This window comes from Sphingomonas zeae, assembly GCF_014197135.1.
GTDB lineage: Bacteria > Pseudomonadota > Alphaproteobacteria > Sphingomonadales > Sphingomonadaceae > Sphingomonas > Sphingomonas zeae.
This window is the reverse complement of sequence record NZ_JACIFA010000002.1, coordinates 277,971-392,436: the sequence shown is the minus strand read 5'-3', so window position 1 is coordinate 392,436 and position 114,466 is coordinate 277,971. Positions and strand designations below refer to the sequence as shown.

The following is a 114,466-nucleotide window of genomic DNA, read 5'->3' as shown; positions in this document are numbered from 1 at the left end:
CGAACTTGGTGATGTCGATATGCTCGACCACGCTGGAGAGCAGCTCGGCCTTACGGTTGTCGTTGATCGTGTCGGTCATGATGGTTCCATCATCATCGAGAAGCCGTCGTCGTTATTGGGGACGCGGTAACCCGGCTGGCCCGGTCCTGCGGCATGTGCGGAATCGGGTATGGGAGGGGGCCTTATCGCGGTCGGAACCGCAATGCCACCCCATTCCCCTCCCGCCGGAGCGGGAGGGTTATTCATGGTGCTAGTCAGGCTGGGTTACAGCTTGACGACGTTGGCGGGCAGAGCCTGCTCGGTTTCCTCGCGATAGACCGAGAACATCGGCTCATCATCGGTTACGACGAATTCGTGGCAGGTAAAGCCGTTGAACTGCGTCCGCATCGCCTGGCCATAGGCGCCCAGCATCCCGATCTCGAAATAATCGCCGGTGTTCGTGTCCGCGGGCAGCGGGAACGGACCCTGCATATAATCCAGATCGTCGCAGGTCGGACCCCAGAAGCTGAAGTCCATGTCGCGCGCGTCGGATGCCGGCTCGCGCAGCAGCTGGACCGGGTATTTCCACCGGATATGCGCCGCATCGAACAGCGCGCCGTAAGCGCCGTCGTTGAGGTACAGCTCATGCCCGCGACGACGCTCGACCCGCACCACAACGGATGAATATTCCGCACACAGCGCCCGGCCTGGCTCGGCCCAGAGTTCGGCCGAATAGGACACCGGCAGGCTCTCGAACGCGCGATGGATCGTCTCGAAGAAACGCTCCAGCGGCGGCGGGGTCATGCCCGGATAGGCCGAGGGGAAGCCGCCGCCGACATCGATCACGTCGACGGTCACGGCCGCCGCGACGATCGCCGCCCGCACCCGCTCCATCGCCGCCGAATAGGCGTCGGGGGTCATGGTCTGGCTGCCGACATGGAAGCAGATGCCCAGCGCATCGGCGACCTGGCGGGTCGCGATCAGCAGGTCCTTGGACTCTTCCAGGCTGACGCCGAACTTCGATCCCAGGCTGAGCTTGGCGTACTCCGACGACACGCGCATCCGGACGCACAGGGTCAGGTCGGTCGCGCCGCCCGTGGCACGCACGATCTTCTCCAGCTCTTCCAGGCAGTCGAGCGAATAGGTGCGAACGCCGTGGGTGAAATAGGCCTCGGCAATCGCCTCTTCCGACTTGACCGGATGCATGAAGCAGCAGACCGCCTCCGGGACGACCGACTTCACCAGGCGAACTTCCGCGATCGAGGCGGTGTCGAAATGGGTGATGCCATTGTCCCACAGGATCTGGATCAGATCTGCGGACGGATTCGCCTTCACCGCATACATCGGCCGGCCCGGAAACTTCTCGACGAAGAATCGGGCGGCGCGCGCAGCGGCGTGCGGGCGAAGCAGCGTGACCGGATCAGCCGGACGACGCTTGGCGATGTCGATGCCGCGCTCCAGGTTGGAGGGGACGGCGGTCGAACGGGCAGCTAGCCCCAGCGCGCGATGATTCTGGTGCAACTCAAGGGACCTCCAATTGCCTGACGGCATACGGTGACAAAAAGCTGCCTTGCGGTTGGAAGTCCCATGGGGCAGCGGAGGCGCGAAATAGGGTCCGCTTTTTCGATTGTAAAGCGGTAGAAGAGGCGTCGGAGATAAAAAGTGACAATCTTAAGACAGCCTACCAAAGCGGGGGTCCGCGACGCCGCCGAAAAGATCGCCCGGATCCTGCCGCCCTCACCGATATTCCCGTTGCAAATCAATGGGAAAACGGTGGCTTTGAAGGCCGAGTCCCTGCAGCCGATTGGCGCGTTCAAACTGCGCGGCGCGTGGCATCGGTTAACCGCTTTGGACGAGGTTTCACGGTCGCGCGGGGTCGTGGCCTTCTCGTCCGGCAATCATGCGCAGGGAATCGCCTGGGCGGCGCGGCGGCTGGGGATTGCGGCGACGATCGTGATGCCTGCCGATGCCCCGCCGTCCAAGCGCGAAGGCACCTTGGCGCTGGGCGCGGAGATCGTCGACTATGACCGCGCGACCGAGAGTCGCGAACTGATCGCCCGCCGCCTCGCCGAGGCGCGGGGCGCGACGCTGGTGCCCAGCTTTGACGATCCCTGGGTGATCGAAGGACAGGGCTCGGCGGGCATCGAGGCGGCCGCGCAGATGGCCGCGCTAGGGCTTTCTGCGCCGACTCATGTCGTGTCGCCATGCGGTGGTGGCGGGCTGGCCGCGGGGCTGACGCTGGCGCTGCCCGAGGCGAAGGTGACGGTGGTCGAGCCCGAGGGCTGGGACGATATGCGCCGCTCGCTGGAGGCGGGGTGGATCGAGCCGGTCGGGGACAATCCGCCCCCGACCGCCTGCGATTCGCTCCAGACGGTGCGCGTGTCGCCGCTGACCTTCGAGGTGCTGGCGCGGCGCGGGGCGGAAGGCGTCGCGGTCGGCGAAGCGGAAGTGGCGGCGGCGCAGCGCTTCGCGGCGGAGCGGCTGCGACTGGTGGTCGAGCCGGGCGGTGCGGTGGCGCTGGCGGCGCTGCTGGCGGGTAAGGTGACGGCGGCGGACGGGATGCTGGTCCTGCTGTCGGGCGGCAATGTCGACCGCGCGGCCTATGCGCGGGTGCTGGCGGGCTGATGGAGGGGATCGCGAACGCCGCGCCGGGTCTGGCGATGCTGGCGGCCTTTGCCTGCGTGGCAGGGGGTGTCGTCACGATCCGGCGCGGGGATCGACGGAAGGGCGCGTTGATGCTGGTGATGGCGGTGGTGCTGGTCGGCAATGTGCTGATCTGGACGCTGTAATGGGCGGCAGAGAATAAGCCCCTCCCCTTCAGGGGAGGGGTTGGGGTGGGGCCTCTCCACGAACCTGGCATTTGCGGCAGCGCCCCACCCCCTGCCCCTCCCCTGAAGGGGAGGGGTGAAACCTCTAAGCGAACAGCCGCCCCAGGCTGCGTTCGAGCATCAGCATCTGCCACAAGGTCCGGCCATGCTCGGCGCGGCCGGCGCGGTGGTCCGCCGCCAGCCGCCCCAGTTCGGTCAAGTCGAACCATCCGGTCTCGCGGAGCAGCCCCGATTTCTCCAGCCGCGCCGCCTCATCCGCCAGGGCACCCCGGAACCAGGCGCTGATCGGCGTCACGAACCCCATTTTGGGCCGGTAGAGGATGTCACGCGGCAGATAGGGTTCCAGCACCTTCTTCATCAGCCACTTGCCCTGCCCGCCCCGTAGCCGCATCGAAACGGGCAGCCGCGCGGCATATTCGACCAGCCGGTGGTCGAGCAGCGGTTCGCGCGCTTCCAACCCGACCGCCATCGACATGCGGTCGGTCTTGGTCAGGATATCGCCGGGCAGCCAGATCTTCATATCGGCATATTGGACCCGGTCCATCGCGTCGCGCGCAGGCGCATCGCGCATCGCGGCGACATAGCGATCCTCCGCTCGGTGGCCGCCCAGCGCCGCCTTGGCCTCGGCTGAGAATAACCGCGCGCGCGCCTCCGGGCTCGTCACGCCGACGGCCCGGGCATAGGCCTCCGCGCCATCCATCCCCAGCGCCTGGAGCGTCGTCTTGGCGCGCAACGAGCGCGGTGCCCAGTCGGCCTTGGGATAGAGGCGGCCCAGCGTCCCGAACACGCTGCGGCGGAACTCCGCAGGAAACAGGCCCCGCACCCGCTCCTCGCCCGCATGGAAGATGTGGCGGCGATAGCCCATCAGGATTTCGTCGGCACCATCGCCCGCCAATGCGACCGTGACATGCTCGCGCGTCATCTCGCACAGGCGATAGGTGGCGAGCGCCGACGCATCGGCAAAGGGCTCGTCGAACTGCGCGACCAGCGTGTCGATCAGCGCGAAGTCGTCCGGCTGGACAACCCGCTCGGCATGATCGGTGGCGAAGCGCTGCGCAATGGTGCGGGCATGGCTACGCTCGTCCAGGCCCGCCTCGTCGAAACCGATGGTGCAGGTGCGCACGGCGCGCGGCGACGCCTCCGCCATCAGCGCGACCACCGCCGAGCTGTCCACCCCGCCCGACAGGAACGCGCCTAGCGGTACGTCGGCGACCATGCGGCTGACCACGGCCTCACGCATCCGGGCGAGAAGCCCCTCGCCCAGCTGCGTGGCCGATCCGGTTTCGCGGTTGGAGAAGTCGACGTCCCACCATTGGCGTGGGGCGGGAGTGGCGCGGCCACGCTCGATCAGCAGGAAATGCCCGGCGGGCAGCTTGTGGACGCCTGCCACGATGCTGGCATCGTCGGGGACATAGCCAAAGGCCAGATAATCCTCGACCGCGCGGATATCGGGGCGGCGGCGGAACAGCGGATGCGCCAGCACCCCCTTCATCTCCGAGGCAAAGGCGACCGCACCATCGGGCAATTCGGCCCAGTGAAGCGGCTTCACCCCCAGCCGGTCGCGGGCGAGGAACAGCGTCCCCGCCTTCGCATCATGCACGGCAAAGGCGAACATGCCGACCAGCCGGTGAAGCATCGCCGGACCCCAAAGCCGCCAGCCATGGACCAGCACCTCGGTATCGCCATCGGTGTGAAACACCGCGCCCTTGGCCCGCAACTCCTCGCGCAGTTCGCGATAGTTATAGATTTCGCCGTTGAAGCAGACCGCGACCTCGCCATCGACCATCGGCTGGGGCGAGCCCGCCACATCGATGATCGACAGCCGGGCATGGGCGAAGCCGACGCCGGGTGCGGTCCATATCCCCTGCCCGTCCGGTCCGCGGTGCGCCTGCGCGCCGATCATCGCGCGTAAGCGGGCGGGGTCGACCGGCTTGGGTGTGGCGGGATGGAATAGACCGGCGATGCCGCACATGAGGGGTCAGCGCTGCCCCGTCAGACGATCGGCGAACGCGTCGACCGGCCCGAGCGCGCGGACGAACGCCGCGATCGCGCGCGGGTCGTCGCCCTCGCTCGACACATGTACCGCCACCGCCGTCTGGCGCTGCCCCAGTAGCCGGGCCTTCATCGTTTCGAGTTTCACGCGCCGCATATCCGGGGTCAGCGTATCGCCGATCCGGTACCATGTCGCAACATCGCGCTCGACCGGCTGGCCGGTCGGCCCGGTCGTGGTCAGTCGCATGGCGTCGCCGCCCGCGATCCGGCCCAGATCGGCGACACGAATCCAGCGGTCATCCTCGTGCAGCACGCCCGTCCCGAACGCGCCCAGCTTGCCGCCTTCCCGCTGACGCGCGAAGACGCCGACCGCCAGATCGACCTGATGCCCCTCGCCGTCGCGGTAGCTGCGCAACAGCACGGCATCGGCACCCGGATAGTTGGGGCTCCACGCCGTCCTTTGCTGCACCGGGGTCCAGCCCGTTATGTCGGGCAGCGCCATTTGGGCGGGCAGGACCGCCGCACGCGATCCGGCAAAACCGCTCCAGCTGGGGAAGATGGCGGCGATCGCCACCGCCAGCGTGGCGGCAAGCAGCGGATCGATGCGGCGGCGCGGTGCCCCCGACAGCCGCGCCGGGTCGAAGGCAGGATCATCGGGCGAACGGTCGAAGAATTGCCATCCGATCGCCAGCACCGCCGCCATGACGATCGCGAAGAACACCCAGCCGAAGATGATATGGTCGACCCCGCCCGCCACCTCGATCGAAGTCTTGTCGGCCGCGAAGATCGTCCCCCAGGCGCGCACGCCATTGGCGAGGACCGGCACGATCAAGGACATGATCACGAAGATCGTCCGTCGCCAGGGCGAGCGGAAACAGAGATGGGCGACCAGAGCGGAGAAGGCGACCATGGCCAGCACGAATTTCGACCCCGAACAGGCCTCTGCCACCTCGAACCAATAGCGGCCCGCATGGATCAGCACCCCGTCGGCCGAGGCGGGGATGCCGCTCCAGTCGAGCAGCGGCATGACGATCGACACGGTAATCTGCTGGAGCGGCCTTTCCAGTTCGGCCCCGAACGGCACCAGGAACCAGGCATAGGCGAGCGGAAACAGCATTCCCCGCGCGACCATCGGTCCCAGCAGCGTGATGACGGCCCCCTCCAGCATGCCCACCAGCCCTAGCTGGCGAACCAATGCGACGGTGGCGGACTCGCCGAGCAGCCAGAGAAGCCCTCCGCCCGTCACGACGAACAGCCCTGGCCACCAGGCGGCCGGGGTCAGTTGCGACAATTCGCTGCGCCGCTGCCAGATCAGCCAACCGACGACCGGCCCGATGAACAGGCAATGCCCATAGGTGGTGCTGGTCCACCAGATATCGACCAGATGAGCAACGTCGGCCCGGAACAGCAGCAGGACGAACAGCGCCGCCCCCGCCAGCAACGCGAGGTGGTAGGTCCAGCGCCCCCATTCCCGACGCTGCCCCGGCCTCACCTGTTCGTCCAGGCTTGCCATATCCCCCGCGCTCACGATGCGATGTCCCCCAGCAAGCAATCGAGCGGCGCCAGCCGCGCCGCCCAGTCATAGCGCGCCAGCACCCGCGCACGCGCCGCAGGATTGTCGGCCGGGCCGTTCAGCGCGGCGATGACCTGCCGGGCAAAGTCGCGATCGTCGCCCGCCACCGCGATCGTGCCGCCATGGTCAATCCCTTCTGCGGCGGGGACCGAGGCGACGACAGGCCGCGCCATGGCCATCGCCTCCAGCAGCTTGTTCTGGATGCCCCGTGCCAGATCGAGCGGAGCCACGCAGACGGCCGCCCGCGCCAGCCAGAGGCGAGTGTCCGGGACTTCGCCGGTGACGATAACCGCGTCGCTGGCCAGCCGCCGCACCGCGGGAGTCGGCGCGCGGCCGACGATCGCGAAGCGGACCGTCGGACAGGCTTTGCGAACCAATGGCAGGATATGCTCGACAAAGCGCGTTACGGCATCGATATTGGGGCGGTAATCCATCTGCCCCGTAAAGACGATCAGCGGACCGTCATCCGTGCCCGGATCGACGGTGGCGGCGTCGTAGCGGGTGGCGTCGATGCCATTCTCGACCGCCAGGATATTCCCTTTTCCGCCGCCCGAGCGGAACAGCGCCGCCTCCGCCTCGCTGACGAACAGGGTCGCGGCGACGGACCGGGAAACCTGCCGTTCATAGCGGCCGAGCAGCCGGGCTTCGCGCTTGAGGATGGCCCGCATTCCCGGCCGGGTCGTCTCGGCAAGGCTCGCGAACTTGGCGGAATCGACATCGACCATGTCCATGATCGTCGGCTCGCCCCCCCGATACTGGGCCATCTGACCGGAGAAGATATAGGTCGCGGCAATCGGGTGGCGCGCCCGCACATCCGCCACGGCGCGCGCCATGCCGGGATGGGCAAAGGCGGCCAGCGAAATCGGCTTGCCGGTAACCAGCGCCTGCATCGCCGCAACCGCCATCGGCTTGGTCCGGCGCAGGATGGAATGGCTGGCGAGTTCGGCCTGGAGCTCGGGGGGCAAGTGTTGCTCCGCCGCCTGCTCGGCAAAAGTGCAGAGATGGACGCGCCAGTTGCGCGCCAGATGGCGCAGCACATGATAGCTGCGGATCTTGTCGCCACGATCGGGCGGAAAGGGCGCGCGGTGCGCGAGGAACAGAAGGTCCTTCAACCTAAACCCCGCGCGATCGGCGGCCCGACGATCTGCGCGACGCGGACGGGCAGCCGCTTCCATAGCGCGATCATCAGCGCATATTTGGGATTGAGCGGATTGAGCGCGCGCGGGCCGTGGACGCTGCGGCTGGCATAGACCAGCGGCCGCCCTTCGAACCCCCAATTCTTCTTGAACGCGGCCGCCCCGGTTCCGACCTTCGACCGGCCGAAATCGAAGCTGTCGCAACCGCGCTGCCGGGCGTGACGCATCAGCGCGAAATACATCAGGTCATTGGCGCGCAGGCCCCGTGCGGCATGGGTGCCGCCACCCCAATAGGGATAGACCGTGCCGCCATGATAGAGGTTGAGCACGCTCGCCACCGCCCGTCCGTCATGCCGCACGGTGAGGACATCGGCGTCGAGGCGGGCGACCACCTCGCGGAACAGCTTGGCGGGGAAGACCGGCGTGCCGAGGTTGCGAACGGACTCGGCATAGACCCGGTAGTGCTCGGCAAGCATCTGGGGCTCGCGGCCCGTGACGACCTCCAGATCCTGCGCGAGCGCCTTGCGAAGTTCGGCGCGCTGCTTGCGGGGAATGGCCTTCATCTCGGCCTCGTCGTCGCCTGCGATGGGGCGGACGAAGCCCAGATAACTGTCCGCGTCCGCCGTCCAGCCATCAGGTACCGGGCCACCGCGCAGTTCGACCGACTCGATCCCCTTCTCGCCCGCCAGGCCCCAGGCGGCCTCGGCCAGCGCGTCGACACCTTCGCCCAGCACGCCGCCATCAACGCCGAAGCCGGTCGACACCATCGCCGCACCGAACAGCGGCGAACGGATTTCACTGAGCGGCAACGCACCGATGATCGCACCGTCCTGCCCTTCGGCGAGCAGATAATGCGCTGTCTGGCCACAGCCTTTCGCGCCAGCCTTCAACCAGCCGGTCAGATGGAAGGGGGTGCCATCCGCCTGCGCAGTGACGAAGGCGTCGATCCGCGCGCATTCGGACTCGCTCGCCAGATCGGCGACGCGGATCGTCGACGCACGCGCGGTCATGCCAGCCGCGCCGCTTCCTCGGCCGCGACCTGATCGACCCGACCCCAGGGGTGGCGGCCGAGCAGCCCGCGCAGCTTGCCCGCCATGGCGCTCAACCGGCTGTAATGGCGGATGCGCGAGCGGAGCGGCGCGTTGGCGACGCGCGGCTGATCGGGATCGACCTCCCAGGGGTGGAAATAGAAGATCGCGCCATGCGCGTCGCGATTGACCTGCCCGACCGCGATGTCGGTCAGTCTGGCGGGCAGCATCCGAAAGAAGCCGCCGCCGGTCGCCAGCCGCCTGCTGCCCCACTGCGCCACCGTGACCGGCAGTTCGATCAGCGCCGAGTCCGCCAGCGGCCGCCAGGCATAGCGCGGCGACCCGGCCCAGCCATAATGGTCGTGGCGCAGCGGCGCGACGCTGGAGGAATAATGATAGCCCGCCTCGGCCAGTACGGGGTGCGCCCAGGGGGTGCGGGTATCAATCGAGAAGCTGGGTGCGCGGTATCCTGTCACCGTCTGCCCGCTGGCATCCTCGATCGCCGCCTGGGCGCGGGCCAGATCGGCGCGGAACTGGTCGGCGGTCATGGTGAAGACACGCTGATGGTCCCAGCCATGGCTCGCCATCTCATGCCCCGCATCGACGATGCGGCGGATCAGTCCGGGATGGCGATGCGCCACCCAGCCCAGCGTGAAGAAGGTCGCGCGCGTACCTGTCTCGGCGAACAGCGACAGGACGGCATCGGTATTGGCCTCGACCCGACTGTCCAGCCGGTCCCAGTCGCGCTTGTCGATCGTCCGCTCGAACGCGCCGACCTGAAACCATTCCTCGACATCGACCGACATGCCGTTGAGCGGCAACGCCTTTGCCTTATCGCCCGCCAGGCATTCGGGTGCCAGAGCCTCAGGCGGCATGGCCCCAGGCCCCCGGTCGGATCGTGGGACCGGCCTCGCGATGGATTTCGGCGCGGTTGTCGATTTCGGACCAGTCGACCAGCAGGGTCAGGACACGACGCAATGCCGCTTCCTGCTGCTCCAGCCGCGCTTCGAGTTGCGCGACGCGGTTCTCCAGCGCGGCGACCGGCGACGGCTCGGCCGGTCGTTCGGGAGCGACGGGTGCTCCCTCGGCGACGGGCGGCAGGGGCGCGACGGGCTCGGGGATCGGACGCAGCGACACCGGCTCGGGCGCGGGCGGCGGAGCGACGACGCGGTGGGCGCTGCGCGAAACCGCCTCGCTTTCTGGCATGACGCGGGTGATCGGATCGGGCTGCGCCGCGGCCACGGTCGCATGACCGTTCAGGCCCAGCCCGGTGCGAAGCGTCCCCGCCGAAAATAGCGGATCACCCAGCCGAGCCGAGGTGTTGAAGATGGGTGCGACAGGCTCGGGCTCCGGTGCGATGGGCATCGGCGCCTCGCGACCACCATCCATGGCCACGCCCATATCGGCGGCCATGTCGGCGGCCACGCTTTCGACCGTCTGGCGGCCGATCAGTTCGACACCTTCGATCGCGGCTTGCAGGAGGACACGGCCCGCAAGCACGTTCAACCGGCGCGGCACGCCGCCCGATGCGTCATACAGCGCATCAAAGGCATCGGCGGCGAAGTCGGGACGGCCCGTCCAGCCCGCGACCGCCAGGCGGTGCGCGATGTAATCGGGTACTTCCTCGGGCTCCATCGGGTCGAGATGATGGATGGCGATAACCCGCTGGCGCAGCTGCTCGATGGCGGCCGAACCGAGCAGGCGTTCGCGGAATTCGGGCTGCCCGACCAGCAGGATCTGGAGCAGCGCGTGACCGCCGACCTGGAAGTTGGACAACATACGCAATTCTTCGAGCGAGGCGAGCGGCAGAGCCTGCGCCTCGTCGACGATCAGCAGGATGCGGCGTCCCTCGCGCGCGACGCCGTTCAGCGCCCGCTCGATCGCAGCCAGCAGCGCCGCCTTGCTCAAACCCTGGGCATCGACGTCCAGTTGCCCCGCAAGGACGTGCAGCAGATCCTGCGGCTCGACGGCGGTCGACACGATATGCAGGACGCGCAGGCGCTTGGTATCCAGCGTCTCGACCAGATGGCCGACCAGCGTCGTCTTGCCCGCACCGACATCGCCGGTGATGACGATGAAGCCCTCCCCCTGTGCCAGCCCATAGCCCAGATAGGCCATCGCCTTGCCATGAGTCGCGGTCTGGAACCAGAAACGCGGGTCCGGCGTCAGTTGGAACGGGCGTTCGCCCAGACCGAAATGGGTCTCGTACATTATCGTGCCTTTCGGCCGGTCAGAATTGATACCGTGCGGCGACCAGAGCTTGCGCGGACAGCGCATTGGTCAGGTCCCCGACCGAGAAATGGTACAATCCAACCGACGCGGTTGTTCCGAGCCGACCGAAGTTGCGGTAATAACTGGCGGTCGTTCCCAGCGATACCACGTCCTCGGCCCCCGCCAACCTAGAGACGTAATAGTTAACGAAGCCATTAACGTTAAGCCCCGAATTGGGACCAAAGGCATGGCCCAGGAAAATCTGGCCGTAATAGCTGTCGTCCTGTGCGCCGGAGACGATGAGGCCCGGCACGTCGTCCGGCGCGAAGAGGCGGCGGCTGGTATAGCCCAGCCCCACGCCCAGGGTGGAACGCCCCCGCTGGTATGACAGAGCCATGTCCAGCCCGCGGGCGCGATAGACGGCGGTCTGCACCGATTGCAATGCGTCGTTCAGGCATCCGCCCGGCGACGTTCCGCCCGCCGAAAAGACACAGCCATTGAACTGCTGCGCAAAGGCATCGCGCGTTTCGACGAAATTGGTGGGCAGGTTCGACAGCCCGTTGCGAAGCTGACGGCCGAACGTCTGGATCCCGTCATAGATCGCCGCCTGGAAGACGAGGTCGCGGGACGCCTGATAGCGCGCCAGCCCGGTGACGCTGAGCGAGCCATAGCGCTCGCCCACATGCCCTTCGACGGAGGTCCGGCGGTCGGGCCGCCAGATGACGCCTGCATCATAATAGACGCCGTCGGTGCGATAGGCGATCCGGCGCGGACCTTGCGGATTGGTGATGAACCGGCCCCGGCTGTCGACCAAGGGTCGGCCGGCGGCGTCGACTTCCGGATCGCGCTGGCTCGCCTCGATCCGCTCGTAACCGACCCCGGCGGTCAGCGCGACATAGGGCGAAACAGGCTTCAGCACGTCACCGCGCACGAACCAGCCCTCATAACGCTGCGAGAGTTGCCCCGCATCGTCGCGCTCATAGGCGGCATTGGCCGACAGGCCGACCGGCGCGATCGCCCCAGGCCGCGCGGTGGCGCTGACGGTCGCCATATGGTTCCAGCTGTCGCTGAAATAGTCGAGTTGGGGTTGGCCCGGCGCCAGGCCGCCCAGCCCCGGCGTCTCCGCGCGGGTATAGCCCAGCCGGTAATTCGCGCCGATCTGCACCGGCCCCGCCCGCGTGGCCAGCGAGGGGCCGGCATAGGCCGAATAGATTTGCGAGATATTGGCGACATCGCCGACCAGCACGCCGGGCGCGGCACCCCGGATATCCGCGCGCGTCCGCGTCGCCAGCGCGCCGCCCTCCAGATGCAGTTCCGGCGTGAGGGCATAGGAGATGCGAGCCAGCCCGCTATGGATATCGCCGTCCCCGGCCCGGTCGCTCCAGCCGATGCGACGCTCATAGCGATAGCTGACCTGTCCCTGCGCCCGAGCGGTCTGAACCTGCGCGTTCACGCCTGCCGCCAGGGTCGTATAGGTGACCGCGTCGCCACCGGTCAGATCGGCGACAAGAACCTGCCCCACCTCGACATAGGGGGTCAGCCGCGCGCGAAGCCGCGGCGGCGTGGCAGCGCGCGATCCGTCCCCCGTCTCGGCCCGATCCGTCGACCTTGTCTCTTGCGCAGCGGCCGCTACGCCACCGGCGCTCGGCGCGCCCTGCGTCTGCGCGGCGAGCGTGGTCGGCCAGGCGACCAGCATCCATGCAAGCCTCGCAAGGACGGGCCGCACCGCCGTCACGGCGCGCCGTCCTTGCCATATTTGCCATAATAGCCGAACCGGCGGCTGCCCGGCACGAACGCGACGCTGTTCAGCACCAGCTGGATATGGTCGCACCCATCGAGCAGTGCGATCGCTCCGCTCACCTCGCTCTCGGGGGTGCGATCGGCGCGGACCACCATCATCACCTGCCCCGCCAGCATCGCCAACACCGAGGCGGGCGATGCGGCCAGTGCCGGCGGCGAGTCGAAGATCACCAACCGGCGCGGATTGGCCGACAACAGCCGCTGCACCACCGCGCGCGTTCGCGCGGAGGCAAGCAACTCGGTATCGTTCGCCGTCCGGGTGCCGCAGGGCAGCACCGCCAGATGCGGCACATCGGTGCGCATCACCAGCGACTCGACATCGATGCTGCCGTCGACCAGCGCATCGAGCAGCCCTGGCCCCTCAGCCAGACCCAGCCGCCCCATCACATCGGGCTTGGCGACATCGGCGTCGACCAGCAGCACTTCGATATCGCGCTCCGCCGCCAGCGACAGAGCGAGGTTGACCGAGCAGAAGGTCTTTCCGTCCTGCGGTCGTGCCGAACAGACCAGGACGACGCGTGCCTTGTCCTCGTCGCCGCCCTCGACTAGCCGCTGGCTGGTGATGATGAGCTGGCGCTTGACCAGCCGGAACTCTTCGGCCAGCGGCCCGATCGGCGCACCGGGCACGATCATCCCGTTTTCGGCCAGCATCGCGCGGTCGACCATCGCGACGTCGGACAAGCCGGGGCTATATTCGCTGGCCAGAAACTCCTCATCGCCCGGCTGCGCCAGGAATTCGGCCGGAATGGCGCTGAGCGAGGGATCGGAGAATGGGGCATCGTGGTCGGGCAGGGAAACCGGCAGAGCGGCTTCGATCGCTCCCGCAGGTGGCGTCCATTCGGGTTCCCGGTCCACCGGCTCGGGCGTCGGCGCCTCGGGGACGCGCATATAGGACTGAAAATCATAGACGTTCGCGGCGCGTTCGAGCAGCGACGGTTCCCGGCGGGGTCTGGGGGGTTTCACGTTTTCGTTCACGCGGCCATTCCCCGTTGTAATAGCTCCATTATCAGGACCAGCCCATAGGCCGCGCCCAGCGCCGCCGTCCCGCCGAGGAACAGTTTCGTCCGTTGCGCCCGCGCCGCCGCCTGGCCGCGCGTGACGACTTCGCCGATCGCGCCGATCACCGGCATTCCCATCGTCCGTTGAAGCGATTGCGGCGTGGTGAAGGTCTGGCGCAGCTTGGACAAAGCAAAGGCCGATCCGACGCCCAGCCCCAGCCCGGCGACGAACACCACGCTGAGCAGAAGGATGCGATTGGGCGCGGTCGGCGCGCGCGGATAGGTCGCCGGGTCGATGACGCTGAAGCGCATCGAGTCGGTCTGGTTCTGCGCCTGACCGCGCAACGCCACCTGCTCGCGCTGGCGCAGCAACTGGTCATAGCTGTCCTTCAGCACCTGATAATCGCGATCGATCGCGCCCTGTTCGGCGGCGGCCTCCGGATCGGTGGTCAGGCTGGCGTTCAGCCGGTCGAGGTCGTTCTGCAACTGGCTCTTGCGGATTTTCAGGCTGGCGAGCTGCGACTGTTTTTCCGCCGCCATCGACTGGAGCGACATGTAGAGGGGATTGGGCTGCCCCGCCGCCCCGCCACCGGCAGGCTCGGCCTTCACGGCGGCCTGCGCGGCGGAAAGCTGGTTCTTCAGCGCGATCACGTCGGGATGATTTTCCGTATAGCCGCGCGCGCGGGCATCGGCGAGCTGGCCCTGGATCGTCGCCAGTCGTGCCCGCGCCGGGCTGACGGCGACGCCGCCGCCTTCGCTCACCGTGCGCGGAGTGCCCGCCAGTTGGCCTTGCACCGCCGCGAAGCTGGATTGCGCCGCCGCCAGGTCGCTGTCCACCTGCGCCATCTGCGAGCGGGCCAGCCCAATCCGGTCCGCGACAGATCCGCTGCCCGGCAGGCCACCCATGAACTGGTTCTGGTACTGGGCGCGCTTGGCCTCGGCGGTCTGGAGTTGTTTCTGTCGCTCGCTCAATTGCTTGTCGAGAAAGGCCAGGCTCTGGGCGGTGTTGTTGCGATCGCCGAGCAGATTGGATTCTACAAAGATGTCGATCAGCTTTTGCGCCACCTGCTGCGCCAGCTTGGGGCTGGCCTGGGTCACGGTCAACTGGAAGATCGTGTCCTGCTGATTCTCGATCTTGATCGCCTGCGCCAGCTGCGCGACCCGCGCCGCGACATCGGCGTCGCTCGACACCGTGCTGGCCAGATCGGTGCCGCGCACCACCTTTTGCAGGTTGATCGCCGAGATCAGCGTCTGGCGGACCTGATCGACCGAGTCCATCTGGCTGTTCGGCCCGGTGCTCATGCCGTCGGGCAACAACTGCGAGTTCTGAACCGCGATGCGTGCGCGGGATTCATATTTGCTGGGAATCTGGGCGACAAACAGCCACCCGATCACGCACACGGTCCACGCCACCGCCAACGCCAGCCAGCGGCGTATCCATATCGCATGGACCGCGATCCGGATCTCGTCCTGAATACTCGACACCCGGCCGCCTCAGAACATCGATTCGGGGATGATGATGACGTCGCCTGGCTCCAGCCGGACATTGGCGCTCGAATCCCCCTTCCGGAGGAGGTCGTTGATCTGGAGCGCATATTCGCGCTGCTTGCCGGTATCCCGATCGGTGCGCACCAGCTTGGCCTTGTTGCCGGCCGCGAACTGGTTGAGCCCGCCCACCGCGATCATCGCGTCGAGCAGCGTCATGTTCGCGCGGTAGGGGATGGAGGCGGGCCGCTCGGTCGCGCCGACGATGCGGACCTGCTGGCTATAGGTGCCGGAAAAATTCTCGACGATCACCGACACGATCGGGTTGGAGACATATTCCGACAGCGCCTTCTTCATGTCGTCAGCCAGCATCGCGGGCGTCTTGCCCACCGCGGGCATGTCGTTGACCAGCGGCGTGGTGATGCGGCCATCGGGGCGCACCTGGACTTTGGTCGACAGGTCGGGATTGCGCCAGACGAAGATGTTGAGCGTGTCGAGCGGGCCGATGACATATTCCTCGCCCGGCTGTTCCTTGCGCGCGACATAACCGGCCGAGGGCAGCTCGGTCTTGGTCCCCGCCGTCGAACAGGCGGTCAGCGTCGAGGCGCAAAGGCCTGCGAGCAAGAGGGGGCGGGCGAACGATGCCATGCGAACGTTACTCCTGAACCCCTCGTCTCCAAGCGTGTGGAGACGAAGGGCAAATTGCGCAATCCCACGATACCACCCAAGAGGTGAACAGAGCGTTAGACCGCGCCGCCCAGAATCTCGGCGGCGGGGGGATGGCCCAGAAACGCCGCTGGGCTTGCGGTCGCTCCATAGGCTCCGGCAAGAAATACCGCGACGATATCGCCGACCCGCGCGGGGGGAAGCGCGACCCGGTCGCCCAGCCGGTCGAGCGGGGTGCACAAGGGTCCGACCACCGACACCGTCTCCTCCGCCGTAGCGCCCATCGCACGCGCAATGGCCAGCGGATAGTTGCGCCGCACGACGGTGCCGAAATTGCCGCTGGCCGCCAGTTGGTGATGCAGTCCGCCGTCAAGGATCAGGAAGGTCTCGCCGCCGCTCTCCTTGCGATCGATCACCCGCGCCAGATAGACCCCGGCCTCGGCGACCAGCCACCGGCCAAGCTCGATCGCGAAGCGGCTTTGCGACAGGATCGCGGATCGCGCGGCCAGCGCCTGCTCCAACGCCTCGCCCACCCTCTCCACCGGCAGCGTATTGTCCCCGGCGAAATAGGGGACGCCGAACCCGCCGCCCAGATTGACCAGCGGCGGTGTCACCCCGGCCTTCTCCGCCAGCCGGGCCGCAAGCGCGATGGTCGCCGCCTGCGTGTCGATGATCGCCTGCGGATCGAGCGCCTGGCTGCCCGCATAGATATGAAAGCCGCGCCAATCGGCCCCCACTTGGCAAAGATGGCGGATCAGCGCGGGCACCCGCTCGGCATCGATACCGAAGGGCGAGGGTCGGCCGCCCATCTTCATGCCCGACCCGCGCAGCTCGACATCCGGATTGACCCGCACCGCCAGGCGCGGCGTCACGCCCAGCCGATCGGCAAGCCCCAGCGCTCGCATCGCCTCTCCCTCGGACTCGAGGTTGATCGTCACGCCCGCCTGGATGGCGGCGGTCAGCTCGGAATCGCGCTTGCCGGGGCCTGCGAAGCTGACCGGCTTTCCCAGCGGCGCGACCTTCGCCAGCTCGCCCGCCGAGGCGACATCGAAGCCGTCGACCATCGCCGCCATCGCCTTCAGGAGCGGCGGATGGGGATTGGCCTTGATCGCATAATGAAGGTCGATCGAGGGAAAGGCCTCGCGGAACCGCGCGACACGCGTGGCGACGATGGCCGGGTCATAGACGAAGACCGGCCCGTCATGGCCCGCCATCCAATCCTCGGCGCTTCGCCCGGCAATGGTCAGCGCGCCCGTCTGTGCGGCAAATTCGGGGGGGATCGGCCCCATCGGCTTCATGACATTGTGTCCTTGTCGGTCCAGGCGCGGCGCAGCGCCGCGCGGTCCAGCTTGCCATTGGCGTTGCGGGGTAGCGCATCGGCCCAGGCGATGTGGGACGGCTGCATGAAATTGGGAAGGTCGCGCTTCAACCGGCTGCGGAGTGCGCCCTCCTGCGCCGGATCGCCGCCCAGTATCAGGACGATCGCCTGCCCCTGCGCCTGGTCGGCAATGCCGAAGGCCACCGCCTCGCGCGCTTCGCCGCCGGCCATTGCGGCCTCCTCAATCTCCTGGGGGCTGATCCGGTTGCCCGCGACCTTGATCATCTCGTCATCGCGCCCGACGAAGCGGAGCAGGCCGTCCGCCCCCTCGACCACCGTGTCGCCCGACCACACCGCACGGTCATGGTCCGGCGTCGGGCGGAAACGCTGCGCCGTCCGCTCGGCATCGCGCCAATAGCCCTGCGCGACCAGCGGCCCGGCATGGACCAGCTCGCCCGGCTCGCCCGGCAAGGCGCGGGTGCCGTCGGGGCGCAGCACCATCACCTCGGCAAAGGGAATGGCGCGACCGATCGAATCGGGGTGCGCGTCGATCAGCGCGGGGTCCAGATAGGTCGAGCGGAACGCCTCAGTGAGGCCATACATCGCATAGAGGTCCGCCGCCGGGAATAACGCCCGCAGCCCCTTCACCAGGCGCGGCGTCAACGCGCCGCCCGAATTGGTCAGCCGCCGGAGCGATGCGACCGCCTCCTCCGGCCAGTCGATACCGATCAACTGCGTCCAGAGCGGCGGCACCCCCGCCAGCGTCGTCGCGCCGTGGCGGGCGACCGCTTTTACCACATCGCGCGGGGTCAGATAGTCGAGCGGTGCGACCGCACTCCCCGCGACCCAGGTCGAGAAGAGCTGGTTCTGCCCATAGTCGAAGCTGTACGGCAGGACGCCCAGCACCCGGTCCTCGGGCGTCAGCTTCAGGTAATGGGCGACCGATACCGCGCCGTACCAGAGGTTTGCGTGGCTCAGCATCACCCCCTTGGGCCGCCCCGTCGAGCCGGAGGTATAGAGGATCGCCGCCAGCGCATCCGTATCCGCGGTCGAACGGGACAGCGCATCGCCCTGCCCCGCCTCGGTCGCAACCACCACGCCCGGGGGGACATCGCTCTCCTCCAGCGTCGCAGCACGCGGCGCGTGGGTCAGCAGCATCGCCGCGCCGCTATCGGCCAGGATATGCGCGACCTGCGCGCGCTTGAGCAGCGGGTTGATCGGCACATGCACCAGCCCTGCACGCGGCGCGGCGAGCGGCATCAACGCGGCATCGCGCGTCTTGGGCAACCAGGTCGCCACCCGCGCGCCGGGCGCAAAGCCCTGCCCCGCCAGCCATCCCGCCAGCCGCGCGACCGCCTCCTCGGCCTCGGCAAAGCTTAGTCCGCCGTCGCGGTCGAGCAACGCAGGCGCATCGCCTGCCCCGCGCAAGGCATGGTCGATCGGATAGGCGGTCGGATCGAGGATCATCGCGCCATCTACTAGAGGGGATGCCGCAAAGTCGAGCACGCGCGCCAACCTGACTTCCCCCCCGCAAGTGGGAAGGATTGGGGGACGGCCTGGGTCTCCTGCGCTTTCTGAAAGCCGAACACTTTCACCACCCGGAGAAACAACAGGCGTCACGACGGAGACACTCGGCGTGTCCCCTCCCCCAACCCCCTCCCGCCTGCGGGAGGGGGCTATTTTTCCGCAGGCGACAAGAGCTTTGCTGCCCCCATCTGTGAGCTTCACTCCCCTCCCGCAGGCGGGAGGGGCCGGGGGAGGGCATGGGTCTCCCGCGCTTTCCGAAAGCCGAACACTTTCACCACCCGGAGAAACAACAGGCGTCACGACGGAGAAACCCGGCGTGTCCCCTCCCCCAACCCCCTCCCGCCTGCGGGAGGGGGTTATTTTTCCGCAGGCGAAAAGAGCTTTGCTGCCCCCCTTTGTGAGCTTCACTCCCCTCCCGCAGGCGGGAGGGGCTGGGGGAGGGCATGGGTCTCCCGCGCTTTCCGAAAGCCGAACACTTTCACCACCCGGAGAAACAACCGGCGTCACGACGGAGGCACCCGGCATGCCCCCCCCCCGACCCCCTTCCGCCGGCGGGAGGGGCAAAGCGCCCAACACCCGTTGCCCAACGCCCGCCGCCGCACTAACGCTGTCGTCACAACAAAACAGCAGGGCGACAGGGTTTGGAACTCCAGACAAACGGGCAAGTGGAAGCAGCGGTGCGCGGCGTGCTGGCCGATGTGCTGGGCCTGTCGACCGAGCGCGTGGAGAATTTCGACGCCGATACGCCGCTGTTCGGCGCGTTGCCCGAGCTGGATTCGATGGCGGTCGCGGGCGTGCTGACCGAGTTGGAGGATCGCCTCGGCATTCTGATCGAGGATGACGAGGTCGATGGCGAGATGCTGGAGACGTTCGGTCAGCTCGTCGCCTTTGCCCATGCCAAGGCGGGCGCTTGATCGACTATTATGACTGGCCCGGCGGGCGCGAGGCGATGTTGCGCTTCGGCCCCGCGCAGGGGCCGGTCGTGCTGGTCGCGCTTCCCTTCTGGGAGGAGGCGAACCGGATACGTGGCCTGGCGGTGGCGGTGCTGCGGCGGCTGGCCGATCACGGCATCGGCGGCGCGCTGCCCGACTGGCCAGGCACGGGCGAGAGCCTCATCGAGACCGAGCAGGCCACCATCATCCAGTGGCGCAACGCGCATGAAGCGGCGGCGGCGACGCTGAGCGACCGGCCCTGCTACGGCGTATCGATCCGGGGCGGAACGCTGATTGACGGTTTCGCCATGCTGTCGGGGCGCTGGCATCTGGCGCCGATGACGGGCGAGGCGGTGCTGCGCGACGTCATCCGCCTGCGTGCGGCGGCGGGATTGCGCGGCGACCGTTACGGCCTGTTCGGCGCGGAGTCCCCCGTTCGGATCGCCGGCAACCGGGTTTCGCCGCATTTTCTCGCCGGGCTTGCGGGGGCCGAGCCCTATGACCAGCCCGGCGTGCCGCGCCGCGTCGTACGCCTGGGCCATGACCGCGCGCCCGCCGACCGCACCATCGACGCCGTGCCCCCCTGGCGCCGCGCCGAGCCGCAGGAAGACCCGGAACTCGCCGCCATTCTGGCCGAGGACATCGCGCAGTGGATCGCGTCATGCGAAGGCTGATCTCCTTCCCATGCGAGGGCGCGACGCTGGTCGGAACGCTGGACGAAGGCTCGAGCGGGACGGGTCTGGTGATCGTCTCCGGCGGCAACGAGCCGCGCATGGGCGCGCATCGCGGACAGGCGATGCTCGCGGCCCGGATCGCGGCGCGGGGCTATCCGGTGTTCCGGTTCGACCGGCGCGGGGTCGGCGATAGCGAAGGGGCGAATGGCGGCTGGCAGTCGAGCGGCCCCGATATCGCCGCCGCCGTGGATGCCTTTGCCGAGGCGGCGAAGCTGACGCAGGTGATCGGCTTCGGCAATTGCGACGCCGCCGCCGCGCTGGCGATGTTCGGGACCGAGGCGGGGTTTGCCCGTATTCTGCTGTCCAATCCCTGGCTGTCGGATGAGCCCGACGCCCTGCCCCCGGTCGCCGCGATCCGCCGCCATTATATGCGAAAGCTGGTCAATCCGGCCGAATGGCTGCGACTGGCGCGCGGCGCAGTCGACATGGGCAAACTGCGCCAGGGCCTGACCAAGATCGCCGCCCCCCCCTCGCCGCTCGACGCGACCGCGGCACCGCTGATCCACGCGATCCATGGCTGGGGCGAGGATGTGGCGATCATCGTGGCGCAGGGGGACGCGACCGGCGTCGCCTTCCGCGCCGCTGCACGCGGGTGCGGCTTTGCGATCGAAACGCTGGCAACGGACTCGCACAGCTATGCCGATGCGATGAAGGCGCTGGAACAGGTCATCGTCGCGCATCTGATAAAGACCGGATCGGACGGGATGAGGGCTGCGAGCGACGGACGCACGGAACCATAAAATAGCGATTAACGCGCTTTAAGATACGGATTTTTTCCGGAACGGCTCTCCGCCCCGCCCATTGGACCGGGCAAGGAGAGACGGTCCATGAACGAACGCCCCACCCCACCACAGCCCGAACAGCAGCAGGACATGCCCGGCCAGACCGAGGCGATGGATCCGCGCCCCGATCATGGCGAACACAGCTATGTCGGCCATGGCAAGCTGACCGATAAGAAAGCGATCATCACCGGCGCCGACAGCGGCATTGGCCGCGCCGTCGCCATCGCCTTTGCCCGCGAGGGCGCGGATGTGGTCATTTCCTATCTGTCCGAGGATCAGGACGCCGCCGAGACGCAGCGACTGGTCGAGCAGGCGGGCCGCAAGGCGCTGCTGATCCCCGGCGATGTCAGCGATCCGGCGCATTGCCGCACCATTGTTGAGCGGGCGGTCCAGACCTTCGGTCGGGTCGACATATTGGTCAACAACGCCGCGCATCAGGCGAGCTTTCAGGCCATCGAGGACATTAGCGACGAGGAGTGGGAGGTCACCTTCGCGACCAACATCCATGCCATGTTCTATCTGGTGAAGGCCGCGCTGCCGCACATGGGCGAAGGCGCATCGATCATCAACACGACATCGATCAACGCCGACAAGCCCAACCAGCAGTTGCTCGCCTATGCGACCACCAAGGGCGCGATCCACAACTTTACCGCCGGGCTGGCGCAGATGCTTGCCGAGCGGAAGATCCGCGTCAATGCGGTGGCGCCGGGGCCGGTCTGGACCCCGCTGATCCCCTCCACCATGCCACCGGAGGCGGTGAAGAGCTTTGGTGAGCAGACGCCGATGGGCCGCGCTGCGCAGCCCGCCGAACTGGCGCCCCCTTACGTCCTGCTGGCGAGCGGCGAGGCCAGCTACATCAGCGGCGCGACCATCCCCGTCACTGGCGGCACGCCCTTCCTCTGATTTCCACGCAAGGAGCTATCATCCATGGCGACCCTACCCAATGACGTCGTGACGGCGGTCTTCGTGACCGGGCTGAAGAATGCCCATGCCGTCGAGCATCAGGCGCTGGCGCTGATCGACCGGCAGCTCGATCACCTGTCCAATTACCCGGACGTAGCCGACCATCTGCGGATGCACCGCGGCGAAACCGAGCAGCAGATCGTCCGGCTGGAGGATATTCTCGACAGCTTCAACGAAAGCCGTTCGATGCTGAAGGACGCGGCGCTCAGCTTTTCCGGCAACATGGCGGCGCTGGGGCATATCTTCGCCCCCGACGAAATCCTGAAGAACAGCTTCGCCAACTTCGCTTTCGAGAATTTCGAGGCGGCCAGCTACAAATCACTCATCACCATCGCCGATGTCGGCGGCTTCGGCAGCGCGACGCCGCTGCTGACCCAGTCGCTGAATGAAGAGCTGTCGATGGCGGCCTGGGTCGATGAGAACAATGCTGCGCTGACCCGCCGCTATCTCGAACGCCGCGCGGCGGGCGAAACCGCCAGCCACTAATCCCCACCACCGCCCCCCCAATCCAGCGAGGCCGATCATGTATTATCACGACAAACGCCTGCAATATCCCGTCCGGTGCGAGAGCCCCGACCCCTTGTTCGCACGCATGTTGCAACAGGCGATCGGCGGCGTGGAGGGCGAGATTCGCGTCTGCATGCAGTATTTCTTCCAGGCCTGGGGCAATCGTGCCCCGACGCCGAAGTACCGCGACATGCTGCTCCACACCGCGACCGAGGAAATCGGGCATATCGAGATGCTGGCAACCGCCGTCGCGCTCAATCTCGACAAGGCGCCCGCCTCGCTTCAGGAAGAGGGCGCGGCCGACGGCATCGTCGGTGCGGTGATGGGCGGCGGCAGTGCGCGCCATGCGATCGAGGGAACGCTGCACAAGCATATCCTGTCGACCGGCCTGGCCGCACAGCCGGTGGATTCGGACGGCGTGCCGTTCAACATGAGCCATATCTATGCCAGCGGCAATGTCGCCGCCGACATGTATTGCAACGTCGCCGCCGAGAGCACGGGGCGCGTGCTGGCCACCCGCCTCTACAACGCCGCGCATGATCAGGGCATGAAGGACATGCTGCACTTCATGATCGCGCGCGACACCATGCATCAGGAGCAATGGCTGGCCGTGATCGAGGAACTAGGCGCCGAAGCCGCACTGCCCATCCCCAATTCCTTCCCGCAAGCGAAGGAAAGCCAGGATCACAATTACGACTTCTTCGTCACCTCGGTCGACGGCACCTATCCCGAAGGTCGCTGGACCCGGGGGCCGAGCGTCGACGGCAAGGGCGAGTTCACCGTGTTCCGCAACGAGCCGATGGGCGAGGAACCCGTGCTCGGTCCGGCGCGCCCCGACAGCAGCGCCCAGGCCGAACAGATCGGCGAGAAGCCCGCTGTGTAAGCCAGGCAATTCCTCCTCTTGCTGGGGCGGTGGCAGGGCAAAGCCCTGACGGGGGGTGTCCCGCTCTCGATAGAGCGACACCCCTCCACCATGCCCCGCATGGTCCCCCCCTCTCCTTACAGGACAGGATAGAACCGCCCCGGGTCGCATGGCCCGGGGCGGTTTCACGTCAGGCGCCGACCGGCACCGTCTTTCCCGTGCTCCGGTCGAGCGCCCGGGCGGTCAGCACATCGAGCGCGGTGGTAACAGCCACGAACCCGATTGCCCCCCACACCGCCCGCTTCCTCGGCGAACGACGCACGGACATCGCCAGGGTCCCCAGGTCGAGCAAATCGCCCATCACGCGGTTCCACACACGCGCCGAATGGGCTGGCGCTTGTACCAGCCCGACCCCGGCGACGACTTCGCGGACCCCATAAGCTCTGACGGTCCCGGACCCGCCCGGCACCGAAAGACGCTCGGCGATGCGTCGGGAGGCCAGCAGCTCAACGGCCCCCAAAGCCAGGGAGAACAGACCGAGGCCCAGGCTGACGGATTTGGCGTTCATGATGATTCCTTTGTCGCTGTCATGGCTAGAGAGGCAACGTGAAGACATGAGCGACGGTCCATAATTCCATCTATGTCAGTCACTTGACCACGATGGGATGGGTTAGGAGACGAAATAGGGCACTTGCCTCGCATTCCCGGCTCGGCCAGTCTGATGCGATGATCCTGCCGCTTCTTCTCGCCGCCGCCGCGACGCCCGCTACCGCCACCTCTCCTGCCCGGCTAAAGGCCGATGTCGAAGCGCTGGTCCGCTTCGGCACCCGCCATACGGCCTCCGTCACGAACGATCCCAAGCGCGGCATCGGTGCCGCGCGCGACTGGGCGGCCAAACAGTTCGAGGTGATCGGGCAAGGTTGTAACGGCTGCATCGCGGTCGAGCGGATCAACCGACGCTTCACCGGTCCGCGCGCACCGAACGGGGTGATGGTCGAGGATGTGCTGGGCATCCAGCGGGGGCGCGACCCCAACCGCGTCGTCATCATCGGCGCGCATATCGACAGTCGCGTGACCGACGTGATGGACGCGACGTCCGATGCGCCGGGCGCCAATGACGACGCCTCGGGGGTGGCGTTGGTACTGGAGGCCGCGCGCCATCTATCGAAACAGCAGTTCGATGCGACCATCGTCTATGCCGTTTTTTCCGGCGAGGAACAGGGCCTGTGGGGTGCAACCCTGCTCGCCGACACCGCCAAGGCGCGCAATTGGCGAGTCTCGGCGATGCTCAATAACGATATCGTCGGCAACACCGTCGGCCAAGGCGGGGTGCGCGAGGCACGCTGGGTCCGCGTCTTTTCCGAGGGCATTCGCACTTCGGAAGACCTGCCCCAGCAGATGCAGCGGCGCGGGAATGGCGGCGAGGATGACGGCCCCAGCCGCGCATTGGCCAAGGCGATCCATGGCGTCGCCTCCAAGCTTGGCGGGCTGGACGTCTTTGTCGACCGGCGGCCCGACCGTTTCGGGCGCGGCGGCGATCATGAGCCGTTCCTCAAGCTCGGCTATCCCGCGGTTCGCTTCTCCGTCGCAAACGAGGATTGGGACGCGCAGCATCAGGATCTGCGCAAAGAAGGGACCGTCGCGTATGGCGACACCGTCGACAAGATGGACTTTCCCTATCTGGCGAAGGTGACGGCGATCAACATCGCGACGCTGGCCCGCCTCGCCGCCGCGCCGGCTGCACCCGACAAGGTGACGATCAGCGGGGCGCTGTCCCGTGACACCCAGGTCGAGTGGGCGGCGGTGCCGGGCGCGGTCCGTTACCGGGTCCATTGGCGGCGGAACGACGGCGCCGACTGGACACAGTCGCGCGACGTGACCGAGACGAAGACGATTCTCCCCCAGGTTCCGGTCGATGACCATTTCGTCGGCGTCTCAGCCATCGCGGCGGACGGCGCCGAGAGCATCATCACCTTTGGCGGGCGCTGACCGAAAATCGATTGCAAATTCAAAGGGATGCCACCCCGCGGGAGAGTCGGGGCGGCATCCCGGTTTCCAGCCCGGCGTCTCTCGGGCTGAAACTCCCCCCTGGGGGAAGGCTTTAGCGACGAACCAGCTTGCTGCGGACCCGCATGCGTCGCGGGCCAGAATGCACGACTTCAGTCGTGGTGGTCGTCGTCGTGGTAATGACCGGAGCACCCTGTACCACAACCGTTGTGACAGTGGGAGCCGGATAATAATATCCATCGGCGTAATAGCTTGCACGCTGCGAGTCCAGCGTGCTTGGCGTGCCCACGGTGGTCGTTGTGGTGATGGTCGTCCTATCCCGGGTCACCACGCGCCGTCCCATGGCAGGCGGCGGCGGCGGCGCGTAATCGTCTCGATAGCTGTAATCATCATAGCCCGGCGTCATGCGCCGTCCGCGATCCTCGGCGCGGTCGATCGCATAGCCCGCAGCCGCGCCGACGCCTGCGCCGAGCAGCGTCCCACCAAGCCGATTGCCTCGCCCGGCAATGAGGTTCCCCGCCACGCCGCCCGCGACCGCACCGATCGCGGCCCCGCCCAGCCCGTTGTCGCGCGGGGGCGCATAAGGCGTTCCCGCATAGTCGGGTGTACCATCCCAGTTGACGCCGTACACGCTGTCATAGACCGACCCACGCTCGTCGAGCAGCACCGCATCATCGTAATAGCGCGACCAACGATAGCCGACGGGCGGCTGCGGCAGGGTATAGACCGCCCAGTCGTCCACGCCGAAACGCCGATCGGCCCAATAGGACGGAACCACCATGCCGCGCACCGGACGGCGATAGGCGCGCCAACCGCCGGGCGCATTCGCGCCACCCCACCAACGCCCGCCGACCCGGCTGCCCCAACGGTTCGCCCGCGCAGGCGGCACGCCTACCAAGGTCGTGCGGACGACTGGCCCTTGCCCCCGTACCGGGACGGAGGACGGCTGGGAATCGACTGGAGGACGCGGGTAGCTGGCCCCGGCCTGCGCCATGACAGGCGTGCTGGCGACCAAGCCAAGGGTCAGGACGATCAAGCGCGACGAGCTTTGCATGGCGGATGGATTCCCCTGTATCAATGCAGCGACGCCCCCCTCAACGCCGAAACCGAAACAAGGTTTGATATCAGCGCCCTGCCTATATCGATAGCGGCGCAGCCCGTCCCGAAACGGGTCAGTCCGCCATCGCGGCCACACGCGGCGCGAGCAGCGCCATCAGCGCCTCGCAGCCTGCCTGATCCTCTTCGTCGAACCAGCCCGGCTCGGGGCTGTCCAGATCGAGCACGCCGATCACCGTGCCGTCCAGCAGCAAGGGTACGACCAGTTCCGACCGGCTGGCGGCGTCACAGGCGATATGGCCGGGGAAGGCATGGACATCGGCCACACGCTGCGTCCGCGCCTCGGCGACGGCAGTGCCGCACACGCCCTTGCCGACGGGAATGCGGATGCACGCCGCCTTGCCCTGGAACGGCCCCAGGACCAGCTCGCCGCCGACCATGCGGTAGAAGCCGGCCCAGTTGAGATCGGGCAGATACTGCCAGATCAGCGAGGCGGCGTTGGCCATGTTGGCGACCGCATCCCCCTCTCCGGCGGTCAGCGCGTCGAGCGCAGCGTGGAGATCGCGGTAAAGCTCCGCCTTCGATCCGGCGGCTATGTCGAACTGGTACATGTCACGCGATGTAGGCCGATAGGAGCCGCGCGTCATCCCCGCCGCATCACTTTCGGACAGCGCGGCACGGCCGTGCCGCTTGCACGCATGATTTTATTGTCCTACAAATCCTCCCAGAAAATAAGCTGGAGAGGGCGTACCCGCCGTGCCATCAGACGTGACGCCCGCCTATATCGCGATCGATTGGGGTACCACCAACCGGCGATGCTATGTGATCGCGGGCGATGGCACGATGCTCGATACGGTGCGCGACGATCGCGGCGTACTGGCGATGCGGGTGGAGGATTATCCCTCGGAAATCTCTGCGATCCGGGCACGCTTCGGTGCGCTGCCGGTGATCGCGGCGGGCATGGTCGGCTCGACCCGCGGATGGCGAGAGGCCGCCTATGTCCCCGCCCCCGCCGATCTCGCCAGCCTGGCGCAGGCCGCGACCCGGGTCGTGGAGGAGCACGTGACCATCGTCCCGGGCGTCTCGTTGCTGACCGACACGCGCGCCGATGTGATGCGCGGCGAGGAGGTGCAGGTGCTGGGCGCGGTTGCTGCGGGGCTCGCACCGGCCGATGCGCTGTTCGCCCAGCCGGGCACCCATAACAAATGGGTCCATGTCGAGGACGGCCGGATCACCGATTTCGCCACCACCATGACCGGCGAGTTGTTCGCGCTGGTCAAGGGGCACGGCATCCTTGCCGGGATGCTCGACGGTCCGGTGGCGGACGGGCCAGCCTTTCGCGACGGCCTTTCACGCGGCAGCGGTGCGTGCGACCTGACGGCGGCCCTGTTCGGGGTCCGCGCCTCGGTTCTGCTCGGCCGGATCGCGCCCGATGATGCGGCGGCCTATGCCAGCGGGCTGCTGATCGGCAGCGACATCGGCGCTGTCCCGCATATGGAGGGCAGCACCGTCCATCTGTTGTCGAGCGGGCTGCTTGCCGACCTCTACACCATCGGGATCGAGGCGCGCGGGGGCCGCGTCGTCGCGCTCGACAGCCATGCCGGTTTTCTTGCCGGTCTCCATGCCATCCGGGAGCATTTGTCATGACCGACCCCGCCCAGAACTTCGCCAGGGCCTTTGCCGCCTGTCCGCTGGTCGCCATCCTCCGCGGCCTGACGCCTGCCGAGGCCATCCCCGTCGCCGATGCGCTGGTTGGGGCGGGCTTCACCCTGATCGAGGTGCCGCTCAACTCGCCCGATCCCTATGACAGCATCGCGGCGATCGCGGCGCATGTCGGGGACAAGGCGATCGTGGGTGCGGGCACGGTCCTGAGTACCGAACAGGTCGACCGGGTCAAGGCGGCGGGCGGCACCCTGATCGTTTCGCCCAACACCGACACGGACGTGATCGCGCACAGCGTCGCGCAGGGGCTAATCTCGCTGCCCGGCTATTTCACCCCGTCCGAAGCCTTCGCCGCGTTGAAGGCGGGCGCGCATGGCCTGAAGCTGTTCCCGGCCGAGGGCGCCTCGCCCACCTTCCTCAAGGCGCAGCGCGCCGTCCTGCCGCGCGACGTCGCGGTGCTGGCGGTCGGCGGCATCACCCCCGACAACATGGCCGAATGGCGCGCGCACGGCGCGGACGGGTTCGGCCTGGGCTCCAATCTTTATCGCGCGGGCAAGCCGGCGGCGGATGTCGCCGTGTCGGCGCGCGCTTATGTCGAAAAGGCACGCTGATACCGATGACCGACACGATCCGTCTCGCGCTGGTCGGCATGGGCAAGATCGCCCATGACCAGCATGTCCCCGCCATTGCGGGGAACCCGGCCTTCGAGCTGGTCGCGACCGTCAGCCGCTCGCCCGGCGGGGTCGAAGGCGTGCCGCATTTCCACGATATCAACGAACTGGCCAAGAGCGATGTGACGGTCGATGCGGTGGCGCTGTGCACCCCGCCGCAGGTCCGCCACGCCATCGCCGCCGCCGCGCTGGCGAACAACTGGCACGTCTTCCTCGAAAAGCCGCCGGGTGCGACGCTGGCCGAAGTGGCGGTGCTGGAGGATCTTGCGGCCAAGGCGGGCGTCACCCTCTTTGCCAGCTGGCACTCGCGTTACGCGCTGGGCGTCGAGCCCGCACGCCAATGGCTGTCGAGCCGCAAGGTTACGTCCGCCGCGATCACCTGGCGCGAGGATGTGCGCCAATGGCATCCGGGCCAGGCCTGGATCTGGGAAGCGGGCGGCTTCGGCGTGTTCGATCCGGGCATCAACGCGCTGTCGATCGCGACTCACATCATGCCGCAGCCCTTCTTCATCGAGCGCGCGACGCTGGACTTCCCCGCCAATCGCGACGCGCCGATCGCCGCCGATGTCGCGTTCCGCACGACCGACGGTACGCCCGTCACGCTCGACCTCGACTGGCGGCAGGAAGGCCATCAAAGCTGGGACATCGTCGTCGAGACGACCGACGGCACGCTGAAGCTGGCCGAGGGCGGCGCGGTGCTGACCCTGCCCGACGGCTCCACACCGCATCTTGAGGAAGGGCTGCACGGCGAATATCCCGGCCTGTACGCACGCTTCGCCGAACTGGTGCAGGGCGGGCGTTCGGACGTAGACATCGCCCCGCTCCGCCACGTCGCCGACGCCTTCATGCGCGGCAAGCGGCGTCAGGTGGAAGACTTCGTGGAGTAATCTCCTTCCCGACACTCCGTTCAGCCTGAGCGAAGTCGAAGGCCAAGGGATGCGTCTCGACTTCGCTCGACGCGAACGGGTCGGGAGTGCGACCAAAAAGAAGCCCGGTTGTCCTGATGGACAACCGGGCTTTTCAGTTCGGGGATTGGCGGAGTGCCGAGGCACCCCGCCGGGGGTAAGGATCAGAAGTTGATCGTGGTCCCGATCGCGATGTTGCGACCCAGCGAGTCGTAACGCTGCGGGATAGTGTTCGTGCGTGCCAGGCTGATATTGTAGGAATCCGGCACGATCGGCGCGGCGCGGTCGAGCAGGTTGTTCGCGATCAGGCGCAGCGAGAACTGCTTGGCGATCGCGAAATTGAACGCCAGGTCGAAATAGTTCTGCGGCGCGACACGGTAATAGTCGGTCAACGCCCGTTCCGGGGTGCCGCCGATCGCCGGATCGCCCGAATTGTTGGCGTTGGTCAGTGCACCGACGTAACGCCAGTTGAACGACGCGCTGAACTTCTTGTCTTCGGTGGTATAGGTCGTGCGCAGGCCATGGCTCCACTTCGGGATCAGCTGGCCGCAGCCATTGCCGTAATAGCCCGCGCAGTTGCGGTTCGGCTGGAGCGGCGAGTCCTGCCCACCGGCGTTGGTGGTCAGCGAGCCGTTGAAGCCGAAGTCCAGGCGACCGATCGATTCCAGGTTCAGCGCATATTGCGCCTGGAAGTCCCAGCCTTGCGCGACCGAGGTGTAATAGTTGGTCGTGCCCTGACGGATATAGCCGCCATTGAACAGCGTGCCGGTCGACGCGTTGCGGACGATGCCCTGGCAGAAGAACTGGTCGCCGCCCGAACGCAGACAGCCATCGGTGTAATAGCTGTAGTCGTTATAGCCGAGCGAGTTGTCGATCTTGATCCGGTAACGATCGACCGAGAAGACCAGCCCGCGCACGAAACGCGGCTTCAGGACCAGGCCATAGGTCTGGGTATAGGCGGTTTCGGGATCGGCGGTGAAGCCGCCCGAACGCACCGCGCAAGCGGCGCTGCCATTGGGCGCGGTGCCGTTGCTGCACAACAGGCTCTGGCTGCCATACAGCGCGTCCGACAGGCCGGTCGCGCGACACACCTCACGCGAGGCGATCGGCGCGCCATAGGTGACGCCGTTCGGGCCGGGGATCGGCGTGGGGGCGCAGAAGTCGGTAAAGGTGCCCGAACCGCCATTCGCGAACGCGATGTTGGTGGCCTGGCGGATCTCGACCACGGTCGGCGCGCGCTGCGCCTTGTTGAACGAAGCGCGGAAGGTGATGTCGCTCACCGGAGCGTAAACGCCCTCGATCTTCCAGGTGTTGAACGACTTCGGATTGCTGCTGTACTTCGACACGCGATAGCCGCCATTGACCTGCACCAGCTCGGCGAACGGCTTATGCTGGATCAGCGGGGCCTGGACCTCGATATTGGCTTCGATCACGTCCTGGCTGAGATCGGTGTCGCTCCCGCCAACCGCGCTCAGATAGGCGGCGTCGGCGCGCGACTTCAGCGTATCCTTGCGATATTCGGTGCCCAGCGCGATCGCCAGCCCCTGCTCAGCGAAGGGCGAGGTGATGCCATAGCTGGTCAGGTCGCCCGTGACGTTCGCCTGCACGTCGTACAGCGTGCCGATCGTCTGGTTGGTGCCGGTGCCGAACAAATAGTTGATCAGGGCGGGGTTGGTATTGCCCGCGCTGAAGATGTCGAAGGGCACACAACCGGCCGCCCCGTTGGCGCAGGTCGGGTTGGCCTGCGTACCGCCGACATTGACCGCATTCTGCAGGTTGCCGGGGATGCGGATGCTGGGGATATAGTCCTGATGGTTGCGGGCATAAACGCCGCCGACATCATAGGTCCACGCATCGCCCACCTTGCCGCGAACGCCGCCGGTCAGGCGCAGGCCAGTGTTGATAAAAGTGTCGGGGCGATCGTTGTTCTCGCCCAGGCGATAGGCGAGCGTGACGGGCACGCTGCCGACGCCAGCGGCACAGCCGATCGTGGTCGCCTGCGAGCCCGACAGATAGGGATTGTTGCAGTTGACGTTGACGGTGCCGCTCGCGATCGTCGGATAATCGGTGTACGACTTGTCGCGGAACCAGATGCCCGAGGCATAGAGCTCGGCTTCGGGCGCGAGGTCGAGCGTGACGAAGCCGCCCGCATTCACCCGCTCCGACGGCCGCTGATAGGCATAGCCGCTGAAATAGTTGGACGCGTTGCCGGGGCCTGCGGCGAACGGCACGAAGGTGCGCGAGCCGTTGGGATTGTTGACCAGCTGCGCGCCCTGGTTCGGACCCGTGCCGGGCGTGATCAGGCCACTGGTCGAGCTGCTGGGGGTCAGACCGCACGACAGCGGGCCGTTGAGCTGCAACTGGGTCAGGTAGCAGCCCGAGTTCGACCGCGCGGTGATCGGTACCTCGTCGGTGTGGCGATAATTGACGAAGCCGCTGACGTGCAGCTTGTCGTCGAACAGCTTGGTCCCCGCCGTCAGGGTCAGGTCGGCACGGCCGCCGTCGTTGGTCAGGCCACGCGGGCTGCTGAAGCCCGCCGCGCGCGCCAGCGGCGAGACGATCGTGTCCTTGTTGTTGTGGTTGTAGAAATTATAGTTGGTGTCGATCTGGACGCCTTCGAAATCCTTGCGCAGGACGAAGTTGACGACGCCCGCGACCGCGTCCGAGCCGTAAACCGACGAGGCGCCGCCGGTCAGCACATCGACGCGCTGGAGCAGCGAGGTCGGGATGATGCCGACGTCCTGGCCGTTCTGGGTGCCCAGGCGCTTGCCGTCGATCAGGACCAGCGTCCGCTCGAAGCCCAGGCTGCGCAGCTTGATCCGCTGGCGACCGTCGGAGTCGTTATAGGTCTGCTGGCTGTCCGGCGCGACCTGCGGCAGGCGGTTCAGCACGTCCTCGACATTGACCGCGGCCTGCGCCTGGATGTCCTGGCGCGTGACCGAGGTGATCGGCGCGGCGGAGGCGAGGTTGGGACGGGAAATGCGGGTGCCGGTGACGACCACGTCGCCGCTGCTGGCGGCCTGCGGCGTGCCGGAGATCGCGGCGGAACGGGTCGCAGCCGCATCGGCGCTGAGCGTTCCCGGATTCTGGTTGGAAGCCTGATCGGCGTCGCCCTGCGGCGCGGTCGCCTGGGCGCCCGTGGCGCCGGCCTGCTGCGCGATGGCGGGCGCGGCGAACAGCATCGATGCGGCGGATAGCGCCAGCCACGATGCGGAATGCTGGATCTTCATACGTCTCCCCTGGGCCCAAGGCTGAGTCTGGTTGTCGGGCGCCGGGGAGAAAACAGATTTTTTGGGGCATCCGGTCAATACCTAAACCATACCTATCGAGCCCTAAAGCAACCTTTACTCCAAGCATGTAACCGAAAAGACACAATTAGAAACGATTTCAATATCCTGAATTACATGCCATTTTGCCGAAGCCAACGCCATTCTCCGGTCCAGAAGCTGTCCTTCCTTCCCGCCTGCTAACTTGCGTGGTGAAATTGGTGTCATATAGGTTCGTCAATCGGCCTTGCCGCGGGTCGCCGGTGAACGCACAATCAGGCATGAGCATTGATAGCGAAGCGGAGCGGGCATGATCGAAGGTCGACGGAGTTTTCTGGGCGGAGTCACCTCGCTTGCAGGCATTGGGGCGGGATTGGCCATGCCGGTGCGAGCCCTGGCCAACGCGGCGGCCGCACCAGGGGCCATAATCGTGTCGACCTGGGACTTCGGCGCCCCCGCCAACGACGCCGCTTTCGCCAAGGGGCGTAGCGGCGGCTCGCTGATCGATATGGTCGAAGCGGGGGTGATGGTGCCGGAGGCGGATCCGAACAATCATTCGGTCGGCTATAGCGGCTATCCCGATCGCGACGGGCATGTCACGCTGGACGCGGTCATCATGGATGACGCGGGCGGGGTCGGCGCAGTCGCCGCGCTGGAGGATACGGTCCACGCCATCTCGGTTGCTCGCGCGGTGATGGAGCATACGCCGCACACCTTCCTGGTGGGCGAAGGGGCCACCCGCTTCGCCCGGGACCGGGGTTTCCCGCGCGTCAACCTGCTGACCCCGGAAGCGGAAAAGGCGTGGCGCGACTGGCTTAAGACGCAAAACTACAAGCCCGTCGCCAATAGTGAGACCGGCACCTATGGCGCGGGCCGCCCCGGCACGCCGGGCGGCGCGCTGGATCACGATACGATCGGGATGCTCGCCCGCGACGCAAGCGGGCGGATGGCGGGTGCCTGCACCACCTCTGGCATGGCGTTCAAGATGCGTGGGCGTGTCGGGGACTCGCCGCAGGTCGGTTCGGGCCTCTATGTCGAGCGCGGCGTGGGCGGCGCGACCTCGACGGGTCTGGGCGAGGAGGTGACGCGGACCTGCGGCACCGCGCGCGTCGTCGCCTCGATGCGCCATGGCATGAGCCCGCAGGCAGCCTGCGAGGAAGCCGCCAAGCACATCGCATCCCTGCGCGGCGATGCGATCAAGGGCGTGCAGGTCGGCTTCCTGGCGATGGATACGCGCGGGCGGATCGGGGCGTTCTGCCTGTTGCCGGGTTTCACCTATGCGGTGACGGATGCGGCCGGACGAACGCGGGTGGAAAAGGCGCCGTCGCTGTTCAAGGCGTGAACCATCCTCCCCGGCACGGGGAGGTGGCAGGCCAAAGGCCTGACGGAGGGAGGCTTCCACAAGGTACGTACGGTGTGGCGAGCCCCCTCCACCACCGCTTCGCGGCGGTCCCCCTCCCCGCGAGCGGGGAGGATCAGTTGGCCTCACCCCCCTCGGCGATCAGCGCATTCAGATCGCGCAGTGCCTTGACCAGCCCCAGTCCCCGCGGCCCCGCGATATAGCGTGGTGCCCATTCCGGCTGGAACTTCTCCTTATACGCCCGCAGCCCCCGAAAGCCGTAAAATCGCTCGCCATGCCGGAAAACCAGCGCCGCGACTTTGGCCCAGGTCGGCGCCATCCGCCGCCCGCCGACGCCCGATAGCGGTGCCAGGCCGAGCGCGAACCGGCCATAGCCCTCTGCCTGCCCCCACAGCATCAGCTCGACGAACAGATAGTCCATCACCCCGCCGGGTGCGTGCTCGACATGGCGCATCAGGTCGACCGACAGCTCGCGACGATCGCCCGCTTTCCACAGATTGGCGAAGGCGACGATCCGCCCCTCGACCCGCACCACCGCGCAATCGGTCAGTACCAGATAGGCCGGGTCGAACCGCCCGAGGCTGAACCCCTTTTCGCCATGCCCCTTTTCCAGCAGCCAGTCGTCCGACACAGCCTTCAGCTCTGGCAGGATCGCGGGCACCTCGACGGCAGGCAGGATGGCGAAGGTCGCATTCTCGCGGGTGCGGAATCGGTTGAGCGTCTGGCGAAGTCCGCGCATCCGCCCGCCCTCCAGCGCGAAGGTCGAAAGGTCGATCAGCGCCTCTTCGCCATATTTGATGATCTGGAGCCCCATCTCGATCGCGATTTCGAGGCAATCGGGCGTGATCTGATACAGCATCAGGCGGCCTTGCGCGGCATCCGCCATGGTCCGAAGCTGCCATAACAGATCGGCCCAGGCGGCGCGCGGGCCGACAGGATCGCCCATTGCGATCCAACTGGTGCCGCGTACCTGATACATGACGAAGGCGTCGCCCTCGGGCGAAAACAGGAAGCGCTTGTCGCCGAGCAGCGCGAGCGCGGCGTCGGTCCGCTCGGCCTGTTCGACGACGGCCAGAACCTGCTCCATCGCCGGATGGTCCGCTTCACCCGGCGGGGCCGCGAGGAACAGTCGCCACAGCCCCGCCCCCGCCAGCATTACCGCGACGCCCAGCCCCGCGCGCAGAAAGCGCGAGGCATCGTCGGACAGCGCGAACCGCCACCAGAGCGATTCCTGGTAATCGACGTGCTTGTACGCGAAAAAGCCGATCCACCCGGTCCCGACGATCACCACGGCGACGCTGAACAGCCAGGCGGGCGACAGCGGCCGCGCGACCAATGAGGTGCGCCGATAAAAGGCCCGGCGGCTCATCTGGAGGAGCAGCGCGATGCTCAGGCAGACCGCCGCTTCCTCATAATCGATGCCCTTGGCCAGCGAGAAGATCGCACCCGCCACCAACAGCGCGCGCGCGGCCAGGCTCGCCCCATCGAGCCGCCGGTAAAGCCCCGGCGCCAGCAACAACAGGCCAGTGCCGACCAGGCTGGCAGCGAAGTGCGATGCCTCGATAAAGGGCAGCGGCACGATATGGACCAGATGGTGCACGCGCTGCGGAATGGCGGGCAGCGACCCCGACAGCAGCAGGATCGCCCCGCCCCCGAAACAGGCAGCGCTCAGCAGGGTCGGCGCGATGCCGAGCAGCACCCGGCGCAGGTCGCGCAGCGCCCGGACCGGCCGCCGCCGCACCTCGTCCCAGGCAAGCAGCGCAATGCCCAGCGCCAACGGGGCAAGATAATAAAGCACGCGGTACGCGATCAGCGCGGCGAACAACGCGGTACGGTCGACCGGCACCGTCGCCAGCACCACCGCCTCGAACACGCCGATGCCACCGGGCACATGGCTGACCAATGCGACGATGATCGCCAGTGCATAGGCGAGCAGGAAGGCGGGCAGCAGGTCGATCGACGCACCGGGCAGCAGCACGAACAGCGCCGCACTGGCACAGGCGAGGTCGAGCGAGGCGATGCCGACCTGCGCCAGCGCCTGGGCGGGCGTGGGCAGCGGCACGCTCCAGGCGCGCCAGCCCACCCTTTGCCCCGGCCGCAGCGCGCAGAGCAGGATCAGCCCCAGCGCCCCCGCCACCACCGCGCCGCCGATCCAGCGGACGATGCCTTGGCCCAACACCAGCGTCTCGACGGTGACCGGCCCCTCATGGAACAGCAGCCCCAGCCCGGTGACGGTGAACACCCCGAACCAGAAGGTCGCGCTCGCAATGGCGATGACCCGCGCAATGTCGGGTCCATCCAGCCCGGCGGCGGCATAGACTCGGTAGCGGGCCGACCCGCCGGTCAATAGCGCCAGCCCCAGATTGTGGCTGAGCGTATAGCTGGTGAACGACGCCACCGCCGCCGTCCGCCAGCGCAAGGGCCGCCCGATGACGCGCAGCGCGATCACGTCGTAAAAGGTCAGCGCGACATAGCTGGCGATGGTGAAACCGACCGAGAAGATGATCTGGCGCGGGTCGATCGCATAAAAGGCCGCGCGGACGTCGCTCAGCCGCACCGAGCGGGTCAGGTGGTGCAGCGCGGACAGTCCCAACGCGACGAGCAGCACGACCGCACCCACCGCCAGATAGCCACGCCGCGGCTTGGCATAGGCGACCATCCGGTCCACCATCGACGACAGGTTTGAATGAGCCGTCACCGAACCGCCATTTTCGCGATCGCCCTGATCCGATCGCCCGTCATATCCGCCCCCACGCGCCCCCATCTCACTTATATTGCGATCCCCTAACAGGGCACGCCGGCAAGCCATAGGATTGTCGCCGCCGACGATGCCTTACGGGCACATGACAAGTTGGTCATCCGCTCATCCCCGCCTTCATGACAGAAGCGTCATGCGTCGCCCACGCTTCCCTCAGGTCTCGCGCGTTATGTCGGTCGGGTGAAAGGATCGCCCATCCCCGCTCCGCGTACCGGCCTGGCCGCAACCGTGTCCGGATGGCGCGTGCGCGATCGGTGGCCACGATGAAGGGCTTGCGGATCGTGGGTTGGGGCGCAGGCGTGGCGGCGCTGGTCGGTGGAGCGGCGTTCGCGCTGCTCGTCGGTCATATGCCACTTCACGCCGGGCCGCATCGGCCCTCGACGCTATATGGCGCGACCTTCGCGCCGGTGGCCGAGGGCCGTCCCGGTCTGGTCGTCACCAGCCTGCGCAGCGATGTTGACGACGATGCCGTCACGCCGGTCAAGCCGCCGCTGCATGTCGGCGATACGGTCCTGTCGGTCGATGGCCGCCCAGCCACGTCCTTTGCGCTGCTGCGCGACGAAGCCGCGCTGCCCAGCGACACGCCGCTGCGTCTTCAGGTTGCGCGCGACCATGGCCTCCTCACCATCACGCTGCTAAGGAGCGGCTCGGGAGGACAGCGTGGCCAACAGGATTTTGCTGATCGAAGATGACCGCTCGACGGCGGATTACATCGCCAACGGCTTGCGGGAAGAAGGTTTTTTGATCGACCACGCGGCCAATGGCCGGGATGGCCTGTTTCATGCCACCGACGGCACCTATGACTGCATCATTCTCGATCGGATGCTGCCCGGCATGGATGGCATGTCGGTGCTGGCCGCGATCCGCGCGGCGGCGATCGAATCGCCGGTTCTGATCCTGTCGGCCTTGTCCTCGCCGGAGGATCGCGTCGCCGGGCTGACCTCCGGCTCCGATGATTATCTGACCAAGCCCTTCGTCTTCGCCGAGTTGCTGGCGCGTGTCCGCCTGCTGATCCGGCGCGGCGGGACCACTGGCAACGCGCCGCCGACCAAGCTCGTCTGCGACGACCTGGAAATGGACTTGCTAGCCCACCGCGTCCGGCGCGCGGGCAAGCCGATCGATCTGCAACCGCGCGAGTACCGGCTTCTCGAATATCTGCTCCAGCATGTCGACCAGGTCGTGACCCGCACCATGCTGCTGGAGGGCGTGTGGGATTTCCATTTCGATCCCAATACCAATGTGACCGACGTGCATATCAGCCGGTTGCGCAAGAAGATCGACGAGGGTTTTGCCCGGCCCCTACTCCATACGGTGCGCGGCTCGGGCTATAAGCTCGGGGTCGAGAGATAGCACCGGCCGTCCTCCGTTCGACCACGCTGCGCTTTGCGCTGCTGGTCTTTGCGCTGCAACTGATCGGCGCGGGTGCGATGGTGGCCACGGTCCGCCACCTGACCCGCGGCGAGATCGCCGCCCGGGCGGAGGATGCCGCCAGCGATCTGCGCGACGAGCTGGCGGGCATGTGGCTGTCGGGTGGCCAGGCGGCGGTCCGCGCGGCGGTCGACCGGCGGCTGACTACCGACAGGCTGCCGCTGTCGGTCATCCTGCTCACCGACGCCCATGGGCGTTTCGTGGCGGGTAACATCGCCGAATGGCCGCCCAACGTCCCTGCCCCGGGTGCCGCGACGATCGAGATTTTCCGGATCGGCCATTCGCAACCCGAACGAATGCGGGTGATGGCCACCCGGCTGCCTGACGGGTCGCGGATGCTGGCGGGGCATGTCGTCGAAAGCGAACTCCGCGTCGCGCTGGCCATGGAAGAGGCGATGGCGGTCGGCATGGCCGCGGCGATCGTGCTCGCCGCGCTCGCCGCCTGGATCGCCGCACGGATGATCGAGCGGCGGCTCGAGGATACGGTCTCCACCGCCCATGCCGTCGCCGCCGGAGACCTGTCGCGCCGCGTCGCGCCCAAGGGCGGCGACGATGCCTTCGAAGCGCTGGCGCAGGCGGTCAATGCGATGCTCGACCGTATCGCGCTGCTGATGACCGAGCTCAAGGTCGCGACCGATGGGCTGGCGCATGACCTGCGCTCGCCGCTGACCCGGTTGCGCTCGACGCTGGACCGGGCACTGACGGTGAGCCACGACGAGAATGCGCGGGTCGCGGTCGGCCGTGCGCTGGAGGAAAGCGACCGGCTGCTCGCCATGCTCGACACCGCGCTGCGGATCAGCCGGGCAGAAGCGGGGCTGGGCCGCGATGCCTTTGTCGAGGCCGACCTGGCCGCGATGGTGCGCGACGTGGCGGACATGTTCGAGCCGCTGGCCGAGGATCGCGGCATGACGATCCGTGCCGAAGCACCCGAGACATTGCTGGCCTGCGTCCACCGCGAATTGCTGGGCCAGGCGATCGCCAACCTGATCGACAATGCCCTGAAATATGGCGCGGGCGAAATCGTCGTCCGGGTCGAACCGGGTCCGGTGCTGCTGGTCACCGATGACGGCCCCGGCATCGCGGCCGAACGTCGCGAGGAGGCGTTGAAGCGCTTCGGCCGCTTGGACGCGGCGCGGACCGAAAGCGGAGCCGGCCTGGGCCTGTCGCTGGCCAGTGCGGTGGCGCATCTCCATGGCGGCACGGTGTCGCTGGAGGATAATGCGCCGGGTTTGCGGGTCCGCCTCACGCTGGGCTGATCCATCCTCCCCATCGATAGATGGGGAGGATGGATTGTCCCTACGCCCCCACGTTACCCGTGCGCTCCAGCTTGCCCCAGCCGACGATCCACCCGCCGATCGCCGAGGCGATGGCACGGATCACGACCCAGTACATGATCTGGCGATAGACCAGCCGCTGCGCGACCAACAGATGCGCGGGGTAACGGACGCGATTGCCGTCCAGGCGATAGGCGAGCCAGCCGCACAATATGTCGACCGATGTGAAGACCGTCCAATAGGCTGCCATCTGAAACACATCGGTATGGGTCTGCGCCCACCCATGCTGGCCGACACGCACCGCCGTCCCGATGATCGACAGGATCAGCGCCAAGTCGATCAGCGGCGAGATGGCGGCAAACAGGATCTGGAACAGCCAGGCCTGCGGCAGGCCGATCCGCGCCAGCCCCGCGGGCTTGCCCGTGCGCAGCACGCCGCGATGTTTCCACAGGCATTGCAGCGTCCCGAACGCCCAGCGATACCGCTGCTTGGCGAGCGCGCGGAAGCTTTCGGGCGCCTCGGTCCAGGCGACCGCGCGCGGATCATAGGTCACGCGCCACCCGGCCCGCTGGATCGCGATGGTCAGGTCCTGATCCTCGGCCAGCGTATCCTCCGGATAGCCGCCCACCGAATCGAGCGCAGCGCGCCGCCACGCGCCGACCGCGCCCGGCACCACCGTCATCGCATCGAATCCGGCGAGCGCCCGGCGCTCCAGATTCTGCGCGGTGATATACTCGACCGCCTGCCAGCGGGTGACGAGATTGACCCGGTTGCCCACCCGCGCGTCGCCCGCGACCGCGCCCAGCTTGGGATCGGCGAACCAGCGCGCGAGCTTGGCGATCGTCTCCGGCTCGAACTGGGTATCGGCATCGAGCGCGATCACCACCTCGCCGGTCGCGTCCTGGAGCGCGCGGTTCAGCGCCGCCGCCTTACCGCCATTGACCAGCGTCAGCAGGCGGACACGCGGCTCGTTCGCGAACGCCTCGCGGACCACCGCGCTGGTGCCGTCCTTCGACCCGTCATCGGCGACGATGATCTGAAGCCCCGGATAATCGCTGGCGAGCACGCGGCTCACCGACTGGACGATCACCCGCTCCTCGTTGAAGGCCGGGATGATGACCGAGACGCTGGGAGTGAAGGCGGGTGGCACCGGCTTGGACTTGCGGCCCTGGAACCAGGCGAGCCCGGCCATCACCACCGCCCGCGCGATGCCGAGCGCGATGGCAAGATAGAAGAGCCAGGCCAGCCCCGCCGACAGCAAGGCCAGCACGACAAAAATGGCCACGTCGGTCCGGACCGCCAGCAGGTCATGCCCCTCGATCAGCGGCATCGCCTGATCCCGGCTGACGCCCACCAGTTGCGAGGCGGGGACGAAGCGATAACCCTCGGCGCGCAGCGTATCGATGATACGCGGCAGTGCCTCGACCGTCTGTTCGCGGTCGCCGCCGCCGTCATGCAGCAGGACGACATTGGCCGAATTATCAGGCGTCGCGCCGTGCACCTGGTCGATCGTCTGCCGGACGATCTCGTCGGTGCCGGGGCGCTGCCAATCGTTGGGATCGACGTGAAGACCGACGACCGTATAGCCCAGATTCTGGGCAACCAGCGCCGGGTCGATCTCGTCCGCAGTGGTCGGTTCGGCGTCACCGAAATAGGGCGCGCGAAACAGCGTCGTCGATCGGCCGGTATAGGCCTGGATCAGTCGCTTGGTCGCGTTCAGCTCCAGCTTGATCGTCCGCTCGCCGGTCGTCGCCATGTTGGGGTGGGTATAGCTGTGATTGCCCAACTCGCTGCCGCCCGCGACGATCCGGCGGAGCAGCTGCGGATGTTGCAGCGCATTCTCGCCGATCACGAAGAAGGTGGCGGGCACATGCTCGCGCTCCAGCACGTCCAGGATCTTGGGCGTCCATTCGGCATCGGGACCATCATCGAAGGTCAGCGCGATCGTCTTCGGCAATGCGCCCGCCCGCTGCACGACATAGGGCGTCGGATAGGTGCGATAGACCTCGTTCCGGATCACGCCGTCCTTGTCATATTGCAGCCCGCGTTCCCCCTGGGTCGGCTGGGCCGTAATGCGAAGGATCTCGCCGGTTCCTTCGACATCGACGTTCAGCGGCGAGACGATGGTGCCCAGCCGGGGGATCACCCCGCGGGCGGCGCTGCGGAATGCGGCGAAGTCCGCCCACAGCCCCGGGTCCTCGCTGCCCAATTGCCAAAAGGCGACATCGTCGATGCCCAGCCGCTTGAGCGCCTCGAGTTGGTTCCAGCTGGTCGCGGCGTCGAGCATCCAGACGGTGTGATGCTCGCCATTTTCATCATAGGCGAAGCCGGCATTGCCGCTCGCCTGGTCGAACGTCACCTTTGCCTGGCTGTCATGCGCGATCAGCCAAGCCTCTTCGATCGACTTGGACTCGGCCGGCCCCTTGGCAGGCCAGTCATAGCCATAGCTGCCCAGCGCCACGATCAACTTGTCGCGACCCACCTCGCGCAGCGCCTTTTCCGACGCTTGCAGGAACCAGGGCTGCGCCGCGATCGGGCCGGGCGTGCCGGTCTGCCAATGCTGGTCATAGGCCATCAGGATGATGCGATCGGCGACCTTGGCCAGCCGGGTCAGCTCCCACGCCTCATCCTCGGCGGGAACGGTGACGGCCAGGACGGTGCCCTTGGGCAGATGCGCCTTGATCCGCTGGAGCAATCGGGGATAGCCCAGCATCGCGCTGGCGGGCAGATTCTCGAAGTCGATGACCAGGCCGGACTGGCGATTGACCGTGACGGACTGCCCCAGCTGGGTCGCCAGCTTTTCGGACGCGGCGGGGCTGGCGATGATCCGCGCGATGGTCTGGCCATCCCACTCGTCGTCGGACAGGTTCTGCACCATCGGCAACAGGCGCGGCGGCTTGGCGGCGCGGGACAGCAGGGTGGCGAGCTTGGGATCGTTGCTGATCGTCAGCTGGCCCTTGGGGCCTGCCACGTTCATCAGCCCGGGCACCAGCCAGTCGATCTGGCCCATATGCGCGTGGAGCGAAGCCAGCGCGGAGTCATTGCCCGGCGTGTAGAAGGCGATGGTCAGCGGCGTATGATCCTGCGCCACCGCCTTGCGCGGCAGCCACGCGCCGCGACGCCCCTTCAGCTGTGCCGTCGGCTCGAGCGTCATCGCCTGCCGCCGCGCGAAGGGCAAGGGCAGCACGCCCGAATTGGGCACCGCGACCAGCGTCGTGGCAAAGGCGATCGCAGCGACCACCACCGCCAGGATCGTCACCGCGACGGCACGCCGCGCCCAGGCGCCCCGACGGCCTGTCGGGTCAAAGAAGATCGGGTTGGTCAACGGTGTCGATCCTTGGCGTTATACGTGATCGGAAGGGCGGCCCTGTTTACCGCCGACCACTTAATCCCACGTTTCCATCACGCCGCCGATGACAGATCATGGGCATAGAGCGCGTGATCGCGACATTACCGATTTTTCATGATGCCCCCGCCTCCCCTTCATCCGGAGCATGACAATGGTAGGCCATCCGCAATAGGACATGCCATGATCGCCCCTCTCGCCCGCCTGCGTTCCCGATGGCGCCCAATCCTCTGCGCAGTCCTGATGCTGCTGGTCGGCGGCGCTGCTATCCTTCTCTATTCGGGAAGTTATTTCGACGAGGATCCGTTCACCCGCTTTCCCGCCAAAGGCGCGGCCCAGCCGATCCTGGTCCTGTCGCTGTCGGGCGACATGGGCCTTCGCTATGGCATGGGCGGGGTAATCGCGCGGGCGCTGAGTGCGGATGGGATCGAGGTGATGGGGGTCAACTCGCCCGTGCTGTTCCGCAAACGGCGCACCGCAGCGCAGGTGGACGCGGTCATCGCCGACCTCGTCCGCCGCGCCGAGGCGGAGATGGGCAACCGAAAGCTGGTGCTGCTCGGCCAGTCCTACGGCGCCGACATGCTTCAGACCGGGCTCGCGCATCTGCCCGTTCAACTGCGCGCGCCTATTGCGGCGATCGTGCTGGTGGTGCCCGGCGAGGCGGCCTTTTTCCGGTCCGACCCGTCGGGCCTCGCCTATATGGGGCGGCCCGACAGCGTGGGGATCACCACCGCGCGGCGGATCGACTGGGTTCCGATCACCTGCATTTACGGCGTGCGTGAGCCCGACAGCCTGTGTCCGCTGCTCAAACGGCCCAACGTGCGCGTCGTCGCCCTGCCCGGCGGCCATTATCTGCACCATGACGACGCCGCGCTGGTCGCGCATGTCGAAGCGGCCCTGCACGACGGCCCCTCCCGCGTCCCATGGCGGAAGGGGCCGTTGACGGTCAGGCGGTGATCGCCTCGATCGGTGCCTCGGCGCCCTTGCGCGTCCGCCATATGGCGGCACAGCCCAGCGCATAGGGCTTGGCCAACACGGTCGACACCGTCATGTATCGGGCGGTCGCGGTGTCGCGGGTCAGCGTCAGGTGCAGATAGCCCTTGGCATCCTGATCGCAGAAGCGGACGACCTTGGGATTGGCCGCGGCGATCTCGCGACCAATGCCGGGCATCAGGTCGCCCCAGGACGGACTGGTGATCGAGGTCCCCGCGAACTCCGCCGCGACCAGCCTGCCGTTCGCGTCATACAGGTCGTTGGCCCAGGCGGCATGACTGTCACCCGAGACGACGACCGGGCGAGCCCCCGCGCGCTGGAACGCCGCATAGAGCCGTTCGCGTGCCGCCGGATAACCGTCCCAGCTATCGAAATTGAGCGGCAGCCCGGCGCGATACGACGCCTGCGCCTCGTCCAGCTGCCGGTGCTCGGCTTCGGACAGCCGTTCGGTCAGCTTCGCATAGCCCTGCGGTCCCATCTGCTTTTCCAGATCGGGGCCGTCGATCCGCGCCATCACCACCTGATTGCCGATCACCTGCCACGGCGTCCCGGCCTTGACCGAGGCGGCCAGCGTCCGTTCGATCCAGCCGAGCTGCCCGGTGCCCAGCAACTCGCGGTCCGGCCGCGCCCGCTCGGCCATCATCGCCGCATATTCGTCAGGCTCGGGCGCCTCGCCCTTGGCCGTCACCTGTTTCGATCGGGCGAGCAGCCGCGTCTCCAGCATGACCAGCGTTGCCAGATCACCGAAATCGAAGCTGCGGTTGATCGCTTCCCAAGGCTGGCGGGGCTTGGGATCGCGGATCGGCATCCATTCGAAATAGGCCTGCATGGCCGCCGCCTTGCGCTTGCCCCAATCGCCCTCGGTTGCGGGCTGGTGGTTCTCTGCCCCGCCGATCCAGTCATCATTGGCGACTTCGTGATCGTCCCACACGCAGATGAAGGCGGCACGGGCATGAGCGGCCTGCATGTCCGGATCGCGCTTTACCTGGGCATGACGCTGGCGATAATCCGCCAGCGTCACGATCTCATGCGCAGGCTCGGGCAGGCGGTTGAGCTTCTGCCCGATCGCCGCGCCATAGCCGTCCGCGCCATATTCGTAGATATAGTCGCCCAGATGAACCACGGCGTCGAGCCGATCGGTCTTCGCGATCGCGTCATAGGCGTTGAAAAGGCCGCCCGGGTAAAGCTGGCACGACACGATCGCCAGAGCGAGTTCATCGACCCGCCCACGCGGCAGCGTGCGGAACCGCCCCTCGGGCGAGCGCTGCCCGGCCGCCGTCTCGAACCAGTAGCGATAGTCGCGCCCCGGTTGCAGCCCCGCCACCTCGACCTTGGCGGTAAAGTCGCGCGCCGCGCGCGCCGCCACGCGGCCGGTGTGAAGGCCGACCGCGTCACCCCCGCCGATCGGCGCGACATGCCAGGTCAGCGCGATATCGCCTGCCAGCCCCTCGGCCCCCTGCTCCCCAACCGGCGTCGCGCGGGTCCACAGGATCGCGCCGACCGGCGACGGATCGCCGCTGGCCACGCCATGATCGAAGCGAACCGCCGGGGCCGCCGCCTCGGCCAGGGTCATCGGCAACGCCAGGCTCGCCCCGCTTCCCATCAGCGCGATCGCGCGGCGTCGGTTCATCATCGTCATCGTGTCGGTCCTTTCGGGCCGAACGGCTAGGCCCCGCACGCGACAGCGCGATGGCGGACCTGTGACGGTTTGGCGACAAGCGGCCGTGTCATCCAACTGCAACATCGCAGACACCAGCCAGTAATCCCTGTTCCTTAAGTGACCCGCCAAACAGGGTAATTCCGGGGGACAATATGAATTCGACGATCGGCCGCACGACGCTGGCCATCTTGCTGGCTGGCCTGTCGCAGGCTGCGCTCACTCAGGCGGCTGCGGCGCAGGCGATGATCCAGCCACAAGAGGATCCGCGCGACGCGAATGACAATCCCGAAGTAATCGTCACCGCCCAGAAGCGCGAGCAGCGGATCGCCGACGTGCCCGTCACCGTCACCGCCGTCACGGGCGCGCGCATGGCCGATCTGGGCACCAATTCGCTGTCCGAAGTCGCGCAATATATTCCCGGCCTGCAAATTCAGGAGCAGAGCGCGAACAATCCGGGCTTCGTGATCCGGGGCATCACCTCCGACTCCGGCTCGGCGCAGCAGGGCGCACGCGTCACGCTCTATTATAACGGCGTGGACATCAGCCGGACGCGGGGCGCCTATCAGGACCTGTACGATATCGAGCGGATCGAGGTGGTGAAAGGCCCGCAGGCGACGCTGTTCGGCACCGCCGCCGCGGTGGGCGCGATCAGCATCATCTCGGCGCGCCCCCATGCCGGGACCGAGGCGGGAGTCCTGGCGTCCTATGGCAATTTCGACCGGACCCAGGTGTCGGGCTATCTCAACGCGGGCAACGACACGCTCGCGGGCCGGATCGCCTTCGCCTACAAATATCGCGACGGCTATGTCCGCAATATCGCGGGCGATCCCAACGTCGCGAACCAGAATCGGGGGCGGGTCGATCAAGACGATCTGAATGGACAGGATCAGCGCGGGGTTCGCGGCTCGCTGCGCTGGACGCCGAATTCCTCGGTCACCGCCAACCTGGTCCTGACCTATGACGGCCAACGCAACCCCGGAACCGCATTCAAGAGCCGCGTCTTCGCCCCCACCGGCGGCCAGACCGGTGATTATGGCTATGCCGAACTGTCGGGATCGCCCTTTTCCGCCGAGGTATTGGGCAAGCGCAAGCTCGGCCTGACCCGCAACGTCTATGACGCGAACCTGACGGTCGCGGTCGATGTCGCGCCGGGCATCACCTTCACCACGGTCAACGGCTATCGCCGGTTCGACGCTCTGGAAATCTTCGACGCGGACGGCGGTCCCGCCTGGTATCTGGAGTTCGGCGAGGATGCCAAGGGTGACCAGTGGAGCCATGAGGGCCGTTTCGCCTTCGACGGGGCGCATTATCGCGCCTCGTTCGGCTGGAATGCCTTTTTCGAAAACGGGCAGCAGCGGGTGCCCTTCTCGACCGAGGAAGGCACCTATCTGGCCTGTTCGGTGGCACGCGATTTCGCCCCGGTCCGCCAGATGCTGAATGCGGCCGGCGTGCCGACCGGCACCAACTGTGTCGCCCCCAATGGCACCGTGCCGGGCGCCCGCGCGACCGCGATCCTGTCGCGAGGTGCGGCAACCGTGCTGCCCTACAGCGCCAGCTTCGCCAATTACGGCAATACCGACACCTATTCGGTCTTCGCCGACGCCACCTGGATCCCGACGACCGCCCTGGAGCTGACCGCAGGCGCGCGGGTGCTGATCGAGGATCGCCAGTCCGGCTATAGCTCGGTCATGCCGGACAGCCGGTTGCTGGCGGGCGCGGGCCTGTTCACCAGCCTGCTGGGCGGCGCCAACACGAAGGGGCAGAAATACACCGCCGAGCGCAGCTATGCCGCGATCCTGCCGCGCTTCAACGCGCTCTATCGCCTGAACGACGATGTGAATGTCTATGCGACGGTCAGCAAGGGCCGCCGCTCACCGGTCGTCCAGCTCGACGCGCAGCGCGTCGTGCCGCTGACCGTGCCCAATTCGGGCGCCATCCCCCGGCTGCAGATCGTGCCCGAGGAAAGCGTCTGGAATTACGAAGGCGGCATCAAGGGTCGGGTCGGTCCGTTCACCGGCGCCGCCTCGGTCTTCTATCAGCGGTACAAGGGCTTTCAGGTCTCGGTGTTCGAGAACGGCCTGACCGTGACGCGCAGCGCAGGCTCGGCGGACAATATCGGCGTCGAGCTGGAGGGCAATCTGGCGGTCCATCGCTGGCTGAGCCTGTTCGGCACCTTCGCCTATATCGATGGCGGCATCGGCAACGATCCATCGAACGGCGTGTTCGCGGGCAACCGTTTCCGGCTGCAACCCGACACCACCGCGTCGGGTGGCGCGACCCTGCGCGTGCCGGTGGGATCGTCGGCGGTCTTGTATGCGACGCCCAGCGCCACCTATCGCTCGAAAGTGTATTTCGAGCTGCCCAATAGCGAGGCCATCTCTCAGGGCGGCTATACGCTCGTCAATCTGCGTGCGGGGCTGGAGTTCGGCGAGCAGGGTCGCTTCCATATCGGCGGCTTCGCGCGCAACCTGACGAACAAGCGCTATCTGATCGACGCGGGCAATACCGGCGGCACATTCAGCACCCCGACCTATATCGCGGGCGAACCCCGCTTCTACGGCGTGGAGCTGGGCGCGCGTTTCTAAGGAGACGCTTGAGCCTCCCCCCCGTCAGGGGAGGGGCTATCCGGGTCGAACGTCATTCCACCAAAATACGAGGTTATCGGCACTTAACCGCTTCCTAACCCCGCCCCGCTAGAGGCGGTCCATCAGGCCATGGGTTGGGAAGCGGATATCGTGCTGCGCTGGTTGATGTTGGTGGCGAGCCTGGCGATCGCCACCTCGTGCACCCCCGCCCATCATGCCCCCGCGCATCTGACGCTGGACGTACCGCCGCCGACCGCGCGGACGCTGCTGCGCCAGCTCGCGCTCGATGTGCCCGACGCAGACCTGCCGGATACGATCAGCGGCAATACCCCGATCGAGATGGCCGCCGCCCCCGCTTTCACCGGCATCGCGCGCACCGCAACGGACGCGGCGCGCGCGGCCGAATGCCTGACCGCGGCCATCTATTACGAGGCTCGCTCCGAACCGATCGACGGCCAGCGCGCAGTGGCACAGGTCGTGCTCAACCGCGTCCGCGACCGAGCATTCCCCAAGAGCATCTGCGGCGTCGTCTATCAGGGATCGGAGCGGTCGACCGGCTGCCAGTTCAGCTTCACCTGTGACGGATCGATGCTGCAACCGCGCGATCCCGCCGCCTGGGGGCGAGCGGCCGCCGTCGCGCAGGCCGCGCTGGCGGGCCTGGTCTATGCGCCGGTCGGGGCGGCGACCTTCTATCACGCCAATTACGTGCTGCCCTGGTGGGCCTCCAGCCTCAGCCGGATCGGTGCGATCGGATCGCACATCTTCTATCGCTGGCGCGGGGCACTGGAGCGAGACCTGTCCTTCCGGCAGCATTATGCGGGGGTCGAACCGAACATCCCCGTGCCCGCCGCCGTGCTGAACCCAGCCACCGCACCGGTGGTCGAGGCGATGTACGGCGTCACCATCCATCGCGGCGAACAGAGGGCGGAAGCGATGGGCACGGCTCCCGATACGAAGCCCATGCCGGTTTCGACGGCCGGCGTGCGTATCCACCGCAACGGCTTTGCCCATGGCGGCGGCGAAGCCCCGTCCGGTGTGATCGTCGGCGAGGAAAGCGATCCAGGCTGATCGGGCCAATCCATTCCTCCCCTCTGTCAGGCCTTCGCCTGCCACCTCCCCTTACAGGGAGGAAAGATCACCCGATTGCGTCGATCCATGCGGGCAGGTCGCGCAGCCGCTCCAACTGGCGGAAGCGGGGATGGTCGACCGGCGTTTCGCCCGCCTCATGGCTCCATGCCAGCGGTTGCGGGATATAGGCGGCCCAAGCGCCTGCCTTCAGCGCGGGCAGCACGTCCGAGCGCATCGAATCCCCCGCCATCACTGCCGCCTCGGGGGCGACGCCGTGGCGCTCGAAGATGCGGGCGAAGGTATCGGGTGTCTTGTCGCTGACGATCGCGACGTCGTCGAAATGCGAACCCAGGCCCGACGCGGCCAGCTTCGCCTCCTGGTGCAGCAGGTCGCCCTTGGTCACCAGCACCAGCCTGCCCTGCTCGCGCAAAGCCTCGATCGTCTCGGCGATGCCGTCGAGCAGTTCGACCGGATGCGCCAGCAACTGCCGCCCCGCCTCCAGCACGCGTGCGATCAGGTCGGTGGGCAGGGTCGGCCCGGCCAGTTCCACCGCCGTCTCGATCATCGACAGGGTGAAGCCCTTGGCGCCGTAACCGTACAGCCGCAGGTTGCGCGCCTCGCATGCCTCCAGCGTCGCCCTTGCCACCCGCGCCTCGGCAAAGGGGGCGAGCAGGCCGACCAGGGCTTCCTCGGTCGCTGCGAAATGGCGCATATTGTGCCAGAGCGTATCATCCGCATCGAGGCAGATCAGCGCGATGGTCATGCAATGTCTCCCATTTGGCGGCGCGTTCCATCACAGCTCGCGGATGAGGCGCAAGCCCAAACGCGGCCGGAACCGCTCGGCCCGCGCCTTTTCCGCGCCGATGCCGCCCTGCACCCCAAGTTTGCCGAACGCGCGATGGACCTGCGGCATCAACAGCCAATAGGCGCCCCGGCCATTCTGGCGGTTCACCTCCAGGCCCAGCACTGTGTCGGAGTTCACGTCGTAAAAGGTCGAGTGGTTGATGATCGCCCCAGTCTCGTTCCCCTCACGCAAGGTGACGTCGCCGACGCCCAGCATCGTCATCGTGCTCCACCGCTCGCCGAAGCGATTGCCGAGCAGCCACAACAGGGTCGAGGTCCAGCCACCCTCCTCGCGGTCGTGCAGCCCGAGATACTGGACGCCGTGGACGCTCCGGCCGTCCCGAAACGTGCCCAGCCGCTTCTGAAGCCCCATTTTGTACTGGACCACGCGGGCATTGACGAGCGGCAGTTCCAGCTCGACCGCAAGGCCGTCCGCCACCGCGATCTCGATCTCGGGCGCCCATTCCAGCTCGCCGCGCGGGCCGGTCAGGTCGCGCTGCGCCAGCGTGTTGACCTCGATCTCGCCCGCCTTGGCGGTCAGCGGGCGGATCATGTCGAACACCATCGGCTCGGGGATGTCGGGGCCGGTCTGGGCGGCGGCCGACGCGCTGAAGAGCAGCAGGGCCACGGTGGGAAAGGTCAGGCGGCGGGTCAAGAACATCGTGAAACTCCCGGGCGTTACGCAGTACCGCGATGCCGGGGGCACCATCACCGCCGACGGATCAGGGGGCATGGGGTTCGTACCGCCTAGCGCCCGCGCCCATCGCCGCCTGGACTCCCATGACCAGCGCATCCACCGTGAAGGGCTTGGTCAGCAACTGCATACCCGGCGACAGATGCCCGCTGTTCAGCACTGCATTCTCCGCATAGCCCGTGACGAACATGACATTCAATTCATGTCGCAATTCCCGTGCCGCATCGGCCAGTTGCCGACCGTTCATGCCGCCGGGCAGACCGACATCGGTGACGAGCAGGTCGATCCGCTCGTCCGATCGCAGCACGGCCAGCCCCTCCACGCTGTCCGCCGCCTCGATCACCCGGTATCCCATGTCGCGCAGGACGTCGGTGATCATCATGCGTACGGTCGCCTCGTCGTCGACGACCAACACCGTCTCCCCGGCGCCCGACGTGCTGGCGGTCACGCCGGTCGCATCTTTGCCCTCGCTTTCGGCGGGGCCGTCATGGCGCGGCAGATAGAGGAACACCGTCGTTCCCTCGCCGGGTGCCGAACGGATGCGCACCTGCCCGCCCGATTGCTGGGCGAAGCCATAGATCATGCTCAGCCCCAGCCCGGTCCCCTGCCCCAGCGGCTTGGTGGTGAAAAAGGGGTCGAACGCCTTTTCCATCACGTCCGGGGTCATGCCGGTACCGGTATCGGTAACGCACAGCGCCAGATATTCGCCGTCCGGTATATCGGCAAAGCGGGCATTGCCCTTGTCGAGGTGGCGATTGACCATCTCGATCGTGATCCGCCCGCCGTCCGGCATCGCGTCGCGCGCGTTGATGCACAGGTTCAAAAGTGCATTCTCCAGTTGCGGCGCATCGACCAGCACGGTCCACAGATCGTCCGCCCCCTGCGTCTCCAGCGCGATGCCCGGCCCGACGGTGCGGCGGATCAGGTCGCTCATCCCGGCGACGAGCGCACCGATATCGGTCGGCCGGGGCGCCAGCGTCTGCCGTCTGGAAAAGGCGAGCAGCCGGTGGGTCAGCGCCGCCGCGCGCCGCGTCGCGCCCTGTGCTGCGTCCATATAGCGGTCGAGATCGTTCACCCGCCCCTGGGCCAGCCGCAGCGCCATCAGTTCCAGCGAACCCGATATCCCGGCGAGCAGGTTGTTGAAGTCATGCGCCAATCCGCCGGTCAACTGGCCCACCGCCTCCATCTTCTGGCTTTGGCGCAGCGCCTCCTCGGCGCGCATCAGCTCGGCGGTGCGATCGGCGACGCGCTGTTCCAGCTGGTCGGTCAGCGCGCGCAGTTCGGCGATGGCGGTGTCGCGCTCGGCCTCCAGCGCACGGCGGACGCCGACATCGATCAGCACGCCGGGAAAGTGGAGCGGTGTGCCGTCCGGGGCATGATCGACCCGGCCATTGGCCTCCAGCCAGTGATAGCGTCCGTCATGGCGTTTGACCCGATATTGATGGGCATAGGCGCCGCCGCGCGCGATCGCCTCGTCAATCGCCTCGGCCAGTCCAGCCCGGTCGTCCGGGTGCACCGTCTCGACCACCTGCGCCAGGCTCAGGCCCTCATGGCCAAGCGCCGGGTCCAGCCCGAAGTTGCGCGCGAACGGCTCATCGACGGTGAACCGGTCGGACGGCAGGTCCCAGAACCAGGTGCCGATGATCGCTCCCGCCTCGAGCGCCAGCTGCACCCGCTCGGCGTTCAGTCGCGCCCTTGCCTCGGTCGCCCGCAATTTCTGCTCGATGCAGACGCGATCGGTGATGTCGAAGCTGACGCCCGGAAAGCGCACGCAACGCCCGCTTTCGTCGGTGATGCAACGGCCCCGCGCCGATACCCAATGGATCGCACCATCGGACTGGACCAGCCGATATTCGGAGACGAAGCGTCCCACCGCATCGCCTTCCCCGGCCCCGGCCCCGGCCATCGCCTCGGCAACCTCGCGCTCCACCCGTTCGCGGTCCTCGGGATGGATGCCCTGAAAGAATTGCGCGATCGGCATCCCCGTCTCGGCCGCGACCGGATCGACCCCGTACATGGCGGCGAAGCGTCGGTCCGAGCGGACCGAATCGTTCACCACGTCCCAGTCCCACATGCCGACATGGGCGCCCGAATTCAGTGCCAGGTTCAGCCGCTCGTCCGCCTCGCGCTGCCGCCGTTCGGCCAGGACGCGCGCCGTCGTCTCACCCGTGACGCAGACCATGCCGGCGATCGCGCCGCGATCGTCGAAGACCGGCGAATAGGAAAAGGTCCAGAAACTCTCCTCCGGCCGCCCCTCGCGCGCCAGATCGAGCCGCATGTCGGTCATCTGTGCGACCTTGCCCGACAGCGCCTTGTCGACCAGCGGTGCGATATCATCCCAGATGCTGCTCCACAGGATGGGGAACGGCATGCCCATCGCGGTGGCGGCGCGATAGCCCAGGATCGGGCGATATGCGTCATTGTAGAAGGAGATGAGGTCCGGCCCCCAGACCAGATACATGGGCACCGGGCAGGCGATCATGGTGGCCAACTGGCACCGCAGCGCGGTCGGCCATGTCTCGGGGCCGCCCAGACTGGTCTGGGTCCAGTCGAACGCGACGATCTCGTCGACGACCTGGCCCGTGACGCCGTTCAGAAATGCAAATGCGGAGGAATGGACCATCGGCCAACCCTGCAATAGTGCGCGAACAAACGCCAGACCGCCGGCATCCGACTGTATTAAAAGCACAAACAGGGATTGATGATGCCGATCCGAGATGATGGGGCTTTTTTGTCGAAACTGATCTGCCTGGGTGACAGGGCCGATCCGCTCGATTACGCCTCGCCTCATGCTGGCGATCCGCAGCCTGTTCGCGCAACGCCATCTGGCCGTGCTGCTCTGCACAGCGGCGTTGCTGCTCAAGCTGCTGATACCTGCGGGTTATATGATCGGCCAAGTCGACGGGCGCGCGGCGATCATCCTGTGCCCCGGCAGCGCGCCCATGCCGGACATGACCCCCATGGTCCATGACGGCGCCATGGCGATGGACCATGCGACCATCGTCCATGACCGAAGCGGGCACGCCCCCCGCCATTCCGACAAGGATCATGGCCGCGACATGCCCTGCGCCTTTGCTGGACTGAGCACGCCCGGTCTGACAGCGACCGACCCGATCCAACTTGCCCTGCTCATCGCGTTCGTCATGGCGATGGGGCTGGCCATGCCGGTCCTGCCCCGCGCCGTGGCGGCACCCTATCTACGGCCACCCTTGCGGGGTCCGCCCGCGCTTTCCTGACCCGTTTCATCCGGTATCGCCGCCAGGGGGTGGCGACGCCTTCATGATGCTCACCCCCGCCATGGCGGGGGTCGGTCGAAAGCACCCTTCATGGTTCCAATCCTTGCGATGCCGGACATGGTCGTGTCCGGCCAGGCGGCGCCGCCGCCTTCTTCTCCCACGGTCGTGGTCACGGCCAAGCGGCTCGGCGATACGCTTGACGAAAAGTCCGCGGCGGCCAGCCGCCTGCCTTTGTCGGTTCGCGAAACCCCCGCCAGCATCGAGATACTGACCCAAGACGAATTGCAGAGGCGCGGCATCCGCACCGCGCGCGAGGCGTTCGATCAGGTGGTCGGGGCGATCTCCGGCAATGTCCCGGGCAATCCGGCGGTGGTCACGATGCGCGGCTTTGCCGGCAACACCGTCTCGATCCTTCAGGATGGCGTGCGCGTTGCAGCATCCACCGTGGCCCAGCGCGACACCAACATCTGGCATTACGAGCGGATCGAGGTGCTGAAAGGCCCCGCCTCCGTCCTGTATGGCGAAGGCGCGCTGGCGGGCGTCATCAACAAGGTGACGCGCAAGCCCGTGCTCGGCGAGCGTATGCTCGACCTGATGCTGTCGGGGGGCAGCTTCGACACGATATTCACAGGCGCCGGAGTCAATCTGCCCGTCTCGTCCACCATCGCGGTGCGCGCCGACGCCAGCTATCAGCGCTCCGACAGCCTGTACGATGTCGACCATAATGCCAGCGTCTCGACCGGGCTGACCACCAGCGCGCTGTTCCGACCCAGCGATCGCCTGTCGCTGCTGGTCGCGGTCGATCATTTCGAGGATCGTTACGACGCGACCTATCAGGGCCTGCCGCTGATCCCCGCCCGCTACGCCCTCGATCCCAGCGATGCGGTGCGCAGCAGCGCCGGGCTGGTCGCCGATCAGAGCCTGAGGCGGCGCAACTATAATCCGGAAGGCGCATGGTCCGGCGCGAACGAGACGACAGTCCGATCACGGCTCGACTGGACGATGGGCGACGGCTGGACCGCCGCGCTTGACCTGACCGGCTATACCGCCGACCGCGCCTTTCTGCTCGCCGATACGCAGAGCTTCGTCGGGCCAAGCGCCGCCTTCCCCGATGGCGGCATCCGGCAGAGCTATCAGGATTTCCGCCACGATCATCATTTCTGGAATGCGCGTGGGGTCATAGGGCGTGACGGGCGGATCGCCGGTTTCCGGCACCGTTTCAGCCTGGGCGCGGAGTACAACGCCACCGACTTTACCAGCCTTCGCCAGCAGGCGCCACTCGGCACCCTGCCCGACGTCGATCTGCGCCAGCCCGCGCTGATCGTTGCGCCGAGCTCTCCGGCCGTTTTCACCAGCGGCAATGTGACCTTCCGCTCGCGGCTAAAACAGGCTTCGGTCTTTGCCGAGGATGCAGTCAACCTGACCGCGCGCTGGCTGGTCGTCGGCGGAGTCCGCTGGGACCATATCGCGCTCGACCGGACGACGATCCAGAATGTCGGGGGCGCGGCCGACCGTAACGCGCCGCGTTTCGATCCGGTGTCCTGGCGCGCGGGCACGACCTGGGAAGCCGTGCCGGGGCTGACCCTGTACGCGCAATACACCACCGCCGTTTCGCCCGTGTCGACGATCCTGCTCGCCTCGATCGCCAATAGCCGCTTCCGCCTGACTCATGGCCGCGCGGTCGAGGCGGGGTTCAAGGCGAGCGGCTGGGGCAACCGCGCGACGCTGACCGGCGCGGTCTATCGCATCGCCCAGTCGGACATCCTGACCCGCGACCCGACCAACCCCGCCTTGAGCGTGCAGGGCGGGCGGCAATCCTCACGCGGGATCGAGCTGACCGGCGAGCTTCGCCCTGTCCCGCCACTGCGGCTCACGGCGGGCGCATCCTATGTCGATGCGCGCTATGACCAGTTGTCGGAGCTGGTCGGCGGCGTGCGGATCGATCGCAGCGGCAACCAGCCGATCAACGTGCCCGACACAACGTTGTTCGCCGCCGCCTTCTACACCCTGCCACACGAGGTCACGCTGGGCGGCATCCTGCGCCAAGCGGGCGGCTTCTATACCGACACCGCGAACAGCATCTACGTCGCGGGTCACGCGCTGCTCGATGCCAGCCTGTCGCTCCCCGTCGGCCAGCACACCACCCTGACCTTTCGCGGACGCAATCTGACCAATCGCTTCTACGGCGAATATTCGGGTTACCCGACCACCAACATCTATATCGGCGCGCCGCGATCCTTCGACATCGCGCTGACGGCCCGGTTGTGAGGAGCACATCCATGACATCCGCCTCCCGCCATGCCGCCTTCCACCGGACCATCTGGCGCTGGCATTTCTGGGCCGGACTGCTCGTCGCGCCAATCCTGCTGATGCTGAGCCTGACCGGCGCCATCTATCTGTTCAACGACGAGTTGAACGATGCAATCTACCCGGAGCAGCGATTCGTCGCACCGCGCCACAGCGATGTACCGATGTCGCGCATGATCGAGGCGGCACTCGCCGCTTATCCGGGCAGCGCCTCGCGGGTCGATATGCCCCAAGCCACCAATCGATCGGCGGTGGTCTTCGTTCAGCCGACCCAGGGACCGCCCCGCCGCGTCGCGGTCGATCCGGGCACGGGTAAAGTGCTGGGCAGCGTCGTCTATGACCGCACGTTGGTCGGCTGGGCCGACGCCATGCACCGTTCGATGCTGATGGGCATGTTCGGCGAGCGGCTGGTCGAGCTGGCCGTCAGCTGGGCGCTGGTGCTGCTCGTCACCGGCGTCATCCTGTGGTGGCCGCGCGGGCGGTTCACGGCGGCGGGGACGCTCTGGCCGCGACTGCGGGGGCAAGGACGCCGGTTCTGGCGCGACCTGCATGGGCCGGTCGGCGTGTGGACCGTGGCGCTGATCGGCTTCCTGATCGTCACCGGCCTGCCCTGGGCCGGGGTCAGCGGGCCGCTGATCCACCGGGCCGGAGCAGCCTTGGGCGTCGGCTATCCGCCGTCCTTCCGCCAGTACAACATACCCCATAGCGTGCCGATGAAGGCCGCCTTGGGGGATGCGCCGTGGACGTTGGAGGATGCGCCGATGCCCCATTCGGCCATGCCCGCCATGGGCGGCGAACATGCCGATCATGGTCCGGAAATGCCCGGTGCCACCCATGACCCCGCGGTCATTCGTGGCACCGACCGGGTCACCGCAATTCTCAGCGCGCATGGCTGGTCGGGCAGCTATCGCCTGTTCCTGCCCAAGGAAGCGGACGGGGTCTATACCGTCTTCACCTATCCCGACCGGCCGGTGGGGCAAAAGACGCTCTATATCGACCGCTATAGCTTCAGGTCGATCGGGCCGGAGGTGCGCTATGCCGATTACGGCATCGTCGGCCGCGCGGTGGAGTCGGGGGTGCAGCTTCACATGGGCAATTATTTCGGCCGCGCCAACCAGTTGCTGATGCTGATCCCCTGCATCGCCATCTGGGTCCTGACGATCAGCGGCGTCGCCATGTGGTGGAAGCGTCGCCCCAGCGGGCGGCTCGGCGCGCCGCCAAAACTTTCAGGTGCGCGGGTCGGCGGACTGCTCGCTTCGCTGGTCGTGGCGGGCATCGCCCTGCCGCTGTTCGGCCTGTCGCTGATCGTCATCGGCCTGCTCGACCGGATCGTCTTGTGGAGCCGCCGCCGGATGGCGATTGAACGGGGTTGAGCCAAGGCCGTTATCCCTCCGACATTCGGAAGGGATGAAGGCCATGAAGAAGCAGGGATTCTCGCCGCTGGTGGCGGGCGGCATCGCAGGCGGCGTGCTGGGGCTGAGCGCGCTGATCGGGCGGCGCAACGCCCCCGATCCGTCACACCCGCGCATTCGCCGCTGGTATGCGCGGCTCGACAAGCCCGGCTTCACCCCGCCCGACAAGGTGTTCGGCGCGGTATGGCCGGTGCTGGAGACGCTGGCGGCGGTCGGCGGCTATCGCCTGCTGCGCCAACCCACCTCGCCCGCCCGCAATGCCTCGGTTGCGCTGTGGCTGGGCAACAGCGCGATGATCGGCGGCTGGACCGAGCTGTTCTTCCGCGAACGCCGCACCGGGGCCAGCACCGCCGCTGCCGGAGCAATGGCGCTCGGCACCACGGCGCTCGTCGCCACCGCCTGGAAGGTCGATCGCCCCGCTTCGGCCAGCGTCATGCCGCTGGCGGCATGGCTGGGCTTTGCCACCCTTCTCGCCGGGGAGGTTTGGCGCCGCAACGTCGAGGAAGACCGCCGCCAAACATGAAGTTTGGATGACATTAACATGAACCAATCCACCATCGAAACGTTCGGGGGCGATGCGGGGGAAAAGCAGCGCCACTCTGATCGTGACGGCCAATGTGCTGGCGGGATGCAACACGCATCAGTCCACGCTGGCGCCGTTCGGGGTCGATGCAGCCGATATTCGGCATCTTTTCATCATCATGCTGGTCGGCGCGGTGGTGATCGCGGGCGGCGTCGCGCTGCTGATGCGCCATGCCGTCCGTGCGCCCGAAGGATCGATCGACCATCGCAAGGGGATGCGGATCGTTCTGTGGCTGGGCGGGATCATCCCGACCATCGTGCTGCTGGCGCTGCTCGCCTATTCGCTGCCTTATATGAAGCCGCGTCCGGCTTCGCCCGCCGACCTGACCATCGCGGTCGACGGCGAGCAATTCTGGTGGCGCGTCGCCTATGCGCCGCCGGGCCGCGCGCCCATTCTCAGCGCCAATGAGATCCGCATTCCCACCGGCCGCACCGTCGCCTTTCGCCTGAGCGGCGGCGATGTCGTGCACAGCTTCTGGATACCGGGGCTGGCGGGCAAGATGGACATGATCCCCGGCCGCATCAACAGCCTGGTCGTCCGCGCCGAAAAGCCCGGTCGCTATCGCGGGCAATGCGCCGAATTTTGCGGGCTGTCCCATGCGCTGATGGCGTTCGACGTGATCGCCATGCCGCCCGCCGCCTTCGACGCCTGGCTCGCCGAGCAGGCCCGCCCCGCCCGACCGAGCGACGATCCGGGCGCGCGTCTGTTCGCTGCCAATGGCTGTAGCGGCTGCCACGGCATCGCGGGCGTCACCGCGCCCAGCCGCATCGGCCCAGACCTCACCCATTTCGGATCGCGGCGGACGCTGGCGGCGGGCATCCTGCCGATGACCACGGCGAACGTCGCCAAGTTCATCCGCCATCCCGAAAAGACCAAGCCCGGCGTGCGGATGCCGTCCTTCCCCCAATTGTCGGATGACGAGGGCGTGGCCCTCGCCCGCTATCTTCAGGGCCTGAAATGAGCCTCCACGCGCAGGACGATCCCCAGCTTCGCGCCGCCCAGGAGGAACGGCTGCGCGCGGTGTGGAAACCACCCAGCGGCCTGTTCCTGCGCTGGACCGATACCAACAACAATCGGGTCGGCGTCTGGTACACGCTGACCGCGTTCGGCTTCATGCTGTTCGCCGGCGTGCTGGCGCTCATCATGCGGACCCAGCTGGCGGTGCCGGACAACGACCTCGTCTCGGCGAACACCTTCAACCAGCTGTTCACGCTGCACGGCTCGATGATGATGTTCCTGTTCGCCGTGCCGATGTTCGAGGCGGTGTCGATCATCCTGCTGCCCCAGCTGCTGGGCGCGCGCGACCTGCCCTTCCCGCGCCTGTCGGCCTTTGGCTATTGGAGCTTTCTGCTCGGCGGCGTGTTCGTCGGCGGGTCGATCTTCTTCAACGCTGCGCCCGATGGCGGCTGGTTCATGTACCCGCCGCTGACCACCCGCACCGACCTGAGCGGCTTGGGCGCGGACATCTGGATGCTGGGCCTGTCCTTCATTGAAGTGTCGTCGGTGGCGGCGGCGGTCGAGCTGATCGTCGGCGTGCTGAAATGCCGCCCGCCGGGGATGCGGCTGAACCTGATGCCGCTCTATGCCTGGTATATCCTGGTCGTGGCCGTGATGATCCTGTTCGCCTTCCCGCCGCTGATCGCGGGCGACCTGCTGTTCGAGATGGAGCGGCTGCTCAACTGGCCCTTCTTCGACGCCGCGCGCGGGGGCGATCCGCTGCTATGGCAGCACCTGTTCTGGATCTTCGGCCACCCGGAGGTCTATATCGTCTTCCTGCCCTCCATCGCCTTGTTCGCGATGATGATCCCGACCTTCGCGCAGCGGCATCTGCTCGGCTACCCGTGGATCGTGCTGGCCGCCGTCGGCACCGCCTTCCTGTCGTTCGGGCTGTGGGTGCACCATATGTTCGCGACCGGCCTGCCCAAGATCAGCCTGGCCTTCTTCTCCGCCGCCTCCGAGGCCGTCGCCATCCCGACCGGCGTGCAGATCTTCGCCTTCATCGCCACGCTCTGGGCGGGCAAGGTGAAGTGGTCGACGCCGTTGCTCTACGCGAGCGGAAGCCTGGCGGTGTTCGTGATCGGCGGGCTGACCGGTGTGATGGTCGCGGTCGCACCGTTCGACTGGCAGGCGCACGACACCTATTTCGTCGTCGCGCATCTCCACTATGTGCTGATAGGCGGCACGCTGCTGCCGCTATTCGGTGGGCTCTATTATTATTGGCCGCTGATTACCGGCAAGAAGCTGTCCGACCGGCTGGGGCGGATCGCCTTCTGGATCATGTTCGTCGGCATCAACCTGACCTTCTTCCCGATGCATCTGTCGGGGCTGGAGGGAATGCCGCGCCGGGTCTTCACCTACCCCGAAGAACTGGGCATCGGCTGGCTGAACCTCGCCTCCACCGCCGGGTCGTATATGTTCGCGACCGGTGTCGCGGTGCTGGTCGTCGACCTGATGCTGTCGCCGACGCGGACCAAATCGCCGCGCAACCCGTGGAATGCCGGGACGCTCGAATGGCTGGCGCACCCGGATGACGAGGATTGGGGCATCCGATCGGTGCCGCTGGTCGAGAGCCGCTATCCGATCTGGGACCAGAAGAATTTCGTCGCCAAAGTCGATGAAGGCCGCTTCTTCCTGCCCGACGCCGAGGAAGGCCGCCGCGAGACGATCATCACCTCGGTCCTCGATGCCAAGCCCGTATCTGTGATCCGGCTGGGTACGCCCAGCGTCAAGCCGATGCTGACCGCCGTCGCGCTGGGCAGCGTGTTCATCCTGACCACCTATCACCTCTATCTGATCGCGGCTTTGGGCGGCGTGGTGACGCTGGGCTGCATCTTGTGGTGGCTGTGGGATACCGCCGAAATCCCCGAAAAGCCTGAAAAGCCGATCGGGCACGGGATGCGCCTGTCGCTCTATATCTCCGGCCCGGCCGCGCCCGGCTGGTGGGCGATGTTCATCACCATGATGGCGGATGCGACCGCCTTTTCGGGCCTCGTCTTCGGCTATTATTTCTACTGGACGATCCATCTCGATTTCGGTGCAGGCTTTGACGAACCGGGTAGCGGCGGGCCGCTGATGGCGCTGGCCCTGTCGCTCGCCAGCTGGGCGGCGACGCTGAGCGCGCGCGAGGTTCATGGCTGGGGCTCGGTGACCGCAGCACGGGGACTGCTGATCGCCGGCGCGGTCACCGCTGTTGGCAGCTTGTTCGCCGGGCTCGCCTGCCTCGACGGGCTGGACCCGGAGGCCAATGTCTATCCGGCTATCGTCTGGGTGCTGGTCGTCTGGACCGTCGTCCATGCCGCCGTCGCCGCGATCATGCAGCTCTACACGCTCGCCCGCAGCATCGCGGGGCGGATGACGCCGACCCATGACGCGGACATCCGCAACATCACCGTATATATGCATTTCTTCGCACTGACCGCGATCGTCACCTATCTGACCATCGGCCTGTTCCCGGAGACGGGGCTATGAAGCGCTGGCTCAAGCGCGCGCACCGCCTGCGCGTCACCCTCTGGACGCTGATCGTGCCGCCGACCACCTGGGCGGTGCATTTCCTCTTCTCCTATCTGTGGGTTGCGATCTCGTGCGAGCGGATCGGCCAATGGGCGTTGTTCCCCACCGCCTTTGCGATCGGCACGGTCGTCGCGCTGATCGTCATCCTCGCGTCCGGCGTCATCGCATGGCAGCAATCGCGCACGCCGGGCGATCCGCCGCCGCATAATGAGGGCACCGACATCGATCGCCTGCGCTTCCTGGCCTATTCCACCATGCTGCTCGCGGGATTGAGCTTCGTCGCGGTCATCTTCACCGCCATGCCGGTCCTTATGCTGGGCGATTGCCGGTGAAGCGCGGCTGGTTGATGCTGGGACTGGCGCTGTTGTCGCTCGGTTGGGCGTTCAGCACATGGGGCATGACTGGCCATATGGTCGCGCACATGATCGCGGTGGCGGTTGCCGCGCCGCCGATCGCGCTGGGGCTGCAGGGTACGCAGGTAGATCCGGTGATGCGTCTGCCCCGGCTGGCCACGCCGCTGACCGCCGCGCTGATCGAGGCGGTGGTCGTCTGGGGCTGGCATGTGCCCGCGCTTCGGCGGTTGGCGGACCACACCACCGCCTGGCTGATCGTCGAGCAGGCGAGTTTCCTGGCGGTCGGCCTGTTGCTCTGGGCCGCCGTGCTCGCGCCGCGCCACCGTGCCGCAGGCGTCGCCGCTTTGCTCGTCACCTCGATGCACATGACCCTGCTGGGCGCGCTGATCGGCCTCGCCCCGCGTCCGCTCTATAGCCATCACGACATGGGCGCGCTGGCGGATCAGCAGATGGCGGGCGTCGTCATGCTGCTGGTCGGCGGCGTCGCCTATCTGTGCGGCGGACTGACGATGCTGGCGCGGCTGCTCCAGGCCAAAGAGGAGGCGCACGCATGACGATCCGCATCACCTGGAAGCGGGCGCTGGCGACCGTGCTCGGCCTGGCGCTGCTCGGCATGGGCGTGGCCTGGTCGGGGGTCATCAACCTCGCGGCCTCCAGCGGGCATTGGGCGATCACCGACTGGTTCCTGCACTGGACGATGCGCAACTCGGTGCGCACCCATGCCGCCTTCACCGCGCCCAAGGACCCTGCCGATGCGACCGGGCTGGTCAGCGCGGCGGGGCATTTCGCCAACAGTTGCGCGATCTGTCACGGCGCCCCGGGACAGAAACCCGCCCCCGTGATGCAGGCCGCCACCCCGCCCGCGCCTGACCTGTCGGTGAACGCGCGTGAATGGACCGACAAGCAGCTGTTCTGGATCCTCCAGCACGGCGTCAAATATACCGGGATGCCCGCCTGGGCCGTGCAGGACCGCCCCGACGAGGTGCGGCGCATGGTCGCCTTTGTCCGCCGCCTGCCCGGCATGAGCGCCGCCCAGTATCGCGCGCTGGTCGCCGAAGCCTCGCCCGCGATCGATCCCGACAATTGCACCGGATGCCATGGCAAGGACGGCCGGGGTCGCGGTGCGCCCGACATTCCGATCCTGGGCGGCCAGAGCCCCGAATATCTGCTCGCCGCGTTGAAGGGCTATGCCAATGGCACCCGGTCGAGCGCGGTCATGCAGCAGGTTGCGATGCGGATGGACCCTGTCCAGATGGAAGCCGCCGCGCGCCGCTTCGCCGCTATGCCGGGACTAGGCGCGAAGCCCGCAGGCGATCCGGCGGCGGCGCAGATCGTCGAGCGCGGGCTGCCCGACAAGCAGCTTCCCGCCTGTGTCAGCTGCCACACGCCTGGCAAGCCCTACCCCGTCCTCGCCGGACAGCGGGCCAGCTACATCGCCGCGCGCCTGCGCCATTGGCAGGGTGACAAGAATATCGTCGATGCGCGCAAGAGCCACGCGACCATGCCGGTCATCGCGCGGCGTATTCCGAAGGATATGATCGACCCCATCGCCCGCTATCTGGCGGGAGATACGGGTGCGCGCCGTTGACGCCGGATGCTTTTGAACACGGGATAAAAACGCATTCCTCCCCTTGCAGGGGAGGAATTGAATGAAAGCCGATCTGCCCCTGCCCCTCAGGCGCTCACCGCCCGGGCTGGTTCCTCGGGCAGTTGCCCCGGCGGCAGACAGCGGAAGCCCGGCCGTGCGATCAGATAGCCCTGCATGTACCGCACGCCCAAGGCCCGAAGCGCGTCATATTCGCCGATCGTCTCCACGCCCTCGGCGATGACCGCCATACCCATCTTTTCGGCGATCCGCATCACGCCCTCGACGATCATGCGCCGGGGCATGGCTTGATCGATCCCCCGGATCAGCGCCATATCGAGTTTGATATAGTCGGTCCTGACCTGCCCCAGCAGGGTCAGCCCCGCATGGCCTGCGCCGAAATCGTCGATCGCGGTCCCGAACCCCATGCAATGATAGGCTTCAAGGATGGTCTTCAGATGTTCGCCATCCCCGATATTGGCCTGTTCGGAAAATTCGAAGATCAGCCGGTCATAAGGCAGGCTCAGCCGCCGTGCGGCGTCCAGCGTCGGCTCCAGGCATGCGAGCGGCGAGTAGACCGTATCGGGAAAGAAATTGATCGACAGCCGCGCACCCGACTCCCGCAGTCCCGCCGCCACCGCGCCCTCGATCGCGGCAACGCGGCATTGCTGGTCGAAGTCGTAGCGATCCTCGGGCCGGATCCGCGCCAAGATATCGGTCGCGCATTCGCCCTTGCTGCCCCGGACCAGGGCTTCATAGGCGATGGGCCGTCTTGCTTCGACATCCATGATCGGCTGGAACGCCATCGCGATGGCGAACGCCGGATGATCGGGACAAAAGCTGCGATACCCAGGCTGCATGAAACTCTCCTTTGCCGTTCAGCATAGGGAGAGGCCGCTAAGGGCACGTTAATTGCCGACCATCCGGCAAAAAATTGCCAGAACTCGCCGGATCAGCGGCCAGGAACAGAGAAGATTTGCCGATCAGGCTGTTCCACCATTCTTTCCAGGCCCTCTGAGCCATCGAAAAAATGGTGGGCGCGACAGGGATTGAACCTGTGACCCCACCCGTGTGAAGGGTGTGCTCTACCGCTGAGCTACGCGCCCGTAACCGGGAGACGGGCCTTTAGGCGGCGATCCGCCGCCTGTCCAGCCCCAAAAAAAGGAATTAGTTGACCGAGTCCTTCAGGAGCTTGCCTGGCTTGAACTTGGGCTGCGACGATGCCTTGATCGTCATCGGCTCGCCAGTGCGCGGGTTGCGGCCGGTCGACGCCTTGCGCTTGGAAACCGAGAAGGTGCCGAAGCCGACCAGGCGAACTTCATCGCCCTTTTTCAATGCGGTGGTAATCGATTCAAACACGGCATCGACCGCCTTGACCGCATCGCCGCGCGCCAGGCCTGAGGAGTCGGCGACGGTGGCGATCAGCTCCTGCTTGTTCATTCCATAACCCCCTATGATCTCGACACACACGACACAGGACTCGGTGCCGCCAAAATATTAAAGCAACGATAATGACGCGGCAGGCGATGCTGTCAAACCCCCGTCGTTATGCAAAGCGAACGATGACGCAAACAGAGCCCTGTGTCATCCTCATGACATCGTTTGAAAAAGGCCGCCGATCGTTCGACCGGCGGCCCCCTTTCGTGCGATGATCAGTGGTGGCGTTCGCCCCCCACCGCCGGGATCGGCGCTGGCGGCAAGGCGGCGAGCTCGTCCGCGTCGGTCCAGTCGATCGCCTCCAACGGCCCGACCAGTGCCAGGCGAAGCACTTCGTCGACATGCGCGACCGGTACGATTTTCAGGCCGTTCAGGATGTTGGCGGGGATATCCGCCAGATCCTTCTCATTCTCGTGCGGGATGAGGACGGTGGTGATCCCGCCCCGCAACGCCGCGAGCAGCTTTTCCTTCAGCCCGCCGATCGGCAGCACGCGGCCACGCAGCGTCACCTCGCCGGTCATCGCGACATCCTTGCGCACCGCGATTCCCGTCAGCGTCGAGACGATCGAGGTGACGAGGCCGATACCCGCCGACGGCCCGTCCTTGGGCACCGCCCCCTCGGGCAGATGGATATGGATGTCCTTGCGGTGGAACAGCGACGGCTTGATCCCGAAGCTGGGGCTGCGCGCCTGAACGAAGCTGAAGGCGGCCTGGACCGATTCCTTCATCACGTCACCCAGCTTGCCGGTGGTCTTCACCTGGCCCTTGCCCGGCACCGTCACCGACTCGATGGTCAGCAACTCGCCGCCCACCTCGGTCCAGGCGAGGCCCGTGACCGCACCGATCTGATCTTCCTGCTCGGAAAGACCGTGACGGAATTTCTGCACGCCCGCGAATTCGTGCAGGTTTTCCGGCGTGATCGTCACCGACGTCGCCTTGCCCTCCAGGATCTGACGCAGCGCCTTGCGCGCCAGACGCGCGATCTCGCGCTCCAGCGTGCGCACGCCCGCCTCGCGGGTGTAACGCTGGATCAGCGCACGCAGGCCCTCCTGGGTCAGCGTGAACTCGCCGTCCTTCAGACCATGCGTCTCGACCTGCTTGGCGATCAGGTGACGCTCGGCGATCTCGACCTTCTCGTCCTCGGTATAACCCTCCAGACGGATGATCTCCATGCGGTCGAGCAGCGGCTGCGGCAGGTTCAGCGTGTTCGCGGTGCACACGAACATCACGTCCGACAGATCGATGTCGATCTCCAGATAGTGATCGTTGAACTTGGCATTCTGCTCGGGATCGAGCACCTCGAGCAGCGCCGAGGCGGGGTCGCCGCGGAAATCCTGGCCCAGCTTGTCGATCTCGTCGAGCAGGAACAGCGGGTTGGACGTGCCGGCCTTTTTCAGGTTGGTCACGATCTTGCCCGGCAGCGAACCGATATAGGTGCGGCGGTGGCCGCGAATCTCGGCTTCGTCGCGCACGCCGCCCAGGCTCTGGCGGATGAACTCGCGCCCGCACGCCTTGGCGATCGACTGGCCCAGCGAGGTCTTGCCGACGCCCGGCGGGCCGACGAGGCACAGGATCGGCCCCTTCAGCTTGTTGGTGCGCGCCTGGACGCCCAGATATTCGACGATCCGGTCCTTGACCTTTTCCAGCGCATAATGATCCTGGTCGAGGATCGCCTGCGCCGCCGCTATGTCCTTCTTGACCTTGGACTTCTTGCCCCAGGGCAGGCCCAGCAGCACGTCCAGGTAATTGCGCACGACCGTCGCCTCGGCGCTCATCGGCGCCATGGTCTTCAGCTTCTTCAGCTCGGCGGTCGCCTTGGTCCGCGCTTCCTTCGACAGCTTCAGCGTCGCGATCTTCTGGGTCAGCTCGGCGATTTCGTCGCCGTCGCCGTCCTCGCCCTCATTGCCCAGCTCGCGCTGGATCGCCTTGAGCTGTTCGTTGAGATAATATTCGCGCTGCGTCTTCTCCATCTGGCGCTTGACGCGGCTCTTGATCTTCTTCTCGACCTGCAGGACGCCCAGTTCGCCCTCCATCAGGGCGTACGCCATCTCCAGCCGCTTGGCCGGATCGGTCTCGACCAGCAGCGCCTGCTTGTCGGCAACCTTGACCGAGATGTTCGCCGCGACCGCGTCGGCGAGTTGCGCGGCATCCTCGATCTCGGCGAGCTGCACCGCGGTCTCGGCCGGCAGTTTGCGGTTGAGCTTGGCGTAATTCTCGAACTGGTCGACCACCGAGCGCATCAGCGCGGCGATCTGCGCCTTGACGTCATGGTCCTGCTCTTCGAGCGCGGCTTCTTCCGCCTCGTCCCGCGTGACATCGATGGTCGCGGTCAGATGGGTGCCCGACTCGTCCAGCTCAACCAGGCGGCCGCGCGTCTTGCCCTCGACCAGCACGCGGACCGTGCCGTCGGGGAGCTTGAGCAGCTGCAGGACGCTGGCGGTAACGCCGATCTCGTACAGATCCTCACGCGCGGGATCGTCCTCGGCGGGGTCGAGCTGAGCGACCAGGAAAATTTCCTTGTCCGCCGCCATCGCTGCTTCCAGCGCCGCGACCGATTTGTCGCGGCCGACGAACAGGGGCACGATCATGTGCGGGAAGACGACGATGTCACGCAGCGGGAGGACGGGATAGGTCTGGGTCATGCAAACTCCGGTCGGCCCCGATCAGGGCCTCTTCGCATCTATATATGGGGAGGGTTGCCGATCCATCAATTCCCGCTGCGACGAGCCGCAACCAGACGGCTTGCCAAGTCGGGCCCGCTGCGCAACACCATGCAGCATGGATCGTATACGGAATGTCGCTGTCGCGCTGCTCGCCTCCTCGTTTCTCTGCGCCGCTCCAGTCGGTGCTCAAACGCCCAAGGCGCTTCCAGGCAAGGGTGAGCCGCCATTGACGGCGCAGACCATGATCTCGGGCGGGGTCCGTCCACCCGAACAGCTCGCCGTCCGCTTCGACCGCGCCGACCTGTCGTTCGAGGTGCTGCCCGATACACAGGAGTTGAACGGCATCGCGGTGCTGGACTTTACCGCAAAGTCGCCGCTGGCGCGGCTGGTGGTCGATCTGGACAAGAATCTTCCGGTCAAGGCGATCGCGATCGACGGCAAGCTGCTCAAGCCCGGTGCCTGGTCCAACCCGGAAGGCCAGCTGGTCATCACCCTGCCCCGCCCGCTCAAGGCCGGGCAGAAGGTCAGCGCTAAGATCACCTATGGCGGCACGCCGCATGTCGCGGTGCGCGCGCCCTGGGACACCGGCGTCGTCTGGGCGAAGACGCCCGATGGACGGCCCTGGTTCGCCACGACCGATCAGGGCTATGGCTGCGACCTGCTCTGGCCGTGCCTAGACTATCCGATGGGCGAGCCGGGCCTCGTCACGTTGCACATCACCGTGCCCAAGGGACTCAAGGCGCCGTCCAACGGCGTGCTGCTGGGCGTCGACACGCTGCCCGACGGCCGAACCCGCTGGAACTGGCGGGCCAAGCATCCTAATACCTATGCCATCGCGCTGAACGTCGGCCCTTATGAGGTGGTCGAGGGGAAATATAAGAGCCGCTTCGGCAACACGATCCCGATGTTCTACTGGTATCTGCCGGGCGAGAAGGCGAAGGCCGAAGGCCTGTTCGCCGAGTTCGCGCCGACGCTGGACTTCTTTGAATCGACCGTCGGCCCCTTCCCCTTCGGCGACGAAAAGCTGGGCGTGGTCGAAACCCCGCACAAGGGCATGGAGCATCAGACGATCAACGCGTACGGCAACGAATATGCCAAGGCGCCCGAAGGCTTCGACTGGCTGTTCCAGCATGAGTTCAGCCATGAATGGTTCGGCAACCAGCTGACCAATGTCGACTGGGACGATTTCTGGCTGCACGAAGGTTACGGCAGCTATATGCAGCCCTCGTACGGCCGCTGGCGCGAGGGCGAGGCGCGCTATGCGGTGATGATGGACGCGCAACGGGGGCAGATCGCCAACCAGTCCCCCATCGTCCATGACCGCAGCATGACCGAGCAGGACGTCTATGAGGAGGCCAAGGGCGGCCCGGGCCTGGACATCTATATGAAGGGATCGTGGATGCTCCACACCCTGCGCAACCTGATCGGCGACAAGGCATTCTGGGACGTGACCCGGCTGGCGGTTTATGGCCGCACCGATCCCAAACCGGGTAATTTCACACCTCGCTATGGCTCGACCAAGGAATATGAGGGCTTTGTCCGACAGGTGACGGGCAAGGACTATGGCTGGTTCTTCAACGTCTATCTCCGCCAGGCGGCATTGCCCGAGATCGTCGAAACGCGGAGTGGGGACAAGCTGACGCTGACTTGGAAGGTACCGGGCGGCGGCCCCTTTCCCCTGCCGGTCGAGGTGCAGGTGGGTGATAAGGTCCAGACGCTGCCGATGACGGACGGGAGCGGCACGCTAACCGTCCCGACCGACGCGCATGTGGTGGTCGATCCTTGGGCCAAGATCCTGAAACGCTCGGTGGCGATCGAGCAGTTCCGCGCGTGGAAGGCAGAGCAGGCGGCGAAGAAGAAGCCGAACTGAGGCAAGATCATCCCGCGCTTCGACTTCGGTCAGCGCGAACGGAATGAGCGATTTACGGCACCACCGTCACGAACAGATAGGCCGCGAAGATCACCAGATGCACTGCGCCGCCCAACACGGTGGTCCGGCCGTTGCCCAGCGTCAGCGTGATGGTGAATAGCGACAGGACCAGCAGGATCATCTGCTTGGCCCCGATCCCCAGCGCCAGCGGCAGGCCGAGCATCAGCGACACGATCGCCACCGCCGGAATGGTCAGCCCGATCGTCGCCAGCGCCGAGCCGAGCGCGAGGTTCAGGCTGGTCTGGAGCCGGTTGCGCTTGGCCGCCCGGTACGCAGCCAGGCTCTCCGGCGCAAGGACCAGCGCCGCGATCACCACGCCGACGATCGCGAGCGGCAGGCCCGCGCCCAGGATCGCTGCCTCGACGATCCCCGACAGCCCCTTGGCCAGCAGCACCACGCCGACCAGCGCGACCAGCAGCATCCCCAAAGCGGCCCAGGCCGCCGCATTGGTCGGCGGCTCGGCATGGGCGTCGCCGGGCATGTCCTCATCCGCGGGCAGGAAATAGTCGCGGTGGCGCACCGTCTGCACCATGACGAAGGTGCCATAGAGGATGACGCTGACGATCGCGACGAAGATCAGCTGCGATGTCGCATAGGTCGGCCCCGGTGCGGACGAGACATAATTGGGCAGGACCAGCGACAGCACGACCATCGCAGTCAGCACATTGAGCGACGAACTCGCGCCGCGTAGCGAAAAGCGCTGTTCGCCATGCTGGAATCCCCCGGCCAGCAGGCAGAGGCCGACAATGCCGTTCAGGATGATCATGATGGCCGCGAAGACCGTATCGCGCGCCAGGCTGGAGGCGTCGCCCGCATCGGATAACATCAGGCTGACGATCAGCGACACCTCGATCACCGTCACCGCGACCGCCAGGACTAGCGTGCCGAAGGGCTCGCCGACGCGGTGGGCGACGACTTCCGCCTGATGGACGGCCGACAGCACGCATCCGAACAGGATGAAAGCAGCGACGACCACCCCGATCGTCCCCATCTTGTAGAGCGATACCGCGATGGCGAGCAGGCCCAGCAGCGGGAACACCAAGGTCCACCAAGGCATCAGCAGGCGCTGGAGCAGCGCGCGCTTCTGTCCGGCGGTGACGATGGCGTCGGGTTCGCTCATAATGGGTCGGACCTCCTTCTCGGCATGGCATGGAATGATGACATCCCTGTCATGCCAATGCGCCAACCGCCCTGTTGGCTCCCGACCGAGACCGAAATCGTTGCGATAGGGCAATAACTGCCCTCGCCGTTCACGCTTCCGATGGGAGAGGGAGGAAGGTACGGAGCGCCGGAAGGGCGAGGGTCGTCAGGCGAGCGCCGGATTCTCCACCTTGTACCGCAACCAGACCTCTCCGCCCGGCAGCACCTCATGATGGGTCAGCGTCAACCCGGTCAGCGGGGCTCGCATGTCCGCATCCTGCTCGCCCGAATGAAACAGGCTCGGCGCCCCCACTGCGCCGTCGATCGCGGGGCAAAGCGCCATGCTGATTTCATCGATCAACCCGGCACGCAGGAATTCGCCATTGGCGGTACCACCGCCCTCGACCAGCAGCGTCTCGACGCCCAGTTCCCGGTTCAGGATTTCGGGAACGGCACGCAGGTCGATCATGTCCGCACCGGCAAAGATATAGGAAACCCCGTCGCTGCGCAGTCCGGCGAGATGCGCGTCGGACACCGCCTCGGTCAGGACGACGACGATCGGATCGCCGCCAATGTCACCCCGCCCCCAGACGATCTTACCCCGTCCGTCCAGCACGACGCCGAACGCGTCCGCTTCGCGTCGAGCGAACCAATGTTCGCGCGGGAAACTCTCGTCGGTGTCGGGATAGCGATCGCCCTTGGCGAATTCCTGACCCGTCACGCGCCCGACGATCCAGGCATCGCCGCCGATCCGGTCATGCAGATCCTCGAACAGATCGCCAGGCTTGTAGCTATCGGGGCGCCAGCGACTTTGCAGGATGCGTCCGTCCAGGCTGCAAATCATGTGACAGATCATATGGGGCTTCATCGCGGCGTCTCCTGTTCGGAGCGGCAACGCTTAGGATGAAGCCAATATCCTCCCCGCCACGGGGAGGTGGCAGCGCGTCAGCGCTGACGGAGGGGGCCTGCCTCATCGTAAGTCCTTGGCGACACGCCCCCTCCACCATCGCTGCGCGATGGTCCCCCTCCCCGTTCCGGGGAGGATCAGGCACCGACCGGTCGCATCATCGACCAGAAACGCGGACCACCTTTCGGCACCGACCATTCTCCGGTCAGCTCAAACCCCAGCCGCGCGTAAAGCCCGACATTGCTCTCGGTCGCCGTTTCCAGATAGGCGGGCACGCCGTCCGCGTCACACCGCGCCAGCCCCGCCCGGATCGACGCGCCACCCAGCCCGCGTCCCTGTCGCGCAGGATCAACGCCCGCGATATGCAGATACCAGAATGGCTCGCTCGGGAAATGCGCCTCGACCGCATCGCCCAGCCGCATCGCACGGGGCAGAGACGCCCCCAGCGCATGCAGCACCGGGATCAGCCGCCGGGCAAAGGCCATGGTCGGAACATGCGCCTGCCCCGGCGGACGCCAGAACGTTCCGGCGTCCGCGTCCTGGCTGACCAGCCGCATTCCCACCCCATCGCTGTCGAACAGCAGCCCGAACAGGCGCTGCAGGCGCTTGGCCCGGTCGGCGGCATCGGGGAAGATGTAGGACATTGCCGGATCATCGGCAAAGGCGCGTCCCAGCATCGTCGCCACCGCTGCCCGGTCTCGGGCTCCGGCTTCTCGGATATTTACCATCGCATCATCACACGAAAACGGGCGCCTCCCCGGGGAAGCGCCCGCCATCCATTCCAAGACGTCACGCCGCCGATCAGGCCGCTGCGTCGTCCTTTTTCTTGGCCTTCTCCGCATAGACGCGGATCGGCTCCTTGCGGCCCTCGACCACGTCCTTGTCGACCATCACCTCGTCGACGCCGTCCATGCCGGGCAGGTCGAACATGGTGTCGAGCAAGATGCCCTCCAGGATCGAACGAAGCCCGCGAGCGCCGGTCTTGCGTTCGATCGCCTTCTTGGCAACCGTGGTCAGCGCGTCGTCGGTGAAGTCGAGCTCGACGCTCTCCATCTCGAACAGCTTCTGATACTGCTTCACCAGCGCGTTCTTCGGCTCGGACAGGATCTTGACCAGTGCCGAGATGTCGAGGTCTTCCAGCGTCGCGATCACCGGCAGACGGCCGACGAATTCGGGGATCAGGCCGAACTTCAGCAGATCCTCCGGCTCGGTCTGGCGCAGATATTCGCCGGTCCGCTTTTCTTCCGGTGCCGCGACATAGGCGCCGAAGCCGATCGACTTGCCCTGCAGGCGGTCGCCGATGATCTTCTCGAGCCCCGCGAACGCGCCGCCGCAGATGAACAGGATGTTCGTCGTGTCGACCTGCAGGAATTCCTGCTGCGGATGCTTGCGGCCACCCTGCGGCGGAACGCTGGCGGTCGTGCCTTCCATCAGCTTCAGCAGCGCCTGCTGAACGCCCTCGCCCGACACGTCGCGGGTGATCGAGGGATTCTCGGCCTTGCGGCTGATCTTGTCGATCTCGTCGATATACACGATGCCGCGCTGCGCCCGCTCGACATTGTAATCCGACGCCTGGAGCAGCTTGAGGATGATGTTCTCGACATCCTCGCCGACATAGCCCGCTTCGGTCAGCGTCGTCGCGTCCGCCATGGTGAAGGGCACGTCAAGGATGCGCGCCAGCGTCTGCGCCAGCAGCGTCTTGCCGCAGCCGGTCGGGCCGACGAGTAGGATATTCGATTTGGCGAGCTCGACATCGGCGCCCTTCGCACCGTGGTTCAAGCGCTTATAGTGGTTGTGCACGGCGACCGACAGGACACGTTTGGCCTGCTTCTGCCCGATGACATAGTCGTCGAGCACGTTGCAGATTTCCTGCGGCGTCGGCACGCCACCATCCTTCTTGGACACCAAAGCGGACTTGGTCTCCTCACGGATGATGTCGTTGCACAGCTCCACGCACTCGTCGCAAATGAAGACGGTCGGCCCCGCGATCAGCTTGCGCACCTCGTGCTGCGACTTGCCGCAGAACGAGCAATAGAGGGTGCTTTTCGAGTTGCCACCGCTCACCTTGTCCATCAATCACCTCTCGCACCTATGAGGCGGTGCGCTACCGTTGCCGGGGTGCGCATCGTACCGCACCCCGATAAAGTCACAATCGAAATAAACCGTTCACGCTGAACGACCCGTCTTATGCCGCGGTCGATGCGTCGTCGGCCGGGGTGGGACGCTTGTCGAACACCTGGTCGATCAGGCCGAACTCCTTGGCTTCCTCGGAGCTCATGAACTTGTCACGGTCCATCGCGCGTTCGATCTCCTCGAGCGGCTTGCCGGTGTACTTGGCGTACAGCGTGTTCAGGAAGTGCCGCATCCGCAGGATTTCGCGCGCCTGGATTTCGATGTCCGCGGCCATGCCTTGCGCTCCGCCCGAAGGCTGGTGGATCATGATGCGGCTGTTCGTGGTCGCGACACGCATCCCCGGTTCACCGGCGGCAAGCAGGAAGCTGCCCATCGAGGCGGCCTGGCCGATGCACAGCGTGCCGACGCGCGGACGGATATACTGCATCGTGTCATGGATCGCCATGCCCGCCGTGACGACACCGCCCGGCGAGTTGATGTACATGTAGATGTCCTTCTTCGGATTTTCCGACTCAAGGAACAGCAGCTGCGCGCAGATCAGCGAGGCCATGCCGTCCTCGACACCGCCGGTGACGAAGATGATGCGCTCGCGCAGCAGACGGCTGAAGATATCGAACGACCGTTCGCCGCGGTTCGACTGTTCGATGACGATCGGAACCAGCCCGGCCTGCGTCTGCCGGAGCCCGACGCCAGCCTGCGCCAGCGGGCTCGCGAAATCGCCGGTCTCGAACGGATTGTGCATGGAATTCTCTCTTATGCCCAGAAGAGCCCCTATGTCGCGTGATGACCGCGCATATTCAAGCCCCGGCGGCGCACCGACGCGCCGCCTGGGTCGTTTATCGCGTTCAGGGATGAAAATCCGATTAGCGGGGGTTCCCGGGCGCGGGCAGCGCCAGATAGGCGAGCCGCCGCACCTCTTGCCGTCCGCGTACCACGGTATCGAGGATCAGCCCGGTGAATATGTTCAGCGCGGCGAGCAGCATCAGTCCGGTCGACAGGATCGCGGTCGGGAAACGGGGCACCTGATGCGTATCCAGATAGGTCAGGATGATCGGCACGGCGAGCAATATGGCGAGCGCGGCGAACAGGGCCGCCACCGCGCCGAAAAACCACATGGGCCGCTCGATCCGGTACAGCTTCATGATGGTGCGCAGGATGCGCCAGCCGTCCGAATAGGTGGACAGTTTGGACGCCGACCCCTCCGGCCGCGCATAATAGGGCGTGGTGATCTCGGCGCAGGGCATTTTGAGCTCAAGCGCATGGACGCTGATCTCGGTTTCGATCTCGAAGCCGACCGAAAGAACCGGGAAGCTCTTGACGAAGCGGCGCGAGAAGACGCGGTAGCCCGATAGAATGTCGGTGAAGCTGCGCCCGAACAGCTTGGCGAGCATCCCCGTCAGTATGGCGTTGCCGAAGCGATGCCCGCGGCGATAGGCGAGTTCGGCCTCGCTCACCCGCTGGCCGACCACCATGTCGAGCTGTTCCTCGACCATGCGGGCGACAAGGGCCGGTGCCGAGGCCGCGTCGTAGGTCGCATCGCCATCCGCCATGACATAGATGTCGGCGTCGATGTCGGCAAACATCCGCCGCACCACCGCGCCCTTGCCCTGAATACGCTCCGACCGGACGACCGCCCCCGCCGCGCGTGCCACCTCAACCGTGCGGTCGCGGCTGTTATTGTCATAGACATAGATGGTCGCGGTCGGCAGCGCCTCGCGAAAGCCCGCAATCGTCTGCGCGATCGCCGCTTCCTCGTTATAGCAGGGCAACAGCACCGCAACGCGGCGGTCTGCAAAGCCGCCCAAATCCGCAACCGACATGATGATCCCCAATCCCTCGCTCGCGGCGCCTTATGGTGGCACCGGGATGCTCCGCAACCCCCTTGCCCGTGGGTGCTTGATCATCAGGCCGATCCCGGGACGGCCCAAGAGCATGTCATTCAAACAAGGTCGGCGATTTGCACCTAACATCAATTCGCGGGAAGCATGGCGCAGGAAATGTTAAAGGGAACAGCCATGCTTACTGGGCGCGATTCGACACGCCTGAAAAGCCAGCAGCTTGCGGTGCTCACTGCCAGCTCGCTGATCCTGTCCTGGGTCGCGATCGCCAATGGCTTCCCCTTGGTCTTCGCCGATTCGGGGACCTATCTGCGGATACCGCTCGAACTCTATTATCCGACCGATCGGCCGCCCATCTATGGCCTCGCAATCGGATTGCCGCTTTGGCTGATAGGCATCTGGGGAATTGTTGCCGTTCAGGCGATCGGCAGCGCCCTGATCATCGCGATGACTCTGTCGATCGGTTGGGGGCGCCGGCGTCCCTTGGATGTGGTGGCAACCTGTGCCTTTCTGGCCGTAGCGAGCAGCCTCCCCTGGTTCGTCGGGCAGATCATGCCCGACCTCGCCACCGGCTTCATACCGCTGGTGCTGTTCGCCCTGCTCGCCCGCCCCACCGATACGCCGCTGTGGCAACGCGCGGGACTGGCCGCGGTGCTGACGCTGCTGATCGCCGTGCATCTCAGCCATGTGCTGCTGACGGCGGGGCTGCTGGTGCTCGCCGCCATCGCGATGCGGCTCACCGGCACCGCACGGCGCGAGACGGTCCGGCGCTCGTTACCCGCCGCCCTGGCCATCCTGATAGCGCTCCTGGGCCTGAGCAGCCTGAACCGTGTGGCGGGTTATGAGTTCAGGCCAGCTCTGTCGTCCGATACCTTCCTATTGGCACGACTGTTCGACGGGCATGTGGCGCAACCGACGCTGGCCCGGCTTTGTCGACGGCAGGCGCTGGCGCATTGCGCGGTGCGGCCGCTGGTCGACGATCCCGCCATCGCCAAGCCGGGCCAGGCCTATCTCTGGGACCAGCGCTCGCCGATCGGCACGATGCTCCGTCGCGATCGGGCGGGCGTCATTGCCGAGCAGCGGCGTATCATCCGCACCGTCCTGCACGACGATCCCGGCGGTGTCGCGACGCTGGCGTGGCAGGGCTTTGCCGAACAATTATCAACCGTCCGCAAGGGCGTCCTTCCACCCTATACGGCCGATATGCAGATTTCGCGCATTCTGAAGGCGCGGCTGCCCGGCGATTTCCAAGCCTTCGAAAATTCGCGGCAACAGCGCAATGCGCTCGGTCCGTTGAAATTCGCACCGGATGTCGCGGTCGCCGTGGCGGTCGTCCTGCTGCTGCCCCTGATGCTGGTCTGGGCGATGCGGCGTCGACAATGGCCGCTGCTGGGCCTGACGGGGCTAGTCGTGGCGACGCTCCTGCTCAACGCAGCGATCACCGGCGATCTGTCCGGCCCCGACGATCGTTACCAAAGCCGCGTGCTATGGCTGTTGCCGCTGCTCGCATCATATTTCGCCATCGCCTTTGTTCGGCGTCGCACGCCGCAAACGCGCACGGCCTGAACGACAAAAGGGCGACCGCTTGCGCGGCCGCCCTTTTCATCAGCTGGCGGGCCGAAGCCCGCTCAGACCGTTCTTACTCGGTCGGCGCAGCCTTCTTGGCGCGCGGCTTCTTCGCGGGTGCGTCGGCGGCGTCCGCTTCGCCTTCCGCCGGAGCAGCGGCCTTCTTGGCGCGCGGCTTCTTGGGCGCAGCTTCCTCGGTCACTTCCGCTTCGCCCTCGGCAGGCGCCGCCGCCTTCTTGGCGCGGGCGGGCTTTTTCTCCGCGGCGGGTTCGTCCGAAGCGGCGTCCTCGGTCACGTCGGCCTTCTTGGCCTTCGCCTTCGACTTCTTGGCACCGTGGTCGTGATCATGGTCGTGATCATGATTGTGGACGTGGGTGCCGGTCGCGAAACCGTCTTCGCTCTCGATCGCGGCTTCCAGCTCCTCGCGGGTGGTTTCGCGATCGGTGATCTCGGCCTTGCCGAACAGGAAGTCGACGACCTTGTCCTCATAGAGCGGGGCGCGCAGCTGGGCGGCGGCCATCGGCTCCTGCTGGACATACTGGATGAAGCGCTGGCGATCTTCCGGGCCATACTGCTGCGCGGCCTGGGCGATCAGGCGGTTCATTTCCTGCGCGGTCACTTCGACGCCATTGGCCTGGCCGATCTCCGAGAGGAGCAGGCCCAGACGGACGCGGCGCTCGGCGATCTTCTTATAATCGTCGCGCTCCTTCTCCATCTCGGCCTTGGCGGCCTCGGGATCTTCCTCGTGCGTCGCTTCATGCTCGAGCTGCGCCCAGATCTGCGAGAACTCAGCCTCGACCATCGACGGCGGCACTTCGAAGTCATGACCATCGGCCAGCTGGTCGAGCAGCTTGCGCTTCATGTACGTGCGGGTCAGGCCGTTATGCTCCTGCTCGATCTGCCCCTTCAGCAGACCGCGCAGCTGCTCCAGGCTCTCCAGGCCCAGATTCTTCGCCATCTCGTCGTCGATCTTGGCTTCGCCGGCGGTCTTCACCGACTTGATCGTCAGGTCGAAGGTCGCGGGCTGGCCGGCCAGGTCCTTGGCGGGATAGTCCTCGGGGAAGGTGACCGAGATCTGCTTCTCTTCACCGGCCTTCACGCCGACCAGCTGGTCCTCGAAACCGGGGATCAGGCGACCGCCGCCGATCTCGACCGCCATGTCCTCGCCCGAGCCGCCCTCGAAGGCGACGCCATCGGCGGTCTTGCCGACGAAGTCGACGGTGACCTGGTCGCCCTGCTCGGCGGCCTTGTCGCCCGCATCGTCCCAGCGCTTCTGCTGGTCGGCGAACTTCTGCAGCTGCTCGTCCACCGCCTCGTCGGCGACCGGCACGGTCAGGCGGTCGAGCTTCAGCGCGTCGATCGCAGGCGTCGGAACGGTCGGCAGAACCTCGAGCGTGACGTTCAGCGTGGCGTCCTTGCCCTCTTCATAGTCGCCGACCAGCTCGACCTGCGGCTGCATCGCGGGACGCAGGTTCTGCTCGGCGATCAGCGACTGCACGCCTTCCTGCAGCGCGGTGTTCAGCGCGTCCTGGAGGAGCGCCGGGCCGTGCATCTTGCGCACCAGGTTCGCGGGCACCTTGCCGGGGCGGAAACCGGGCATCTTCATCTGCGGAGCGATCCGCTTCAGCTCGGCATCGACCTTACCCTCGATGTCCTTGGCAGTGATGGTGAGCGTGTAGGCGCGCTTCAGCCCCTCGTTCAGCGTCTCGACAGTCTGCATCTAAAGGCCTTCAATCTGGAGAAATTCCGTGTGGCTGTCGCCCCGTTCTTGACCGGGGACTGGTGCGGGCGAAGGGACTCGAACCCCCACATCTTACGATACTGGAACCTAAATCCAGCGCGTCTACCAGTTCCGCCACGCCCGCACGAGGACACCGCCGATGGGCGCGCGTCTATATCACCATGGGCGGCTTCGGCAAGGGACAACAGGCAACATCGGCGTGTCCGGTGCGTTTATGCCCTCCCCAGCCGGAAAAACGGCTCAATTTACGGAGAGCGAGAATGGCCACCCAGCCCCCGCCCGAAAGCCCGCAGCCGACCCAACCGGCCCAGCCCGATACGCCGCCCCCCGAAATCGTGCCGCCCGGCCCGGACATCGACCAGCCCGCCCCCGGCGTCGGCCCCGGCGATCCCGGCACCGCCCAGCCACCGCAGATTTGAGAGGAGCCGATGATGGCGACCAACCCCGAAAACCATCCCGATAGCCCGCCGAGCGAGGCGCCCGAGAACAACCCCGACAGCCCACCGCGCGACGACCCGCGCAGCGACATCGAACAGGCGGTCGAGGCGCGCTCCGATGCGGTCAAGCGTGGCGAAGGCGGTGAGGAGCCGGTGACGTTTACCGATACCGGCGAGCATGATGGTGTCGGTGGCACCGGCGGCGTGGTGCGGAACCAGGATTTGGACGCGCAGTAATTGAGGGGGGCTCGGTGAGACCCCTTTGCCCTCCCCAAGCCCCTCCCGCTTGCGGGAGGGAAGACGCTTGGGGTGAGGGGTGAAAGATTAACCCCAGGCCGCTCGATAAGCCCCCAGCTCATGAAAGCGCAAGCCGCCCGCCCCTGGGCACGCCCCTCCCGCAGGCGGGAGGGGATGGGGGAGGGAAAGCCACAAGCTACGCCCTCTGCGAGGCTCCCTACCCTCCCCCAACCCCTCCCGCTTGCGGGAGGGGGAGTACGCGATCACCCTGCCAGCGCCTTCTTCAGCAGGTCATTCACCACGGCCGGGTTCGCCTTGCCGCCCATCGCCTTCATCGTCTGACCGACGAAGAAGCCAAACAGCGCTTCCTTGCCTGCGCGGTACTGGCCCAGCTGGTTGGGGTTCTTCTCCAGAACCTCCGCGATCACCGCCTCGATCGCGCCGGTGTCGCTGGTCTGCTTCAGGCCGCGTTCCTCGACGATCTTCGATGGACCATCACCCGTCTCCAGCATGATCTCGAACACCTGCTTCGACAGGCTGCCCGACAGCGTGCCGTCCGCCACCAAGGCCAGCAGTTCGGCCGCCTGCGCAGGCGATACCGGGCTCTCGGTGATGTCCTTGCCCAGCCGGTTCAGCGCGCCGAACAGCTCGGCCGCGACCCAGTTCGCCGCCTGCGCGGGCTTGGCCTGCGAACCTTCCAGCGCGTCCAGCAGCGTGTCGAACCAGCGCGCCGTTTCGACCTCGGCGGTCAGCACACCCGCATTATACGGGGTCAGGCCCAGCGCCTCGTAGCGGCGACGCTTGGCGTCGGGTAGTTCGGGCAGGCTGGCACGGCACTCCTCGAGGAAGGTGTCGGTCAGTTCCAGCGGCAACAGGTCGGGATCGGGGAAGTAGCGATAATCATGCGCATCTTCCTTCGACCGCATCGAGCGCGTCGTGCCGCTCTCGACGTTGAACAGCCGTGTTTCCTGGACGATCTTGCCGCCATCCTCCAGCACCGCGACTTGACGCTTAGCCTCATATTCGATCGCGGCCATGACGAAGCGAACCGAGTTGACGTTCTTCGTCTCGGTGCGCGTGCCGAGTTCATCGCCCACCCTGCGCACCGACACGTTCACGTCGGCGCGCATCGAGCCTTCTTCCATATTGCCGTCGCAGCTGCCGACATAGCGCAGGATCGCCCGCAGCTTACGCAGATAAGCCCCTGCTTCGGCAGGCGAAGCCATATCCGGGCGACTGACGATTTCCATCAGCGCCACGCCCGAGCGGTTGAGGTCGACATAGGAGCGCGTCGGATGCTGGTCGTGCATCAGCTTGCCCGCATCCTGCTCGACATGGATACGCTCGACGCCGATCCGCTTGGTCGGGCCGTCGGGGTTCTTCTCGTCCAGGCCGATCTCGATCGCGCCCTCGCCCACCAGCGGGTGATAGAGCTGGCTGATCTGATAGCCCTGCGGCAGATCGGCGTAGAAGTAGTTCTTGCGGTCGAAACGCGACCATTTGTTGATCTGCGCATCGATCGCCATGCCGGTGCGCACCGCCTGACGGATGCACTCCATGTTGGGGACGGGCAGCATGCCGGGCATTGCGGCGTCGACCAGCGACACCTGGGTGTTGGGCTCCGCCCCGAACGCGGTCGCTGCGCCGGAGAACAGCTTGGCGTTGGTGGTGACCTGGGCATGGACTTCCAGGCCGATCACGACCTCCCATTCCCCCGTCGCGCCCTGGATGCGATATTCGCTCATGTTCGATCTCGATGATGAAGATAGTTGATCGCCGTCAGGACGGCGTTGCTGCCCAGCAGGGCGACGATCCAGCAGGTCGACAGGATGCGCAGGACGGATGTCTCGAAGCCGAGATGCCGCGCCTCGCGCAACCCGATATAGGCCGCGCCCGCGCCCAACAGCAGGAACAGGACACCCAGCCGCACCTCACCACGCAGGATCACGCTGTTGCCCACGCACAGGCACAGGATGAAGCCCGCCACACCCAGGAAGAAGCGTGCCAGCGTGTGATGGTCGAAGGGCTGGCTTTCCATGTGGCTGAGCGACACGCCGACATAGGCGCTCAGGATCGCCCCGAACGCGACGTTCAGGGCGCCCTGCGCCTCCCGCAACACGGCGATGTTGCGGGCCGAAAAGGCGCGGTCGCTTACCACCAGGCCTGCGGACGCGCGGTGAAGCCCGCCCGCTGTTCGATCGCCAGGCTGGCGTTCAGCACGCCCTGCTCGTCCAGCGGCTTGCCGATGATCTGGAGACCGAGCGGCAGCCCGTCCTTGTCCAGACCGCCCGGCACCGACATGGCGGGCAGCCCGGCCAGCGAGGCGGGCACCGTGAACACGTCGTTCAAATACATGGCCAGCGGATCGGCCTGCTTCTCGCCCAGCGCGAACGCCGCCGACGGCGCGGTCGGGGTCAGCAGCACGTCGCATTGCTCGAACGCGCGCTCGAAATCGCGGGCGATCAGCGTGCGGACCTTCTGCGCCTGAGTGTAGTATGCGTCGTAGAAGCCTGCCGACAGCACATAGGTACCGATCAGGATGCGGCGCTTCACCTCGTCGCCGAAACCGGCGGCGCGGGTTGCGGCGTACATGTCCTGCAACCCCGCGCCCTCGGGCAGATCGCGCAGGCCGTAACGCACGCCGTCATAGCGGGCGAGGTTGGACGACGCCTCGGCGGGCGCGATGATGTAGTAAGCGGGCAGCGCGTACTTGGTGTGCGGCAGCGAAACCTCGACGATCTCCGCCCCGGCATCGCGCAGCCAGACAATGCCCTGCTGCCACAAAGCCTCGATCTCGGCGGGCATACCGTCGACCCGGTATTCCTTCGGCACGCCGACCTTCTTGCCCTTCAGATCGACCGACAGCGCGGCTTCCCAGTTGGGCACGTCGAGCTTCAGCGAGGTCGCGTCCTTGGCGTCGAAGCCCGCCATCGCCTCCAGCATGATCGCGCAGTCGCGCACGTCGCGCGCCATCGGCCCTGCCTGGTCGAGCGAGGAGGCGAAGGCGATCGTGCCCCAGCGCGAGCAGCGGCCATAGGTCGGCTTGATGCCCGAAATGCCGGTAAAGGCGGCGGGCTGGCGGATCGAGCCGCCGGTGTCGGTACCCGTCGCGCCGGGCGCCAAGCCTGCCGACACCGCCGTCGACGACCCGCCCGACGACCCGCCGGGGGCGAGCGGTGCGGTGTCGTTCGGCCGCCGCCAGGGCGAGATAACATTGCCGAACGCGCTGGTTTCGTTGGACGAACCCATGGCGAACTGATCGAGGTTCAGCTTGCCGAGCATCCCCGCGCCCGCATTCCACAGATTCTGCGAAACCGTCGACTCATATGGCGGCACGAAGCCTTCGAGGATCTTGCTGGCGGCGGTGGTTGCGACGCCCTTGGTCGCGAACAGGTCCTTCATGCCGATCGGCACGCCCGCGAGCGGCTTCAGCGTCTCACCGGCGGCGCGCGCGGCGTCGGCCGCATCGGCGGCGGCGAGCGCATGGTCGGGGGTCTTGACCAGAAAGGCGTTGAGCTGGTCGGCAGCGGCAACCTTGGCGTTGAAGGCCTCGGCGACTTCGCGCGCCTTGAACTGGCCGTCGCGCACGCCGTCACGAATGGCGGCGATGCCGAGCGTCGTTAGGTCGGTCATTATTCGATCACCTTGGGCACCGTGAAGAAGCCGTGTTCGGCCTGCGGCGCATTCTGCATGAGGAGGTCGCGGATGCCGCCGTCATTGACGACGTCTTCACGCAGGCGAAGCTGGTTCGGGATCACCGCGGTCATCGGCTCGACCCCTTGGGTGTCGACCTCGCCGAGTTGTTCGATCCAGCCCAGGATGTTCCCAAGCTCGGGGGCGAGGCGCGTCGCGTCCTCCTCGGTGATCGCGATGCGGGCTAGGCTCGCGATCTTCTTCACGGTTGCGGTATCTACGGACATGGATTTGCGGCTAGCATCGCCGCGCGGCTTCACGCAACGCTTTTGCCGTATCGGCGATTGCATCCGGGGCATGTGGAGGCATCATGAATAGCAATTGCGGGCCTTTCGATTTTGCTGCACCGCACAACGGAGTATGATTTGGCACGCAAATTCCTCTATGTCGTGGCGGCGCTCATCGTGCTGACGATCGCGGCGGCTTTTGCCTATCGGCTGTTCGGCAACCAGTTGCTGCGCTGGTCGACCGTACCGTCCGAGTCGTTCCAGACCCAGGCGGCGACGCGCGCGGAGGAATATCGCGACAGCAAGATGTGGCTGGCCCGGCCAGACCTGCCGGGCAACCCCGCCTTGTGGGTGCCGACCGGCTATACCCCCGGCCAGGCGGGTCGGGGTGCAGCGGTCTTCTTCATCCACCCGACCTCCTATATCAGCAAGGCGCACTGGAACGCCCCGCTCGACGATCCCGAGACCAATGGCCGAGCCGAGCTGTTCCTGCGCGGACAGGCCAGCGCCTTCAATGGATCGGGGGACATCTGGGCGCCGCGCTATCGCCAGGCGACCTTCGGCGCATTCCTGACCAGCATGGCGGATGCCGAACGCGCGCTCGACCTTGCCTACAGGGACGTCGACGCCGCCTTTACCGCGTTTCTGGCGCAGGTCGATCCCAACCGCCCGCTGATCCTCGCCGGACACAGCCAAGGCGCGCTGCACCTGTCGCGGCTGCTGACCGACCGGGTGGCGAAGGATGCCAGCCTGAAGCGGAGGATCGTCGCGGCCTATGTCGTGGGCTGGCCGATCTCGATAACCGCGGACCTGCCCGCCATGGGGCTGCCCGCCTGCGCGAAGCCCGATCAGACGGGCTGTATCCTCAGCTGGCAGAGCTTCGGCGAGCCCGCCGATCCGTCGCTGATCCTGGGCGTGTTCGACCAGACCAATGGCTATACCGGCGCGCCCCGGAAGGACACCGCGATGCTGTGCACCAATCCGCTGACCGGCACGCCTGGCGGGGAAGCGCCCGCCACCGCCAATCTGGGCACGCTCTATCCCTCGCCGGACCTGAAGACCGCCGCCATCGTGTCGGGCAAAGTTCCCGCCAAATGCGAGGGGCGCGGCATCCTGACCATCGGCGAAGGGCCGAGCGTCGGCCCCTATGTGCTGCCCGGCAACAACTATCACGTGTATGACTATAGCCTGTTCTGGGCGAATGTCCGCGCCGATGCGGAGCGCCGTTTGAAAGCCTTTCGATGAGCCTGATCACCACCGACCGCAGCGAGTTTCGCGCCGCCCTCCCCTCGGGCGGGCGGCTGATCGGGCTGGACGTCGGCACCAAGACGGTCGGCACCGCGCTGTGCGATGCCGGATGGAGCTTCGCCAGCCCCGCGACCCTCATCCGACGGACCAAGTTCACCAAGGACAAGGAAGCGCTGATCGCGATGATCGCGCAACAGGGGGTACGAGGTCTGGTCGTCGGACTGCCACTCAACCTCGACGGCAGCGAGAGTCCGCGTTCGCAATCGACCCGCGCCTTTGCCCGCAACTGCGCCGATCTCGGCCCGATCCTGCTCTGGGACGAGCGCTGGTCGACGGTCGCGGTCGAACGGACGATGATCGAACAGGATATGAGCCGCGCCAAGCGCGCCGAGCGCATCGACAACCTCGCCGCCGCGCATATCCTGCAGGCCGCGATCGATGCGCTGGTGATGGCGTGAGACAATAAGCCCGCTTGCCCATCGCGCCGCCCCCCGCTACCCGGCGGCTTTAATGCAGACCTCGGATCATCGCCCCGGCACGCTCATTCAGGGTGGCGCCGTTTTCCCGCACCGGCATCTGACCGGAATCGACGGCCTTCAACCGCATGAGATCATGTTCCTGCTCGACGAGGCGGAACATTGGCTCGATCGCGGCGCGACCGACACGCCGGATACCCGGCTGGCGGGCCTCACCCAAATCAACGCCTTTTTCGAGAACTCGACCCGGACTTTGCTGTCCTTCGAGATCGCGGGCAAGCGCCTGGGCGCGGACGTGGTCAACATGCACGCGGCGCAGTCGAGCGTGAAGAAGGGCGAGACGCTGATCGACACGGCGATGACGCTGAACGCGATGCGCGCCGATGTGATCGTGATCCGCCATATGGCGAGCGGCGCGGTCCGCCTGATCGCCGACAAAGTCGACTGCCCGGTGCTGAATGCGGGCGACGGGCGGCACGAGCATCCCACGCAGGCGCTGCTCGACATGCTGACCATCCGTCGCCGTCGCGGCGGCGTGGCAGGCCAGAAGGTCGTGATCTGCGGCGACATATTGCACAGCCGGGTCGCGCGTTCGGACATTCTCGCCCTTACCGCGCTGGCGGCCGAGGTGCGGGTCTGCGCGCCCTCGACGCTGATGCCCAAAGGGATCGAGCGGATGTTCGTCACCCCCTTCACCGATTTTGACGAAGCGATCGAGGATGCCGATGTCGTCATGATGCTGCGCGTCCAGAATGAGCGGATGGCGGGGGGCTATATCCCCTCCACCCGCGAATATCGGATGCGCTACGGCCTGACGCCCGAACGCCTCAAGCGCGCCAAGCCGGGCGCGCTGGTCATGCATCCCGGCCCGATGAACCGCGGTGTCGAGATCGACTCGGAAGTGGCGGACGGCCCGCAATCGGCGATCACCGAGCAGGTGGCGATGGGCGTCGCGGTGCGCATGGCGTGCCTGGACGTCCTCACCCGCCGCGCCCGCAAGCTGGAGGGCTGGGCATGAGCGTCACCGCTTTCACCAACGCGACGCTGATCTGCCCGATCGGCGGTGAGATTCGTGGCCAGACCCTGCTGGTCGAGAATGGTGTCATCACCGGCACCGGAAGCGCGCCCGAAGGCGCGACCGTCATCGACTGCGGCGGCAGGCTGCTTGCCCCCGGCATCGTCGATCTGGGCGTGTTCAAGGTCGATCGTGCCGCGTGCCGCGCGGGCGGGATCGTGCGCATCGGCCTGATGCCCGACCAGTCGCCGGTGCTCGACGACCCCGGCGTGGTGCAGCGCGCCGCGCTGATCGGACGACCAGACCTGTGGATTCACCCAATCGCGGCGGCGACCCGCTCGCTGGCGGGGACCGACCTGGCGGAAATGGCGGTCTGCGTCTCGGCGGGCGCGAAGGCGGTCGGCACCGGGCGCGGCTGGATCGCCGATTCGGGCGTCATGCACCGGGTCCTCGCCTATGCGGGCGATCTAGGGCTGACGGTCATCGCGCACGCCGAAGACGGTGGCCTCGCCGCTGATGCGGTCGCCACCGAGGGCGAGACGGCAAGCCGCCTCGGCCTTCCGTCTGCGCCCGCCATCGCCGAGTCGCTGGCCATCGCGCGCGACCTGATGCTCGCCGAAGAAACGGGCGCGAAGCTCCACATCCGGCAGGTGACGACGGCGGCGGGCTTCGACTTGGTCCGCGCGGCCAAGCGGCGCGGCGTGAAGGTGACCTGCGGCATCACCCCTGCGCATCTCCACCTGTCCGATATCGCGATCACCGATTTCCGCACCTTTGCCCGTCTCTCGCCGCCCTTGCGCGACGAGAGCGACCGGAAGGCGGCGCTGGCGGCGGTCGCGGACGGGACGGTCGATGTGATCGGTTCGGGCCATGACCCGCACGGCCCCGAGTCCAAGCGCCTGCCGTTCGTCGATGCCGAAGCGGGCATGGCGGGGGCGGAGACGCTGCTGCCGCTCGCGCTGATGCTGGTCCGCGACGAGCGGATCACCCTGCCCCGGCTGTTCACGCTGCTCGCGGCCAATCCGGCCAGGATATTGGGCCTCGACACCGGCACATTGGAGCCGGGCAAGCCCGCCGACCTGATGCTGTTCGATGCCGACAAACCATGGATGGTGTCGGGCGACGCCTTCGCCTCGGCGGGAAATACGCCCTTCGACGGCTTTCCTGTGCAGGGCCGCGCGCTGCGCCTGTGGAAGGCCGGTCGCGAGATCGCCTGACTCTTTGCAGCGTAACGGCAATGGACTGATTCAGGCGAGCCCCTCCCCTTCAGGGGAGGGGTTGGGGTGGGGCATTTCGTCAGGCGCAGCGCTTGCGGAAGCGCCCCACCCCCGTCCCCTCCCCTGAAGGGGAGGGGCGATTTCGCCTCATATCATTCCGCTACACCCACAATGACGGATAAGGCCTATCGCAATGGCCCAAAAAAGCCCCCTCCCCGAGGCGTCTCGGGGAGGGCTTTTTGTTTAGCCGCGACGGGGACCGCGCGGGCCGCCCTGGGTGGGGCGCGGCGAGTAGCGGCGCGGGCCACCGGGGCCACCGGCCGGACGACCGCCCATCGGGCGGTTGCCACCCGGACCACCACGACGCGCGCCGCCATGGCCCGAACCACCGGCGGGCGGACCATCGGCCTGCTCGATCGCGATATCGTCCTCGGCATGGTCCGCCTCGGTCCGCTTCAGCGCGGCGACGAAGCGCGACGCCAGCGCGGCCGGGATTTCGAACATCGTCTCGTTCGGCTGGATGCGGATCGCGCCGATCTCATTGCGGGTGATGTGCCCGCGACGGCAGATCAGCGGCAGCAGCCAGCGCGGATCGGCATTCTGGCTGCGGCCGACGCTCATGCGGAACCAGACGGTATCGTCAAAGCCTTCGCGACGCTCGCGCGGGGCCGGAGCATCACCCTCGACCAGTTCCTCGGCCTGGGGCAGCGCCGCACGGTGCGCGCGGACCAGCGCGGCGGCGATGTCCTCAGGCGACTTCTCGGCGAGCAGGCGGGTGGCCAGCTCACGATCGCCCTCGTCCACCTCGACCGGCGCCAGCAACGCGGCGAGCAGACGCTCGCGGTCCTGCGCCCGGATTTCCTCCAGCGTCGGCGCGCGGCGCCATTCGGCGTCGATGCGGGCACCGCGCAGCATCCCCTCGACGCGGCGGCGGCGCGGATAGGGCACGATCAGGATCGCCGTGCCCTTGCGGCCCGCACGGCCGGTGCGGCCCGAACGGTGCTGCAAGGCCTCGGCATCGCGGGGGATTTCGACGTGGATGACGAGCGTCAGGCCCGGGAGATCGATACCGCGCGCCGCCACGTCGGTCGCGACGCAAACCCGCGCGCGACCGTCACGCAACGCCTGCAGCGCATGGTTACGCTCGTTCTGCGAATGCTCACCCGACAGCGCCACCGCAGAAAAGCCGCGCTCGACCAGGCTGGCATGGAGGTGGCGGACATTGTCGCGGGTGGCGCAGAACAGGATCGCCACCTCGGCTTCGTGCAGGCGCAGCAGGTTGACCACCGCCGCCTCGATATCGGCCGGCGCGACCGTCACCACCTGATAGGCGATGTCGGCATGGCCCTTGTCCTCGCTGATCGTCTCGATCCGCTTGGCATTGGTCTGATAGCGCTTGGCGAGCTGAACGATCGGACGCGGCATGGTCGCCGAGAACAGCAAAGTGCGGCGCTCGGACGGCGTGCCGTCCAGGATCTGCTCCAGGTCCTCACGGAAGCCCATATCGAGCATCTCGTCCGCCTCGTCGAGCACGACGAACTTCAGCGACGACAGGTCGAGCGCCCCGCGCTCCAGATGGTCGCGCAGACGGCCCGGCGTGCCGACGACGATATGCGTGCCGTGGCTGAGCGCACGACGTTCGCGCGAGGCATCCATGCCGCCGACGCAGGTGGCGATGCGCGCGCGGGCGCCCGCATAAAGCCATTCCAGCTCGCGGCTGACCTGCAGTGCCAGCTCGCGGGTCGGCGCGATGACCAGCGCCATCGGCGCACCCGGCTGGGGCAGATGATCGCCGCCGTTCAACAGCTCGCTCGCCATGGCGAGGCCGAAGGCGACGGTCTTGCCCGAACCGGTCTGGGCGGACACGATCAGGTCGCGGCCCTGGGCATCATCCTCGATAACGGCGGCCTGGACGGGGGTGGGCGCGGTATAGCCACGCGCGGAGAGGGCAGCCGACAATACCGGCGGCAGAGCAGAGAAAGGCATGGGGACTCCAACAGAAAAAATGGAGCGCGTACCGCCGAACCAAGGGACCCATCCCTCTTAGTTGGCGGATACACCCATGCGGCACGGGTGAATGTTTGCGTTCCGTGAAAGCGTGGCCCTTTACACCAATTGGCAGAAAACTCAAGCCACGCTTGCGGTAAACCTAACGGCCCGCCATGGAGCCGCGCCATGACTCCATGCGTTGAACCCCGATGAGTGTCGCCTTTCGCCGCGAATCCGATGAGGAACATCTCGAACCCAAATTCGAGCTGCCGATCCCGCCCGGCCCCAATCTGGTCACGCCGCGCGGGCTGGAATTGACCCGCGGGAAGGTGGCGGAGGTCGAGGCGGCGATCGCGGAGGCGGAGACGGAGGAGGACCGTACCCGGCTCCAGCGCGAACTGCGCTACTGGAACACCCGCGCCGCCACCGCTGAACTGGCCCCTTCTCCTGCCAAGGATGAAGTCGGGATCGGCAGCATGGTGACGTTCCGCCTGAACGGCCAGACCAAGACGCTGACCATCGTCGGCCATGACGAAGCCGACCCTGCGCACGACCGCATCGCCTACGCCGCACCGCTGGCGCGGGCGCTGATGGGCGCGATGGCGGGGGAGACGGTGGCGTTCGGGGGGAAGGCCGATGCGGTTGAGGTAGTGGAGGTCACGGCCGCCTGACCTTCTGCATCCCCTCCCGCAGGCGGGAGGGGACCGAGGGGAGGGAATGGGGTCTCACCGAGACCATCGCTCGCGGCCTGCCCTCCCCCATCCCCTCCCGCTTGCGGGAGGGGCGTGCCAAACGGTCAACACACGGCACTATCGCATCGCCCCCCACGCGACTAAACCGCCGCCATGCAACACTATGACGCGATCATCCTCGGCGCAGGGGCGGCGGGGCTTATGGCGGCGGCGACCGCCGGGCAGTTGGGGCGGCAGGTGCTGGTCGTCGACCACGCGGATGCGCCGGGCAAGAAAATCCTGATTTCGGGCGGCGGGCGGTGCAACTTCACCAATATCGGCACCGCGCCCGACCGCTTCCTGTCGGCGAACCCGCATTTCGCCAAGTCGGCGCTGGGCCGGTACACGGCGGCCGATTTTCTGGCGCTGGTCGGGGCGCATGGCATCGCCTGGCATGAAAAGACGCTGGGACAGCTGTTCTGCGATGGTTCCGCGCGGCAGATCGTGGCGATGCTGCTCGACGAATGCGACAAGGCGACGCGCGCCGGTGGCGTGGTCGATATCGCACTCGGTCAGCCGGTCGAGAGCGTCGGGCATGACGGCACGCAGTTCCGGGTCACGCGCGGCGGCAAAGCCTTCACCGCCGCCCGCCTGATCGTCGCGACCGGCGGGCCGAGCATCCCGAAGATGGGCGCGACCGGCTATGCCTATGACCTCGCCCGCCAGTTCGGGTTGAAGGTCGTCGAACCCCGCCCCGCCCTCGTCCCCCTGACGCTGGGTGGCGAGGAGACGCTGTTCCGCTCGCTGTCGGGCGTCGCGTCGGAGGTCGTCGCGCGCGCGGGCAAGACCCGGTTCCGTGAGGCGGCACTGTTTACCCATCGCGGCCTGTCCGGTCCGGCGATCCTGCAGGTGTCGTCCTATTGGCGGCATGGCGAGGGCGTAGGCATCGACTTCCTGCCCGATTGCGCGCCCGACTGGTTGGTTGCCCTGAAACGCAGCGCCCCGCGCACCAGCCCCCGGCGTGCGCTGGGCCAGCATCTGCCCGACCGGCTGGCGGAGACATTGGCGGAACGGCTGGCGCTACCCGGCGAACTGGGGGCGGCGACCGACAAGCTGCTCGCGGCGGCGCAAGCGCGGCTGGCCGACTGGACCTTCTACCCCAATGGCAGCGAGGGTTATGCCAAGGCCGAAGTGACGGTCGGCGGCGTCTCGACCGCCGCGCTATCCTCGCGCACGATGGAGGCCAAGGCTGTGCCGGGGCTGCATTTCGTCGGCGAGGCGGTGGACGTCACCGGCTGGCTGGGCGGCTATAATTTCCAATGGGCTTGGGCGAGCGGCCGCGCGGCGGGCGAAGCCGTCTGATGTCAGAGCGAGGCGAGGCCGATCCCCGGCCGCGCCCATTGCGCCATCTGATCGTCGGCTTGACGCCGAACGAAACACGCCCCCCCTGCCGCGCGGTAACGATGGCAGAGCATATCCGCATCGGACCGGCTGAGCCCACCGACCGACAGGCGGTAGAGCCGCTCACCCGACAGGCGGACAGTGCCGCTTTGCGGCGTATAGCCCGACAGGCCGTCGAAGCGGTGAGTCAGGCGAGCCCAAGCCTTTTGCGCGCCGTCTGCCCTGCCGAAGGCACCGATCTGGACGTTCCAGTCGCCGCCGCGTCGCATTACTGCGCGCCGATCCTCGGCCCGGCGAAGCAAGGCAGGTGCCGAGACGGGGCCAGCCGCTATGCGCTGTGCCCGTACCTGCTGCGATACCCGCGTGTCGTCGTCGCGCCGTGCCATCAACATGCTCGATGGCGCCATATGCGCGGTCCGCAAGGGCGGGCGCTCTGAGGTCATAAGTAGCGGCTGGACGACTTCGCGGCGGGCAGCGAAGACGATCCGCGACGTCGCCGGTTCGGCGACAGCCGGTTCAGCCTCGATCGCTGCGGGGCCAGCGGGCTGGGGCAGCGCCTGGACCATGTCCTGCACCACCGCCGCGGAGGGGGCGGCATTCAGCGCCAGCGCGATCGGCTGGCCGGTATCGATCGTCTGCTTCACGCCCAGCAGGAACGAAACCATGTCGGCAGGGCTGGCATTGGCGGTGAAGTTCGCCCATTCGCGCATCCGGACCTCGACGTCCGCAGGCGACATATCAGCCGACGCCGCCATGCGCGCCATGTCCCATTGGCCCGCCAAAGCAAGCGCCAGCGCCAGATTCTGCCGGGTCTTGACGCTCGCGCCCGGCTCGCGCGCCGCAGTGGTCAGCAGGCGCACCCCATCGCCCGGTGCTCCGGCCAGTGCCAGAGCAAGCCCGAGATCGGCGGCCGGAATGACCGCCGCGTGATCATCGAGCAGCATCCTGGCCCCCGCGCCATTGCCGCCCGCGATCATCGCCAGCGCCAGATTCAGCGCGCTGCGGCCATCCGCCGGATTGAGCTGCAACGCATCGGTAAACGCCTGTCGCGCCGAAGCGAAGCGCCCTGCCTGAAGATAGCTCTGCCCTAGAAGCGAGCGATAGCCTGCGTCCTTCGGATCGGCGGCGACCAGGCGCTCCGCCAGGGCGGCGGCGGCATCGCCATCGCGCTGTGCCAAGACCCGCCGGGTCTGGTCGGCAAGCGCGGCCGTCGACTTGGACGGGGTCATCCTCGCGCTCAGCCGGGCGCTTCGCGGGCCGCTCGCGGTGCAGCCGGTCAGGGCGCCACCCACGATCAACGCGCCGACGCTGCAAGATAGAAGAGTGCGGAACATGGTCATCATGGTCATCCGGTCCTGCCCTGGGAAGCGGCCGATACGACATGGCAGGGCCGATAGGACGCCCGACGCATGACCCATTTCCCCGATCGGACCCCGTGCTAAGATCCCAGCCTATAAGGAACGGTTAAGCCGGTTCACTGCCCGCTTTACCCGCGCCCGGGGGCGGGGCATGGATGGGGCGAGAGACAATGGCGGAAGGACGAAGGATGATGCGCAGAGTCCCGATCGGCGGCGTGGTCGCGCCCGCCGCGCTTCTGATCGCCGGTCTGGCTGCCACGCCCGCTCTGGCGGTTCCGGACGTGAAGGCGGGGGTCGATGCCTGGGCACAGGGCGATTATCGCAAGGCGGTCGAGGAATGGCGCGGCCCCGCCGTGGCTGGTGATGCCGATGCGCAGTTCAACCTGGCCCAGGCCTATAAGCTGGGTCGCGGCGTGCCGCTCGACCCGACGCTTGCCGAAAGCTGGTTCCGCAAGGCGGCGGTCCAGGGTCACGTCCAGGCCGCCGACAATTACGGCCTTGCGCTGTTCCAGGCGGGCAAGAAGGCGGAGGCCGCGCCGTGGCTGGAAAAGTCGGTCGCGCACGGCGAACCGCGCGCGCAGCTGGTGCTGGGCACTATGCTGTTCAACGGCGACGGCATCCCCCGCGACTATCCCCGCGCCTATGCTCTGATGACGCTGGCATCGCAGGCGGGATTGCAGGCGGCGTCGCAGACGCTGGCGCAGATGGACCAATATATCACCCCGCCCGACCGCCAGCACGGCGTCGAACTGGCCCAGCGTTATCGTGCGCAACTCACCGCGCTTCCCACGCCTGCGCCCATCGCGAGCGGATCGAAGCGGGTGATGGTCGGCCCCGACCCCGTCACCGGCCAGACCGCTTCCCGCGACGCGCCAAGTCCCCGCGCGGCATCCTCTCCGCAACCCACGGTGCAGCCGGTCCCGGTCGAACCGTCACGCCCCTCCACGACGGGATATGGCGCTAGCTATCCCATGCCCGGCGCCCCCGCCTCGCCCCGCCCCGCTGTCGTTCGCGAGGAAGCCTCCAATGGGGTGCGTCATACCCGCCCCGCCGCCCCCGCGCCCCAGCCACGTCCGGTCAAAGCGGCGCCTGTGGCCCATGCCAGCGGCGGCGCCTGGCGCATTCAGCTTGGCGCGTTCCGCGATCGCGGCAATGCCGACGCCCTTTGGCAGCGCGTGCGCGGACATCTGGGCGGGGCGCAGCCCTTCTTCGTCACGGCGGGCGGCGTGACCCGGCTTCAGGCGGGCGGCTATGCCAATCGCGGGGCCGCGCAAGCGGCGTGCAGCCGCTCGGGCCAGCCCTGCGTGGTGGTCGCGCCTTAAGCGACCACCCACTCGGCGCTGGGGATGCCCTGCGCATAGAGGAGCGCGGTCAGGTCGCCATAGTCGATCCGCGCCGCCGCCGCGCCCGCCACGATCGGCTTGGCGCGATAGGCGACGCCCAGCCCCGCGCGGCGGATCATCGCCAGGTCGTTGGCACCGTCGCCCACCGCCATGCTCTCCGCCGCGCCGATGCCCAGTTCGTCGAGCGCGGCAAGCAGCGTCTTTTCCTTGGTGTCCGATCCGACGATGGGCTTGCGCACCCTGCCGGTCAGCCTGCCGTGCGCGATCTCCAGATAATTGGCGATGGCGCGGTCGAAGCCGATCTCGGCCGCGACCGGCTCGGCGAAGCGGGTAAAGCCGCCCGACACCAGGATCGCATGACCGCCGCGCGCTTTCATCGTCCGAACCAGCGCTCGGGCACCGGCCATCAGCGTCACCCGCTCGGCGAGGCATTGTTCGATGACGCTCTCGTCGAGCCCTTCCAGCAGGGCGACCCGTGCATCGAGCGCGGCGGCGAAGTCGAGTTCGCCGCGCATCGCGCGTTCCGTCACCTCGGCGACCTGTTCCTTGATCCCGGCATAGTCCGCCAGTTCGTCGATACACTCGACCGTAATCATGGTCGAATCCATGTCGGCGACCAGCAACCGCTTTTCGCGGTGCGTGGCGGGCTGGATGACCACGTCGGTGCGGTCGAAGCGGCCATGCAGGACGCCACCGGCGAAATCGGGGTCCTCGGCGAAACAGATGTCCGCCGCACGGCCCTCATCGATCCAGTTCCAGTCGGCGACCGCACACAGCGGCGTCATCTGCGCCACCGCCTCCGAAATATCGCGCTCGGCGATCGATTCGGCTGCTATCAGCGTGGCGATGAACATGGCGAACTCCTCTGACCGACCCAGGGTCGCGCTCATCGCAGGGCCGACCGCCAGCGGCAAGTCCGCATTGGCGCTCGATCTGGCCAGGGCGACCGGCGGCACGATCATCAACGCCGATTCGGCGCAGGTGTATCGCGACCTGTCGATCCTGACCGCCCGCCCCTCGGCGCAAGAAGAAGCCCAAGCGCCGCACCGGCTGTTCGGCCATGTCGACGGCGCCGACACCGGCTATTCGGCGGCGCGCTGGGCGGCGGAAGCACGGGGCGCGATCGAGGACAGCGTCGCGGCGGGATCGCTGCCCATCCTGGTCGGCGGCACCGGCCTTTATATGCGCACCCTGCTCGACGGCATCGCACCGGTGCCGGAGATCGATCCCGCCATCCGCACGCAAGTCCGCGCCCTGCCTGTCGCCGAAGCGCACGCCGCCCTGTCGCGCGAAGACCCTGTCGCCGCCGCCCGTCTGAACCCTGCCGACACCACCCGCGTCGCGCGCGCGCTGGAAGTGGTTCGCGCCACCGGCCATCCGCTGCACCATTGGCACGCGCAGAAGGAAGGCGGCGTCGGCGACCGGATCAACCTGTCCGCCGTCATCCTGCTGCCCGATCGCGACTGGCTGAACGCGCGGATCGACCGGCGTTTCGGCGAGATGCTGGACGAAGGGCTGGGCGAAGCCGCCGCCCTTCTCGCCCGCGCCGACTTGCCCGCCGACGCCCTCATCCGCCGCGCGATCGGCGTACCCGAGGCCGCCATGCTTCTGGCAGGCACGATGACCCGCGCTGAAGCCGAGGCGGCGGGAGCACTCGCGACAAGACGTTACGCCAAAAGGCAATTTACCTGGTTTCGTCATCAGCCCGGCCCGGATTGGACCGTGATTCCCGACACGGACGCCGATGTGCGTCGCAGCATAATAGAAACTTTATTGCGCATTTGACGGTTGACGCGCACTTTTTAAACTTGTAGCCGCGCCATTCCCGACACGCCCCGTCAGTGGGCACGGACGCAGAAGGACGAAGATGATGACCGAGAAAAGCGGAGCCGATATCCTGGTCGAGGCGCTGTGCGATCTCGGCGTGGAGGTCGTCTTCGGCTATCCGGGTGGTGCGGTGCTGCCGATCTACGACGCGATGTTTCGGTCGAAGCGCATCCGCCACATTCTCGTCCGCCACGAACAGGCGGCGACCCATGCGGCGGAGGGCTATGCCCGCTCGACCGGCAAGCCCGGCGTGGTGCTCGTCACCTCCGGCCCCGGCGCGACCAATGCCGTGACCGGCATCACCGACGCGCTGCTCGATTCGATCCCGATGGTGGTCATCACCGGCCAGGTGCCGACCGCGCTGATCGGTACCGATGCGTTCCAGGAAGCGGATACGGTCGGCATCACGCGCCACTGCTCGAAGCACAATTACCTGGTGAAGGACCCTGCACGTCTGGGCGAGGTGGTGCATGAGGCGTTCCACATCGCGACCTCGGGCCGCCCCGGTCCGGTCGTGATCGACATTCCCAAGGACGTGCAGGTCGCCACCGCCCGCTATCAGAAGCCTGGTCCGATCCGCCATAAGACCTATCGCCCGCAGGTGAAGGCCGACCAGAGCCAGATCGAGCAATTGGTCGACATGCTGGCGGCGGCGGAACGGCCCGTCTTCTACACCGGCGGCGGCATCATCAATTCGGGACCGGCCGCGTCGCAGCTGCTGCGCGAACTCGCCCGCATCACCGGTGCGCCTGTCACCTCGACCCTGATGGGCCTGGGGGCGTTCCCGGCCAGCGACCCGCAATGGCTGGGAATGCTGGGGATGCACGGGACTTATGAAGCCAATATGGCGATGAACCAGGCCGACCTGATCGTCGCCTTGGGCAGCCGATTCGACGATCGCGTCACCGGTCGGCTGGATGCGTTCAGCCCCAACAGCCGCAAGGTCCATGTCGATATCGACCGGTCGAGCGTGAACAAGAATGTCCGCGTCAACCTGGCGATCATCGCCGATGTCGGCCACGCGCTGGAGGATGCCGTGCGCATCTGGAAGGCGCGCCAGCATCCCAAGCCCGACACCGCCGAATGGCAGCGCCGCATTGCGGAGTGGCGCGCGGTCGGCTGCCTCTCCTTCCCGGAGGCGGGCGACGCGATCATGCCGCAACGTGCGATCCGGGCGCTGTACGACGCGACCAAGGCGCGCCAGCCGATCATCACCACCGAGGTCGGCCAGCACCAGATGTGGGCGGCCCAGCATTTCGGTTTCGAGAAGCCCAACAAGTGGCTCACGAGCGGAGGCCTGGGCACCATGGGTTATGGCCTGCCCGCCGCGATCGGTGCGCAGCTGGGAAATCCGGGTGCGCTGGTGATCGACATCGCCGGTGAAGCCTCGATCCAGATGAACATCCAGGAACTGGCGACGGCGACGCAATATCGCCTGCCGGTCAAGATCTTCATCCTGAACAACGAATATATGGGCATGGTCCGCCAGTGGCAGGAACTGACCTATGAGAGCCGCTATGCCGAAAGCTATTCGGACTCGCTGCCCGACTTCGTGAAGCTGGGCGAAGCCTATGGCTGGAAGGGCATATTGATCGAACACCGCGATGAGCTGGAGGACGGCATCGCCGCGATGCTCGACCATGATGGGCCGGTGATCGTTGACTGCCGCGTGGCCAAGCTCGCCAACTGCTTCCCGATGATCCCGAGCGGTGCGGCGCATACCGACATGATCCTGCAGGCCAATGAGGTATCGGGCACCATGGACGACGAGGCCAAGGCGCTGGTGTAACTCTTTGCTCCTCCCCGCCTGCGGGGAGGGGGACCGTGACGCGAAGCGGCACGGTGGAGGGGGATGGCCGCTTGGTACAGCGCTGGTGGAGAGCCCCCTCCACCACTCGCTGCGCGAGCGGTCCCCCTCCCCGTTCCGGGGAGGAATTGAATATGCACATCAAGACCGAACAGGTGGAACGCCACACGCTGGCGGTGATCGTCGACAACGAACCGGGCATCCTCGCGCGGATCGCGGGGCTCTTCACCGCGCGCGGCTATAATATCGAGAGCCTGACGGTGTCGGAGATCACCGCCGACAAGGCCGTCAGCCGCATCACCATCGTCACCAGCGCCTCGCCGCCGGTGATGGAGCAGATCATCGCCCAGCTCGACCGGCTGGTGCCCGTCCACAAGGTCACCGACCTGACCGTACTGGGCGACCATGTCGAGCGCGAGCTGGCGCTGGTGAAGGTGGCGGGCACCGGCGACCGCCGGATCGAGGCGCTGCGCCTCGCCGAAGTCTATCGCGCGCGCGTGGTCGACGCGACAATCGGCAGCTTCGTGTTCGAAGTCACCGGCACGATCGCCAAGATCGACAAGTTCGTCGAGTTGATGGGCGAAGTCGGCCTGGTCGAGGTTGCCCGCACCGGCATCGCCGCCATCTCGCGGGGCAAGGACGCGGCCTGAGCCCCTCTGAATTTTCAACTATCACGAGGCCCCAGCGGCCCGGCCATTTCGAAAGGGAAGTCCAATGCGTGTGTATTATGATCGCGACGCCGATCTGAACCTGATCTCCGAAAAGAACATCGCCATCCTGGGTTACGGCTCGCAGGGCCATGCCCATGCGCAGAACCTGCGCGATTCGGGGGTCAAGAATGTCGCGATCGCGCTGCGCCCCGGCTCGGCCTCGGCCGCCAAGGCGGAGGCTGCGGGCTTCAAGGTCCTGTCGAACAAGGAAGCGGCTGGCTGGGCCGACATCCTGATGATCCTGGCCCCCGACGAGCATCAGGCTGCGATCTATGACGCCGACCTGAAGGACAATATGAAGCCGGGCGCCGCGCTTGCCTTCGCGCACGGCCTGAACGTGCATTTCGGCCTGATCGAGCCGCCTGCCGACATCGACGTCATCATGATCGCGCCCAAGGGTCCGGGCCATACCGTGCGCAGCGAATATGTGCGCGGCGGCGGCGTGCCCTGCCTGATCGCCATCCATCAGGACGCCAGCGGCAACGCGCATGACGTGGCGCTGGCCTATGCGAGCGGCGTCGGCGGTGGCCGCTCGGGCATCATCGAGACCAACTTCCGCGAAGAGTGCGAGACCGATCTGTTCGGCGAGCAGGCCGTGCTGTGCGGCGGCGCGACCGCGCTGGTCCAGGCGGGCTTCGAGACGCTGGTCGAGGCGGGTTACGCCCCCGAAATGGCCTATTTCGAGTGCCTTCACGAACTGAAGCTGATCGTCGACCTGATGTATGAGGGCGGCATCGCCAACATGCGCTACTCGATCTCGAACACCGCCGAGTACGGCGACATCAAGACCGGCCCGCGCATCATCACCGAAGAGACCAAGAACGAAATGAAGCGCGTACTCGCCGACATTCAGTCGGGCCGCTTCGTGAAGGACTTCGTGCTCGACAACCGCGCCGGCCAGCCCGAACTGAAGGCCAGCCGCATCGCCGCCAAGCGCCACCCGATCGAACAGGTCGGCAGCGAATTGCGCGCGATGATGCCGTGGATCGGCGCGAACAAGCTGGTGGACAAGGCGAAGAACTGATTTTTCGCGGGGGTGGGCTCGGTGAGACACTGGAGCCCTCCCCCATCCCAGTTTCAGGTAAACGATGCCCCGCATCGTTTAGGTCATGCCGGGGGCATGACCGACCTGAAACTCGCTTGCGGGAGGGGTGCGTTACTGGGCCACCATCACGCGTAACCGCCTCCCATCAGCGAGTTGCATGGTATCTCGGGGCCTTGCCGCCGCCGCAAGCACGCCCCTCCCGCAAGCGGGAGGGGATGGGGGAGGGAACGGGGCCTCGCAGAGACCACCCTCACCGCCCCAACCCGGAAACGCATCGTTGCGACTCTAGCCTTTGACGTGCGTTAACCGCACGGCCCACAAAGGTCGCAGTCCAACAGGGAGATTCCACCCATGCGTTTCGCCGTTCCCGCCGCCCTGGCGCTTGTCCTCGCCGCCCCCGCCGCCATCGCCCAGACCCAGCCCGGCGCCCCGGTCGCCTCGCGCGTCGTCGCGGGCACCTATGCCGTCGACCCCGCTCACACCCAGGTCACCTGGTCGCTGAACCATATGGGCTTCTCGATGCTCGAGGGGCAGTTCGGCGCGTCGGAAGGCACGCTGACCATCGACCCGGCCAAGCCGCAGGCCGCCAAGGTCGACGTGACCTTCAAGATCAACGATCTCTCGGTCACCGCCGCGCCCTTCGCCAATCACCTGAAGTCGAAGGACTTTTTCGACGCCGCGACCTATCCGACCGCGCGCTTCGTCTCGACCGGCGTGAAAGTCATGGGCACCAAGGCCGTCATCACCGGCAATCTGACCATCAAGGACCAGACCAAGCCGGTGACGCTGAACGCCACCTTCTTCGGGGCGGGTACCAATCCGATGTCGAAGAAGCTGAACATCGGCTTCCGCGCCATGGGCAAGATCAAGCGTTCGGACTTCGGCGTCGGCGCCTATGTCCCGGTCGTGGGTGACGAGGTCGACCTGACGATCAACGCCGCCTTTACCGCGCAGTAAGTCCCCTCTTCCATCTCTCATCCGCGAAAGGCGGGGTCGCGGAATTGCGGCTCCGCCTTTTGCGTGGCTGACGATCCGCTGAAAAATTTGTCACCACGCAACAAAGCGTGTGCCCGGTCCATCGGCGATATGGACAAGGCTCTTTCGACACGGCATGAACCTGCCACCATGATCGCCGCGCCGCTGCTCCGTTCGCTTCGACTTATCCGCCCTTAGGGGAGGATCGGCGTGGCCATGCGCGACTTCCCTAAGGGCCGAATGAACCGATAGACCTGCCCCCGCCGCGCCTTTGGCCAGATGCGGCCGAGAATGCTGGAAGACCCGATCATGCTCCGCGATCCTTCGACCAAATACCGCCCCTTCCCGACCATCACTCTGCCCGACCGGCAATGGCCCAACCGCACGATCACGAAGGCGCCGCGCTGGCTGTCGACCGATCTTCGCGACGGCAACCAGGCGCTGATCGACCCGATGGACGCCGAGAAGAAGACGCGGATGTTCGACCTGCTGGTCAAGGTCGGGCTGAAGGAGATTGAGGTCGGCTTCCCCAGCGCGGGCGCGACCGAGTTCGACTTCATCTCCGGCCTGATCCGCGAGGATCGCATTCCGGAGGATGTGACGATTCAGGTGCTGACCCAATCGCGCCGCGACCTGATCGAGCGCAGCTTCGAAAGCCTGGAGGGCGCGCGCACCGCGATCGTCCATCTGTACAATGCGGTCAGCCCGGCCTGGCGCAAGATCGTCTTCGGCATGACCCGCGACGAGGTCCGGACGATCGCCGTCGAGGGCGCCAAGATCCTGCGCGACGAGGCGGCCAAGCGCCCCAACACCGACTGGTTTTTCGAATACAGCCCGGAAACCTTCTCCACGGCCGAGCTGGATTTCTCGGTCGAGGTCTGCGCCGCCGTCATGGACGTGCTGAAGCCGACGCCCGACCATCCGCTGATCCTGAACCTGCCCGCCACCGTCGAATGCGCGACGCCCAATGTCTATGCCGACCAGATCGAATGGTTCGGCCGCAACATCCCGAACCGCGACTCGGTGGTCATCTCGCTCCACACGCATAACGACCGGGGTACCGGCGTCGCCGCCGCCGAACTGGGCGTGATGGCGGGCGCCGACAGGGTCGAGGGCTGTCTGCTCGGCAATGGCGAGCGGACCGGCAATTGCGATCTCGTGACCGTCGCGCTCAACATGTATACGCAAGGCGTCGACCCCAAGCTCGACCTGTCGGACATCGACGAGGTGGTGAACACGGTCAATTACTGCACCAACCTGCCCGTCCATCCGCGCACGCCCTATGCAGGCGATCTGGTTTTCACCGCCTTTTCGGGAAGCCATCAGGACGCGATCAAGAAGGGCTTCGCGGCGCAAAGCCAGCGCAACGACGATCTGTGGGAAGTCCCCTATCTGCCGATCGACCCCGCCGATCTCGGCCGCTCTTACGAAGCGGTCATCCGCGTCAATTCGCAGTCGGGCAAGGGCGGCGTCGCCTGGGTGATCGAGCAGGACAAGGGGCTCAAGCTGCCCAAGCGGCTCCAGGCCGATTTCAGCCGCCATGTCCAGGCGATGGCCGACGCCACCAGCCGCGAGCTCAACGCCGCCGATATCTGGGGCGGGTTCGAGGCGACCTATCTGCCACGCGAAGGCGACCGTTTCGTTCTGCGCGACTATGAGGAAAGCGGCTCGGCGGGCCAGCGGACCTTTATCGGCCGCGTGCAGGTGGATGGCGAGGAGCGTTCGATCTCGGGGCGTGGCAATGGCCTGATCTCCAGCGTGATCGCGGCGCTGGCCGACACGACGGGGCCGAACCTGGAAGTCATCGACTATAACGAACACGCCATCGGTCACGGCGCGGACGCACAGGCCGCCGCCTATGTCGAAGCCCGCACCGCCGATGGCCGGATCGTGTTCGGCGTCGGTCTCGACACCGACATCGCGACCGCCAGCGTCCGCGCGGTGCTCTCCGCCGCCAATCGGGCCTGATCCGGTGCTTCGCGTCTGCCTCGGCTAAGACGGCGATCGGTGGACGCGTTCGCCCTGGTCATTCCCCCCCTGCGAGGGGAGGTGGCAGACCGACAGTCTGACGGAGGGGTGTCCCGGCTTATGGTGTCTCCGTCATCATGAGCACGGCTGCCCCTCCATCGTCACGATGGGCATTCATCTCCGAACGCTACCGCGAAAAGCTGCGCGAGCGCGGCGCGTCGATTACGCTCACCGTGCTGGCGCACCTGCTCCTCGCATGGCTGCTCTTCCATCTGGCACCCAAGCTGATCGACCCGGAAAAATCCTCCTCGCTCAACACCTTTTCGGTTTCGCCTTCCGATCAGGAGGCGGGTGCACCGGTGCCCAAGACCCGCACGGCGACGCGTAAGCCCGCTTCCGCCGGTGGCTCGAAGGCCCCGGTGAGCGAAAAGCGCCCCGACACGCCCAAGCCGCCCGCCGAAAAGGCCGCCGACACGTCCACCGCGACGCCATGGCAATGGGGCGACAAATCGCTGTTCGACGCGGGCGACATTGCCGCCCTTCCCAAGGGCGAGGGCAAGGGCGTCGGGTCAAGCAAGGGCGATGACCGGGGCGAAGACAGCACATCGGCCTATGGCCCCGGCGAAGGACCGGGCGGCAAGCGGCTCTACAACGCCGAATGGTTCCCGCGCCGCCCGACCAATGCCGAGCTGAGCGGCTATCTACGCGGGCCTGCCCCCGATGGCGGCTGGGCTTTGATCGCGTGCCGCACCATTCCCGACTACCGCGTCGAAAATTGCCAGGTCCTGGGCGAATCGCCGGTCGGCTCCGGGCTGGGTCGAGCGATGCGCGAGGCCGCGTGGCAATTCCGCGTGCGTGCGCCCCGCGTCAACGGCAAGGAGATGATCGGCGAATGGGTTCGCATTCGGATCGACTTCAGCACGACGCGGGTCGGCAATTGACCCTCAATAGGTGAATTGCAGCTGGGTTCGGATCACGTCGCCCGTCGCCCGGCCCGTCCGCCGAGCATCTGCCTCGCGCCGCTCCATCCGCGCATAGGCGAGCGTCAGCTCCAGGGCCTCGACCAGCTGGATTTCGGTGCCCAGTTCCCATTCGTCGGTTTCCAGACGCGGCGCGTCGACATTGGCCTTCCATCCGCCGCGATAGTGCTGCCACCGGGCATAGGGGATGGCGCGGCCGATCGGCGTCTTGCCGACATTCGCCATCAGTTGGACATAGCCGCCACCCAGACGGCTGGAGCGGATTGCCCCAAGCGCATTGTCATATTGCGGTCCCCAGCCGGTCGTCCATTCGGTCTGGATGCCGAAGGGCTGTGGATAGAGGATGGCGTGGACGACGACGCGGTCATCGCGATAGTCGACCGAGCTGACCCCGCCGCTGCGCAATTCGGGCCGGAAACGGTTGAACATCGCCGAGCCGCCAATCTCCAGCACCTGCCCCCGGAACAACGGCCCCAGCCCGTCGAGCGCAAAGGGCCAGGTGGCCATGGCGACCTTCATCAGATTGTCGGTGCGCTCGGTTCTATTGGTGCCCTGCCCATTGTAGAGCGCCACCCCGAAGGCGCCGTAATTACCGAACAGCTTCTGCTTGTTCTTCGTCAGCCGGTCCCAGATCGCCTGGACCGGGGCGGGGGTATAATAGGCATTGATCCCGACATCGCGCTCGCCGGGAACCCCGCTGTTGATCGCATCCGACCGGTCGAGCGGCACCCGGTTGGACGAGGACTGCAGATTCTCCCAGCCGAACGGCACCTTGGATTGGCCGAAACGCAGGCGCAGGCGACGCTCGGGATCAACGAACCAGTCGACATAGACGTCGCGCAACTGGCCGAAATTCTCGCGCCGCTCGGTACTGGACTGGTTGTTTACCGCCGCGCCGAAATCATGCTGGAAATAGAGTTGCAGCCGGTCGGTGATATCGCCCTGCAACACCAGTCGCGCCCGACGCAGCAGGAAGCCGCCATCCTCGTTGATCGAGCTGTCATGGACCGAGCGCAGGCGTGAGCCATTGGGGCCGGCCACATCCTCGCTATCCAGGACGGAATTGTAGCGAAGCTGCGTATAACCGCGCAGGCGCAGACGTTCATACCAGGGCGCACGGGAGGATGGCGGCTTGGCGACCGACGCGACGCGCGGGGATGAAGCAGGCGCAGGAGTCGCCACGGCGATTTGCGGCGTGGCGGTGGGCTGGGCGGTGACGGGGGTAGAAGCCGGCGCGGCCGAAACGGCGACGGCCCCCGCTCCCTTCTGCGCATCGGTCAGCACCTTGATCTGCGCCTTCAGTTCATCGATCTGGCGCTGCAATTCCTGCACCGTCTGAGCGGCGGCGGGTGTCGGACAGCTCGCCACTATCATCGCGGCGGCGATCCCGTAACCGGTCCGCTGGGGTGTCGACCTGATCGCCATGTTCTTCCGCCCTGTTTGCGGCGGCGACTTAGGACGGCTCCGGCTCTTTCCGCAACAGATTGATGACAGTTCCGTGATATTCTCGTGACAAACCGATCGGTGTCAGCGCGTCCGCTCGATCTCGCACCCTACGCGCGCATCGGGATAGATGCCGGTCTTCATCGAACGCACCCTCACCGATACCACCCGCGCGTCAGCCAGGCACAAGGCCGCCACCGCCTCGCAAAGGCTTTCCTGAAGCGCGAAGCCTGCCCCGCGTGCCATCGCCAATATGCCCTCGCGCAGGAAGTCATAGTCCAGCACTTCCTCGATCTGGTCGGCACTGGGGGCGGCGGGATAGCGGACGGTCATCGCGACCGACAGGCTGACCGGCTGCGGTTCGGCTTCATGCGGGTGGATACCCAGCCGCATGGCGACGTTCATGTCGTCGAGCAGAATCGTATAGGTCGCGGTCATCTCCGCCCCTCGAACATCACATCGCCATCACGGCGGCAGAAGCGCTGGCCACAATCGACGTAGAGCGTCTGCCCCCTTATCCCCCGCGCGGTCAGCAGGAAGGACACCGCCTCCGCGACCGCACCCGCCCCGATCGGGCGGCGGAGCAGGTTCTTGGTTGCCGCCTCGGCGAACTCATCGTCGCTCTGGTCGCCGCTTTGCAGGGTCAGGCCCGGCGTGACCGCATTCGCCGCGATGCGCGGCCCCAGCGCCTGCGCCAGCATCGTGTTCGCCCCCGCCAGCGCGAATTTGGCGCAGCTATAGGCGAAGAAGTCGGGATTGGGATTGGCGAGCTTCTGGTCGAGGATGTCGACCACCGCGCCGTCCGCGACATCGTCCTGTCGCGCCAGCGCCGAGGCCAGCAACACGGGCGCGGCGGCGTTGACGGCGTAGAGCCGCGTCATCAAAGCGGGATCGACTTGGGGCGGCCGGTCGAACATGAAGGCCGAGGCGCTGTTGACCAGCCCGTCGATCGGGCCGCCTGCCGCCGCGCGTGCCCGCATGAACAGGGCATCGATCCCGTCCAGCTCGGACAGGTCGCCCTGCACCATCGGCGCGGCCAGTTCCGCGGCGAGCGCCGCCGCCTCTGCACCCGAACCGTTATAATGGATCACCGGCCGGTGCCCGTCCGCCTGCAGCCGCCGCGCAATGCTCGCGCCCAGCCTTTTGGCCGCTCCGGTCACGAGGACGGTGCGCCGCTTCATCCGCCCAGACCCATCAGCGACAGCACTTCCTTGCGGCTGCGATCGTCGTCGCGGAATACGCCCATCATCCGGCTCGTCACCATCGAGACGCCCGGCGTCCGCACCCCGCGCGCGGTCATGCAGGCATGGGTCGCCTCGATCACCACCGCGACGCCCAGGGGCTTCAGATTTTCCCAGATACAGTCTGCGACCTCGGCGGTCAGCCGCTCCTGCACCTGCAAGCGTCGCGCGAAGCCGTGAAGGACGCGCGCGAGCTTGGAGATGCCGACGACATGGTTGCGCGGCAGATAGGCGATGTGCGCACGGCCGATGATCGGGGCCATGTGATGTTCGCAGTGCGACTGGAAGGGAATGTCCTTCAGCAGCACGATCTCGTCATAGCCGCCGACTTCCTCGAACACCCGCGACAGGTGGACGGCAGGATCATCGCCATAGCCCGCGCAATATTCGCGCCACGCGCGCGCGACGCGCTTCGGCGTATCGATCAGCCCTTCGCGCGTTGGATCGTCGCCTGCCCAGGCGATCAGCGTGCGGATGGCGTCGGCGACATGATCGGGCACGGCGATCTTGCCGTCCTGACCGATCAGGTCGCCATCCTCCGGATCGCCATGCGCGCAGCTCATATCTCGTCCTTCATGCCAAAGCCGGTGCGATAGCGGATCGATTGCCGGGGTGCAAAATCCAGGCTCCCCGTGCCGGCCACTCATCCATCCCGTTCAGCCTGAGCGGAGAATAGGAGGTGGTAAAACCGGTTCAGCGGCGCAATCGCGCTGCCGCCCAGGCGACATGATCCGCCATGAAGGTGGAAATAAAATGGTAGCTGTGATCGTAGCCCGGCTGCATCCGGAGCGTCAGGGCGATGCCCGCCTTCTCGCACGCCTCGGCCAACAATTCGGGCCGAAGCTGCTCGGCCAGGAACTGATCGGCGTCGCCCTGATCGACCAGCAGGTCGGGCACCCGCGCGCCGTCCTCGATCAGCGCGACGGCATCCGCCTGTCGCCACGCCGTCCGGTCCTGCCCCAGATAGCCGCCAAGCGCCTTTTCACCCCATGGCACTTGGCTCGGAGCGACGATCGGCGCGAAGGCCGAAACGCTGCGAAAGCGATCCGCGTTGCGCAAACCGATGGTCAGCGCGCCGTGCCCCCCCATCGAATGCCCGGTGATCGCTTGCGCGCCCATGTCGACCATCGGGAAATGCTCCGCGATCAGCGCGGGCAGTTCCTGCTCGATATAGGTCCGCATCCGGAAATGCTTTGCCCAGGGCTCCTGTGTCGCATCGACATAAAAGCCTGCGCCCTGCCCCATGTCATAGGCATCGTCATTGGCCACGCCTTCCCCGCGCGGCGACGTATCGGGCGCGATGAAGATCACCCGGTGCCCGGCACAAGGCCCCCGAAACTCACCCTTTTCGGTGACATTGGCATGGGTGCAGGTCAGCCCGGACAGATACCAGAGGATGGGCAGTTTCTCCCCCTCCTCATGCGCGGGCACGAAGACCGAGAAGGTCATCCGCGTGCCCGTCGCTTCGCTGTCATGGGCATAGACGCCCTGCACGCCGCCATGCGCCTTGGAGGTCGAAATCGTCTCGATCGTCATCGGAACACCACCGTCCGGTTGTCATTGAGGAAGACCCGCCGTTCCCCCACCCAGGCGACCGCGCGGGCCAGCACCTGCGCCTCGATATCGCGGCCGATGCGGATCAGGTCGTCGACGCTGGCACGGTGATCGACCCGCTCGACCGCCTGTTCGATGATCGGCCCCTCATCGAGATCGGCGGTCACGAAATGCGCGGTCGCGCCGATCAGCTTCACGCCGCGCGCGTGTGCGCGGTGATAGGGCTGCGCGCCCTTGAAGCCGGGTAAAAAGCTGTGATGGATATTGATGCACCGCCCCGGCAGGGCCGCGACCAGCCGCGCGCCCAGCACCTGCATATAGCGGGCAAGGACAAGATAGTCGGCGCGGCTCTCCTCCATCAGCCGGAGCATCGCCGCTTCCTGCTCGGCCCGGTTGGCATCGTCGACCGGCAGATGATGCCAGGGCAGGCCATGCCATTCGACCAGCGGGCGCAAATTGTCATGGTTCGACACGACGCCGACGATCTCCACCGGCAGCGCGCTGGTCCGCCAGCGATGGAGCAGGTCGTTCAGGCAATGCGACCCCTTCGACACCGCGATCAGCATCCGGGGCCGCTCGGCGGCGGGGGCGACATGCCAGTCAAAGCCGAACCGCGCCGCCGGTTCGGCCAGCGCCGCCCGAACCCCATCGACCGACGCGGGGAAGCGATCCCCCTGCCCGGTGAAGACGATGCGCAGGAAGAAGCGCCCCGTCTCCAGATCGGCATATTGCTGGCTGTCGAGGATGAACCCGTCAGTCCCCGCCAGCGCGCCCGACACGGCGGCGACGATGCCGACCCTGTCCTGGCACGCCAGCGTCAGGATATAGTCGTTGCTCACGCCTTGGGCAGGCGGCAGCCAAGGCAGAGCTTGTTGCCGTCCGGATCGCGCAGATAGCCCAGATAGGCCGGCCCCAATGGCGTCTGACGCTCTCCCACCGGCGCTTCGATCGCGGTGCCTCCATTCGCCACGGCCGCCGCATGAGCGGCGTCGAGTTGCGCCGGATCGGCCGCACCCAGCCCGATCGTCCCGCCATTGGCGAAGGTCGCCGCCTGCCCGTCGATCGGACGGCTGACCATGAAGGCCGCGCCGTTATGCAGATACAGGATGCGCTCCGCATGGGGGTCTTGCATCCCGGGCTTGCCGCCCAGCGCCGTGAACAGCGCGTCGTAAAAGATCTTGGACCGCGCGATGTCGTTCGATCCGACCATGACATGCGTATACATCAAGCCGCCTCCATCAGATGCCGCGCGCACAGCTTGTTGCCGGTCGGGTCGCGCAAGTAAGCGAGATAGACCTTGCCCACCGGCATTTCGCGGACGCCCGGCGGGTCCTCGATCGCGGTGCCGCCATGCGCGAGGCCCGCCGCGTACCAGGCTTCTGCCTGCGCGGGCGAGTCCATCGCGAAGCCGAGAGTCGCGCCGTTGGCATGGGTCGCGGGCTCGCCATTGATCGGCTTGGACAGCAGGAACCGCGCACCCTTGTGGCTGTAGATCAGCCGTCCCAGGGGATCAACCACGCCCTCGGGCGCGCCCAGCACGCCAAGAATGGCATCATAAAAGCGCTTGGCCTCGGCGATGTCGTTCGCCCCCAGCATGACATGGCTGAACATCAGAAGATCACCACGCTGCGGATGCTCTCACCCGCGTGCATCAGGTCGAAGCCCTTGTTGATCTCTTCCAGCGTCAGGCGATGGGTAATCATCGGGTCGATCTCGATCATGCCGTTCATATACCAGTCGACGATCTTGGGCGTATCGGTGCGACCACGCGCGCCGCCGAACGCGGTGCCGCGCCAGTTGCGGCCCGTGACCAGCTGGAACGGCCGCGTGCTGATCTCCTTGCCCGCCTCGGCCACGCCGATGATGATCGAGGTGCCCCAGCCGCGATGACAGGATTCCAGCGCGGTGCGCATCACTTCGGTATTGCCGGTCGCGTCGAAGCTATAGTCTGCGCCGCCATCGGTGAGTTCGAGAACCTTGGCGATCGTCTCCTCGCGGCTCAGCCCCTTGGAGTTGAGGAAGTGGGTCATGCCGAAGCGGCGGCCCCATTCCTCGCGGTCGGGATTGATGTCGACGCCGATGATCCGGCCTGCGCCCGCCAGCTTGGCGCCCTGAATGACGTTCAGGCCGATGCCACCCAGACCGAAGACGACGATATTCTCGCCCGGCTGGACCTTGGCGGTGTTGACCACCGCGCCCACGCCGGTCGTCACGCCGCAACCGATATAGCAGCTGGTGTCGAACGGCGCGTCCTGACGGATCTTCGCCACCGCGATCTCGGGAAGGACGGTGAAGTTCGAGAAGGTCGAGCAGCCCATATAATGGAAGATCGGCTGCCCCTTGTAGCTGAAGCGCGTCGTGCCGTCGGGCATCAGGCCTTTGCCTTGCGTCGCGCGGATCGCGGTGCACAGGTTGGTCTTGCCCGACAGGCACGACTTACACTGGCGGCATTCGGGCGTGTAGAGCGGGATGACATGGTCGCCCGGCACCACGCTGGTCACGCCCGCGCCCACTTCGCGCACGATGCCGCAGCCTTCATGGCCCAGCACGCTGGGGAAAATCCCCTCGCTGTCGAAACCGTCGAGCGTATAGGCATCGGTATGGCAGATGCCGGTCGCCATGATCTCGACCAGAACCTCACCGGCCTTGGGACCTTCCAGATCGAGTTCGACGATTTCGAGCGGCTTCTTCGCTTCAAAGGCGACGGCGGCGCGGGTCTTCATGGGTTCCTGTCTCCTTGGATGGCGCCCTGATGCCCCGTGGCGTGCGCTGGTGCAACCAACGAAAGCCCCGAGGGATTGATGCGGGTTACCAGCCGGGAGAGTGATGATGACCGAATTCAAAAAGGGCGATCATGTCGAATGGAACAGCCATGGCGGCACCGCCGAGGGCAAGGTCGTGAAGAAGCAGACCAGCGACACGACCATCAAGGGCCATACCGTCCGCGCATCCAAGGATGAGCCGCAATACATAGTAGAGAGTGACAATGGCGGAAAGGCAGCGCACAAGGCGGACGCGCTGAAAAAAGCGTGATTCACGCGCGTCCTGCCAACGGGCCGGGATGCTGAAGGATTATAGGAAGGAAACACATGGCCACCGCAACCACGGGCACCGGCATCCACGCCCCGGTCCAGCCGTCCGAGGAACTGGGCGCGATCGTCGGCAACGAGAAGCTGCCGCGCAGCCAGGTCATCAGCAAGGTGTGGGACTATATCAAGGCCAACAACCTGCAGAACCCCGAGAACAAGCGGGAAATCCTGGCCGACGACAAGCTGAAGAAGGTGTTCGGCAAGGACAAGTGCACCATGTTCGAGATGAACAAGTTCATCTCGGCGCACCTGAAGAAGTAAGCCTTCTTACGCGCCCCGGCCGCCATGCCGGGGTGCCCCCTTCCCCGCTCGCGCGGTTATCGCAGGTCGAGGACCAGCGGCTTGCGCGCGGGCGGTGTCGCGGCCGGAGATGGCGTGCGGCTCACGGGACGCGTCGCGGAGGTCGTCGGCGTTGCCGATGGTGCCGGATTGCCCGCATCGACACGGCCCGCCTCGATCTGGTTCAGCCGCTGCTCGACCAGTTGCGCATCCAGCAGCTTGCGATCCCCCTGCATCGCCGCGACCTGCGCCTCCAGCGCGGCGACGCGCTGTTCCAGCATTTTCACCCGCACCTGATCCTCGGTCTGCGCGACCATGTCCTTCGCCGCCTTTTCCTGGCGCGCGCGTTCCTGCGCGTCGGCGTCGGCCAAGCGGTCGTCGGTACGGCTATTTTGCTGGCAGGCGGCCAGTGAGAGGCTGAGGAGCAACAGGGAAGCGGCACGGCGCATAGATGGTTTCTGTTCCAGTAATTCCTCCCCTGCAAGGGGAGGGGGACCATGCGAAGCATGGTGGAGGGGTGTAACCGCCAGCGATGGTTCACGCCATCGGCCGTGACACCCCCCGTCAGGCCTCCGGCCTGCCACCTCCCCTTACAGGGGAGGAATTATCAGTCCCGCAATTTCACCCAGGTGGGTGCATGGTCGCTCGCCTTTTCCCGGCCGCGATAGCTTTTGTCGACGCCCGCATCGACCAGCCGATCGGCGGCCTGCGGGCTGAGCAGCAGATGGTCGATGCGGAAGCCCGCATCGCGCTGCCACGACCCGGCCTGATAGTCCCAGAAGGTCCACACCCCGCCCTTGGGCGCGCGGGTACGCAGCGCGTCCGTCCACCCTTGCGCCAACAGCCGGCGATAGGCCTGACGGCTCTCCGGCTGCATCAGCGCGTCGCTGGCCATGGCGGGCACGGAGAAGGTGTCGTCGTCATGGGGGATGACGTTGTAATCCCCGGCCAGCACGGCGGGCACTTCCTCGCCAAGCAATGCGCGTGCGCGCATCGCCAGCCGCTCCATCCAGCGCAGCTTGTAATCGAACTTCGGCCCCGGCAGCGGATTGCCATTGGGCAAATAGAGCGAGGCGACGACCAGCCCGTTCACCTCGCATTCGAGGTAACGGCTATGTTCGTCTTCATCCTCTCCCGCCAAACCCCGCTGCCGCTCGACCGGCTGGGTACCGCGCGCAAGGACGGCGACGCCGTTCCAGCTCTTCTGGCCATGCCAGACGGCGCCGTATCCGACGGCCTCGATATCCTGGATCGGGAAAGTCTCGTCGCTGGCCTTCAGTTCCTGAAGACAAACGATATCCGCATCCGCCTCGGCCAGATATTCGAGCAGGCGGGGCAGACGGGCCTTGATCCCGTTGACGTTATAGGTCGTGATCTTCACGTCAGACCGAGAAGCTGGTGCCGCAGCCACAGCCCGAGGCAGCGTTGGGATTCTTCACCTGGAAGGCCGCGCCGCCGAGCGATTCGACATAATCGACCTGCGCCCCCCGGACGAGATCCAGGCTGATGCTGTCGACGACCAGGCGAACGCCATCGGTCTGCGCGACCATATCATCGTCGGCAGGCGCATCGGCCAGGCCGAATTTGTACTGAAAGCCCGAACAGCCGCCGCCTTCGACCGACAGACGCAGGATGGCGGGCTTGTTCTGCCGCTCGGCGATCGTCGCGACGCGAGCCGCGGCGGCCGGGGTCAGCGCGATTTCGGAAATGCTGGTGGCCATGGGGCTGAGATAGGCGCGAGGGACCGGAGGGGCAATCCCACTAATCCTCCCTGGTACGGGGAGGGGGACCAGCGAAGCTGGTGGAGGGAGCTCGCCACGCAGGACGCACTATGAGGAAGCCCCCCTCCGTCAGGCCTGCGGCCTGCCACCTCCCCGTACCGGGGAGGAATAAACGTTAATCCTGCGCGGCGGGGCCGTCGGTCGAGACCGGGATCTGGTGGATCGCATGATCCTGCGACGCGGTCAGATAGTCGCCGGTGGTCAGGAAAGGGATCGGGTTGACGGCATGACCGTCCATGCGGACTTCGTAATGAAGATGCGGACCGGTCGAACGGCCGGTCGAACCCATCAGCGCGATCAGCTGGCCGCGGGTGACGCGCGCGCCGTCGGCGACCAGAATCTTGGAGAGGTGGCCATAGCGGGTCGCGATGCCCTTGCCATGATTGACCTCGACCAGATTGCCATAGCCGCCCTGCCAGCCCGCATGATCGACGATGCCGTCGGCGGTGGCATAGATCGGGGTGCCGACCGGACCCGGAATATCGACCCCGGCATGCATCGCGGCGGTGCCACGGAAGGGATCGGAGCGAATACCGAAATTGCTGGTGAACTGGAGCTTTTCGACCGGATGGACCGAGGGGATCGCGATGACGCCGTTCGGCCGGGCGTCCATTTTCTTCCAGGTCTGGAACAGGGTGCGGAACTGCTGGTCGGTGCGAAGGTCGGCCGAGGCTTCGGCGCTGTTAGCGGGGATGAACTCTCCTCCAATAGCCTTGGGAGCGGCAGGAGCCGGAGCGGCGGCGGGCGCCGAATGGGCCATCGCCATCTGGCCGGACAGGCCGATCGTCAAGGTAGCGAGGAAAACAGAGCGGACACGCGATGCAATCGATTTACCCGAGAGTGCCAGTTGATTCATCGAACCCCGAACCCTTGTCGCCGAACGATCCCGCAGTCGGAAAAGCCCGGCTTCGTTCATCCTATGCTGTGTCGCAGCCCCACCGCGTTACAGTCGGTCAGCTTGTGCCTTTATGGGTTCCTCGTCCGCAAGAGGCGCATAGAAATCCCGCGTCAAACCGGCCGTATCGCGCGCCGAAACGTTGAACGGTGGCTTAACGACCCCGCGGAAATGGCGCCGGACCAGCATCCGCCAGTGTTCCGCGGGTTCGATGTCATGCCCGGCGGCTAGATAGCCGAACCATTTCGCGCCGAATCCGACATGCCGAATCTCATCGGTATAGATGCGGTTGAGGATACGCGCGGACGGCTCGTCACCTCCG

Annotated in this window: 103 protein-coding genes and 2 tRNA genes (2 of these 105 only partly in view); 48 read left to right on the top strand and 57 right to left on the bottom strand. The window is 66.6% G+C overall.

Annotation, left to right across the window (positions count from 1 at the left end):
• Window positions 1-79 carry the start of a 1,9-bis(guanidino)-5-aza-nonane synthase gene (locus GGR45_RS04945; RefSeq protein ID WP_007404219.1) on the bottom strand. 971 nt of this gene lie to the left of the window's left edge, so the window shows 79 of its 1,050 coding nt (coding positions 1-79); the start codon lies at window positions 77-79; its stop codon lies off the left edge, out of view.
• Window positions 80-264: 185 nt separating this feature from the next.
• Window positions 265-1,500, bottom strand: a complete 1,236-nt coding sequence (locus tag GGR45_RS04940) for a type III PLP-dependent enzyme domain-containing protein (RefSeq protein ID WP_175310912.1) — start codon at window positions 1,498-1,500, stop codon at window positions 265-267.
• Between the two features lie 195 nt (window positions 1,501-1,695).
• On the opposite strand from GGR45_RS04940, the gene GGR45_RS04935 reads away from it, so the two are divergent.
• Both GGR45_RS04935 and GGR45_RS04930 read left to right on the top strand, forming a co-directional pair.
• On the top strand, window positions 1,696-2,604 hold the full coding sequence (locus GGR45_RS04935) for a threonine ammonia-lyase (RefSeq protein ID WP_285138778.1): 909 nt from the start codon (window positions 1,696-1,698) through the stop codon (window positions 2,602-2,604).
• The gene (locus GGR45_RS04930) at window positions 2,604-2,768 is read left to right on the top strand and encodes a hypothetical protein (RefSeq protein WP_175310914.1); all 165 of its coding nucleotides are present in this window, start codon (window positions 2,604-2,606) and stop codon (window positions 2,766-2,768) included. The genes GGR45_RS04935 and GGR45_RS04930 overlap by 1 nt, the downstream gene beginning before the upstream one ends.
• A gap of 124 nt (window positions 2,769-2,892) precedes the next feature.
• Here the strand turns inward: GGR45_RS04930 and GGR45_RS04925 are convergent, their stop codons facing one another.
• The 12 genes from GGR45_RS04925 to GGR45_RS04870 form a co-directional block, all read right to left on the bottom strand.
• Window positions 2,893-4,779, bottom strand: a complete 1,887-nt coding sequence (locus tag GGR45_RS04925) for an XrtA/PEP-CTERM system amidotransferase (protein ID WP_175310915.1) — start codon at window positions 4,777-4,779, stop codon at window positions 2,893-2,895.
• Between the two features lie 6 nt (window positions 4,780-4,785).
• On the bottom strand, window positions 4,786-6,312 hold the full coding sequence (xrtA, locus tag GGR45_RS04920) for an exosortase A (RefSeq protein WP_175310916.1): 1,527 nt from the start codon (window positions 6,310-6,312) through the stop codon (window positions 4,786-4,788).
• An 11-nt stretch (window positions 6,313-6,323) separates the two neighbouring features.
• A complete protein-coding gene (locus tag GGR45_RS04915; protein ID WP_175310917.1) occupies window positions 6,324-7,484 on the bottom strand; it encodes a TIGR03087 family PEP-CTERM/XrtA system glycosyltransferase in 1,161 nt (386 codons plus the stop codon).
• Window positions 7,481-8,518: a FemAB family XrtA/PEP-CTERM system-associated protein gene (locus GGR45_RS04910; protein ID WP_175310918.1), complete on the bottom strand. Its 1,038-nt coding sequence runs from the start codon at window positions 8,516-8,518 to the stop codon at window positions 7,481-7,483. Before GGR45_RS04910 ends, GGR45_RS04915 begins: the two co-directional genes overlap by 4 nt.
• Entirely contained in the window at window positions 8,515-9,342 is an 828-nt protein-coding gene (locus GGR45_RS04905) for an XrtA system polysaccharide deacetylase (protein ID WP_175310930.1), read from the bottom strand. Before GGR45_RS04905 ends, GGR45_RS04910 begins: the two co-directional genes overlap by 4 nt.
• A 58-nt stretch (window positions 9,343-9,400) precedes the next feature.
• Window positions 9,401-10,747 (bottom strand): AAA family ATPase, encoded by a 1,347-nt coding sequence (locus GGR45_RS04900; protein WP_175310919.1) that lies wholly within the window; start codon window positions 10,745-10,747, stop codon window positions 9,401-9,403.
• 19 nt (window positions 10,748-10,766) lie between these two features.
• The gene (locus tag GGR45_RS04895; protein ID WP_175310920.1) at window positions 10,767-12,443 is read right to left on the bottom strand and encodes a hypothetical protein; all 1,677 of its coding nucleotides are present in this window, start codon (window positions 12,441-12,443) and stop codon (window positions 10,767-10,769) included.
• A 35-nt stretch (window positions 12,444-12,478) separates the two neighbouring features.
• On the bottom strand, window positions 12,479-13,510 hold the full coding sequence (locus GGR45_RS04890; protein WP_285161260.1) for an AAA family ATPase: 1,032 nt from the start codon (window positions 13,508-13,510) through the stop codon (window positions 12,479-12,481).
• 8 nt (window positions 13,511-13,518) lie between these two features.
• Entirely contained in the window at window positions 13,519-15,030 is a 1,512-nt protein-coding gene (locus GGR45_RS04885) for an XrtA system polysaccharide chain length determinant (protein WP_175310921.1), read from the bottom strand.
• A 9-nt stretch (window positions 15,031-15,039) separates the two neighbouring features.
• Window positions 15,040-15,678: an XrtA/PEP-CTERM system exopolysaccharide export protein gene (locus GGR45_RS04880; RefSeq protein ID WP_175310922.1), complete on the bottom strand. Its 639-nt coding sequence runs from the start codon at window positions 15,676-15,678 to the stop codon at window positions 15,040-15,042.
• 95 nt (window positions 15,679-15,773) lie between these two features.
• Complete coding sequence (locus GGR45_RS04875; protein ID WP_175310923.1) at window positions 15,774-16,994, bottom strand: pyridoxal-dependent decarboxylase, exosortase A system-associated; 1,221 nt, start codon at window positions 16,992-16,994, stop codon at window positions 15,774-15,776.
• Entirely contained in the window at window positions 16,991-18,481 is a 1,491-nt protein-coding gene (locus GGR45_RS04870) for an AMP-binding protein (protein WP_175310932.1), read from the bottom strand. The genes GGR45_RS04875 and GGR45_RS04870 overlap by 4 nt, the downstream gene beginning before the upstream one ends.
• 701 nt (window positions 18,482-19,182) lie before the next feature.
• Here GGR45_RS04870 and GGR45_RS04865 point away from each other — a divergent pair.
• From GGR45_RS04865 to GGR45_RS04840, 6 genes are all read left to right on the top strand, one after another.
• A complete protein-coding gene (locus GGR45_RS04865) occupies window positions 19,183-19,455 on the top strand; it encodes an acyl carrier protein (RefSeq protein ID WP_175313050.1) in 273 nt (90 codons plus the stop codon).
• Window positions 19,452-20,147 (top strand): alpha/beta hydrolase family protein, encoded by a 696-nt coding sequence (locus tag GGR45_RS04860; RefSeq protein WP_246358052.1) that lies wholly within the window; start codon window positions 19,452-19,454, stop codon window positions 20,145-20,147. Before GGR45_RS04865 ends, GGR45_RS04860 begins: the two co-directional genes overlap by 4 nt.
• Window positions 20,135-20,947, top strand: coding sequence for a hydrolase 1, exosortase A system-associated (locus GGR45_RS04855; RefSeq protein WP_175313047.1), 813 nt, complete (start codon window positions 20,135-20,137; stop codon window positions 20,945-20,947). Before GGR45_RS04860 ends, GGR45_RS04855 begins: the two co-directional genes overlap by 13 nt.
• Before the next feature lie 87 nt (window positions 20,948-21,034).
• Entirely contained in the window at window positions 21,035-21,892 is an 858-nt protein-coding gene (locus tag GGR45_RS04850; RefSeq protein WP_175313016.1) for an SDR family oxidoreductase, read from the top strand.
• 24 nt (window positions 21,893-21,916) lie between these two features.
• On the top strand, window positions 21,917-22,438 hold the full coding sequence (locus GGR45_RS04845) for a ferritin-like domain-containing protein (protein ID WP_175313014.1): 522 nt from the start codon (window positions 21,917-21,919) through the stop codon (window positions 22,436-22,438).
• Window positions 22,439-22,475: 37 nt separating this feature from the next.
• Entirely contained in the window at window positions 22,476-23,342 is an 867-nt protein-coding gene (locus tag GGR45_RS04840; RefSeq protein ID WP_175313012.1) for a manganese catalase family protein, read from the top strand.
• Between the two features lie 169 nt (window positions 23,343-23,511).
• Here GGR45_RS04840 and GGR45_RS04835 read toward each other — a convergent pair whose 3' ends face one another.
• Window positions 23,512-23,889: a hypothetical protein gene (locus tag GGR45_RS04835; RefSeq protein ID WP_175313010.1), complete on the bottom strand. Its 378-nt coding sequence runs from the start codon at window positions 23,887-23,889 to the stop codon at window positions 23,512-23,514.
• A 158-nt stretch (window positions 23,890-24,047) separates the two neighbouring features.
• On the opposite strand from GGR45_RS04835, the gene GGR45_RS04830 reads away from it, so the two are divergent.
• Window positions 24,048-25,310: a M20/M25/M40 family metallo-hydrolase gene (locus GGR45_RS04830; protein ID WP_175313008.1), complete on the top strand. Its 1,263-nt coding sequence runs from the start codon at window positions 24,048-24,050 to the stop codon at window positions 25,308-25,310.
• Window positions 25,311-25,422: 112 nt separating this feature from the next.
• On the opposite strand, the gene GGR45_RS04825 is transcribed toward GGR45_RS04830, so the two are convergent.
• Together GGR45_RS04825 and GGR45_RS04820 are read right to left on the bottom strand one after the other, a co-directional pair.
• Entirely contained in the window at window positions 25,423-26,382 is a 960-nt protein-coding gene (locus GGR45_RS04825) for an RcnB family protein (RefSeq protein WP_175313006.1), read from the bottom strand.
• Window positions 26,383-26,500: 118 nt separating this feature from the next.
• Entirely contained in the window at window positions 26,501-26,995 is a 495-nt protein-coding gene (locus GGR45_RS04820) for a GAF domain-containing protein (protein ID WP_175313131.1), read from the bottom strand.
• Window positions 26,996-27,140: 145 nt separating this feature from the next.
• On the opposite strand from GGR45_RS04820, the gene GGR45_RS04815 reads away from it, so the two are divergent.
• The 3 genes from GGR45_RS04815 to GGR45_RS04805 are packed head-to-tail and all read left to right on the top strand — an operon-like array spanning window position 27,141 to window position 29,604.
• A complete protein-coding gene (locus GGR45_RS04815; protein ID WP_175313003.1) occupies window positions 27,141-28,031 on the top strand; it encodes a 2-dehydro-3-deoxygalactonokinase in 891 nt (296 codons plus the stop codon).
• The gene (locus tag GGR45_RS04810; protein ID WP_175313002.1) at window positions 28,028-28,657 is read left to right on the top strand and encodes a 2-dehydro-3-deoxy-6-phosphogalactonate aldolase; all 630 of its coding nucleotides are present in this window, start codon (window positions 28,028-28,030) and stop codon (window positions 28,655-28,657) included. Before GGR45_RS04815 ends, GGR45_RS04810 begins: the two co-directional genes overlap by 4 nt.
• 5 nt (window positions 28,658-28,662) lie before the next feature.
• Window positions 28,663-29,604, top strand: coding sequence for a Gfo/Idh/MocA family protein (locus tag GGR45_RS04805; protein ID WP_175313000.1), 942 nt, complete (start codon window positions 28,663-28,665; stop codon window positions 29,602-29,604).
• 182 nt (window positions 29,605-29,786) lie between these two features.
• On the opposite strand, the gene GGR45_RS04800 is transcribed toward GGR45_RS04805, so the two are convergent.
• The gene (locus GGR45_RS04800; RefSeq protein WP_175312998.1) at window positions 29,787-32,852 is read right to left on the bottom strand and encodes a TonB-dependent receptor domain-containing protein; all 3,066 of its coding nucleotides are present in this window, start codon (window positions 32,850-32,852) and stop codon (window positions 29,787-29,789) included.
• 346 nt (window positions 32,853-33,198) lie between these two features.
• Between GGR45_RS04800 and GGR45_RS04795 the strand changes: the two genes are divergently transcribed.
• Complete coding sequence (locus tag GGR45_RS04795; RefSeq protein ID WP_217498086.1) at window positions 33,199-34,230, top strand: glycosylasparaginase; 1,032 nt, start codon at window positions 33,199-33,201, stop codon at window positions 34,228-34,230.
• A gap of 133 nt (window positions 34,231-34,363) precedes the next feature.
• Here the strand turns inward: GGR45_RS04795 and mprF are convergent, their stop codons facing one another.
• The gene (gene mprF / locus GGR45_RS04790) at window positions 34,364-36,919 is read right to left on the bottom strand and encodes a bifunctional lysylphosphatidylglycerol flippase/synthetase MprF (protein WP_415640735.1); all 2,556 of its coding nucleotides are present in this window, start codon (window positions 36,917-36,919) and stop codon (window positions 34,364-34,366) included.
• A gap of 350 nt (window positions 36,920-37,269) precedes the next feature.
• Between mprF and GGR45_RS04785 the strand changes: the two genes are divergently transcribed.
• From GGR45_RS04785 to GGR45_RS04775, 3 genes are all read left to right on the top strand, one after another.
• Complete coding sequence (locus GGR45_RS04785; RefSeq protein ID WP_175312996.1) at window positions 37,270-37,698, top strand: PDZ domain-containing protein; 429 nt, start codon at window positions 37,270-37,272, stop codon at window positions 37,696-37,698.
• A complete protein-coding gene (locus GGR45_RS04780; RefSeq protein ID WP_175312995.1) occupies window positions 37,667-38,356 on the top strand; it encodes a winged helix-turn-helix domain-containing protein in 690 nt (229 codons plus the stop codon). The genes GGR45_RS04785 and GGR45_RS04780 overlap by 32 nt, the downstream gene beginning before the upstream one ends.
• A gap of 77 nt (window positions 38,357-38,433) precedes the next feature.
• On the top strand, window positions 38,434-39,690 hold the full coding sequence (locus GGR45_RS04775; RefSeq protein WP_175312994.1) for a sensor histidine kinase: 1,257 nt from the start codon (window positions 38,434-38,436) through the stop codon (window positions 39,688-39,690).
• 40 nt (window positions 39,691-39,730) lie between these two features.
• Here GGR45_RS04775 and GGR45_RS04770 read toward each other — a convergent pair whose 3' ends face one another.
• Window positions 39,731-43,033 carry a trifunctional glycoside hydrolase family 18/polysaccharide deacetylase/glycosyltransferase family 2 protein gene (locus tag GGR45_RS04770; RefSeq protein ID WP_175312993.1) on the bottom strand — a complete coding sequence of 1,101 codons (3,303 nt, stop codon included), beginning with the start codon at window positions 43,031-43,033 and terminating at the stop codon, window positions 39,731-39,733.
• Between the two features lie 204 nt (window positions 43,034-43,237).
• Between GGR45_RS04770 and GGR45_RS04765 the strand changes: the two genes are divergently transcribed.
• Window positions 43,238-44,011, top strand: a complete 774-nt coding sequence (locus GGR45_RS04765) for an AcvB/VirJ family lysyl-phosphatidylglycerol hydrolase (RefSeq protein WP_175312991.1) — start codon at window positions 43,238-43,240, stop codon at window positions 44,009-44,011.
• Here GGR45_RS04765 and GGR45_RS04760 read toward each other — a convergent pair.
• Window positions 44,001-45,686, bottom strand: coding sequence for an alkaline phosphatase D family protein (locus GGR45_RS04760; RefSeq protein ID WP_175312989.1), 1,686 nt, complete (start codon window positions 45,684-45,686; stop codon window positions 44,001-44,003). The two genes, GGR45_RS04765 and GGR45_RS04760, sit on opposite strands and share 11 nt — an antisense overlap.
• A gap of 173 nt (window positions 45,687-45,859) precedes the next feature.
• On the opposite strand from GGR45_RS04760, the gene GGR45_RS04755 reads away from it, so the two are divergent.
• Together GGR45_RS04755 and GGR45_RS04750 are read left to right on the top strand one after the other, a co-directional pair.
• Complete coding sequence (locus GGR45_RS04755; protein ID WP_175312988.1) at window positions 45,860-48,292, top strand: TonB-dependent receptor; 2,433 nt, start codon at window positions 45,860-45,862, stop codon at window positions 48,290-48,292.
• Window positions 48,293-48,421: 129 nt separating this feature from the next.
• On the top strand, window positions 48,422-49,360 hold the full coding sequence (locus GGR45_RS04750) for a cell wall hydrolase (RefSeq protein WP_246358051.1): 939 nt from the start codon (window positions 48,422-48,424) through the stop codon (window positions 49,358-49,360).
• Between the two features lie 67 nt (window positions 49,361-49,427).
• Here GGR45_RS04750 and GGR45_RS04745 read toward each other — a convergent pair whose 3' ends face one another.
• The 3 genes from GGR45_RS04745 to GGR45_RS04735 form a co-directional block, all read right to left on the bottom strand.
• Window positions 49,428-50,123 (bottom strand): HAD family hydrolase, encoded by a 696-nt coding sequence (locus GGR45_RS04745; protein ID WP_175312987.1) that lies wholly within the window; start codon window positions 50,121-50,123, stop codon window positions 49,428-49,430.
• Window positions 50,124-50,153: 30 nt separating this feature from the next.
• Window positions 50,154-50,864, bottom strand: a complete 711-nt coding sequence (locus GGR45_RS04740; protein WP_175312986.1) for a hypothetical protein — start codon at window positions 50,862-50,864, stop codon at window positions 50,154-50,156.
• Window positions 50,865-50,925: 61 nt separating this feature from the next.
• The gene (locus tag GGR45_RS04735; RefSeq protein ID WP_175312985.1) at window positions 50,926-53,520 is read right to left on the bottom strand and encodes a PAS domain-containing hybrid sensor histidine kinase/response regulator; all 2,595 of its coding nucleotides are present in this window, start codon (window positions 53,518-53,520) and stop codon (window positions 50,926-50,928) included.
• 130 nt (window positions 53,521-53,650) lie between these two features.
• On the opposite strand from GGR45_RS04735, the gene GGR45_RS04730 reads away from it, so the two are divergent.
• From GGR45_RS04730 to GGR45_RS04690, 9 genes are all read left to right on the top strand, one after another.
• Window positions 53,651-54,133, top strand: coding sequence for a hypothetical protein (locus tag GGR45_RS04730; protein WP_285138762.1), 483 nt, complete (start codon window positions 53,651-53,653; stop codon window positions 54,131-54,133).
• Window positions 54,134-54,223: 90 nt separating this feature from the next.
• A complete protein-coding gene (locus GGR45_RS04725; RefSeq protein ID WP_246358050.1) occupies window positions 54,224-56,401 on the top strand; it encodes a TonB-dependent receptor in 2,178 nt (725 codons plus the stop codon).
• Between the two features lie 11 nt (window positions 56,402-56,412).
• On the top strand, window positions 56,413-57,813 hold the full coding sequence (locus GGR45_RS04720; protein ID WP_175312983.1) for a PepSY-associated TM helix domain-containing protein: 1,401 nt from the start codon (window positions 56,413-56,415) through the stop codon (window positions 57,811-57,813).
• Window positions 57,814-57,856: 43 nt separating this feature from the next.
• Complete coding sequence (locus tag GGR45_RS04715) at window positions 57,857-58,375, top strand: TspO/MBR family protein (protein ID WP_175312981.1); 519 nt, start codon at window positions 57,857-57,859, stop codon at window positions 58,373-58,375.
• 52 nt (window positions 58,376-58,427) lie between these two features.
• Window positions 58,428-59,396 carry a cytochrome c oxidase subunit II gene (coxB, locus tag GGR45_RS04710; protein WP_175312979.1) on the top strand — a complete coding sequence of 323 codons (969 nt, stop codon included), beginning with the start codon at window positions 58,428-58,430 and terminating at the stop codon, window positions 59,394-59,396.
• Window positions 59,393-61,903: a cytochrome c oxidase subunit I gene (ctaD, locus tag GGR45_RS04705; protein ID WP_175312977.1), complete on the top strand. Its 2,511-nt coding sequence runs from the start codon at window positions 59,393-59,395 to the stop codon at window positions 61,901-61,903. Before coxB ends, ctaD begins: the two co-directional genes overlap by 4 nt.
• A complete protein-coding gene (locus GGR45_RS04700; RefSeq protein WP_175312975.1) occupies window positions 61,900-62,277 on the top strand; it encodes a hypothetical protein in 378 nt (125 codons plus the stop codon). Before ctaD ends, GGR45_RS04700 begins: the two co-directional genes overlap by 4 nt.
• On the top strand, window positions 62,274-62,852 hold the full coding sequence (locus GGR45_RS04695; RefSeq protein ID WP_175312973.1) for a cytochrome c oxidase assembly protein: 579 nt from the start codon (window positions 62,274-62,276) through the stop codon (window positions 62,850-62,852). Before GGR45_RS04700 ends, GGR45_RS04695 begins: the two co-directional genes overlap by 4 nt.
• Window positions 62,849-63,886, top strand: a complete 1,038-nt coding sequence (locus GGR45_RS04690; RefSeq protein ID WP_175312971.1) for a c-type cytochrome — start codon at window positions 62,849-62,851, stop codon at window positions 63,884-63,886. Before GGR45_RS04695 ends, GGR45_RS04690 begins: the two co-directional genes overlap by 4 nt.
• Before the next feature lie 86 nt (window positions 63,887-63,972).
• Here GGR45_RS04690 and GGR45_RS04685 read toward each other — a convergent pair whose 3' ends face one another.
• The 4 genes from GGR45_RS04685 to lon all read right to left on the bottom strand — a co-directional run bounded on the left by GGR45_RS04685 (window position 63,973) and on the right by lon (window position 67,962).
• Window positions 63,973-64,743: an EAL domain-containing protein gene (locus GGR45_RS04685; protein WP_246358049.1), complete on the bottom strand. Its 771-nt coding sequence runs from the start codon at window positions 64,741-64,743 to the stop codon at window positions 63,973-63,975.
• A 171-nt stretch (window positions 64,744-64,914) separates the two neighbouring features.
• A tRNA-Val gene (locus tag GGR45_RS04680) sits at window positions 64,915-64,989 on the bottom strand.
• Window positions 64,990-65,050: 61 nt separating this feature from the next.
• Window positions 65,051-65,323 (bottom strand): HU family DNA-binding protein, encoded by a 273-nt coding sequence (locus tag GGR45_RS04675; protein ID WP_175312969.1) that lies wholly within the window; start codon window positions 65,321-65,323, stop codon window positions 65,051-65,053.
• A 212-nt stretch (window positions 65,324-65,535) separates the two neighbouring features.
• Window positions 65,536-67,962 carry an endopeptidase La gene (lon, locus tag GGR45_RS04670; RefSeq protein ID WP_175312968.1) on the bottom strand — a complete coding sequence of 809 codons (2,427 nt, stop codon included), beginning with the start codon at window positions 67,960-67,962 and terminating at the stop codon, window positions 65,536-65,538.
• Between the two features lie 136 nt (window positions 67,963-68,098).
• On the opposite strand from lon, the gene GGR45_RS04665 reads away from it, so the two are divergent.
• Window positions 68,099-69,853, top strand: a complete 1,755-nt coding sequence (locus GGR45_RS04665) for a M1 family metallopeptidase (protein ID WP_246358048.1) — start codon at window positions 68,099-68,101, stop codon at window positions 69,851-69,853.
• A 52-nt stretch (window positions 69,854-69,905) separates the two neighbouring features.
• On the opposite strand, the gene GGR45_RS04660 is transcribed toward GGR45_RS04665, so the two are convergent.
• The 6 genes from GGR45_RS04660 to GGR45_RS04635 all read right to left on the bottom strand — a co-directional run bounded on the left by GGR45_RS04660 (window position 69,906) and on the right by GGR45_RS04635 (window position 75,913).
• Entirely contained in the window at window positions 69,906-71,033 is a 1,128-nt protein-coding gene (locus GGR45_RS04660) for a calcium:cation antiporter (protein ID WP_246358047.1), read from the bottom strand.
• A 186-nt stretch (window positions 71,034-71,219) separates the two neighbouring features.
• Window positions 71,220-71,921 (bottom strand): RibD family protein, encoded by a 702-nt coding sequence (locus GGR45_RS04655; protein WP_175312967.1) that lies wholly within the window; start codon window positions 71,919-71,921, stop codon window positions 71,220-71,222.
• A gap of 176 nt (window positions 71,922-72,097) precedes the next feature.
• Window positions 72,098-72,688, bottom strand: coding sequence for a GNAT family N-acetyltransferase (locus tag GGR45_RS04650; protein WP_175312966.1), 591 nt, complete (start codon window positions 72,686-72,688; stop codon window positions 72,098-72,100).
• A 73-nt stretch (window positions 72,689-72,761) separates the two neighbouring features.
• Window positions 72,762-74,033: an ATP-dependent Clp protease ATP-binding subunit ClpX gene (gene clpX, locus GGR45_RS04645; protein WP_175312965.1), complete on the bottom strand. Its 1,272-nt coding sequence runs from the start codon at window positions 74,031-74,033 to the stop codon at window positions 72,762-72,764.
• A 112-nt stretch (window positions 74,034-74,145) separates the two neighbouring features.
• The gene (gene clpP / locus GGR45_RS04640) at window positions 74,146-74,835 is read right to left on the bottom strand and encodes an ATP-dependent Clp endopeptidase proteolytic subunit ClpP (protein ID WP_175312964.1); all 690 of its coding nucleotides are present in this window, start codon (window positions 74,833-74,835) and stop codon (window positions 74,146-74,148) included.
• Between the two features lie 121 nt (window positions 74,836-74,956).
• The gene (locus GGR45_RS04635) at window positions 74,957-75,913 is read right to left on the bottom strand and encodes a glycosyltransferase family 2 protein (RefSeq protein WP_175312963.1); all 957 of its coding nucleotides are present in this window, start codon (window positions 75,911-75,913) and stop codon (window positions 74,957-74,959) included.
• A 195-nt stretch (window positions 75,914-76,108) separates the two neighbouring features.
• On the opposite strand from GGR45_RS04635, the gene GGR45_RS04630 reads away from it, so the two are divergent.
• Window positions 76,109-77,497, top strand: a complete 1,389-nt coding sequence (locus GGR45_RS04630) for a hypothetical protein (protein ID WP_175312962.1) — start codon at window positions 76,109-76,111, stop codon at window positions 77,495-77,497.
• Window positions 77,498-77,570: 73 nt separating this feature from the next.
• Here the strand turns inward: GGR45_RS04630 and tig are convergent, their stop codons facing one another.
• Complete coding sequence (gene tig, locus GGR45_RS04625; protein WP_175312961.1) at window positions 77,571-79,217, bottom strand: trigger factor; 1,647 nt, start codon at window positions 79,215-79,217, stop codon at window positions 77,571-77,573.
• 60 nt (window positions 79,218-79,277) lie between these two features.
• Window positions 79,278-79,362: transfer RNA gene (locus GGR45_RS04620), tRNA-Leu, on the bottom strand.
• A gap of 136 nt (window positions 79,363-79,498) precedes the next feature.
• Here GGR45_RS04620 and GGR45_RS04615 point away from each other — a divergent pair.
• Window positions 79,499-79,657, top strand: a complete 159-nt coding sequence (locus tag GGR45_RS04615; RefSeq protein ID WP_167334720.1) for a hypothetical protein — start codon at window positions 79,499-79,501, stop codon at window positions 79,655-79,657.
• Between the two features lie 9 nt (window positions 79,658-79,666).
• Complete coding sequence (locus GGR45_RS04610; protein ID WP_175312960.1) at window positions 79,667-79,912, top strand: hypothetical protein; 246 nt, start codon at window positions 79,667-79,669, stop codon at window positions 79,910-79,912.
• A gap of 263 nt (window positions 79,913-80,175) precedes the next feature.
• On the opposite strand, the gene gatB is transcribed toward GGR45_RS04610, so the two are convergent.
• From gatB to gatC, 4 genes are read right to left on the bottom strand one after another with little or no spacing between them, the layout of a single operon-like run.
• Window positions 80,176-81,657 (bottom strand): Asp-tRNA(Asn)/Glu-tRNA(Gln) amidotransferase subunit GatB, encoded by a 1,482-nt coding sequence (gene gatB, locus GGR45_RS04605; RefSeq protein WP_175312959.1) that lies wholly within the window; start codon window positions 81,655-81,657, stop codon window positions 80,176-80,178.
• A complete protein-coding gene (locus tag GGR45_RS04600; RefSeq protein ID WP_175312958.1) occupies window positions 81,654-82,070 on the bottom strand; it encodes a hypothetical protein in 417 nt (138 codons plus the stop codon). Before GGR45_RS04600 ends, gatB begins: the two co-directional genes overlap by 4 nt.
• A complete protein-coding gene (gene gatA / locus GGR45_RS04595; protein ID WP_175312957.1) occupies window positions 82,064-83,545 on the bottom strand; it encodes an Asp-tRNA(Asn)/Glu-tRNA(Gln) amidotransferase subunit GatA in 1,482 nt (493 codons plus the stop codon). Before gatA ends, GGR45_RS04600 begins: the two co-directional genes overlap by 7 nt.
• A complete protein-coding gene (gene gatC, locus GGR45_RS04590) occupies window positions 83,545-83,832 on the bottom strand; it encodes an Asp-tRNA(Asn)/Glu-tRNA(Gln) amidotransferase subunit GatC (protein ID WP_175313115.1) in 288 nt (95 codons plus the stop codon). Before gatC ends, gatA begins: the two co-directional genes overlap by 1 nt.
• Before the next feature lie 138 nt (window positions 83,833-83,970).
• On the opposite strand from gatC, the gene GGR45_RS04585 reads away from it, so the two are divergent.
• Genes GGR45_RS04585 through GGR45_RS04570 form a run of 4 tightly spaced genes read left to right on the top strand, consistent with a single transcriptional unit; the run spans window position 83,971 to window position 87,788 of the window.
• Window positions 83,971-85,077, top strand: coding sequence for a DUF3089 domain-containing protein (locus tag GGR45_RS04585; protein WP_175312956.1), 1,107 nt, complete (start codon window positions 83,971-83,973; stop codon window positions 85,075-85,077).
• The gene (gene ruvX / locus GGR45_RS04580) at window positions 85,074-85,538 is read left to right on the top strand and encodes a Holliday junction resolvase RuvX (protein ID WP_175312955.1); all 465 of its coding nucleotides are present in this window, start codon (window positions 85,074-85,076) and stop codon (window positions 85,536-85,538) included. The genes GGR45_RS04585 and ruvX overlap by 4 nt, the downstream gene beginning before the upstream one ends.
• Before the next feature lie 52 nt (window positions 85,539-85,590).
• A complete protein-coding gene (locus tag GGR45_RS04575) occupies window positions 85,591-86,574 on the top strand; it encodes an aspartate carbamoyltransferase catalytic subunit (RefSeq protein WP_175312954.1) in 984 nt (327 codons plus the stop codon).
• The gene (locus tag GGR45_RS04570) at window positions 86,571-87,788 is read left to right on the top strand and encodes a dihydroorotase (protein WP_175312953.1); all 1,218 of its coding nucleotides are present in this window, start codon (window positions 86,571-86,573) and stop codon (window positions 87,786-87,788) included. Before GGR45_RS04575 ends, GGR45_RS04570 begins: the two co-directional genes overlap by 4 nt.
• A 243-nt stretch (window positions 87,789-88,031) precedes the next feature.
• Here GGR45_RS04570 and GGR45_RS04565 read toward each other — a convergent pair whose 3' ends face one another.
• Entirely contained in the window at window positions 88,032-89,774 is a 1,743-nt protein-coding gene (locus GGR45_RS04565) for a DEAD/DEAH box helicase (RefSeq protein WP_175312952.1), read from the bottom strand.
• 212 nt (window positions 89,775-89,986) lie between these two features.
• Between GGR45_RS04565 and GGR45_RS04560 the strand changes: the two genes are divergently transcribed.
• Both GGR45_RS04560 and GGR45_RS04555 read left to right on the top strand, forming a co-directional pair.
• Window positions 89,987-90,448, top strand: a complete 462-nt coding sequence (locus GGR45_RS04560; protein WP_175312951.1) for a GreA/GreB family elongation factor — start codon at window positions 89,987-89,989, stop codon at window positions 90,446-90,448.
• Window positions 90,449-90,622: 174 nt separating this feature from the next.
• Window positions 90,623-91,810 (top strand): BaiN/RdsA family NAD(P)/FAD-dependent oxidoreductase, encoded by a 1,188-nt coding sequence (locus GGR45_RS04555; protein WP_175312950.1) that lies wholly within the window; start codon window positions 90,623-90,625, stop codon window positions 91,808-91,810.
• Window positions 91,811-91,812: 2 nt separating this feature from the next.
• Here GGR45_RS04555 and GGR45_RS04550 read toward each other — a convergent pair whose 3' ends face one another.
• Window positions 91,813-93,198: an SPOR domain-containing protein gene (locus GGR45_RS04550; RefSeq protein WP_175312949.1), complete on the bottom strand. Its 1,386-nt coding sequence runs from the start codon at window positions 93,196-93,198 to the stop codon at window positions 91,813-91,815.
• 197 nt (window positions 93,199-93,395) lie between these two features.
• Between GGR45_RS04550 and GGR45_RS04545 the strand changes: the two genes are divergently transcribed.
• On the top strand, window positions 93,396-94,529 hold the full coding sequence (locus GGR45_RS04545) for an SPOR domain-containing protein (protein ID WP_246358046.1): 1,134 nt from the start codon (window positions 93,396-93,398) through the stop codon (window positions 94,527-94,529).
• On the opposite strand, the gene serB is transcribed toward GGR45_RS04545, so the two are convergent.
• Window positions 94,526-95,404, bottom strand: coding sequence for a phosphoserine phosphatase SerB (gene serB, locus GGR45_RS04540; protein WP_175312948.1), 879 nt, complete (start codon window positions 95,402-95,404; stop codon window positions 94,526-94,528). The two genes, GGR45_RS04545 and serB, sit on opposite strands and share 4 nt — an antisense overlap.
• On the opposite strand from serB, the gene miaA reads away from it, so the two are divergent.
• From miaA to GGR45_RS04505, 7 genes are all read left to right on the top strand, one after another.
• A complete protein-coding gene (gene miaA, locus GGR45_RS04535) occupies window positions 95,403-96,335 on the top strand; it encodes a tRNA (adenosine(37)-N6)-dimethylallyltransferase MiaA (RefSeq protein ID WP_175312947.1) in 933 nt (310 codons plus the stop codon). The two genes, serB and miaA, sit on opposite strands and share 2 nt — an antisense overlap.
• A gap of 85 nt (window positions 96,336-96,420) precedes the next feature.
• A complete protein-coding gene (locus GGR45_RS04530; RefSeq protein WP_175313111.1) occupies window positions 96,421-98,166 on the top strand; it encodes an acetolactate synthase 3 large subunit in 1,746 nt (581 codons plus the stop codon).
• A gap of 152 nt (window positions 98,167-98,318) precedes the next feature.
• A complete protein-coding gene (ilvN, locus tag GGR45_RS04525; RefSeq protein ID WP_007405183.1) occupies window positions 98,319-98,834 on the top strand; it encodes an acetolactate synthase small subunit in 516 nt (171 codons plus the stop codon).
• Window positions 98,835-98,898: 64 nt separating this feature from the next.
• Window positions 98,899-99,918: a ketol-acid reductoisomerase gene (gene ilvC / locus GGR45_RS04520; protein WP_175312946.1), complete on the top strand. Its 1,020-nt coding sequence runs from the start codon at window positions 98,899-98,901 to the stop codon at window positions 99,916-99,918.
• Window positions 99,919-100,290: 372 nt separating this feature from the next.
• On the top strand, window positions 100,291-100,896 hold the full coding sequence (locus GGR45_RS04515; protein WP_175312945.1) for a YceI family protein: 606 nt from the start codon (window positions 100,291-100,293) through the stop codon (window positions 100,894-100,896).
• Between the two features lie 327 nt (window positions 100,897-101,223).
• On the top strand, window positions 101,224-102,882 hold the full coding sequence (gene leuA / locus GGR45_RS04510) for a 2-isopropylmalate synthase (protein ID WP_175312944.1): 1,659 nt from the start codon (window positions 101,224-101,226) through the stop codon (window positions 102,880-102,882).
• Window positions 102,883-103,019: 137 nt separating this feature from the next.
• Entirely contained in the window at window positions 103,020-103,823 is an 804-nt protein-coding gene (locus GGR45_RS04505) for a hypothetical protein (protein WP_175312943.1), read from the top strand.
• A 3-nt stretch (window positions 103,824-103,826) separates the two neighbouring features.
• Here GGR45_RS04505 and GGR45_RS04500 read toward each other — a convergent pair whose 3' ends face one another.
• The 9 genes from GGR45_RS04500 to GGR45_RS04460 form a co-directional block, all read right to left on the bottom strand.
• Window positions 103,827-105,287, bottom strand: a complete 1,461-nt coding sequence (locus GGR45_RS04500) for a porin (RefSeq protein ID WP_175312942.1) — start codon at window positions 105,285-105,287, stop codon at window positions 103,827-103,829.
• A gap of 102 nt (window positions 105,288-105,389) precedes the next feature.
• On the bottom strand, window positions 105,390-105,743 hold the full coding sequence (locus GGR45_RS04495; RefSeq protein ID WP_175312941.1) for a dihydroneopterin aldolase: 354 nt from the start codon (window positions 105,741-105,743) through the stop codon (window positions 105,390-105,392).
• Window positions 105,740-106,486, bottom strand: a complete 747-nt coding sequence (locus GGR45_RS04490; RefSeq protein WP_175312940.1) for an SDR family oxidoreductase — start codon at window positions 106,484-106,486, stop codon at window positions 105,740-105,742. The genes GGR45_RS04495 and GGR45_RS04490 overlap by 4 nt, the downstream gene beginning before the upstream one ends.
• Complete coding sequence (gene folE, locus GGR45_RS04485; protein ID WP_175312939.1) at window positions 106,483-107,109, bottom strand: GTP cyclohydrolase I FolE; 627 nt, start codon at window positions 107,107-107,109, stop codon at window positions 106,483-106,485. The genes GGR45_RS04490 and folE overlap by 4 nt, the downstream gene beginning before the upstream one ends.
• A gap of 130 nt (window positions 107,110-107,239) precedes the next feature.
• Complete coding sequence (fghA, locus tag GGR45_RS04480) at window positions 107,240-108,082, bottom strand: S-formylglutathione hydrolase (RefSeq protein WP_175312938.1); 843 nt, start codon at window positions 108,080-108,082, stop codon at window positions 107,240-107,242.
• Complete coding sequence (gene purU / locus GGR45_RS04475) at window positions 108,079-108,939, bottom strand: formyltetrahydrofolate deformylase (RefSeq protein ID WP_285138764.1); 861 nt, start codon at window positions 108,937-108,939, stop codon at window positions 108,079-108,081. Before purU ends, fghA begins: the two co-directional genes overlap by 4 nt.
• On the bottom strand, window positions 108,936-109,325 hold the full coding sequence (locus GGR45_RS04470; protein WP_175313109.1) for a VOC family protein: 390 nt from the start codon (window positions 109,323-109,325) through the stop codon (window positions 108,936-108,938). The genes purU and GGR45_RS04470 overlap by 4 nt, the downstream gene beginning before the upstream one ends.
• A complete protein-coding gene (locus GGR45_RS04465) occupies window positions 109,325-109,711 on the bottom strand; it encodes a VOC family protein (RefSeq protein WP_175312937.1) in 387 nt (128 codons plus the stop codon). The genes GGR45_RS04470 and GGR45_RS04465 overlap by 1 nt, the downstream gene beginning before the upstream one ends.
• The gene (locus GGR45_RS04460; RefSeq protein WP_175312936.1) at window positions 109,711-110,823 is read right to left on the bottom strand and encodes an S-(hydroxymethyl)glutathione dehydrogenase/class III alcohol dehydrogenase; all 1,113 of its coding nucleotides are present in this window, start codon (window positions 110,821-110,823) and stop codon (window positions 109,711-109,713) included. Before GGR45_RS04460 ends, GGR45_RS04465 begins: the two co-directional genes overlap by 1 nt.
• A gap of 106 nt (window positions 110,824-110,929) precedes the next feature.
• On the opposite strand from GGR45_RS04460, the gene GGR45_RS04455 reads away from it, so the two are divergent.
• Both GGR45_RS04455 and GGR45_RS04450 read left to right on the top strand, forming a co-directional pair.
• Window positions 110,930-111,133 (top strand): hypervirulence associated TUDOR domain-containing protein, encoded by a 204-nt coding sequence (locus GGR45_RS04455; protein WP_056434174.1) that lies wholly within the window; start codon window positions 110,930-110,932, stop codon window positions 111,131-111,133.
• Window positions 111,134-111,189: 56 nt separating this feature from the next.
• On the top strand, window positions 111,190-111,450 hold the full coding sequence (locus GGR45_RS04450) for an SWIB/MDM2 domain-containing protein (protein ID WP_007405135.1): 261 nt from the start codon (window positions 111,190-111,192) through the stop codon (window positions 111,448-111,450).
• 56 nt (window positions 111,451-111,506) lie between these two features.
• On the opposite strand, the gene GGR45_RS04445 is transcribed toward GGR45_RS04450, so the two are convergent.
• The 5 genes from GGR45_RS04445 to GGR45_RS04425 form a co-directional block, all read right to left on the bottom strand.
• On the bottom strand, window positions 111,507-111,917 hold the full coding sequence (locus GGR45_RS04445; RefSeq protein ID WP_175312934.1) for a hypothetical protein: 411 nt from the start codon (window positions 111,915-111,917) through the stop codon (window positions 111,507-111,509).
• A 158-nt stretch (window positions 111,918-112,075) separates the two neighbouring features.
• Complete coding sequence (gene xth / locus GGR45_RS04440; protein WP_175312933.1) at window positions 112,076-112,849, bottom strand: exodeoxyribonuclease III; 774 nt, start codon at window positions 112,847-112,849, stop codon at window positions 112,076-112,078.
• Window position 112,850: 1 nt separating this feature from the next.
• A complete protein-coding gene (gene erpA / locus GGR45_RS04435; protein ID WP_175312932.1) occupies window positions 112,851-113,189 on the bottom strand; it encodes an iron-sulfur cluster insertion protein ErpA in 339 nt (112 codons plus the stop codon).
• 175 nt (window positions 113,190-113,364) lie between these two features.
• A complete protein-coding gene (locus GGR45_RS04430) occupies window positions 113,365-114,105 on the bottom strand; it encodes a M23 family metallopeptidase (protein ID WP_175312931.1) in 741 nt (246 codons plus the stop codon).
• 87 nt (window positions 114,106-114,192) lie between these two features.
• Window positions 114,193-114,466: the 3' end of a ferritin-like domain-containing protein gene (locus GGR45_RS04425; RefSeq protein WP_175312930.1), read on the bottom strand. The gene runs 551 nt beyond the window's last position; 274 of the gene's 825 nt are visible here — the last part of the coding sequence; the start codon falls outside the window, past its right edge; the stop codon is at window positions 114,193-114,195.

Excerpts from the sequence above, each read along its gene's own strand:
- GGR45_RS04930 (WP_175310914.1), top strand. The coding sequence starts at position 2,604 with ATGGAGGGGATCGCGAACGCCGCGCCGGGTCTGGCGATGCTGGCGGCC.
- GGR45_RS04925 (WP_175310915.1), bottom strand. The coding sequence starts at position 4,779 with ATGTGCGGCATCGCCGGTCTATTCCATCCCGCCACACCCAAGCCGGTC.
- xrtA (WP_175310916.1), bottom strand. The coding sequence starts at position 6,312 with ATGGCAAGCCTGGACGAACAGGTGAGGCCGGGGCAGCGTCGGGAATGG.
- GGR45_RS04910 (WP_175310918.1), bottom strand. The coding sequence starts at position 8,518 with ATGACCGCGCGTGCGTCGACGATCCGCGTCGCCGATCTGGCGAGCGAG.
- GGR45_RS04905 (WP_175310930.1), bottom strand. The coding sequence starts at position 9,342 with ATGTCGGTCGATGTCGAGGAATGGTTTCAGGTCGGCGCGTTCGAGCGG.
- GGR45_RS04900 (WP_175310919.1), bottom strand. The coding sequence starts at position 10,747 with ATGTACGAGACCCATTTCGGTCTGGGCGAACGCCCGTTCCAACTGACG.
- GGR45_RS04895 (WP_175310920.1), bottom strand. The coding sequence starts at position 12,443 with ATGCTGGTCGCCTGGCCGACCACGCTCGCCGCGCAGACGCAGGGCGCG.
- GGR45_RS04880 (WP_175310922.1), bottom strand. The coding sequence starts at position 15,678 with ATGGCATCGTTCGCCCGCCCCCTCTTGCTCGCAGGCCTTTGCGCCTCG.
- GGR45_RS04875 (WP_175310923.1), bottom strand. The coding sequence starts at position 16,994 with ATGAAGCCGATGGGGCCGATCCCCCCCGAATTTGCCGCACAGACGGGC.
- GGR45_RS04870 (WP_175310932.1), bottom strand. The coding sequence starts at position 18,481 with ATGATCCTCGATCCGACCGCCTATCCGATCGACCATGCCTTGCGCGGG.
- GGR45_RS04855 (WP_175313047.1), top strand. The coding sequence starts at position 20,135 with ATGCGAAGGCTGATCTCCTTCCCATGCGAGGGCGCGACGCTGGTCGGA.
- GGR45_RS04850 (WP_175313016.1), top strand. The coding sequence starts at position 21,035 with ATGAACGAACGCCCCACCCCACCACAGCCCGAACAGCAGCAGGACATG.
- GGR45_RS04845 (WP_175313014.1), top strand. The coding sequence starts at position 21,917 with ATGGCGACCCTACCCAATGACGTCGTGACGGCGGTCTTCGTGACCGGG.
- GGR45_RS04840 (WP_175313012.1), top strand. The coding sequence starts at position 22,476 with ATGTATTATCACGACAAACGCCTGCAATATCCCGTCCGGTGCGAGAGC.
- GGR45_RS04835 (WP_175313010.1), bottom strand. The coding sequence starts at position 23,889 with ATGAACGCCAAATCCGTCAGCCTGGGCCTCGGTCTGTTCTCCCTGGCT.
- GGR45_RS04830 (WP_175313008.1), top strand. The coding sequence starts at position 24,048 with ATGATCCTGCCGCTTCTTCTCGCCGCCGCCGCGACGCCCGCTACCGCC.
- GGR45_RS04825 (WP_175313006.1), bottom strand. The coding sequence starts at position 26,382 with ATGCAAAGCTCGTCGCGCTTGATCGTCCTGACCCTTGGCTTGGTCGCC.
- GGR45_RS04820 (WP_175313131.1), bottom strand. The coding sequence starts at position 26,995 with ATGTACCAGTTCGACATAGCCGCCGGATCGAAGGCGGAGCTTTACCGC.
- GGR45_RS04810 (WP_175313002.1), top strand. The coding sequence starts at position 28,028 with ATGACCGACCCCGCCCAGAACTTCGCCAGGGCCTTTGCCGCCTGTCCG.
- GGR45_RS04805 (WP_175313000.1), top strand. The coding sequence starts at position 28,663 with ATGACCGACACGATCCGTCTCGCGCTGGTCGGCATGGGCAAGATCGCC.
- GGR45_RS04800 (WP_175312998.1), bottom strand. The coding sequence starts at position 32,852 with ATGAAGATCCAGCATTCCGCATCGTGGCTGGCGCTATCCGCCGCATCG.
- GGR45_RS04795 (WP_217498086.1), top strand. The coding sequence starts at position 33,199 with ATGATCGAAGGTCGACGGAGTTTTCTGGGCGGAGTCACCTCGCTTGCA.
- mprF (WP_415640735.1), bottom strand. The coding sequence starts at position 36,919 with ATGGTGGACCGGATGGTCGCCTATGCCAAGCCGCGGCGTGGCTATCTG.
- GGR45_RS04785 (WP_175312996.1), top strand. The coding sequence starts at position 37,270 with ATGAAGGGCTTGCGGATCGTGGGTTGGGGCGCAGGCGTGGCGGCGCTG.
- GGR45_RS04775 (WP_175312994.1), top strand. The coding sequence starts at position 38,434 with ATGGTGGCCACGGTCCGCCACCTGACCCGCGGCGAGATCGCCGCCCGG.
- GGR45_RS04765 (WP_175312991.1), top strand. The coding sequence starts at position 43,238 with ATGATCGCCCCTCTCGCCCGCCTGCGTTCCCGATGGCGCCCAATCCTC.
- GGR45_RS04760 (WP_175312989.1), bottom strand. The coding sequence starts at position 45,686 with ATGACGATGATGAACCGACGCCGCGCGATCGCGCTGATGGGAAGCGGG.
- GGR45_RS04755 (WP_175312988.1), top strand. The coding sequence starts at position 45,860 with ATGAATTCGACGATCGGCCGCACGACGCTGGCCATCTTGCTGGCTGGC.
- GGR45_RS04750 (WP_246358051.1), top strand. The coding sequence starts at position 48,422 with ATGGGTTGGGAAGCGGATATCGTGCTGCGCTGGTTGATGTTGGTGGCG.
- GGR45_RS04745 (WP_175312987.1), bottom strand. The coding sequence starts at position 50,123 with ATGACCATCGCGCTGATCTGCCTCGATGCGGATGATACGCTCTGGCAC.
- GGR45_RS04740 (WP_175312986.1), bottom strand. The coding sequence starts at position 50,864 with ATGTTCTTGACCCGCCGCCTGACCTTTCCCACCGTGGCCCTGCTGCTC.
- GGR45_RS04735 (WP_175312985.1), bottom strand. The coding sequence starts at position 53,520 with ATGGTCCATTCCTCCGCATTTGCATTTCTGAACGGCGTCACGGGCCAG.
- GGR45_RS04725 (WP_246358050.1), top strand. The coding sequence starts at position 54,224 with ATGGTTCCAATCCTTGCGATGCCGGACATGGTCGTGTCCGGCCAGGCG.
- GGR45_RS04720 (WP_175312983.1), top strand. The coding sequence starts at position 56,413 with ATGACATCCGCCTCCCGCCATGCCGCCTTCCACCGGACCATCTGGCGC.
- GGR45_RS04715 (WP_175312981.1), top strand. The coding sequence starts at position 57,857 with ATGAAGAAGCAGGGATTCTCGCCGCTGGTGGCGGGCGGCATCGCAGGC.
- coxB (WP_175312979.1), top strand. The coding sequence starts at position 58,428 with ATGCGGGGGAAAAGCAGCGCCACTCTGATCGTGACGGCCAATGTGCTG.
- ctaD (WP_175312977.1), top strand. The coding sequence starts at position 59,393 with ATGAGCCTCCACGCGCAGGACGATCCCCAGCTTCGCGCCGCCCAGGAG.
- GGR45_RS04700 (WP_175312975.1), top strand. The coding sequence starts at position 61,900 with ATGAAGCGCTGGCTCAAGCGCGCGCACCGCCTGCGCGTCACCCTCTGG.
- GGR45_RS04690 (WP_175312971.1), top strand. The coding sequence starts at position 62,849 with ATGACGATCCGCATCACCTGGAAGCGGGCGCTGGCGACCGTGCTCGGC.
- GGR45_RS04685 (WP_246358049.1), bottom strand. The coding sequence starts at position 64,743 with ATGCAGCCTGGGTATCGCAGCTTTTGTCCCGATCATCCGGCGTTCGCC.
- GGR45_RS04675 (WP_175312969.1), bottom strand. The coding sequence starts at position 65,323 with ATGAACAAGCAGGAGCTGATCGCCACCGTCGCCGACTCCTCAGGCCTG.
- lon (WP_175312968.1), bottom strand. The coding sequence starts at position 67,962 with ATGACCCAGACCTATCCCGTCCTCCCGCTGCGTGACATCGTCGTCTTC.
- GGR45_RS04665 (WP_246358048.1), top strand. The coding sequence starts at position 68,099 with ATGGATCGTATACGGAATGTCGCTGTCGCGCTGCTCGCCTCCTCGTTT.
- GGR45_RS04660 (WP_246358047.1), bottom strand. The coding sequence starts at position 71,033 with ATGAGCGAACCCGACGCCATCGTCACCGCCGGACAGAAGCGCGCGCTG.
- GGR45_RS04655 (WP_175312967.1), bottom strand. The coding sequence starts at position 71,921 with ATGAAGCCCCATATGATCTGTCACATGATTTGCAGCCTGGACGGACGC.
- GGR45_RS04650 (WP_175312966.1), bottom strand. The coding sequence starts at position 72,688 with ATGGTAAATATCCGAGAAGCCGGAGCCCGAGACCGGGCAGCGGTGGCG.
- clpX (WP_175312965.1), bottom strand. The coding sequence starts at position 74,033 with ATGGACAAGGTGAGCGGTGGCAACTCGAAAAGCACCCTCTATTGCTCG.
- clpP (WP_175312964.1), bottom strand. The coding sequence starts at position 74,835 with ATGCACAATCCGTTCGAGACCGGCGATTTCGCGAGCCCGCTGGCGCAG.
- GGR45_RS04635 (WP_175312963.1), bottom strand. The coding sequence starts at position 75,913 with ATGTCGGTTGCGGATTTGGGCGGCTTTGCAGACCGCCGCGTTGCGGTG.
- GGR45_RS04630 (WP_175312962.1), top strand. The coding sequence starts at position 76,109 with ATGCTTACTGGGCGCGATTCGACACGCCTGAAAAGCCAGCAGCTTGCG.
- tig (WP_175312961.1), bottom strand. The coding sequence starts at position 79,217 with ATGCAGACTGTCGAGACGCTGAACGAGGGGCTGAAGCGCGCCTACACG.
- GGR45_RS04615 (WP_167334720.1), top strand. The coding sequence starts at position 79,499 with ATGGCCACCCAGCCCCCGCCCGAAAGCCCGCAGCCGACCCAACCGGCC.
- GGR45_RS04610 (WP_175312960.1), top strand. The coding sequence starts at position 79,667 with ATGATGGCGACCAACCCCGAAAACCATCCCGATAGCCCGCCGAGCGAG.
- gatB (WP_175312959.1), bottom strand. The coding sequence starts at position 81,657 with ATGAGCGAATATCGCATCCAGGGCGCGACGGGGGAATGGGAGGTCGTG.
- gatA (WP_175312957.1), bottom strand. The coding sequence starts at position 83,545 with ATGACCGACCTAACGACGCTCGGCATCGCCGCCATTCGTGACGGCGTG.
- gatC (WP_175313115.1), bottom strand. The coding sequence starts at position 83,832 with ATGTCCGTAGATACCGCAACCGTGAAGAAGATCGCGAGCCTAGCCCGC.
- ruvX (WP_175312955.1), top strand. The coding sequence starts at position 85,074 with ATGAGCCTGATCACCACCGACCGCAGCGAGTTTCGCGCCGCCCTCCCC.
- GGR45_RS04575 (WP_175312954.1), top strand. The coding sequence starts at position 85,591 with ATGCAGACCTCGGATCATCGCCCCGGCACGCTCATTCAGGGTGGCGCC.
- GGR45_RS04570 (WP_175312953.1), top strand. The coding sequence starts at position 86,571 with ATGAGCGTCACCGCTTTCACCAACGCGACGCTGATCTGCCCGATCGGC.
- GGR45_RS04565 (WP_175312952.1), bottom strand. The coding sequence starts at position 89,774 with ATGCCTTTCTCTGCTCTGCCGCCGGTATTGTCGGCTGCCCTCTCCGCG.
- GGR45_RS04560 (WP_175312951.1), top strand. The coding sequence starts at position 89,987 with ATGAGTGTCGCCTTTCGCCGCGAATCCGATGAGGAACATCTCGAACCC.
- GGR45_RS04555 (WP_175312950.1), top strand. The coding sequence starts at position 90,623 with ATGCAACACTATGACGCGATCATCCTCGGCGCAGGGGCGGCGGGGCTT.
- GGR45_RS04550 (WP_175312949.1), bottom strand. The coding sequence starts at position 93,198 with ATGACCATGATGACCATGTTCCGCACTCTTCTATCTTGCAGCGTCGGC.
- GGR45_RS04545 (WP_246358046.1), top strand. The coding sequence starts at position 93,396 with ATGATGCGCAGAGTCCCGATCGGCGGCGTGGTCGCGCCCGCCGCGCTT.
- miaA (WP_175312947.1), top strand. The coding sequence starts at position 95,403 with ATGGCGAACTCCTCTGACCGACCCAGGGTCGCGCTCATCGCAGGGCCG.
- serB (WP_175312948.1), bottom strand. The coding sequence starts at position 95,404 with ATGTTCATCGCCACGCTGATAGCAGCCGAATCGATCGCCGAGCGCGAT.
- GGR45_RS04530 (WP_175313111.1), top strand. The coding sequence starts at position 96,421 with ATGACCGAGAAAAGCGGAGCCGATATCCTGGTCGAGGCGCTGTGCGAT.
- ilvN (WP_007405183.1), top strand. The coding sequence starts at position 98,319 with ATGCACATCAAGACCGAACAGGTGGAACGCCACACGCTGGCGGTGATC.
- ilvC (WP_175312946.1), top strand. The coding sequence starts at position 98,899 with ATGCGTGTGTATTATGATCGCGACGCCGATCTGAACCTGATCTCCGAA.
- GGR45_RS04515 (WP_175312945.1), top strand. The coding sequence starts at position 100,291 with ATGCGTTTCGCCGTTCCCGCCGCCCTGGCGCTTGTCCTCGCCGCCCCC.
- leuA (WP_175312944.1), top strand. The coding sequence starts at position 101,224 with ATGCTCCGCGATCCTTCGACCAAATACCGCCCCTTCCCGACCATCACT.
- GGR45_RS04505 (WP_175312943.1), top strand. The coding sequence starts at position 103,020 with ATGAGCACGGCTGCCCCTCCATCGTCACGATGGGCATTCATCTCCGAA.
- GGR45_RS04500 (WP_175312942.1), bottom strand. The coding sequence starts at position 105,287 with ATGGCGATCAGGTCGACACCCCAGCGGACCGGTTACGGGATCGCCGCC.
- GGR45_RS04495 (WP_175312941.1), bottom strand. The coding sequence starts at position 105,743 with ATGACCGCGACCTATACGATTCTGCTCGACGACATGAACGTCGCCATG.
- GGR45_RS04490 (WP_175312940.1), bottom strand. The coding sequence starts at position 106,486 with ATGAAGCGGCGCACCGTCCTCGTGACCGGAGCGGCCAAAAGGCTGGGC.
- folE (WP_175312939.1), bottom strand. The coding sequence starts at position 107,109 with ATGAGCTGCGCGCATGGCGATCCGGAGGATGGCGACCTGATCGGTCAG.
- fghA (WP_175312938.1), bottom strand. The coding sequence starts at position 108,082 with ATGACGATCGAGACGATTTCGACCTCCAAGGCGCATGGCGGCGTGCAG.
- GGR45_RS04470 (WP_175313109.1), bottom strand. The coding sequence starts at position 109,325 with ATGTATACGCATGTCATGGTCGGATCGAACGACATCGCGCGGTCCAAG.
- GGR45_RS04465 (WP_175312937.1), bottom strand. The coding sequence starts at position 109,711 with ATGTTCAGCCATGTCATGCTGGGGGCGAACGACATCGCCGAGGCCAAG.
- GGR45_RS04460 (WP_175312936.1), bottom strand. The coding sequence starts at position 110,823 with ATGAAGACCCGCGCCGCCGTCGCCTTTGAAGCGAAGAAGCCGCTCGAA.
- GGR45_RS04455 (WP_056434174.1), top strand. The coding sequence starts at position 110,930 with ATGACCGAATTCAAAAAGGGCGATCATGTCGAATGGAACAGCCATGGC.
- GGR45_RS04450 (WP_007405135.1), top strand. The coding sequence starts at position 111,190 with ATGGCCACCGCAACCACGGGCACCGGCATCCACGCCCCGGTCCAGCCG.
- GGR45_RS04445 (WP_175312934.1), bottom strand. The coding sequence starts at position 111,917 with ATGCGCCGTGCCGCTTCCCTGTTGCTCCTCAGCCTCTCACTGGCCGCC.
- erpA (WP_175312932.1), bottom strand. The coding sequence starts at position 113,189 with ATGGCCACCAGCATTTCCGAAATCGCGCTGACCCCGGCCGCCGCGGCT.
- GGR45_RS04430 (WP_175312931.1), bottom strand. The coding sequence starts at position 114,105 with ATGAATCAACTGGCACTCTCGGGTAAATCGATTGCATCGCGTGTCCGC.